Source organism: Janthinobacterium sp. SUN073, assembly GCF_030397665.1.
Taxonomy (GTDB): domain Bacteria; phylum Pseudomonadota; class Gammaproteobacteria; order Burkholderiales; family Burkholderiaceae_D; genus Janthinobacterium.
In genome coordinates, this window is the sequence record NZ_JAPUBT010000004.1 from 113806 (window position 1) to 229148 (window position 115343).

Sequence of the window (115343 nt, forward strand, 5' to 3'; positions counted from 1 at the left end):
CTACGACACCGGACGCAGCGATGGCATGGCACAGGGCCGCGAAGAAGGCCGCAATGAAACCCTGGTGGCGCTGGACCGCCTGGCGCGCCCCGTCGACGCCATCTTGCGCGACCTGAAAAAAGTGCGCGCCGATTACCGCGAAGCGCAGCGCAAGGAAGTGGTCGACCTGGTGGCCAAGGTGGCGCGCCAGGTGATCCGCGCGGAACTGGCGCTGCAGCCGGTGCAATTGCTGGCCCTGGTCGACGAGACCCTGGCCTCGATGCCGCCCACGCGCGAAGAAATCGATGTCTTCCTCAATCCGGAAGAACTCAAACGCATCAGCGAACTCGATCCGAAGCGCGCCAAGCGCTGGAACCTGATCGCCGACGCGCGCCTCGACGCGGGCGAATGCCGCATCAAGGCGGGCGACAATGAAGTCGACGCGGGCTGTCACCAGCGCCTGTCGGCCTGCATGGAACAGGTCAGCAGCCATCTGGCGCTGGCCGCCGAACATGCGGACCAGGGCGCGCCTGCATGATCGCCGACACGCTGCGCAGCTTCGAGATCGGCGATATCCCGGTCGCGACGCCCACCGGCCGCCTGGTCGGCGCCTCCGGCCTGCTGCTGGAAAGCGCCGGCTGCCGGCTGCACACGGGCCAGCGTTGTCAAATTGAAACTGTGAGCGGCGAGTGGCTCGATGCGCAAGTCGTCGGCTTCCGCGAAAAACTCTCCTATCTGATGCCCTTCAAGAAGGCCACGGGCCTGACCACGGGCGCGCGCGTACTGCCCCTGCCCGACAAGGCCAGCCTGCAGATCGGCCCCTCGTGGCTGGGCCGCATGGTCAATGGCCTGGGCGAGCCGATCGACGACCTGGGCCGCCTCGGCGGCGAACACATCCTGGAAGTGACGCCGCCGAAAATCAATCCCCTGAAGAAACAGCCCGTCATCGAACCGCTGGACGTGGGCGTGCGGGCGATTAACAGCATGCTGACCCTGGGCAAGGGCCAGCGCGTGGGCCTGATGGCCGGTTCCGGCGTCGGCAAGAGCGTGCTGCTGGGCCTGATCACGCGCCAGACGGTGGCCGATGTCGTCGTCGTCGGCCTGATCGGCGAACGGGGCCGCGAAGTGCGCGAATTCGTCGAAAAGTCGCTCGGTGCCGAAGGCTTGAAGAAAGCCGTGCTGGTGATCGCGCCAGCTGATGAATCACCGTTGATGCGCATCATGGCCACCGAGCTGTGCCACTCGATTGCCGCGCATTACCGCGACCAGGGCAAGCACGTGCTGCTCTTGGTCGACTCGCTGACGCGCTATGCCATGGCCTTGCGCGAAGTGGCGCTGGCCCTGGGTGAGCCGCCCGCCACGCGCGGCTATCCGCCGTCCGTCTTTTCAAACCTGCCGCAACTGGTGGAGAGCGCCGGCAACGGCGCCCACCAGGATGGCAGCATGAGCGCCATCTACACGGTGCTGGCCGAAGGCGACGACCAGCAAGACCCGGTGGTCGACACGGCGCGCGCGATTCTCGACGGCCACATCGTGCTCACGCGCGAACTGGCCGAGCGGGGCCACTACCCTGCCATCGACATCGCCGCCTCGATCAGCCGCTGCATGGCGCAAGTGATCACGCCCGAGCACATGCAGGCGGCGCGCGCGCTGAAAGCGTCGATGGCGCGCCATGCGCGCGTGCGCGACCTGATCCCGCTGGGCGCCTACGTGCCCGGTGCCGATCCGATCACCGACCGCGCCGTCCAGCTGCACGCCCCCATCGAAGCCTTCCTGTGCCAGGGCACCAAGGAAGAGGCGCCGATGGGGCCGTGCATCGAACAACTTGAACAGATCATGGCCTAGGAGCATACGTGAGCGACGCGCATACCATCCGCAACCTGACCACCCTGGTCGGCCTGCGCAGCACCGAAGTGGAACGCCTGCAGAGTGACATGGCGGCGCAGACGGCCGTGCGCGAGCGCTACCAGAAAAACCTGGAGCGCCTGACGGGTCTGTACACGGATAGCGGCCCCAGCGGCGCCCTGCCCCTGGCCCTGTCTGTCAATTGCGGCAACTTCAAGCAGGCCGTCATGCAGATGGCCGACCAGCACCGTACCGATTTGCACCTGCACGAAGCCAACATGGCTGTCTCGCAGCGTGCCCTGAATACGGCCTGGGCGAAACGCGAGGTGCTGGACCAGGTGCTGACGCAAAAACAAAAGCATGTTGCAAATGAGCAACAGCGTGTCGATGCCAAGCGACAAGATGAGCTGGCGACGCAGTTCTGGTTCCGCGGGCAGGTAAAATAATGTTTTACAGAAATAATTTCAGAAAAGTGAATATTTGGTCGCCTTGTCATTGGGTATATCCTGCATGCTAATTTTAGGAGTTTGACATGGCCTTTACCACTTCCGCTTCGAATACCTACGACCCGACGGCGTCGGCCCAGGCATTGACCGACAAATACACGGCCGATCTGCAGGCGCGCATCACTGCCCAGACCAAGGCCGCCACGGCCACTTCGGGTGGCTTGGTGAACCTGAAGATGGCCCTGACCTCCTTCAGCTCCAGCTTGATGGGCCTGACGAGTGGCAAGACCATGCTCGTGCAAGGTGCCACCTTCAGCAATACGGCACTGGGCAGCGCCACGGCGTCGGAATCGGCAGCCGCCGGCACGTATTCGCTATTCGTGGAAAAGGTTGCCACAAACAATCAGATTTCGCTGGACGGGCTGAGCAACATGGCCATGCCGGCCGCCGACAAAGGCACGCTGAAGATCAAGCTGGCCAACAATACCGATTTCACGGTGGACTTGAGCAAGGCCAATGCGGATGGTGACAGCACGACCCTGTCCGCCAAGGATATCGCCGCCGCCATCAATGCGGAACCGAAGAACAACTCGCGCGTGACGGCGTCCGTCATCACCATCGGCGGTGTCGCCAAGCTGGTGCTGACGTCGAATGTCAGCGGCGAGGAAGGCGCGCTGACGCTCGACGCGGGCGCGCTAGCGCCTGGCGCCTTGAAAGATGCGCTCGCTGCCACGCCCAAGCAGCTGGTCGCTGCCCAGGATGCCGTCATCTGGGTCGGTGGCAAGCCAGCCGACGCGTCCGACCTCAGCAACCGCGTCAAGCAATCGTCGAACACCTTCAGCAACATCGATGGCGTGAAGATGACCTTCACCAAGGCCCAGGCGAGCGGCGACGCGCCGATGACCCTGACCGTGGCGCTCGATTCGTCCGCCACGACGACGAATGCGCAAAGCTTTGTGACCGCCTACAACAAGCTCAAGGCCGTGCTTGACGGCTTGACCGATCCGGGAGATCCGGCATCGGCCAAGGCTGCCGGCGTATTTTCCACCGACAGCGGCGTGCGCGTGCTGCGTGACCAGCTGGTGCGCACCTTGCGCGAAACGGCGACTGGCGCCCTTGCCAATTTCGGCATCACCGCTCAGCGCAACGGCACGCTGGCCCTCGATGCCACCAAGCTGACGGCTGCGCTGAAGACGAATCCGGGCGGCCTGGACAAGGCAATCGGCAACAATTCCGCCAGCGCGCCTAGCGGCATTGCCGGCAAGCTCGATAAGTTCATCGAAACCTGGACATCAACCAATGGCCAGCTGTCGCAGCGCGAGACATCGGTGGCCAAGCTGCAAAAATCGCTGGGCGAACGCCAGACCAAGTTCGAGGCCGACTACACGGCAATGTACAACCGCTACAAGGCGCAGTTCACCCAACTGCAATCCTTGCAGGCACGCATGGCGCAAACGACCGATATGTTCGATGCCCTGTTCAGCAGCGACAAGACTAAATAGAGGCCGGCGCCGTCTGCTTGACGGCGGCGCCCGCCTTCCAGCCGCACCCGGCTTTTACAGTGAGAAAAAATAATGAATCACGATGCATACAGTAATTACCACGCCGTCAACCTGGATGCGCAGACGTCGCGCGCCACCCCTGTCGAACTGGTCTTGCTGCTCACCGACGGCTTGCTGGAAGAACTGGCGCGCGCGCGCGGACATATCGTCGGCAAGCGCTATGAACAAAAGGCCATCAGCCTGAACAAATGTACGGAAATCATCAACGGACTGTCGAGCTCGCTCGATTTCGAGAATGGCGGCGAAGTCGTCGCCAATCTGGGCCGTCTGTACGAGTACTGCACCGGTCGCCTGTATTCGGCCGGCATCACGCTCGATCCGGCCCTGATCGACGAGGTGACCACGCTGTTGACGACGATCAAACAAGGCTGGCTCGGCGTCCAGGCCAAGAATGGATAGCACCCCCTTGTCGCTCCAGCTGACGCGCGAAGTGCTGGCGGCCACCGCCAGCCAGAACTGGGACGCGCTGGAGTTACTCGACAGAAAACTGGCGCAGCACCTTGCCAGCCTGGGCATATTGAGCGAACGTGAAAAAGCCGCCCTGCTCGCCTTGCGCAAGGCGCATGCGCAGGCATACCAGGCGTGTTCCGACGAAAAACATCGGCTGGGCATGCAGTTGGGCGAAATCCATTCGAAACAAGAAGGCTGGGTCGCGTATGCGATTGAAAATGCCATGTATCAAGATGAGAATCCAGCATGAAAATGAGCTTCAACACAACAACGAGCAGCGCGACCACGCCACCGAGGAGCGCCGAGGCGGGCGTTAACGCGTCCGTGAGCAAGGGCGCGCCCGATAGTGGCACCGCGCGCAACCTCCTGTTCTCACTGCCCGCGCCAGCGCAGGGGACGGTCGCCAACGATGCCACCCTGGCGCAAGACCTTGCCGCGGACCTTGCGGAGGATGGCGTCTCCGCCACCGTCGTAGCTGCCGACATCACCGAGGCTGCGACAAAGCAGGACGCGGGTCTGCCCGCCATGACGCCGCCGCTGATGGCGCCCATGCTGCCCGTCTTGCCTCAAGCCGACGCTGCAGCTGCCCCAGCCAAGGGGAACGATGGCGTAGCAGCTACGCAACAAGGCAATGCACAGCAGACCCTGGACCTGAACAGCCGCCTGCATCCCGATGCCCTTGCTTTCAATGTGCAGACCGCCAGGATGGCGCCAGCACGCGATCTGGGCGAACCGGTGGCGGCAGCCCAGCCAACACCAGCCTCTGCGGCCGGCAGCAAAACCGCGCTGCCAGCCGCCCCCTTCGATGCGGCGCCGGCCATGACGGCCACGCCTGCGGCAGCGGCGCCCGTCGCCACGCGCGATGGCGAGCGCAGTGCGGCCACGCCCGTCAGCCCGGGCCCGGTCGGCGGGGTTAACAATGGTGCCGCTGCAACGCCAGGCGCCGACACGATCAAACTCAACGGCCCTGCCCAGCAATGGCAGGAACCGTTACGCGAAGCGCTGGGCGAACGCCTGCAGACACAGATCGGGCGCAACAGCGAACACGCGACGATCCGCCTCGATCCGCCCATGCTGGGCCGCATTGAAATTTCCATCCGTCACACGGCCGGCGCGCTGCAAGTGAATGTCACGGCGTCGAACTCGGAAGTGTTGCGCCAGTTGCAAGGCATCGGCGAAAACATGCGCAGCGACCTGGCACAGCGCCAGTACACCGACGTGGCCGTGACTATCAGCGCCACCCCGCGCAGCCCTGCCGCGCAGGCGTTTGCCGAAGGCGATGCGCGCGGCCAGCGTCAGCCGGGCCGCCAGAACGACGACGCCGAACCGGGGCGCGCCCTGTCCGACGGCAGCCCTGCCGCTACCACTTACGCCATGCATGAGCGAGATACTGCCTGATGAATACGAAAATGAAATTGATAGCCGGCTTCATCGCCGTGGCCGTGCTGGCTGCCGGCGCGGCCGGTGGCGCCATGTGGTACCTGGCCAAGCCGGTCGCCGGCCATGCCGAGACTGCCGAAGCGAAAGCCCCGCCACCACCCGCCACGGGCAAGAAGGCGCGCAAGTTCATCACCCTGGACAAGGTCATCGTGATGCTGCGCCGCGGCCCCGCCGACAGCGAAACGCATTACCTGTCGGCCGACCTGGTGATCGCCACCACCGAGGAAAAGGAAAAACTGACCAAGGACCACTTGCCACTGATGCGCTCGATCGCCGTCAGTACCTTGTCGAGCTTTCCGATGGACAAGGCGCAGACCATGACGGTGGAGCAATTTGCCGAACAGATCAACAAGGCCTTCAATGTCAGCTATGAACGTGAGCAGATGGAAAAACCCTACACCGAAGTCATGGTCGGCAAGCTGATCATTGAATAAGCCAACACGCCAGCCGACCTAGTGGGAGACCCCGTGGCCTATGTAGAGCAATACCAGGAAGCGTATGGCGCTGGCGAATATGCCGCCGCCAGCGCTTGCGCGGCCGCGCTCAGTGTTGCTGAGGAGCAACAACATCTGGTGGCGTACGCCCCTTTGGTGAAACGCATCGTGCGCCAGCTCAATTCACAGGTGTCGGGCGCCATCGACCGCGACGACATGGAACAGATCGGCCTGATGGGTTTGCTGGAGGCGCTGCGCCGCTACGGCGTGCCTGACCAGTCTTTCGGCAGCTATGCCAGCCTGCGCATCCGCGGCGCCATTCTCGATGAGCTGCGGCGCCAGGACTGGCGCCCGCGCGCCGTGCGCCAGGAGAGCCATCGATTGCGCGACAGCGTGCGCGCCCTGACCCGGCGCCTGGGGCGCGAGCCGCTGGAAGCGGAAATCATGGCCGCCCTGAAGCTGACGCCGGAAGCCTTCCAGGAATACCAGCTGGCGGAAAACGCCGAGCTGATCGTCAGTTTCGACGAAGTGCTGCAGGAAAGCCTGGGACAGGCCGACAGCGCACCGAGCCCGGAAGAGCAACTGATGGTGCGGCGCAGCCTTGAACAGGCGCTGCGTACGCTCGACGAGCGCGAGCAGCGCGTGATCCAGATGTATTACGAATTCGAACTGAGCTATAAAGAAATTGCCGCTGTGCTGGACCTGAGCGACGCCCGCGTCTGCCAGCTGAACAAGACGGCACTGGGCAAGATGAAAGCCATGCTGCAAGACACATAAAAGTGAAGCGGTAGCTTGGCAACAGTTTCAGCAAGACCCATCAAATTGATGTAGCACAATGACGCAGAAAGGCAGTTGACATGGTAATTATCGGTATCTTAATCGTGATGGGGTGTGTATTCGGAGGCTTCGCCCTGATGGGCGGCACCGTCCATGCGATCTGGCAACCGGTCGAGTTGATCATCATCATCGGCGCCGCTGTCGGCGCCCTGGTGCTGGGCAACCCCAAGCATGTACTCGGGGAAATGCTGCACCAGATGCGCAAGATCGTCACGCACAAGAAGCAAGGCTCGGAATTCCAGCGCCAGTTGCTGCTGCTGATGTATGAACTGCTGCAAACGGCCGCCGGTGGCCTGAAGGCGCTCGACGCGCACGTCGAGGCGCCGCGCGAAAGCGCCCTGTTCCAGCGCTATCCGCTGGTGCTGGAAGAGCCGAAGCTGCTGGCCTTCATCGTCGACAACTTCCGTTTGATGGCGATGGGCAAGATCAACGCGCATGAGCTCGAAGGCGTGCTGGAACAGGAACTCGAAGCCATCCACGATGAGCTGCTGCAACCGTCGAAGTCCCTGCACAAGATCGCCGAAGCCATGCCGGGCTTCGGTATTCTGGCCGCCGTTCTGGGTATCGTGATGGCCATGAATTCCGTGGCCGACGGCGCCGATGCGGCGGAAATTTCGGAAAAAGTGGGCGCCGCCATGGTCGGCACCTTCATCGGCATCTTCTTTTGCTACGGCGTGCTCGATCCGATGTGCAACATGATGAAACAGCTGGTGGGTGAGGAAGGCTCGACCATGGAATGCGTGAAGGTCGTGCTGGTCACGCACGTGGCGGGCAAGCCGCCCCTGCTGGCCATCGATGCGGGGCGTCGCCTGGTGCAACTGAACATCAAGCCGAGCTTCGCCCAGCTGGAAAGCTGGATCAATGCGCTCGAAGGTGGCGGCGCCGAACAAGAGCAGGGCCAAGGCCGGGGAGGCCGCCGTGCTAAAGCCGCATGAGAAACATGAACAGGCCATCATCAAGCGTGCCGGTCGCAAGCATGACGACGATGGCCATGGCGGCGCCTGGAAAGTGGCGTTTGCCGACTTTTGCCTGGCCCTGCTGTCGCTCTTCCTCGTGCTGTGGCTGATGGCCGCGCGCGAGCAGCAGGCGATGAAGGAAATCATGATGGACGCGTCGGCAGGCAGCCGCCAGGGCGAAGGCCAGGGCGTCATGCCGGAACAGAAAGGCGGTCCACGCGGCAGCCTGATCGAGCGTTTCCCCATGCCCCGCAAGGGCACGGGCGACACGCGCACGGAAGGCAAGCAAACGCAGGACGGCAAGGCCGGCACGGCGCCGCAAAACCAGACCAAGGTCAGCTACCAGTCGCCGGAAGACCTGCTGTCGCTGTCGCGCGCACTCGACAAGCTCAGCGACGAAGCGGGATTGAAGAGCAATCTGCAATCGGTGATCACGCCGTACGGCTTGCGTGTCATGCTGCACGACACGGACAAGCAAGGCATGTTCGTGCGTGGCAGCGCCGTGCCGACCGACCGTTTCCGCAAGCTGCTGCGCCAGATGGGGCCTGTCTTCGCGCAGATGGACAACCAGATGCTGATCGTCGGCCACACCGACTCGATGCAATACGCCAATAACGGCTATGAAGGCTATTCGAACTGGACCCTGTCGGCCAACCGCGCCATGTCGGCGCGCGCACAATTGTTGATTGGCAGCATGAGTCCGGACAGCGTGCTGCAAGTGGTGGGCATGGCCGACCGCGCGCCGCTGGACGTGAAAAATGCCAGCGCCGGCATCAACCGCCGCATCGAACTGTTAATATTGACGCGTGGCCAGGCCGACAGCATCGCCGCCATGTTTGGCATGGCCGGGCAAAAAGCGCAAGGCGAGGAGCTGCAAGTGGGTGAACCGGACTCGGGAACCTTGCAGCGCCTGCGCGAAAAACTGGGCCTGCCCGCAAAGAAGGAGCGCGATGAGCATGCAAATTAAGGGCAAGGGACAACGTATGAAAATCTCCTCCGGCAATACCGGCGCTGCCGTACGCAGCAGCGCCATCGCGCCGGCCGAGGCGATCGCCGAGAACGCCGGCGCCGCCGGCGCCATGGGTGGCTCGTCGGCCGGGGCGGAATTGCAATCGGCCGTGCTGCAACCGGCCATGGCCGCCCTGCGCGCCATGCCCGAGATCGACCACGAGCGCGTGGCCATGCTGCGCGATGCGCTGGCCAAGGGCGAATTGCCATTCGATCCAGCAAAACTGGCAGGCCTGATCCAGCGTTTCCACGGCGGTGAATCGTGACCGCAGCGCGCAAGGGCATCACGCGTCAGGAAGCCGTGCGCCGCGTGCTGCAAGGCATGACGGACGACAGCGTCGGCTACGCCGCCCTGAAAACATTGCTAGAAGAGCAATTTCAGGCCACCTTGCACCACCAGAGCACCCGGTTGACGGCACTGGCCGAGCAAGTCATCGCCGCCGTCGAGCCCCTCGATGCGCGCCGCCGCCAGCGCGTCAGCCTGGTCACAGCCCTGCTGGGCCCGCAAGGCGATATGCCGCAGTTGTTTGCATTGTTACAAGAAGACGCGCGTGCCGCCGCCGAACGCGACTGGGTCGCGCTGGAGCAGATGGTGCTGGAATGCAAGCGCCTGAATGCCCGCAACAGCGATTTATTAACAGAGCAGTACAGCATCATGCAGCGCGTGCTGCATGGCGAGGAAGATACGTATGCGCCAGGCTGATTTCCCCACACCCCGCGCCATGGCGGCGACGCCATCGACGGTGGCTACATCCGCCGTGCAGAGCAATATGCGCGCCACCGACGCCACCGGCTCCGGCGGCAACTTCGGCAGCGTGTTCCGGCAAGTGCAGGGCGAAGTGGCCCGCTTCATCGAACAGGGCGGCGGCAACGCCACCAGCCTGAGCCCGCAAGGACGCGCCTACCTGGAGGAGAGCCAGCCCGTGAATGTGCTGGGCAACATCAACCAGGGCGGCGAGATCGGCGAAGTGCAGCAGCAATTCCTCGCCTCGATCAAGCCGTGGACGCAAGAAACGGGCGCGCGCCTGGGCGTGGCGCCGGAAATTGTCGCCGCCCACGCCGCGCTGGAATCGGGCTGGGGCCAGCGTCCGTTGCGCCAGGGCACGGGCGCGGACACAAATAATCTGTTCGGCATCAAGGCCGGCGGCAAATGGCAGGGCGACGTGGCCAGCAATGTCACCACCGAATACGAGGCCGGCAGCGGCACCGCGCTGAAGAAAACCGAGCGCTTCCGCAGCTATCCGGACCAGGCCAGCGCCTTCCGCGACTATGCGCAAGTGTTACTCGACAATCCACGCTACCGCGCCGCCCTGAACACGGGCACCAATGCGGGCGCCTTTGCGCAAGGCCTGGCGCGCGGCGGCTATGCCACCGACCCCGACTACGCCACCAAGCTGACGCAGCTGGCGACGCGCTTGCAGCGCACGGCCGCCGCGGACTGACCTCCTTAACGGCCGGGAATGTCGGCCGGCTCCACCACGCCCGCATCGACCACCCTGGCACGTATCACCGTGCCACTGGTGGCGTTGCGCACGCGGATCACCTCCCCCAGCGCGCCCGGGTCCAGCGCTTCGCCGGCCATGCTCACTTCCACCTGCTCCTTGCGCGCCACGATATTCACCGCACTGCCCCGCTTGATCAACATGGGTGCGGCCAGCTGTCCCTGGCGCAGCACTTCGCCGGCACGCAAGCTGCGCCGGCTCGACAGGCCGACGGCGCCGGGCAAGGAGGAAATACTGTCCGGCACCATCGTCACGTCGCGCCGCGCCAGCGTCACGTCGGCCGCCTGCAACGGCGTATTGGCCGTGACGGGTGCGCTGCTGATGGCGACCTGGGCCGTGATGCTACCGCGCGCCAGCATTTCATAACGCCAACCGTTGCTTCCAGGACACACTGCGACAAAGCGCATGCGCTGCGCCGAACGGCTGTCCGCCGTTTCCAGCGTAACAGGCGCCGCGCAAGCGGGGATGGGGCGCGTGCTTTTCACCACGGCCACTTGAAACTGCGGTTCCAGTAATCCGGCCGTGGCTGCCTGCTGCGCCAATTGCTCTCGCGCCAACTGTTCCACGCGCGAAAATATATTGTCGGCTGGCAATTCTGCGCGTCCTGCACTACTATATAGGCTGGTCACTAAAAATAGGCCAGGAAGCAGTATATGAGGACGTGGCACCTTGTTTCTGATCATCGTAATGCTGTTGAAATGAATCATTGCTAACCTTAATCAAAGATACTGAAGCGGCATGACCTTACCATGCGTCAACTTGACCAGGCTGGGATTTTACCTCTGCACCACCTATTTTCTAGCCCGAACCGCAAAAAGCACGATCGAATTCAATACAAAGGATGACCATGGGGATTAATTTCAAGGATGCGCTGGGCGTGCACGCCGATGCACTCGCGCTACGCGCCGACCGTACCCGCGTGCTGGCGGCCAATATTGCCAATGAAAATACGCCCGGCTTCCAGGCCATGGACATGGATTTCGGCAGCGCCCTGCAGCAGTTGCAGGACAACGAAGCGGGCCTGCTGTCGACCGATGACGATGCCAGTGCCCTGTACCGCGTGCCCTACCACCCCAGCCGCGACGGCAATACCGTCGAAATCGGCGTCGAGCAGGCGGCGTTCTCGCAAAATGCCACCGACTTCCAGACCAGCCTGACTTTCGTCAACATGAAACTGAAGGGTCTGGCCAAGGCCATTTCCGGACAATAAGGATCAGCATGAGCTTCCAGGATATTTCCAAGATCGCCGGTTCGGCGATGGCGGCGCAGACCGTGCGTCTCAATACCATCGCCAGCAATCTGGCCAATGCCGATTCCGTTGCCGGATCCGAAGGTGAAACCTACCGCGCACGCAAGCCCGTGTTTGCCGCCGTGATGGATGGCCCCGGTGCCAGCGGCGCCGGCGGACGCGTTCAAGTGCTCGACGTGGTGGAAAGCGATGAACCGCTGCGCAAGGTGTATGAACCGGGCCACCCGATGGCCAATGCCGATGGCATGGTGTTCTACCCCAACGTCAATCAGGTCGCCGAGATGACCGACATGATGTCGGCTTCGCGCGCGTTTGAAACCAATGTCGAAGTTCTGGGCCGCATCAAGTCGATGCAGCAATCGCTCCTCAAATTAGGTGAAGCATAATCCATGGAAACCAATCTCTTTACAAACAACAACAGTGGCGCCAGCAACAACGGCAGCAATGCCGTCAAGTCGCAAGGTAGTGCCACCCAGGATATGTTCACCAAATTGCTGGTCGCGCAGATCAAGAACCAGGATCCGCTCGCGCCCACCGATCCGAGCCAGTTCGTCAATCAATTGACGCAGCAGGCGCAAACGGAAGCGATGCAGAACCTGTCCGCGCTGACCAGCGCCAATGCCAGCGTGCTGCAATCGATGCAAGTGCTGGCCCTGGGTGCGCAAGTGGGTTCCGAAGTGATGGTCAACAGCGAAACGGTGCAGCTCGACAAAAGCAAGGTCAGCGGCAGCATCGCGCTGGCCGCCGGCACCACCAAGACCACCGTGACCCTGAAAGGCCTTGACGACAAGGAATACAAGATCGAACTGGGCGCCAAGACGGCCGGTACCGTTCCTTTTACCATCGACCCCGTCGCGCTGGGCTTGCCTGCTGGCACCTATACCATGGCAGTCACCACCAACGGCGCCGAAAAGCCATCGGTCGACATCGCAGGCAAGCTCAACAGTGTGCGCCTGTCGTCCGGCGGCGGCATGATTCTGAGCGTGTCGAACCTGGGCGAAGTCAACCCTGGCGCGATCACCGGCTTTAACGGTAAGACGGCCTGATCCGCCCGCCCCTTCGTTTCCTGAACACTAATCTCGTCCTTCACTAAAGGAAGTCAACATGAGTTTCGACATCGCCCTGTCCGGCATCCAGTCCATCAACCAACAGTTGAACAGCACCAGTAACAATATCGCCAATGCCGGCACCTACGGTTTCAAGAGCAGCCGCGCCAACTTTTCGGCCATGTATGCCGGTTCGCGCGCCACGGGCACGGAAATCGGTTCGCTCACGCAAAGCATGTCGCTCAACGGCGGCGTGCTGAACACGGGCCGCGCGCTCGACGCCGCCATCGATGGCCGCGGCTATTTCGTTTCGCGCGATGCGCAAAACACCATGAACTACAGCCGCGTCGGCATCTTTTCGGCCAGCAATGAAGGCAAGCTGATCGATGCGAACGGCCGCCTGGTACAGGGCTATGCCGCCGTCAAGGGCAGCACCGCCCTGGGCACCATGGGCGACATGCTGATTCCGACCGGCCAGATTCCCGCCGTGGCATCGACCAAGCTGGCGTATGCCGCCAACATGTCGTCCGAATGGACCATCAAGACCGTACCCTTCAGCAAGACTAGCGAGCTGAGCTACAACAGCGGCAAGTCCTCGATCATCTACGATTCGCTGGGCACCAAGCACTCGCTGGGCCAGTACTTCGTCAAGACGGCGGCGGGTGTGGACGTGCATTACACCTTCGATAACGCCGATGTGTTGCCGGTGACGAACATGACCTTCGACACTTCCGGCAAGCTGGTGACGGGCACGTCTGCCACGCCAGTGCTGCCGACGCCGCCTGGCGCGGCGCCGATGTCGATCGCCATCGACTACACGGGCACAACCCAGTTCGCCGGCGAATCAACGACCTCGACCGACCGCGCCGACGGCTATGCCTCGGGCACCTACACGGGCGTGGAACTGGCCACTGACGGCTCCGTCGTGGCGAAATACACGAACGGGCAAAAGCAAAGCATCGGCGTGATCGCCCTGGCCACCTTCCCCGACGAAGGCGCATTGACGGCCGTCAACGATACCAGCTGGGTTGCCTCGACCACGTCCGGCACCGCCATGTATGACCGTCCGGGTGTCGGCATGGCCGGCAAACTGGTGACGAGCTCGCTGGAACAGTCGAACGTCGACATCACCTCCGAACTGGTGGGTCTGATGACGTCGCAGCGCAATTACCAGGCGAACTCGAAGGTCATCTCGACCGAGAACGCCATGCTGCAATCGCTGATGCAAGCGCTGTAATCCACGATACGCAAAGGTAAAGAGCAATGGATGCGCTGATTTATACCGCCATGAGCGGGGCCGACCGTGCCCTGCGGGCACAGCAGGTACACGCCAACAACCTGGCCAACATCGAGACGGGCGGCTTTCGCGCCAACCTGGAAGTGTCCACTGCCCAGCCGCTGCAAAACGGCTATGGCTACGATGACCGCCACATGACGCAGACGCAGTCGAGCGCCGTCGGCACGCGTACGGGCGCCATCAAGGAAACGGGGCGCGATCTCGACGTGGCCATCACGGGCAACGGTTTTCTCGCGGTACAGTGGCAAAACGGCGAAGCGTACACGCGCGCCGGCGCCATGGATCTCGATGAAACGGGCGCGCTGACCCTGAACGGCCGGCCCGTGCTGGGCGAAGGCGGTCCCATCACGATTCCCGAGCACACCAGACTGTCGATCGGCGCCGATGGCACGATCTCCATCCAGGTACCGGGTACCGCGCAGATGCAGACCGTCGACAAGCTCAAGCTGGTCAATGCCGAAGCGGGCGAGCTGACCAAGAACGAGGCGGGCCTGATCGTGGCGCGCAGCGGCGAAGACTTGCAAGCCGACCCGACGGTACGTCTGCGCGACCGCCACCTGGAAGGCAGCAACGTCTCGGCGGTCGAGGAAATGGTCGCCACCATGAGCCTGAACCGCAGCTTCGAGATGCAAATGAAAGTATTCAAGGCCAGCGATTCGATGACGGAATCGGGCAACCGCCTGCTGGGCGCTTAAGCCCCGCGCCAACCAATTACCAGGAGTAAACCATGAATCCAGCAATGTGGATCAGCAAGACCGGCGTGCAGGCACAAGATGCCAAACTACAAGCCATCGCGAATAACCTGGCCAACGTCAACACCGTCGGCTTCAAGCGCGACCGCGTCGTCTTCGAAGACCTGTTTTACCAGGTCGAGCAGCAGCCAGGCACGCAGCGCGCCGACAATACCCTCTCGCCATCGGGCGTACAGCTGGGTAACGGTACCCATATGGTGGGCACGCAAAAGGTGTTTACCACCGGCAGCCTGCAAACGACGAGCCGCGAATTCGACGTCGCCATCACCGGCAACGGCTTTTTGCAAGTACTGCGCCCGAACGGCGAAGCGGCCTACACGCGCGCTGGCCAGCTGGGCATCAATGAAAACGGCGTGATGGTCAACGCCCAGGGCTTGCCGCTGGTGCCGCAGATCACCGTACCGAACAATGCCACGGCAATCACCATCGGCGAAAACGGCATGGTCACGGCCACCGTGCCGGGCAATGTCAACGGCACCCAGCTGGGCCAGCTGAACCTGACCAGCTTCATCAACCCGACGGGCTTGCTGGCACTCGGTGAAAACCTGTTCCAGGAAACGGCATCGAGCGGCACGCCGACGGAAGGCCGCCCCGGCGAAGGCGCCCTGGGCAAGCTGAAGCAGTTTGCGCTGGAAGGCTCGAACGTGCAGGTGGTCGAAGAGATGGTCGACATGATCGCGGCCCAGCGCACCTATGAAATGAATACCAAGGTGCTGTCGGCCGCCGACAATATGCTGCAATACCTGGCGCAAGCGGCACGCTGATGACAATCGCCATGAAAGCCACGGCGGCCCTGCTGCTGGTGTTGATGGCCGGTTGCGCCAGCCAGCCGGCCGCACCGGTGGCGCCCAGCTTTTCCGATACGCCGCTGCCCGTGGCGCCGCGCAGCGCGGCGCGCGGTGGCGTGGGTGGCGGGGTGTTCAATCCCGATGCGGGCCTGGACCTGATCTCGGACAGCCGCGCCTTCCGCGTGGGCGACGTCGTCACGGTGGCCCTGCAGGAAACCACGCAGGCCAGCAAGAAGGCGGGCACCTCTTTCAACAAGGGCTCGTCCGTCGGCGTGAAGGCAGCCAACGTCCTCGGCAAGACCCTGCCCAAGACGGGCATTGATCTCTCCGCCGACCGCAACTTCGCCGGCGACTCGACCAGCACGCAGCAAAATGCGCTGTCCGGCGCCATCACCGTGATCGTGCAGGAAGTGCTGCCGAACGGCTTGCTGCGCGTGCAGGGCGAGAAAACGCTGACCCTGAACCAGGGCGAGGAATTCGTGCGCCTGCGCGGCTACCTGCGCGCGGCCGACATCGATTCCAACAACCAGGTCTCGTCCTTGCGCATCGCCAATGCACAGATCGCCTATTCCGGCCAGGGCACCCTGGCCGAAGCCAATACACCAGGCTGGCTGACGCGCTTCTTCGTCGGCCCATGGATGCCGTTTTAAGGTGACCTCATGAAATTTCGTTCCGCCCTGCCCCTGGCAGCCATGCTGGCCGTACTCTCCGGCTTGTCCCTGCCCGCCAGCGCCGCGCAAGTGCTGCGCAACCTGGTCAGCATCGAGGGCGTGCGCGACAACCCGCTGGTCGGCTACGGCCTCGTCGTCGGCCTGAACGGCAGCGGCGACACCACCCAGGTGAAGTTTTCCAGCCAGTCCGTGGTCAACATGCTCAAGCAGTTCGGCGTGAAGATGCCGGACGGCGCCGAAGCGAAAAGCAAGAACGTCGCCACCGTCATGGTCAGCGCCGTGTTTCCACCAGGATACCGCCGTGGCCAGGCCATCGACGTCACCGTCTCCTCGCTGGGCGATGCGAAAAGCTTGCGCGGCGGCACCTTGCTGCTGACGCAACTGCGCGCGGCCGACAATGAAACGTATGCGCTGGCGCAAGGCAACGTCGTCGTCGGCGGCTTGAACGCCACCGGCAAAAGCGGCTCGTCCGTCACCGTCAACACGCCCACCTCGGGCCGCATTCCCAACGGCGCCAACATCGAGCGCGAGATTCTCAGCGACTTTTCCACCAAGCCTTCCGTCACCCTGAACTTGCGCCACCCGCATTTCGAGACAGCCATCAATATCGTCGAAGCCGTCAACCGCCGCTTCGGCGCCGTCGCCACCACGCGCGACGCCACCAGTGTGGACGTGCTGGCGCCGGAAAACCCGACCCAGCGCGTGGCTTTCATGGCCAAGCTGGAAGCGCTGACCGTCGATGTGGGCGTCGACACGCCGAAAGTGGTCTTCAATTCGCGCACCGGCACCGTGGTCATCGCCGAAGGCTTGCGCGTGAAGGCCGCCGCCGTCACGCACGGTTCGCTGAAAGTGGTCATTTCCGAAAGTTCCAACGTCAGCCAGCCGGCGCCGTTCGGCCGCGGCCAGACCACCGTCACGCCGCAGTCGAAGGTCTCCGTCGACCAGGGCAACGGCAATATGTTCAAATGGCCGGCCGGCGCCAAGCTGCAGTCCATCATCGATGTGGTCAACAGCCTGGGCGCCTCGCCCGATGATATCATGGCAATTTTACAAGCCCTCGACCAGGCTGGCGCCATCGAAGGCGAACTGGTGGTGATTTGATGCTTAATGTAAACGACAGCAGCAGCGCCCTGCCCTCGGCGCTCGATGACAAGACCCCCGCCGCGGCCACGCCGGCCGATCCCCGCTACGCGGCCAAGGCCACCGAGGCGGCCGTCAAGTTCGAAGCCTTCTTCATCTCGCACATGCTGCGCCAGATGCGTTCGGGCACGCGCGAGATGGCGGGCGAGGACAGCGTCTTCAAGGACCCCATCAACAACGACATGCTGGAAATGGCCGACAACCTGGTGGCCGACAAGATGGCGGGCCAGCGCGCCTTCGGCATCGCCGACGCCATCCTGCGCCAACTGCTGCCGGCGGCCAGCGCGCCCGTGGCAGCCAAGAATACGGCCAACAGCGCTGCCAAGACCGACAATATTGCGGCGCCGCTTAATAAAGCTGTCTGAAACGTCGCCTGTACAAGGTAACAACGATTCACTGCCTGCCCACTCGCACGCGCCACACTCTTCACGAAAGAAAATTGCCCAATGAGCATCATCAGCAATGCATTGTCAGGCAGCATCGCCGCCCAGGCCGCACTGAATGCGGCCAGCCAGAACATCGCCAACCTGCAAACGGCGGGCTATACCCGCCAGGGCGTGTTATTGTCCTCGCTTGGCGCAGGCGTCGGCGTGCGCTCGGCCGGCAATGGCGTGGAAGTGTCGGCCCTGCTGCGCTTTGCCGATGCGTATAAAAGCCAGCAAATGTGGCGCGCCGCGTCCGACCAGGGCGCCCGTGCGCAGACCCAGCCTTACCTGACGCAGCTCGAGCGCGTGATGGGTGACGACGCCTCCAGCATCAGCAACGGCATCGACGGTTTCTTCAAGGCCCTGAACGCGGCCGCCGTCGACCCGACGTCGACGCCGCTGCGCCAGCAGATCGTCACCTCGGCCGACGCCATGGCCCAACGCTTCAACAGCATCAGCACCGTCATGGGCAACCAGCTGCTGTCGGTGCAGCAGCAACGTACGGCGATCGTGCCGCAAGTCAATACCACGCTGGCCAACATCGCCGCGCTGAACCAGCGCATCAGCACCTCCAACGCTTCGGGCACGAATGTGTCGTCGCTGATGGATGCGCGCGACCAGCTGATCGATGGCCTGGCCGCGCAAATGGGCATCGACGTGCTCGACCAACCGGACGGCTCGCGCAATGTGGCACTGAAATCGGGCCAGCCGCTGGTCATCGGCAGCTTGGCCGCTACCCTCAGCAGCAACATGACGAACACGGGCGACCAAACCCTGAGCCTCGATTTCGCCAAGTCCTCGTACACCCTCGATCCGGTTGCCATCGGCGGCCAGATGGGCGGCCTGGGCGAATTCGAACAAAATACCCTGAAACCACTGCAGCAGTCGCTGCAAGACATGGCCACCCAGTTAACCAGCAAGGTCAACACGCAGCTGGCCCAGGGCACGACCATGGCCCCGCCTCCTGGCAATAACGGCACTCCCCTGCTGGTCTACGCAAATGGCAAGCTGGGCATTACTCCCGGCTTCAACGCGAAGGACCTGGCCCTGTCGCTGACGGGCGCCGCTGGCGACAGCGGCAACTTGCAGAAATTAATCGACATCAAGAATCAACCGATCAGCGTCAGCTGGGTGGGGAATGTCCTGATGAGCGATGCCGATACGCAGCTCGTCGGCAAGCTGGCTATCTACAGCCAGCAGAACCAGGCCCTGCTGAAGACATCCAACACCGTGCGCGCGCAAGCCATCGACGACTGGAAATCCACCAGCGGCGTGAACAAGGACGAAGAAGCGATGAACCTGGTCGAATTCCAGAATATGTACCAGGCAAACATGAAAGTCATTTCAGTGGCGAATACCTTGTTTGATGCCACTTTGCAAATGATGGGTTAAGGAGAAAAGCATGCGTGTCGCCAGCAGCCAGTACCAAACGCTGATTAATATTTCTCTTCAGCAAAATCAGGAACGCATCAATTACCTGACCCAGCAGATGTCCTCGGGCTTGCGCATCCAGCTGCCATCGGACGATCCGATCGGCAATGTGCGCATTTCGCGCCTGACGCGCGAGCAAGCCATGGTGGCGCAGTACCAGGACAATATCGCCACGGTGAAAGTGCGCCTGCTGAAAAATGAAAACTATCTGTCGAGCATGGTCACCGACATGGGCCAGGCGCGCGACCTGCTGGTATGGGCCGCGGACGGCAGCAATGCGCCGGACGACCTGAAGGCGATGACGCAATCGCTGATCGCCATGCGCGACAGCGTACTGTACACGGCCAACCTGAAAGACCAGGAAGGCCGCTATATGTTTTCCGGCACCGCTACCGACCAAGCCGCAATCAAATACGATTCGGCGGCAAATGCAGGTTCGCGCTACACCTACATCGGCAATACCGACATGCAGACCGTGGTGGTGGGCAATGGCGTGACGCAGACGGCCAACGTCGACGTGAAGAACCTGGAAGTGTGGCTGAACAAGATCGACCAGACCATCGATACGCTGGGCAAGCCCGGCATCAGCCCCAGCGATCCGGCCGTGCGCGGCGTGGTGCTCGCCGCGCTCGATGGCACCGATGATGGCATGGAATTACTTTCAGGCAAGATCGCCATCTTCGGCGGCGCGCAAAACATCCTCTCCACGCTGTCCGGCAATCTGAGCAACGTCTCGCTGTCGAACGACATGGCCTTGTCAGATCTGAAGAAGACCGACATGGGCGCGGCCGCCATTGACCTGAACGGCTACCAGACGGCGTTGCAGGCCACGTACAAGGCCTATTCCAAGGTGGGTACCATTTCCCTGTTCGATCTTCTCTGACCATCATGCAAATCGTTCAGACCTCCTCCTCTTCCGGCGTCAATGCCAAAGGCGCCGGCACAGCCCGCGTCGTCGATGACGCGTCCGCCACCACCAATGGCAGCGCCAGCACGCGCAGCGAGGCGCCGGCGGCGAGGAGTTCGACGGCAAGCCTGAAGCGCGGCCTGAACAACTGGGATCACCAGCTGCAGGGAGAAATTTCCAACGCGCAGCAAACGCTCGATTACCTGGAACGCAGCAGCAGCCAGCTGCAGGCGCTGAAAAGCGAGCTGGCGGCCAAGCTGGCCGCGCGCCAGGGCCGCGAGGGGCAAGTGGAAGCGCGCGTGCGCCAGTTCAGCAATACCTGGAGTCAGCGCGCCAGCGCCTCGGCCGGCTCGCTCGACGCGCAGCTCGGCTATACCAGCCCGCAGTCGGCACAGCAGCAGTTCAGCATCCGCGGCCTGACCATGGCCAGCCTGCAGGAAGGTCCACAGGAAGTGCTGGCGTTTTCCGTCGGCGGCGCGAACCAGGCCTTGCGCTCGGTGAATATCGAACCTGGTCTGAGCGAGAGCGAAATCGTGTCCCGCTTCGACCGCGCACTCATGCCGTCAGGCATCGGCGTCAAGCTGGGCGAGAATGGCGAACTGGTGTTCAGCACCTCAGAAGCGGCCTGGGCCAACGTGCGCGACAGCCTGTCCGTGCGCGGCAGCGGCATCCGCTATCCGACCGGCCAGATGAGCCGCGTGCGCACGGATGCGGAACCGGCCGCCATCGCCCCGGAAGAATGGCATACCGGCGACGTGGAAGCCTTGCGCGCCACCTTGCAGCAAGTGGTGCAGGCGCTGGCGCAGTTGCAGGCGGCGCGCAGTTCCGTCAGCCTGGCCCTGGCGCAGGCGACGGGACGGGTGGCACGCGCACAACCGGTGCAAGAGAACGTCAGCATGGATACCTTGGCGGAAAACTTCACGCAAAAGGCCAGCCAGCCCGGCTATGAATCGCTGCTGGCCATCAGCTCGGCGCTCGTCGGCATCAGCCGCGAACGCGTCGTCGCCCTGCTGGGCCTGAAGTAAGCCCCCCCCCCGCCGTGCGCTGACTTGGCGCGCGCGACCGTTCAGGCAGCCGCCTGAGCCGCCAGCAGGCGATCCATCTGTCCTGCCGGTAACACACGAGAAAAGAAATACCCCTGCGCATAATCGCAGCCGGCGGCGCGCAGCAAATCGCGTTGCGACGCCGTTTCCACGCCTTCGGCCACGACTTTCAGCCCCAGCCGCTGCGCCAGCGCAATGATCACCTCGCACAGGCCCAATCCGGCATCGTCGCGTCCCAACTCGCCGACCAGGGAACGGTTGATCTTGAGCACGTCGATATTGGCCGTTTTCAGGCACGCGAGCGATACCTGGCCGCTGCCGAAATCGTCGAGCGCCAGCGCCAGGCCCATGGCGCGGAACTGGCGTAGCCGGTCGACCACCTGGCACGCCTCGTCGAGCAGCACCGCTTCCCTTGTTTCGATGACGATGGCGCCCGGCGCCAGGCCCTGGCGCGCCAGGTGCCCGCCCCAGTCCTGGTACAGCGCGGCGTCGCAACGAAATTCCACGGCCGACTTGTTGATGCTGATCTGGAACGCGGTGCCATGCTCGTCTTGCCACTGGCGTGCCTGGCGCACCACCTGGCGAAACACCCACTCGCCGATATCGATGATCAGACCGTTCGCCTCGGCAAAGGCGATGAAATCGGCGGGCAGCAGCAGGCCACGCAGCGGATGGCGCCAGCGCAGCAGCGCCTCGGCCCGCTCGACGACACCATCGCACAGGCGGATGATGGGCTGGTAATGCACTTCGAACTGGTCCTGCGCCAGCGCCAGGCGCATCTCGCGCACTGTGGTGCGGCGCAATTCGGCCGCCTGCTGCACGGCCGGCGTGAAATAGCTGTAGCCGTTGCGCCCCGCGCTCTTGGCCGCATACATGGCCTGGTCGGCATGCCGCAGCAAGCTGTCCGGCGCCTCGCCGTCAGCCGGATACAGCGCCACGCCCACGCTGGCCGACACTTGCGCCGTATCGCCGTCCAGCAAGAAAGGCAGGGCCAGCGCGGCCGTCAGTTCCTGCAGCACGCGTTCGATGCCGCCCAGCTGCCCCACGCCGGCCAGGATGACGGTGAACTCGTCGCCACCCAGGCGCGCTACCGTATCGGTGGCGCGCACGCGTTCGCTGATGCGCCGCGCCGCCTGGCGCAGCAGCATGTCACCCTTCTCGTGGCCCAGGCGGTCATTCACCTGCTTGAAATGGTCGAGGTCGATGAACAGCAGGGCCAGGCAAGCGCCTTCGCGTTTGGCATGGGCCGCCTCGTGCTGCAGCCGGTCGAGAAACATGTGGCGGTTCGGCAAGCCCGTCAGCTGATCGAAATTGGCTTGCCGCCAGATGCGCTCGGACGCCGCGCGCTGCGCCGTGATGTCGCTGACCAGTGCCAGCGCACCCAGGTAGGTGCCGCCGGAGTCGAAGATGGGGTTGGTAGCCAGGGTCCCCCACAAGGTGCTGCCGTCACGCCGCAGGAACTTGAATTCATGGCGTTCGGCAATGCCATCCTGGCGCCGCGTAATGTTGCGCTCCAGGATGGCGCGTCCCTCGTCATCCATGAAAGCCGCCAGCGGCTGGCCCAGCATCTCCTCGATCTGGTAGCCCAGCATGTGCGCCATCTTCGGATTGACAAAGCTGGTCAGCGCCTGCGCATCGATTTCCCAGATGCCCTCCTCGGCACTGTGCACGATGCGCCGGAAGCGCTCTTCGCTGCGTTCAAGCGCCGCCAGCTTGCCCTGGGCCTGCTCCAGCACCAGGCGCAGCGCCTGGCCGTTCGGATCGGCGCTGCCCAGCAGGCTGACGGGCAAACCGGCCTCGCGCGCGCCGGGACGGGACGGCAACTGCACCTGCAGCTGGATGCGCTCGGGCTCGCTGCTATTGAGCACGCGCTGCACGAACTGCTCGTAATCGTGACGGAAGGCCTCGTGGATATAGGAACGGAACAGCACGTGGCCCGGTCGTTCCCGCGGCAGGCCGAACAATTCGGCCGCCACCAGGTTCATCTGCACGATGACGCCATCGAGACCGAGCACGAAATAGGCGACGGGCGCCAGCAGGTATAAATCGTTGAAATAGGCTTGTTCGCGTTCAGCCTTCACCCGTTCCGGGCTGAAAACGCCATCGTCAAGCAGGGGCGCGGCATGCCGCGGCATGCCGTCGTGGCAGCGCGGGGAGCAATCCGGAGCAGGTACCGCTTGCGGTGGTGTATCCATGGCTGTCCTTTGCACGGCCGCCCTGGCTACCGGTGGGTGCAGTAGCGAGACTAGCACGCACCATGCGCAGTGTCGAGCGATGCCTGCCGCAGATAACGTTTCTGCCACAAGGCCGATCAGCGGCCCTGCCCCATACTGCGCCGGCGCAAGCCGAAATCATGGCCCACCACCAGCAAGGTGCTGGCCACCAGGCTCGATAGCCCCACGATCAGCTGGATCAGCTTGTCGTCAGGCAAGATCCACAGTGACGAGTCCGGCGCCTCGCAGCCCGTCGCCGCACTGATGAGGGGCGCGACCCAGGCCGCGTCCGGCGTCACGTCGAGCACGACGGCGCCGTCGGCGCTGGTCTGCATATAAATGTCCCCCCCTTCGGCGAGGGTAAAGCAGATGCCCACGCCCGTTTCCGTGGCGCGGATATTGTCCTGCATGCTGCGGTTATGTTCCTCGATCCATACTTCCACATCGTACGGCGTTTCCAGGTGCTGCCACGGAACGGGGCGAAAACGGGGACGTTCATCCGGGCTTGCCGCCGTGTCGGGAATGTCGGGGATGTTGCTGTCTGCTGCGCCTTGCATGCTCGTTGACCTTTTCTGCGGTGATGTTCTGCGGTGATGCGCGGGAGCGGTTGCCCGCCAGCCGCCATTATCCACCGTTCATGGCCAGCATGGTATTGCTGGCGCACACTCATCAGAAAAACTGATAGCTATTAACTTTTAACATCAGCATACCTGACTTAAAATACGCGCCATCTCTTCTTTACAGGCTTTACATGCAAGGCATCAAACGCAAAATCGTCTATGTCACCGCCTTTGAAATCATCGGCATGGCCATTTCCACGGCCTGGCTGACCCTGCTTTCGGGCGAGTCGCCCACCAGTACCGGGCCGCTGGCGATCATGATCACCACCATCGCCGTGATCTGGAACCTGCTCTACAACACGGCCTTCGAATACTGGGAAATCCGCCAGGTGTCGCGCACGCGCACCGTCTGGCGCCGCATCCTGCACGCGATCGGCTTCCAGATCACGCTGGTGATCTACCTGATCCCGCTGATCGCCTGGTGGCTCGATATCAGCCTGTGGCAAGCGTTCGTGCTGGACTTCGCCCTGATGCTGATCATCCCGTGCTACAGCTTCATCTTCAATTACTTCTTCGACGGCCTGTTCGGCGTGCCGCTGTCGGCGCAGCAGCCGAAGGAAGAGCCCAGCAGCGTTCAGGCCGCTTCGCTGAGCAACTGAAGAAAGGACCGCGCTGCCATGCCCAGCGGCCGGTCCTTCATCCACACCAGGTGGATGGGCACGACCAGACCATTGCCCGTATTCTTGAACGCCACGCGGCGCACCCGCCCCGCCGCCAGGGAATGCTGGATGGCCGAGGCGGCAAAGTTGCCCCACCCCAGTCCCACCTCCACCATGGACAGCGCCATCGGCAAGCTGTCCGTGCGCCAGTAAGACAAGCCCACCACAGGGCGCGCATCGGCCAGGTCGAGTTCGCGGCTGGCGACGATGATCTGGCGCAAGTTCACCAATTCCTCGATATACAGGGGCCGGCCCGCCACGTCGGGCGGATGCTGGGTGGAAATAATCGCCAGCAAGGCATCGCTGCCCACCAACTGGAACTGTTCTTCGTGATTGATGCGCCCGCCAGCGAAGGCCATGCAGGCGCTGATGCGGCCCCGGTGCAGCATGTCGAGCACATCGTCCTGCGGCGCCGTCAGCACCTCGATGTCGAGCAGCGGATGGCGCTGCGACAGCGCGCGCACGGCGGCCAGGAACGGCGTATGGTCGAGCTCGGCTGCAATGCCCAGCGAAATGCGGCTTTCCAGACCCTGCGACAATTCCTGTACGTGCAGGTGCAACTGTTTCAGCTGTTCGGCGATCAGGCGCGCATGGGGCAGCAGCGCCATCGCGGCGGGCGTGGGCACGGCTTCACGCGCGCCCCGGTCGAACAGGGCGATGCCCAGTTCCGCCTCGATGTTGGCCATCGCCATGCTGACGGCCGACGGCGCCCGGCGCAAGGCGCGCGCGGCGGCCGAAAACGAACCGCCGTCGACGACGGCCAGGAACAGTTCGATGTTATGGCTGGAGAGTTTCATGGAGTGGAAAAGGATGGCACTTTTTGACGCGCCGGCGGTCAAATCGGCAATGACCGAAGTCAACGTGCCTCATCCACTACCCTACCGCGGCGCTTATATAGCGCTTGCCTGGCGTGGGCGTTTACCCCTTCCAGACGCGCTGCAATCCCGTATCCGCATGAATCCAGCCGCCACGGGGACCGGAGCGGTAATAAAAGCCCACGCCGCCCTGCTTGAAGCTGCGCACCAGCGAACCGAGCACTTCCGCGTTCAAATTGGCCACGCGGATGTCGGCGGCGCGGCCCGAGATGTGCAGCGACTGGCGCGCGGCGGGCACGCCCGCTTCGCGCAGGCGGCTGTTCGATTCGGCCGTGCGGTAGCCCGACAGGATCTCCAGCGGCTGCTCGATGCCGTAGCGGGCCACGAACGCTTGCGTGCCCCACAGGGTTTCCAGCAGTTTCGGGTCGATGGGCGCCGTCTTCTTGCCGTTCACGTCGCGCAGCAAGTGGCACAGTTCCTGGTAAGCCGAATCGATGACTTCGCCATCTTTCCAGTACAGCAGCCTGGCCTTTTCATTACTGGCCGGGCGCACCACTTCCAGGGTGCGGGGCTTGAGCCAGAATTCCAGGTCCAGCGCCTGCGCGTCGAAGATATCGGGAGGCGGTTCCATCTCCGTGATGGCCTGGCGCGACTGCGACGTGATCGAACGGTCGACGCTGGCCAATTGCGTCGGCTGGGGCGGCACGCCGGTGCGCGGCGCGCGCGGCTTGGCGCTGGCCGAAGCCGAGGCGGGAGCGGCCGTGCGCGAGGCGCAGCCGATGAGAGGAGTAGCTACCAGGCCCAGCGCGGCCAAGCCCATACCGTGGTGTAAAAAATTTCTGCGCGATGCCATAGTCAGTCCAATTTAACGATGGGAATACTATAGCGTATTGTGCTGCGAAGAAAAACCCTCAATGCCTATCGTGTCGCCCTCATTTCAGCTTCGGGCGCCCTAAGCGGCGGCGGCGCTGGCCAGGCTGTCCCGATTTGCCTGCGCCAGCGCCGTCAATGGCTTGTCGAGCAGATAACCCTGGGCGACGATGGGCAAGCCCGTGATGGCGGCGATGCGCTGCAGCGCGGCCAGCGCCGCCGGCGTGTCGAGGCGTTTAAAAATGACGCGGATTTTCGCCGCATGGCACACGGTGACGAAGCTGGCGACGGCTTGCTCGTCGCTGAGGTTGCCCGCGTCGAGCTTGAACGCATGCGGGTGCAAACGCTCCAGCATGCCCGTGGCCTCCTGCACGCTGGCCACGTTGATGGCCAGGCGGAAACCGTTGCGGCGGTAATTGTCGGCCACGTAGTTGAGTAGCCAGCCTTGGTTCGGCGTCACCGTCGGCAATTGCAGCACGATGCGCTCGATGGGCAAGCCCAGCGCGTCGAGGATGCGCTGGAAGGCGTGGCCGTGATTGCTGCTGACGGCGCTCAGCAGGCGGTCATGCACGTTCAGGTACAGGTCGGCCTGCTCCGCTTCGCCCTGGCGAAAGAAATTGATGGCGTGCAGCATGCGGCACAGCCGGTCCAGCTCCACGGATTCGTCGTCGCTGGCCGCGTGATCGAGCAAACGCCACAGCGACAAGCCCTCGTCCGCCTTTGACACGCTGCGCGCCAGGCCCTCGAATGCCACCAGCTTGCCGCTGTCCAGTTCGCGCAGCGGCTGGAAAGCGCTGGTCATGGTGCAATTGAAAAAGCGCCCCAGCGCCCTGCCCTCCCCGTCGAGCCAGACGCTGGTGCCGGCCTGGGTTTGGTGCGACAAACGGGCCAGGTAGTTTTTCAGGACGGGAAATGGCATACGTGCTCCTTCATCAGGCTGCGCCGGTGTCCCGCAAGGGGAAGACGGCGCCAAAGTGTGCAGAGTAAGGCAGCGCCAGGCAAAGGAGAACGAATGGTTTCGCCATTTGATATGCGCCCAGCACATAAAGGATGCGACAGCCAGCGCATAACGATAGACGCAAACATTCCTTCCCGCCCCTGGCGAGCGCCCTTACTGTGGGCGTGTACCGATACCATCAGGAAGGGCCGCCATGTGCCAGTTACTCGCAATGAACAGCAGCAAACCGGCCGCGCTGGGATTTTCCTTTGCCGGTTTTGTCGAACGGGGCGGACGCACGGACGAGCACCGCGACGGCTGGGGCATCGCCTATCATTCCAGTAGCGGCTGCACTCTGCTGACGGACCACCTGGCGGCCATCGATTCGCCGCTGGCCGCCACCGTGCAGCAGCATCCCGTGAAGGCGAAAAACATCGTCGCGCACATCCGCAAGGCCACGCAGGGCCGCATCGCGCCGGAAAACACTCACCCGTTCGCCCGCGAACTGTGGGGCAAGACCTGGTCCTTCGCCCACAATGGCGACTTGAAGACGTGGCGCGCGCCCGCCAATGCCTGCTACCGTGCCAGCGGCGACACGGACAGCGAACAGGCCTTCTGCCACCTGCTGGCCCGCTTGCGCACGCGCTTCCCCTTGGGCGAACCCGCGCGCGCCGACTTGCGCGCCGCCATCGGCGACGTGGCGCGCGAGATTGCCGCGCACGGCAGCTTCAATTTCATCCTGTCGGACGGCGAACTGCTGTTTGCCCACTGTTCCACGCATTTGCACTACGTGATACGCGAATACCCGTTTTCCGTGGCGCAACTGATCGACTGCGAGCGCAGCATCGACTTTCGCCAGCACAACCACCTGGACGACCGCATCGCCGTCATCGCCACGCATCCGCTGACGCAAAACGAGGACTGGCTGGCGTTCGCACCGGGCGAACTGAAACTGTTTGCTGGCGGCACCTTGCTGCCAGCAAACGATAGCGCGCAACAAGGCGTGTATATCCAGATCAGTTACTGAGGGAATTATTCAACAGGAGGAAATGGCCCGCCGCCGGATGGGCGGGCTGAAGTGCGGTATAGCCGTCAGGCCGAATTGCAGTTGCAAAAGCGCTTGCGCTTGGGGTCGCCGCTAGCGATGCCTGCGGGGTCAATCTGTTTCCAGCAAAAAATCGTTTCCACGCCATACGGCGAACGCACATTGCCCGCCTCGAGATACCCCTGCCTGACGAAAAAGGCCTGGCTGCTGGCCGTGCTGTGCAGTTGCAGGGCCTTGATGCCCCACTCGCGCGCCTGCGCTTCCAGTTGTTCCACCAGGGCCTTGCCGGCGCCGCGGCCTTGCGCCTCGGGCAGCAGGTAGCACAGGGCCAGCTTGCCGGCGCGCGTCAGCAAGCCGACGCCAACGACGGCGCCCTGCTCGATTGCGACCAGCGAAAAATTGGTAGGCGACGCAAACCAGCACGCCACCATCTGCGGTGTTTTATTGCCCAGCCAGGCTTCCAGGATGGCCGGATCGTCCCGATGATCGAGGCTGCAGCATTCGACGATGGAGCGTCGTAATACGTTGCACGCCTCGAAAGCGTCGGTCGATGTTGCAATACGAATTTCAAGACTCATGTACGCTCACAAAATATTCCAGTTGCCGATGCAGACGGTTTTACCCCTGTATCGCGCCATTCGACTATACACCAAGCGGCGCGATCGGGTTTTTTCGCGCCACGCCACAGGACGGTCTTGCCTATGACGGCACCCTTGCAGGCTAAGCCTTGACTGTCGTCTTGCCCACGAATCATTTCAAAAATCGATATCTGTTTTTCAGCACAAACGGGAATCGGATCTAAGCATATTACGAAAAATTCGTTTCTTTTCCGGCCGGAATTTTAGACTATGACTGTCTATTCTCACAACAAGAGTTCAACATGACCCATTCCAACGCCGTATCGACTGCCGCAGCGACACTCACCCGACGCTCGCGCCGCTGGTTCCTGGCCAGCGCCCTGGCCGCTTCCGCCGCCGCGATGAGCCTGCCCATGAGCGTGTCCGCCGCAGAACCCGTGGTCTTGCTGAACGCCTCGTACGACGTGATGCGCGAATTGTTCAAGGATGTGAATCCCGCGTTTATTGCTGATTGGAAAGCCAAAACGGGCGAAACCATCACCATCAAGCAATCGCACGGCGGTTCCAGCAAGCAGGCGCGCTCCGTTGCCGATGGCCTGGAAGCGTCCGTCGTGACCATGAACCAGGCGAATGACATCGATATCCTCGTCGACCGTGGCCTGGTGGTGGCCGACTGGGCCAAGAAATTCCCGAACAATGCGGCGCCGTTCTATTCCACCATGGTGTATCTGGTGCGCAAAGGCAACCCGAAACACATCAAGGATTGGGACGACCTGGCCAAGCCCGGCATCAAGGTCATCGTGCCGAACCCGAAAACCTCGGGTAACGGCCGCTACACGTATCTGGCAGCCTGGGGCTATGCCGTGAAAAAAGGCGGCAGCGAAGCGCAGGCGCGCGAACTGGTGACCAAGCTGTTCAAGAACGTGCCCGTGCTCGACGGCGGCGGCCGCGGCGCCACCACCACGTTTACCCAGCGTGAAATCGGCGACGTGCTGGTGACGTTTGAAAATGAAGTGCAACTGGTGCGCGCCGAATTCGGCGACAACTTCGAAGTGGTGTATCCAAGCATCTCCATCCTGGCCGAGTCGCCCGTGGCCGTCGTCGACAAGGTGGTCGACCGCCGCGGCGTGCGCAAGGAAGCCACGGCCTACCTGCAATACCTGTACTCGGAAGCGGGACAGGAACTGGTCGCCAAGCACTACCTGCGTCCCCGTTCGGCAGCGGTAGCGAAGAAATACGCGGCCAGCTTCAAGCCGATCAGCCTGTTCACCATCGATGACGTCTTTGGCGGCTGGAAACAGGCGCAAAAGAAACACTTTGACGACGGTGGTGAGTTCGACAAGATTTATCAGAAGTAATCTGATCTGCATCAACCAGCAACCGGGACTTGTCCCGGTTTTTTTATGGCTGTGCGCCGGCGTCCCACTCCAGCGCGCTGAACAGGCTGGCGATCTCGCTGCTGCGGCGCGTGCCCGTCTTGGCCAGAATGGCCTGGATCTGGCTGCGTACGGTACTGATGCGCACGCCCTTCTGCCGCGCGTACTCGGCAGGCTCCATGCCATCGGCCAGCGCCAGCGCCAGCGCCCACTCGGCCCCCGTCAAGCCCCAAGGCCGCTCAAACGCCCCCGGCCACCGCCGCCACCCCGCCCGGAACAGCGGCCGCAAGGACAGCATGGCCATCACCGCTGCATCGCCCACACCATCCTGCCCTATGCGCACGGGCAACGGCAGGATGCCGATTTCCAGCGCCGGCCGGCCGTCTGCATCGCAGGCATACAAGGGAGCGGGACGGTGGCACGCCAGTCCGACGCAGGCTTGCCGCACGCGCTGCGCCAATTGCTGTTGCAGCAAACTGGCGCGCACCTGCACGCCGCCGCCGCGCACGGCAATCAAGGGGTGCGCCTGAGGTGCGGCGGCCAGCAGCCGCTGCGCCGCCAGATTCATGAAGACCAGCCGCAGGCAGGCGTCGACCAGCAAGATGGCACGCGGCAAGGCATCAAGCGCCTCCCAAGCCAGCGCGCCATGCGCCTGGGCTTGCTGTGCCGTATCGCGCAGGCGAAACACATTCGGCAAATGATCGAGCACGCGCTGCAGCTGGCTGTGCGTGTTCGCGTCATACGGGCCCTGGCCTGCGGCGCGGTGCGCGGACAGGATGGTGAGCGCGCCGTTGTCGCGCACGACGCCGCTGCACGAATAGCGCACACCCGCGCGCAAATAGAAATCCTGGAAATACTCACTGCGCGCCACGGCCTGGTCGCTGAAATAGTCTTGCATCAAGTGCATGCGCCCAGGCGGCGCGCGCGTGAGGACCGCATAGCCGGGATCGAGCGTGTGATAGTAGCGGCGATAACCGTGCTCCCACGCCTGCTCGTCCAGGCCCGTGACACAGGCGCGCGACGGCGCCATCTCCGCTTCCGCTTTCAGGAAACAGCAAGCAACGTCGCCGCCGGCCAGCCGCGCAAATGCGCGCAGGGCCGCGCTCCAATGCGACGGTTCCAGCGCCGCCCGGTAAAAGTCAGCAATTACGGTATCGGCGCCGTCCTTGTCCATAGTTGCCCACACACCTATAAAAAAGCGCCGCGTCCTTCACTTGAAGGATGCGCGGCGGCGACCCGTCAAGCACCATGGCGTGGATGGCGGCTGCCATGTGCACCGCCATCGCCAGCAGCTTTCCCACTTCGCCCTCATCAAGGAGTAGCACCATGCCTTCCATTGATACCGGTAACACCATCCTCCCCCCGATGCGCGCAGGCGGCCAGCCCTTGCGCCTGGCACTGAGCGCCACCGCCCTGCTGGCGCTGTCCGCATGCGCCAACCTGCACACCATCCACCGCACGACCGACTTGCCAGACGATGGCAAGGCCGTTCACCTCGATGCGGCCCAGCGCGTGATTCATGTCACGAAAGACGGCAAAGCCTGTGCCGAGCCAACGCCGGACGCCCTGCAGTCGTACGCGTCCGCGTTCGGCAGCACGCTCAACGCGGGCGCCGATGGCGCCTCGTTCTCCAATGCACTGCGCGCCAATGCCGCCAGCGTGGGGCTGCACTCGCAAAGCATCACCCTGATGCGCCAGCATCTGTTCAACATCTGCGAATATGCGCAAAACGACTGGCTCAATGATGCTGACGTCATGCTGCTCATGGAACGTTCGCAAGACCTCACCTTGGGCATCCTGGCCATCGAACAACTGACTGGCGCCGTGGTGGCGCGCCAAGCATTGCTCGAAGACAACACCGACGCGACCGCAGCGGCAAGGCAGCGCTTGCTGGCGTCGCAAGATGCCCTGGCAACGCAAGCCAGGCTCGACCTGGCAATCAAGAAAGAACAAGCCTTGCAAGCCAATGCCGCTGCCCAAATCAAGCCAGCTACCCTGGCTGCCGGTGACAAGGAGGCCGTCATACTTAAGACAGCGCAGGAAAGCACAAGTTCTGACAGCGCCACCGACCGCAAGACCGGAAAGGCACAGGCCAGCGCCGACGCGGCGCTGGCGCAGGCGCGCACCGAACGGGCCGAGCTCGAAGCTCAGCTGGCCGACCAGCTGGCGCAAAGCCAGTCCGGCGCCAGCGGCCGAAGCGGCATGACTACGCCGCTGCATGCCAGCAATGTTAATGATAAAACAGCTGCACACTTGGCCAGAGCCAGCACCGAGATCGTCAACATGATCTTGAACAAAGGCCATTTGACGGATATGTGCATCACTTTCATCAATCATCCGAAGAAGTACATGGAAATGTGGGAGCACTACCAGGAAGTGATGAACCAATGCAAGGATGTCCTGACGGCAGACCTGCGCCCCGGCACCACGCACCCATATAGCACCACCATCGACATCGGCAAGGGAGGCCCGGCGTCCTTGCCTGACTCCGAAGACTGGAGCATCGTTATGCCAAGGAAAAGCAAGCCTAAGGGCAACGCGGAGCCTTCCTCCACCGGCAAGCCAGCGGGGGAATAACGGCCAGGAAAGCCATTGGTTGCAGGGCGGCAATGGGTTGCGCCAGCACGGCGGATGTGGACTACAGCAAGAATGGACGCATGGCAAACCTCCCGGTGAAGGCAGACGAGTATAGGCGAATAATATGCTTGCAACAGCGCTTGCGCACACTTTGCGCATATCGATATGCGCATCGATTCGTGGTCAAAACCCCGCGCGCGCCGTACTCTGGCCTTGTCGCGCCGCACGGCGTTTTACGGGCACAAAGGAAATATCATGGCTATCTCGGAAGTGAATGTACGCAACCAGTTTCGTGGCAAGATCAAGGAAATCATCTTTGGCCCCGTGGTCTCGGAAGTGGATGTGGAAACGCCGCACGGCATCGTCACATCGGTGATCACCTCGCGCTCGATCAAGGACCTGGACTTGAAAGTGGGCAGCGAAGTCATCGCCCTCGTGAAATCGACGGAAGTGTCGATCGCCAAGATCCAGTAAGCGTTGTCCACCCACTGACGCCGCACCCCTTGCCATCCGGCAGCGGCGCGGCGTTTGTGTCAGGGCTTGATATACGCATAGCCTTCCTGCCACTGCAAGCGGCTCAGCTCGGCCACGCCCGAGGGCACGATGACGGCTTCGGGCAGCACCCGCTGGCGGTCGATATTGCGTCCTTGCAAGGTGTTATTGCAGACGCGAAAGCTCACGCCCCGCTTGGCCAGCTCGCGCACCACCACGTCATACGGCGTGCCACTCTTGTCGATGGCGCCGTCGAGCAGAAAATCGATGCCGAGGCCATGCGCGACGAGCACGATGGTGGCTTGGGGGCTGGCGTCCAGGTGATTGCGGATATTTTTCAGCGTAGCCGTGGCATTGCTGGCGTCATTGACGTGATACACCACCTTTTCCTCCTTCTGCGCTGCCGTGGCGGCAGTGCAAGCGAGCAAAGAAAGAAGGATGGCGGAGAACCAGCGGCGCAAGATTGTCATGAGATGTCCATTTCAGTGGCAGATTAAAAACATTGCCATCATATCAATCCCTGAACAAATAGGTAAACGTGCGGCTGACAGGCAGCTTTTCCGTGCTGCCACGCACCAGTACCTGCATGCGCTCGGCGTCGATGCGCTCGGCCGCCTCGATGGCTTTCACGTTGACCATGGTGCCGCGGTGGATTTGCCAGAACTGTTCCGGATCGAGCCCGCCCAGCAAATCCTTCAGCGGCGTGCGCACCAGCGCTTCCGAGCCGGCCAGCACCACGCGCGTGTACTTGGTATCGGCCTGGAAGAACAGCACGTCGTCAATATTGATCAGACGGATCTGCTTGCCCACGCTGGCCCTGATCCATTTTAATTTTTCGCGCGGGGGCGCTGGCAAGGCGGCGCGCAGCGACTGCAATAAATTGGCCATGTCGGCCGGCTGCGCACCGAGCTTGTCGCGCAGGCGGGCCAGCGCCCGCTGCAGCCGCTCGGCCTGCACGGGTTTCAACAGATAATCGACGGCGCCCGCGTCGAAGGCATCGACGGCGTACTGGTCGTAGGCCGTGACGAACACCACGTGGGCGCGCTTGCCGATGCGCTCGGCCACTTCCAGGCCCGACAGGCCAGGCATGCGGATGTCGAGGAAGACCACGTCCGGCTCGTGCTCAAGGAAACCGTCCCAGGCATCGTTGCCGTTTTCCGCCACCAGCACGACTTGCGCCTCGGGCCAGGCTTGCGCCAGCAGCATTTGCAGGCGCTCGCGCATCAGGGGTTCGTCTTCGGCGATCAGGATGGTGGTGTTCATGCGGCAGGTTCCTTCAGGCTGGATACAATTTTAATGGGCAACACTATTTCAGCGATCACGCCGCCCTCTTCGCCATCGCGCAGGCTCAGGCTGGCGGACGGATCGGACAGCAACAGCCGGCTGCGCACGTTTTCCAGGCCCAGGCCGCTTCCAGGCGCGCTGCCCGCAGCGCTTTCCGGCAAGCCCATGCCCGTGTCCTGCACGCGCAGACGCAGCATGCCGTCCACCCGCAGCGCCGAGAGGTGGATCTCGCCACCGCGCAACGATGGTTCAATACCGTGCTTGATGGCATTTTCCGCCAGGGTCAGCAAGATCATGCTGGGTATCGTCGCGTGCGCAAACTCGGCCGGCAAGTCCAGCGCATAGCGCAGGCGCGAGCCCATGCGCGCCTGCATCACGCGCAAATATGCGGCAACCATGTCGAACTCGCTTTGCAGCGGCACTTGCTCGCTGCGCATCTCCGCCAGGCTGGCGCGCAGGAAGGCGATCAGGTCGGCCGTCAATGCCGCGGCCCGGCCCGCGCCTTGCGCTCCCTGCTCGGCCAACTGCTGCACGGCGCCCAGGGTATTGAACAGGAAATGCGGCTCGATCTGCGCGCGCAGCAACCGCAGCTGCGATTCGCTGAGCGCGCGCGCCAGGCGGTCGCGCTCGGCATCCTGCTGCAGCTGCACCGTCAGCGCTTCGTATTGCCGGTTGCGCCAGGTGGTGACGATCGCCAGCGGCACCATATAAAACAAACCGGCCACCAGCAAGGCGATGCCGCCCACGCGCAGCAAGCGCTCGAAGGCCATGCCCATGGAACCGGTATCGCTCCAACCGGCCAGCAGCACGCCGGCCGCTACCCCTGCCGCGCAGGTCGAGACGATCAGCAAGAGTTTCTTGAACTTGTGGCGCACGGAACTGCGGTAATTGAACCAGACGCCCACCAGACCCCACGCCAGCGCAAAACCCAGGCCGTTGCTGAAGACCAGGGCCTTGAGCAATTCGAACCGGGCCGGCAGCAACAGGTGCAGGGCGACGCCGATGGCGCTGAACAGCAGCATCAGCTTGAACGCGGCAATATAGAAACCGGCGCCGCGGTACTTGAGCAGGAAATCATGCAACTGCTGACGCTCTATCGGCGTCAGCTTGACCAGCTTCATGGCGACGTAGCGGCGCACTCTACCCTGGACCTGCTCGGCCAGCTCGGGATGTTTCAGCACCCGCAGCGATTCTTCGTCGATGCTGCGGTACCAGTCCGTATATTTTTTTAACACAATGCGTTCTCCGTGGTCAGTGATTCAGGCATGAACGCAGTCTACGGCGCCCCTGTTACAGGGCATAGCGTGGGGCGACGAAGCACGAAGCGGCAGGCATCAACGACGAAGCGCGTGGCGCCTGCCTAACCCTTGCTGCCAATATTGCTGAAATAATACGAAGTTTCCCGGATGAAATCAATAATTGCGTAACAATTTTCAGTACGGCAAGAATAGCCCCATTTATTTGCCAAATTGGCCGCAACGCCGCCTGTTGCGGGCTTGTACCGTAGACATCGCTTGATCTTTAATGGTATTGTTTAAGCTTGGCAAATATTGCCTCCGAGATACACGCCGCGTCCCCGCGCGGCCCCATTCCGGATTTGCGCGCAGCGCCCTTGATGGCGCCCCAAAACTGCTTTCCCACATACAATCCCATGCTCAAAAAAATGTTCGCCGCGGTGCTGATGACGCTTTCGACAGCGGCCATCGCCGTGCCCTTCGGTTCCCAGTCGATCCTGGTGGTCGAAGACGGCACAGGCAAAATCTTGCTTGAAAAAAATTCCAACGTGGTGGTGCCCATCGCCTCGCTGACCAAGCTCATGACGGCCATGGTCGTGCTCGACTCCAAGGCGAATATGCAGGAAGAGATCAGCATCGACCGCGAGGATGTCGACACCTTGAAACACAGCACCTCGCGCGTGCCCGTGGGCGCCACCCTGAGCCGCCACGACGTGCTGCAACTGGCGCTGATGTCGTCCGACAACCGCGCCGCCGCCTCGCTGGCGCGCACCTTCCCCGGCGGCCCGACCGCGTTTGCCGTGGCCGTCAACGCCAAGATCAAGGCCCTGGGCATGCGCCAGACCGTCATCGAAGAGCCGACAGGCTTGTCGCCGAACAACCAGTCAACGGCGGCGGACCTGGTGAAAATGGCCGTGGCCGCCTCGCGCTACCCGGAAATCAGCCGCATCACCACCGATTCGAAGGACGTGATCCAGATCAAGGGCCGCGACGTGGAATACCACAACACGAACCGCCTGGTGGGCGCCAAGGGCTGGGATATCGGCCTGTCGAAGACGGGCTACACGAATGAAGCGGGGCGCTGCCTGATCATGCGCATCAAGTCGGCCGGCAAGTTCGCCACCATGATCCTGCTCAACGCGCGCGCCAATTCCGTGCGCGCCATGGATGCCGTCAACATCCGCCGCATGCTGGCGGTGGAAAACGGCATCGAAGAGCCGAAAGTGGTGCGCGCCTCGGTCAGCCGGCACAAAAAGGCGCCGGCGAAACCAAGTAAACGCCGCCGCGCCAAATAATTATTTCGCCTGCCGGTTGGTCATGACCACGCCGGCAATCGTCACCGCGCCGCCCACCAGCATCGAGGCGAGCACGGGCTCGCCCAAGAGCGCCGCCGCCAGCACGATGCCGAACACGGGCACGAGGTTGTTGAACACGGCCGTGCGCGACGGTCCCAGCGCTTTCACGCCCTCGTAATACCAGACAAAGCCGATCACCGTGCCGAACACCCCCAGGTAGCCGATGGCGGCCCACACTTGCCAGCCAAAGCTGTGCCATGGCACCGTCGGGAATTCCAGCACCGCCCCCACCAGCAAAAAGGCCAGGCCCCACATCGAGGCATACGTGGTGGCCGCGATCGGGCTCAAGCCCTTCAGCGCCACCCGGCCGATCAGGGTGTAGGCGGCCCAGCTGGAAATGCCGCAGAACATGAAAATCTCACCGGCGCCGATGCCGCCGCCCGTACCGTGCAGCACGCCGGAGAGATCGCCGCGCGTGATGACGATGGCCGTGCCGCAAAACGCCAGCATGATGCCCAGCCACTTGAAGGAACCGAGCCGTTCGCGGAACAGCATGGCCGAGGCCAGCGCCGTGACGATGGGGTTCAGGGCCACGAACAGGGCCGTGCGCCCGGCCGGCATGCGCGACAGGGCCGCCAGGAAACACAGGTTATATAGAAAAATGCCCGTCAGGCCCAGCGCCGCCGTCGTCGCCAGCTGCTTGCGGTCCAGGCGCGGCAAGCCCCCTTCCAGTTTCCACGCCAGCACGACGAGCAGCAGCACGGCCACGCCGAAGCGCCCGCTGGCGGCCGTCATCGGCGGCATCTGCTGCGCCAGCACGCGGCCCGCGATGAAGGTGCCGCCCCAGAACAGGGCGACGAAAATGAGTTTGAGGTAGACGAGTGGCGACTGCACGGAAGGCAAGGCGGCTGAAGGTACGGCGGAAGTACGCATGGAAAGTCCTATGATGTCGCTTGTGCAGCGGACGCTGCACATATATATTAATGCTAATATCAACTCATGAAATAATGAGCAAATACTCATAGCACAGGAAAACCACAGCATGACCTTCACGCAACTGGAAATTTTTACCCTGGTGGCCGAACTGCACGGCTTTTCCGCCGCCGCCGCGCAGCTGGGCATCAGCCAGTCGGCCGTCTCGCATGCCTTGAAGGCGCTGGAAAAGGAAATGGGCGTGGACCTGATCGTGCGCCACCAGGCGTCGGCCGAGCTGACGGACGTGGGCCGCCAGTTGCTGCTGCGCGCGCGTGAAATCCTCGGCTTGTCGGAAGCCATGCGCCAGGAAGCGGCCGACGTGCTGGGCCAGCGCCAGGGCAGCTTGCGCATCGGCTCCTTCGGCCCGACATCTTCCTTGAATCTGCTGCCGGCCATCACGGCGCAGTTCCGCCTGCGCTATCCGGGCATCACCCTGCGCATCGACGAAGGCGCCGACCATGAAGTGGTGCAGTGGATACGCGAGCGCCGGGTCGATGTCGGCTTCGTCGTGCTGCCCGACGAGCGCTTCGATACGGCGCCGCTGGTGGAAGACCAGATGATGGCGCTGGTGCCGCGCAGCCACCCGCTGGCCAGCGAAACGGCCATCACCCTGGCGCAGCTGTGCGAGGGGCCGTTCATCATGTCCGAAGCGGGTTGCGCCTGCCTGATCGAGCCGCTGTTCGCCAACGCGGGCTTGCAGCCCAATGTCCCCTACCGTATCAGCCAGGTGATCACCATCCTCGACATGGTCAGCCGCGGCGACGGCCTGTCCATCGTCGCCGAACTGGCCCTGCCGCAGCGCCTGCGCGAGCAGTATCCGGAGCTGGTCGCCCTGCCCTTGAACCCGCCCGTCAGCCGCAAGGTGGGACTGGCCGTGCGCGACCGGCGCCAGAACACGCCGGCCACCAACGCTTTTTTTGAGGTGGCGAAGCAGATGGCGCCGACCCTGGCGCCCCGGCGCGCCTAGCAGCGGCTAGAACGTCTCCCACTCGTCGCTGCGCTCGGGCTTGGCGACGGGCGTTTTTGCGGGACGGCTGGCGATGCGCGGCGCGATGGCTGCCCGCGCCACGGGCCGGACTGGCCGCGGCTGCCGCTGCTGCGCTGCTTGCCCGTTATCGAGCTTGAACACACCCACCACCTGCGCCAGGGTGTTGGCCTGGTCTTGCAGGCTTTCCGCCGCGGCCGCAGCCTCTTCCACCAGGGCCGCATTCTGCTGCGTCACCTGGTCCATTTGCGCGATGGCCTGGTTGACCTGTTCGATGCCGGAACTCTGCTCGACGCTGGCCGCCGTGATCTCGCCCATGATGTCGGTCACGCGGCGCACGCTGTCGACGATTTCCTGCATCGTCGCTCCCGCCTCGTCGACCAGGCGCGCGCCCGAATCTACCTTGTCCACCGAATCGTCGATCAGCAGCTTGATTTCCTTCGCCGCGCCGGCGGATCGTTGAGCCAGATTACGCACCTCCGTCGCCACCACGGCAAAGCCGCGTCCCTGCTCGCCCGCGCGCGCCGCTTCCACGGCCGCATTCAGGGCCAGGATATTCGTCTGGAAGGCGATACCGTCGATGACGCTGATGATGTCGACGATCTTCTTCGACGAGTCGTTGATCGAGGCCATGGTATCGACCACCTGCGCCACCACTTGCCCGCCCTTGCTGGCCACGCCGGACGCCGATTGCGCCATCTGGTTGGCCTGGCGCGCATTGTCCGCATTCTGTTTCACGGTGGAAGTCAGCTCCTCCATCGAGGCGGCCGTTTCTTCCAGCGAGCTCGCTTGCTGTTCCGTGCGCGACGACAGGTCCTGGTTGCCGGCGGCGATTTCCATTGATGACACCTTCACCGATTCGCTGGCCGTGCGGATTTTCACCAGCACGGCGGCGATCTTGTCGATGAAGCGGTTGAAGGCGTCCGCGATCTGCGCCAGTTCATCCACGCCGGAAGCGTCGAGGCGGCGCGTCAAATCGCCTTCGCCGGAAGCGATATCGTCGAGCGCATCGCGCACCAATTCCAGGCGCTTGAGCATTTTAAAGACCAGCAGCGACAGCAGCACCGCCGCCGCGCCGGCCAGCAGCACGGCGGTGATGGTGGCCGTCGTCAGCATCGTCTGCAAGGCTTGCATGGCTTCCTGCTGGTCGAGCACCACGGCCAGCAGCCAGTCGGTGCCCGCCACGCGCGTGACGTACAGCATGCCGTCGCGCTCGTTCAGGCGCACGGCATCGCTCGTGCGCGTGCTTTCCAGCCGGTTGATCTGCGCGGCCGACAGCGCCGCGTCGAGTTTCGCCACCGGCTGCAGGCTCAGCTCCTTGTCCGCATGGGCGATGATGGTGCCGCTCTGGTCGACGAGGAAGGCAAAGCTGTGCGGCGTCGGCTTGATCGCCACCACATTGGCGATGACCGTATCGAGCAGCACGTCCGCCCCCGCCACGCCCAGCAGTGCCTCTTTCGGGCCGACGGGCGCCGTAAACGACACCACCAGCTTGTGGCTGGCCGCGTCCACATACGGCGGCGTCAGCATCGGCACGCCCGCCTTGACGGTGTCCGTGTACCAGGCGCGTGCCGTCGGGTCGAAATCGGCCGGGCGCCCGGGATGGGTAAACACGGAGCGCTTGTCCGCATAGCCGATGAACACTTCCGCAAAATCGCCGGCCTTTTCCGCGATCTGGAAGGCGCGCAGCGGATCGGGCGTCTCGGCCGACATGACGATGGAGGCCATGACCTTTTTCTTGCCATCGACCCATTGCGCCAGCACGGCCGACTGGCTCTGCAGCAGTTGCTGCATCTGCTGGTCCGACGATGCCAGCATGCTGCTGCGCGTGGTGACGTAATTGGCGACCGACAAGGCCAGCATGGACAGCACGACGATGGCCACGCAAATGAGCACCAGCCGCGTGCGAAGGGAAGACAACATGATGGACTCCTGGTTTTGATGTTAATGGAATGACACAGCGTTTTCGCCCTGCCACCCTGCCTTTGCATTTTCACACAAAAATTGGAACGATATTATCCAATATTCGGAATAATAAACATTTATTACATCAAAGCAACACCATCCAACATTGACGTCATATTATGATTGCCTTATAGTTAATTTTTCAAAGGAGCGTCCATGCGTTTGCACCACCTCATCCTGGCCTGCGCCAGCTTCGCCGCCGCCGGCGCCTTCGCCTCGCCGCAAGCGCCCGTACCGGGCGCCGATTATCTGGTGCTGGCCACGCCGCAAGCCGTGCAGGCGGCGCCGGGCAAGGTGGAAGTGATCGAATTTTTCATGTACCACTGCCCCGCCTGCAATGCGCTGGAGCCGAGTTTGGCGCGCTGGGTCAAGGACAATGCCGCCACGGTGTCGTTCCGCCGCATCCATTTGCCGCACACGCCGGCAAATGATCCGGAAGCGCACCTGTTCCTGACCCTGGAAGCGCTGAAGAAGGAAGAGACGCTGCACGCGCAAGTCATGCACACCTGGCATGTGGAACGCAAGCGCCTGGCCAGCGACAGGGACAACCTCGACTGGGCGCTGAAAAATGGCCTGGACAAGATCATCTTTGAAGGCGCCTACCAGTCGTTTGGCGTGCAGACCAAGCTGAAAAACCTGCCCCGCCTGGCGGCCAGCTACCAGGTCGACAGCACACCCACCCTGATCGTGGGCGGGCGCTACCTGACCAATCCGTCGATGGTCGCCGGCGCCAATCCGGGCTTGCCGCGCCAGGGCGTGGAGCAGGCCACCCTGCAAGTGGTGCAAGCCCTGGTGGCCAAGGCGAAGCTGGCGAAGTAAAAGTAACTTAGCCGATCAAGCCGCGCAGCCCGCTGGCGCGCTGCGTGCGGCGCAAAATCGCATCGAACAGCACGGCCTGCGTGGGCGAGACGAGGGTAAAGAAGTCGCGCGCGCGCGTGATGCCCGTGTAGACCAGTTCGCGCGCCAGCATGGCGCCGCCCTCCTGCGGCAGCACCAGCACCGTGTGGCGAAACTCCGAGCCCTGCGACTTGTGCACCGTCATGGCGAACGCCGTTTCCACGTGGCGCAAACGCGTGGCCAGCACGCTGCGCACATGCTCGCCTTCCAAAAAGTACACGCGCAGGGAACCGGGACGCGCAGGATCGCGCAAGGTCAGGCCGATGTCGCCATTGAACACGCCCGTGCCATAGTCGTTACGCGTGACCATCACGGGGCGCCCCACATACCATTCGCTGCGGCGTATCAGCCCCTCTTTTTCCAGCCGCAGTTCGATGGCCGTGTTCAGCCCCGCCACGCCCCACTCGCCTTCACGCACGGCGCACAGGATGCGGAACGCTTCAAAAGCATGCAGCACGGCGCGCACCCAGTCGTCATGCCGCGCGTACGCCGCTTCACCGGCATTCACCAGTTCCAGGTAGGGCTGGTAGCCGCCCGGCGCGTCCACGCGCCCGCGCAAGGCCAGGCGCAGCACCTCGTCCGGCTGCGCGGTCACGCTCCACGCCAGCTGGCCGCCACTGTCGCCGGCGAAGCACGCCCTGGCCAGATCGGGCCTGCCGCCATTCACGGCCAGCGCCAGCTCGCCGATCGGGCCACTGAAACGGTGGCTGTGACGCAGCATCACCGTTTGCTGCGCCAGCGCGCCGGCCGCTCCCGCGAAGGCGGCGGGAATGGCCACGCCGCTGGCTGCCTGCGCATACGCGATGGTGGCCTCCGTGTAGCCGCCCGCCTGCGCATCGTGGCACAAGTCGCCCAGCACGGCGCCCGCTTCCACCGACGCCAGCTGGTCCTTGTCGCCCAGCAGGATCAGAATCGCCGTCGGCGGCAAGGCGTCGAGCACCGAGGCCATCATCTCCAGGTGCACCATCGATGCTTCATCGACGATCAGCACATCGACGTCGAGCGGATTGCCCGCGTGGTGGGCAAAGGCGCGCGTATCGGGCCGCGCGCCCAGCAAACTATGCAGGGTGCGCGCCGCGCCCATGCGCCGCGCCAGTTCCAGCAGGGGCAAGGCTTCCCCGACCTTTTGCGCCAGGCCGCTCAAGGCCTTGTCGATCGACTGTTTTAATCGCGCGGCAGCCTTGCCGGTCGGTGCAGCCAGCGCGATGCGCAACTGCTCCGGCTGCGGCGAAACGGCAAACAGCAGGGTCAACAGGCTCGCCACCGTGTACGTCTTGCCCGTGCCGGGACCGCCCGTGATGATGGCCACCTTGCCGCGCAGGGCGATGGCGCACGCCACCTTTTGCCAGTCCGGGCCACCGTCCTGCGTGGGCTGGTCAAACAGGATGTCGAGCCATTGCCGCACCTGCGCCAGCGGCGGCGTCCTCAAATCCTGCGCGCGCACGGCGATCTTTTCACCGACCAGGGTCTCGTCGCGCCAGTAGCGGCGCAGGTACAGGCGGTCGCCATCGAGCACCAGCGGCTGGCGCACATCGGGCGCACCCACCTGCCACACCTGCGGCGCGCCGGCCAGCAGCGCGCGCCAGCCATCGACGCTGTCGGGCAGCGGACCGGAAACGGCCAGCACGCCATGCCACAGCTCCTCGCTCCAGCCCAATAGCTGTGACGGTTCGCTGGCCAGGTCAGCCAGCATCAGACAGCTATGCCCCCGCCCTTCCAGCTCCGACAGCACCACGCAGGCCACGGCCACGGCGGCATCCGGCGCCTCCTCGTCCAGGCTGGCGATGAAGCGGGCAAAGGCGGCGCTCAGGCGGCGCAGATGGCCATCCCCGGCAACTCCGTCGATGTGGCTGAACAAGGCATTCATTTGCTCACTATGCTGCATGATGTTCCGCTTCTTCAGATAACAGTTGATCGAGTCCGTCCAGCAGTTCCAGCTGCGGCGCCAGCCAGTAGCAGCCGTGCGTATCCGCATTCGCTATGCCGCGCAGGAACAGGAAGATGGCGCCGCCCAGGTGCTCGGCCGGATCGTACGCGTCGCCAAGGCGGCTTTTCAGCAGCCGGTGCAGGGCCAGCATGTAGATGGCGCCCTGGATATCGTAGCGGTGCTGCGCCATGCCGGCCGCCAGCGCCTGCGTGTGGTAGGCGGCGTCGTTGGCGCCCAGCGCATTCGACTTGTAGTCGAGCACCCAGTAGCGGCCATCCTGTTCGATGACCAGGTCGGCAAAGCCTTTCAGCATGCCGTGCAGCTGGCGCCGCGGCAGCACGGGACGCGGCGCGCCGTCCAGCAGCAAGCGCGTGCACAGCTGATCGAGCGCTGCGGTGGACAAATGCTCGCTGGGGAACCAGAACTCCATCTCGGACAGGGTGCTGTCCAACTGCGACAACGACGCATCGAGCAGCGGCAGCGGCGTGATGGCGATTTCCCTGAGCCAGGCGATGGCGTCGTCCTGGCGGTGGCCCCAGCCCGCCCGCTCGCAGCGCGCCGCCAGGCGCGTGTTGAAGTGCTCGTCGTGGACGCTGTCAAAACCTTCGCCGCCCATCCACTCCAGCTGCTCGTGCAGGAAATTGCCGGGCACGGAACCGCGCGGGAAGCGGTGCCACGGTGCATCTCCTGTTTGCAGCGGCGACGCGGCCGGCACGCCGGTGCCATCTTCCAGCAAGGTTTCTTCCAGCGCCCGCTGCGGCACGTGCGCGGCTGCCACGGCGCCGATCTGCCGTGTCAGCGAGGTAAAACTGCCCACCGACCAGTCGCGTTCGAACTCGCCCACGAACACGGGCGCGGGCCGCAAGGCGGGGCGCCGCTCGACCCGATCCAGCACCGTGCAGGCATCGGGCTGCGCCAGTGACGTGACATAGATGGCGTCGCAATCGCCCGCCACCTGCTGCCAGCGCAGCAGCAGCTGCTCCGCCGGCAGCTTGTCGCCGCCCGTCAGCAGGTAGCCGAGCGCCGATTCGTGCAGGGTATTCTCGCCCGCCTTGCGCGCCGCCTGGGCGGCCACGCCCAGCCACAGGAAGTGGCGCGCGCGCGTCAGGGCCACGTACAGCAGGCGCAAGTCTTCCTCGATGCGCGCCTCTTCGACCGCCGCCATGGCTTCGTCGGACAAGGACAGATCGAGGCGGCGTTCGCCTTTTTCATCCGCATAGTCGAAGAAGCTGCGGTTGCGCTTGTCCACCTTGCGCGCCGTGACGGCGAACGGCAAATACACGAGCGGGTATTCGAGGCCCTTGGATTTGTGCACGGTGATGACCTTGACCAGTTCCGCATCGCTTTCCAGGCGCAGCACGCGCTCGTCGCCACCCTCGCCTTCACCGGCGATCTGCTCGGCCAGCCAGCGTATCAGCGCTTGCTCGCCATCGAGCTGGCGGCTGGCCGATTGCAGCAGTTCGGCCAGGTGCAGCAGATTCGTCAGCCGCCGCTCGCCGCCCGTCTGCTGCAGCAGCATGGCGGGCAGCTGCAGTTCGTGGATGAAGCGGCGCAGCATGGCCAGCACGCCCTGGCGCTGCCAGATCAAATGCAGGGTCTTCAGTTGCTCGACGCGGCGCTCCCATTCCAGTTCGTCGCTGGACAGGCGCGCCAGCTCGCCCAGCGACAGGCCGATGGTGCGCGTGGCAAAGGCGGCGCGCGCCAGCCCGCCGTCAAGCGGGTTGGCCAGCGCCGCCAGCCAGCGCAGCACGTCTTGCGCTTCCTCGCTGTCGATGACGGAATCCTTGTCGGACAGGTAGACGCTGGCGACGCGGCGGCGCGCCAGCGCGCGGCGGATGGCCGCCGCTTCCTTGCGGTCGCGCACGAGGATGGCGATATCGGCCGGCTCCAGGCGCACGAAGCCATCGGGACCCGTAAAACCCGCCTGCGCATCGCCCAGCATGGCCACGATGTGCTCGGCGCAGTGCTGCGCAAAATACTCGCGGTAGCTGTCGCCGCGCAGTCCTGCATCACTGGCGCAGGCGGCCAGCAGGGCCGGCAGCGGGCCGCCTGCGTTCACCAGCCATTCATCGCGGCCCTTGGCGTCGACGGCTTCGAACGGCAGCGGATTCTCGCCGTTTTTGCGGTAGCGGAAGGCGCCGGCCGGCACCTCGTCGCGCTCGGCGTGCAGGAACAGCTGGTTGACGGCCGCCACCAGCGGCGCCGTGGAGCGGTAATTGGTGCCCAGCTGGTAGTGGCGGCCGGCGGTGGCGCGCCGCGCCGCCAGGTAGCTCTGGATGTCGGCGCCGCGAAAGCCGTAGATCGACTGCTTCGGGTCGCCGATCAGGAACAGGCCTTGCGCCGGGTCGTTGTCAGCGATGCGGTACAGCAGATTGAAGATCTGGTACTGGGCCGGCGCCGTATCCTGGAATTCATCGACCATCGCCAGCGGGTATTGATCGACGATGCGCTGGCGCAGCGCCGCGCCATTTTCGCCCGCCAGCGCGTCGTGCAATCGCTGCAGCATGTCGGCAAAGCCGAACTGGCGCGACTGGCGCTTCAACTGATCCATGCGCCGCGCGATGGCCGCCGCCGCATGCAGGTGCAGCTTGTGCCCTAGCGGCGTCAAGGCCGCCAGGGCGATCCCCAGCGCCTCCGTATGCTCGAAGCACTCGGGCACTTGCGCCGTGAAACTCTTGGCAAACGCATCTTCGATGCCGAACGGCGTCAATCTCTCCCACGCCTTGGCCGTGATGGCCGGCAGCAGCAACAGCGGATCCTGCGCCCAGCGGCGCAAGCCATCGAACCACTTCGCCAGGTTTTCCGGCTTCATCTTGACGCCGTTAAAACACTTGGGATTGATGGCGCGGTGGTCATTGATCCAGGTGGCCATCTGCTCCGTGCGCTCGACCCAGCCCGCCTTCAGGGTGGCCAGCTGCGCGGCCAGCGCACGCTGTTCGCGCGCGATCAGCATGGATAACGGTTCTTCGTGCGCCATGCGCATGATGTCGGCGCGGCGCGCCAGTTCGCGCGCGCCTTTCTTTAGCGCCCCCACGTCGGGCCAGCAGGCCAGCAGCACGTCGAGCGCCTGCGGCGGCAAGGGATACACTTGCTGGCGCCAGTAATCGTGGGCCGCATCCTCGAACAGGGCTTGCTCGTCGCTGACCAGTTCTTCGTCGAACAGGCTGCCGCTGTCGAACGCGTGCTCGCGCAGCATGCGCTGGCACCAGGCGTCGATGGTGAAGATGGCCGCTTCATCCATCGTCTCGGCGGCCAGCATCAGCCGGTGCGCGGCTTTTTGCCGCTCGCTCTCGTCCGGATAGGATTCCAGCAAGGCGTCAAGAAACGGGTCGCGGCCGCCGGATTCAATGCCAAATTCGTGGCGAAAATAAGCGGCGGCCTCGATCAGGCGCTCACGCACGCGGTTCGACAATTCGCGCGTGGCGGCGCGGGTAAACGTCATCACCAAAATGTCGGCCGGCAGCAGGGGACGCGTAAAGCGGCTGTCGTCGTCGCCGTGTCCCAGCACGAGACGCACGTACAACGCGGCGATGGTCCAGGTTTTACCCGTGCCGGCCGAAGCTTCGATCAGGCGCGAGCCGTGCAGCGGGAACGCCAGGGGGTTGAGCAGATGGCTCGTCATTGTTCTTCTCCCGCGCCATCATCGGGCGCGCTGATCGGGTCGATCGTGATGTGTTCTTGCAGCCAGTCGGCCAGCGGGCCATACAGCTCGCGCGTGCAGTCCTGCCACGCTTCCTCGGCCGCCAGCGCGGAAAACTCGGGCCACAGGCGCGCCAGGCACAGTTCATCGCGCTCGCCAGACAGTTCAAAACCGCCATCGTAGACGGCGCGCGGGTCGCCCTGCTGCACCAGCGCCAGGCCCGTCTTGCACGCCGTGGGCAACGGATGATTCATGCCTTCGCGCCATAGCGCCAGCAAGGTGGCCAGCGCATCGCGCGACGTTGCCGGGTCGAGCGGCGCCATGCTGACGATGGCGTCGCGCGCCACCAGGTAGCCGGTGACGGGAAAGCCGAGGGCGGCGGCGGCCAGCTGGCGCAGCCACATCAGCATCAGCTTGTCGCCGCGCGCCAGGCCGCTCTTGTCCGTCACCTTCGAGGAAATCTGCATCAGCCAGGCCGTCTCCTGCCCGTTGCTGCACAATTTGTCGAGCCAGTCATCGATCTGCACTTCGCCAAACGGCAAGTTGATGGCGCGCTTGTCGGCCGCGTACGGGAACGAGGCGCGCAAGGACAGCCACGCGCTGCGCACGGGCACCAGCGCCTCGACCAGCTGCGCCTGCACTTGCTGGCCGATCAGGCCGATGGGCAGCACGCCTTCGCGCGCCAGCTTCTGCGCGCGCGCTTCCAGGCTGGCGCGCACGTCGTCCAGCGCTTCGACGGCGCCGCCATCGTCCAGCATGGTGTCTTCCAACAGATAGCGCTCGAGCGCATTCAGGCCGAACGGCTCTTCATCCTCGCCCAGCATGGCCGCATCGGCAAAATACACGCTCAAGCGGCGGCGGAAAAAGTATTTGACGGGTTGGCGCAGGAAACTGGCCAGCTCGCCCAGCTTCAGGCGCGTGCCGGGATCGAGCTCGTAGGGGCCCAGCGGCAGCACGGCGGCCTGCGCCTGCGCATCGGCCGCATCGGCATCGGTATGGACTACGCGCCATTCGCGCGCGTAGGTCAGCAAGCCATCGGCCTCGAAATAGCGGCGGCTGAAGGGCTGCAGCGCGTGCTCGGTGGTCAGCGATACAAGATGCCGGTCCAGCGACCAGCCGGCGGCCAGGTAGTCGCGCAGCTGCGACACCAGCACGGACGGCGGCTGCTCGGAATTGTCGCGCACATTGCGCCCCACCCAGCTCACATACAGTTTGTCGCGCGCGGCCAGCAAGGCTTCGAGCATCAGGTAGCGGTCATCGTCGCGGCGCGAACGGTCGCCCGGGCGTGCCATGCCGGGCAGCGCCAGCAGGTCGAAATCGGCCTTTTGCGCGCGGCGCGGGAAGTCGCCATCGTTCATACCCAGCAGGCACACGACGCGAAACGGCACGGCGCGCATCGGCATCAGCGTGCAGAAGGTGACGCCGCCGGAGACGAATTGATGGTTCAGGGTCGGCTCGTCCAGCGCACCCAGCCACGCCACGCGCAGCACGGACAGCGGCACCTGCTCGACAAAGCCCGCATGCTCGCAGGTTTCCAGCCAGCCCTGCAAGGCGCCTTCCAGCTGCGCCAGGGTCAGGCGGTCACCTTCGTCGTCGGCATCGAAAAAAGCGGCCAGCAGCGCGCGCGCCTGCACGCCCCAATCGGCTGGCGTGTGCGCGTTGGCCAGCACGCTGCGCCAGTGCAGCAGCGCCTCGACCAGCTGCGCCAGCGAGCCCGCCAGCGCCGCATCGAGGCCGCCCACTTCCGCATACGGCTCGATGCCGCCAAAGCTGGCGCCACTGCCACTGGCATAGCCGAGCAGCATGCGCCGCACGCCGAAAATCCATGCATTCTGTTCCCCGGCCGCGCCCAGCCCCAGGCCGGCGCGGTGCGCCTGGTCCAGGCCCCAGCGCACGCCCGCCCCTTCGATCCAGGCGCCCAGGGTGGCCAGGTCGTCCGGCTGCAGGCCAAAGCGGGCCGCCAGCGCGGGCACGTCGAGCAGGTCGCGCACTTCGCTCTGGCGGCAGCGCTGCTGCGGCAGCTGCAGCAGCCATTCGAGCGCGACGAGCAGCGGATTGACGCTGCGGTCCTTCACGTCGCCGATCTCGAACGGGATGAAACGCTCGTCATTGCGCCGGTACTGGCCGAAGACGGCGTGGATGGCGGCCGTGAAGGTGTCGATGTCGGGCACCATCACCACCACGTCGCGCGGACGCAAGCCCGTCTCGGCGCTGTGCGCGAACATGGCCAGCAGCTGGTCGTGCAGCACTTCCACTTCGCGCTGCACGCTGTGTGCCACATGAAATTCGATCGAGCGGTCGCCTGCCTCGGGCGGCGTTTGTTCGTGTTCCGCCAGCGGACGCAGTTCGCGGATGGCCACCTGCACCTGTTGCAGCAGGGTTTCGCCCGTTTCCTCGCCAAACAGGTCGATGCGCAGGCTGTCGTCGCGCCCTTCGACTTGCGCGTGTTCGTCGAATTCGTCGAGCATGCGGATGAAGTCGCGCCCTTGCCTGCCCCAGCTGGCCAGCAGCGGATGGCTGTGCGCATGCAGTGCTTCGAGCGGAATTTGCGCCAGATCGGTGCCATTGCGCTGCCGCTGGCGCTTGTTTTCCGCGCGCAGCAAGTCGCGCCCGTCGATGATGTCGCCCCAGTAAAACTGGCACGGATTGGGCACGGCCAGCACCACCTGCGTGTGGCGCGCCAGCGCGGCCAGCGCCTGCAAGGTCTGGTACGGCAGCGCCGATACGCCAAACAGCACCACGCGGCGCGGCAGCTTGCCGGCAGGCTGCTCGCCGGCGGCGATCGCCGCCAGGAAGGCGTCGTGGATGTCGGCGCGGCCCGTGTCGCGCTCAAACGGTTCCACGTCGGCAGCCACGGCGCGCCACAACTGCGCCTGCCAGCGCTGGTCTTGCTTCAATGGGATAGCTTCGCCGCGCGCCGTGCGCAACTGGTCGCGCCCCGCGGCCCAATCGGCCAGCCAGTCGGCGCGGTAGACCTGGTACTGGTCGAACAAATCGGCCAGGCGCTCGGCCAGCTGCAGCAGGCGTTCGCAATCGCCATCGGCAAGGAAGTAACGCAGCGGCGCAAACACCGGGTCGGCCAGCAGCGACGGCAATAGACGCATCAAACGCCACGTCAGCGGGGATTTATCAAATGGCGACACGCGCGGCACCCGTTCGCGCCCCAGCATGCCGCGGTAGCTTTCCCACAGCAGGCGCGCCGGCAAGGCGATGCGCGTGGCGGCGCACACGCCCATCTCCTCGGCCAGGGCGATCTTCAGCCATTCGGCCACGCCGTTCGACTGCACCAGAAAGATATCCGTTTCCAGCGGCGCCAGCGGATGCTGGCGCAGCCACTGGAAGACGGCGGCGCGCAGCTGTTCCAGCTGGTTGCCATGCAGGATGAGAAGGCCGGGCGTGACGGGAGTATGCATGCTGATCCGATGGGTTGCCGCGTCTCCGGCCGGATGGCCGGAGACGTCAAAGGCATATTATCGCCGCTGCCTGCGTCAGGGGGCGTCGCTGGCGGCAAATTCCAGCGAAATTTGTTCCGCCACCTGCGCCAGCGCCGGCCCCAGGGCCGTCAGCAAGGCGCGCGCCTGCTGCAGGTCGCCGCCCAGGCGCAAGCCTTCGATCGACATGCACAGGCTGGCGAAGGCATGGGCGCCCACGGCCAGCGCTGACGATTTGCTGCGGTGTCCCAGGTCGGCCAGGCGCCCCAGGTCTTGCAGCGCCATGGCCTGCTCCATTTCGGCGATGCCGTCACGCGCCGTATCGAGAAACAGCTGGGTGTATTTGCGCATCTTCACGGCGTCATTGCTGAACGTGAGCGCCAGGGTGGCCAGGTCGAGGATGGCCATGTCGCGCAACTCCGGCGCGGCGGCCGATGGCGGCGCTTTCGGCAGCGCCGCCAGCCTGTCGCCCACGCGCGCATGGCCGATGCCGCCGATGCCGCCACGCAGGCGTAACCATTTCGCCAGCAGGTGAAACAGCAGATTCGGGGCGATCGGCTTGGTCACGAATTCATCCATGCCGGCCGCCAGGCAACGGGCGCGGTCTTCGCTGCCCGCATTGGCCGTCATGGCGATCACCAGCAGACCGCTGAGCCTGGGGTCGGCGCGGATGCGGCGCGTCGCCTCGAAGCCGTCCATCTCCGGCATTTGCACGTCCATCAGCACGCAGTCATAGCGCTGGTGGGCCAGCAATTCCAGCGCTTCGCGGCCATTGCAGGCGACGCAGACGGTGGCGCCGGCGTCTTCCAGCAATTCGCAGCCCACCTGCTGGCTGAAGACGTTATCTTCCACCAGCAGGATGGATGCGCCACGGATCACGCCCAGGACTTCGGGCTCCACTTCGGCGATGCGCTCGTCGCCCGCTTGCGCGCTTTTCTCCAGGCGCGCCGTGAACCAGAAGGTGCTGCCCTGGCCCGGCTGGCTGTACACGCCCACCTTGCCGCCCATGAGCTCAACCAGCTGCTTGCTGATCACCAGCCCCAGGCCGCTGCCGCCATACTTGCGCGTGGTCGAGGGGTCGGCCTGGTGGAAGGAGCGGAACAGCTGCGCCACCTCTTCCTGCTTCATGCCGATGCCCCGGTCCTGCACCTCGAAGCGCAGCATGGCGTGGCTGTCGCGCTCATCCGACTGGCGCACGCGCACGAAGATGCTGCCATTGTCGGAAAACTTGATGGCGTTGCTGGTCAGGTTCAGCAAGACCTGCTCCAGGCGCAGCGGGTCGCCGCGCCAGCGCTGCGGCAGCTCGGCTGCGATATCGAACTGCAGCGCCAAGCCCTTGACGGCGGCCGCATCGCCGAGCTGGCTGGCGATGTTCGCCAGCAGGGTGTCGAGACGGAAGTCCAGCACTTCCAGTTCCAGCTTGCCCGCCTCGATCTTGGAAAAATCGAGGATGTCGTTGATCAGGCCCAGCAAATGCTGGCCCGAATGGAAGATTTTTTGCAGATAATCGCGCTGGCGCGCATCGGCCACCGATTTCAGCGCCAGGTGCGCCATGCCGATGATGCTGTTCATCGGCGTGCGAATTTCATGGCTCATGTTCGACAGGAAGTCGCTCTTGGCCTGGCTGGCCGCGTCGGCCTGCTCCTTCAGGCGGTGCAGTTCCGTCACGTCGGTGGACAGACCGATCAGGCCCGTGACAGGACCGGGCAAGCCCAGCGGCACCTTCACGCTCCACAGGTGATGCACCTGGCCCTGCGCATCGACGAAGCGCTCTTCGCCGACGAACTTGGCGCCGCTGTCGAACACCTGGCGTTCGGTCAGCTGCGCCGCGGCGGCCGCATCGCCGAGCATCAACTCGCCATCCTGGCGGCCGATCAACTGCTCCGCCGAGCGGCCCAGTATCTTCGCCGTGCGCGCATTCACGTAGCGGTAGCGCAGGTCGGCATCCTTCATGTAGACGTAGGCATCGACGCTGTCGAGCACCGTATCGAGCAGGGTGCGCTGCGCCACCGCGTTGCGGCGCGAACGGTACAGGGTAAAGATGTAGCCATAAATGAGCAGGGTGCCGGCCACGCCGACGGCCAGCGCCAGCCACGGAAAATAGCGATCGAAGCCGCTGTACAGCTCCGCCTTGCGCACGCGGAAATGGGCTTTCCATACCCCCCCCTGATACACGATGGGCAGGACCTGGTCGAAATACGCGGCATCGCTGCCCGGTTGCGGCGGCGGTGCCGCCAGGTCGCCATCGTCGTTGAACAACAGACGGTCCTGCGGCGCGATGCGCAGGACGCCTTGAGCCGGCAGAGGTTCGACCGCGCTGTACAGAATCAGGTGCAGCGGTTCCAGGGCGCTGCGTTCGAGCGCGCTGTGCACCAGCTGCGCCACGCCAAAGCCGATGCCCACGGATCCCTGATAGGCGGCGCGGCGCTCGGCCACACTGCCTTGCGGCATGCCATTGCGGTACACGGGCAGGCGCATGCCCAGGCCCACATGCGCGGGCGGTCCCTTGATCATGATCACCTGCCCCGACGCGCTGACTTCGCCGCTGTCGCGCGCCTGCGCCAGGGCTTGCGCCACCGGCGGGCTGGCGCCGATATCGACACCCATGCGTTCAGACAGCAGGGAATCGGGCTCCAGGTAAGTGAGCACCGTGTATTCGGGCCGCTCGCCGGGCGGGCGGATGGTGAAGGCGGGATAGCCGCGCGGCGCCAGGCTGGTGTCACTGCGCACATCGGCGACATAGGCCGCGTGCTGCGCCTGCGTCAGCGCCACCGCATAATTGACCGATTCGATGGCGGGGAACTGGCGCGCGATATCGAGGCCAACCACGTAATCGTGGAACTGGCGACGCGTCAGCTGCTCGCTGGTACGAAACAGCGCTTCGAGGCCGCGCAGCAGGTCGGAATAGCTTTTTACGCGCGTGGCCAGGCTATGCTGGGCACCGTGCGTGAGGTTGTCGAAACGTTGTTCGGCGTCGTCATTGACCGTGCGCACCGCACCCGCATACAAGGCGCCGCCCACCGCCAAGGCCAGCAGCAGGCCGCCTGCCCAGATTCTGATGCCTGATCCCGTCCCGCCCTTGCTCAAAGTGTGCATTGTCGATCGCTTATTCCGGTTTCCTCGAATGTGCGGCGCAGGCCGCCCAGCAGGTACGAGGATACTATCAAAGCCCCTGCCCGACGCATCTGAGCACGAAAAAAAGCGCGCACAATGGTTGCACTGGAAAACACCCAACGCCTACGCCGCCTGCAGCGCCCCGGCCAGGAAGTCGCAAAAGGCGCGCACCTTTTCCTGCACGTGGCGTCCATCGGGCGTCAACGCATACACGCCGCGCCTGGCCATGCCATGCAACGGCAGCACGCGCACCAGGGCGCCGCTGGCCAGCAGGGGCGTGGCGACGAACGACGGCAGCGCGCCCACGCCGATGCCCGCCACCAGCATGTCGGCCAGCAGCAGGCTGCTGTCGGCGGAAAAGCGCACGGACAGGACGATGCTGCTCGCCCCTTCCGGGCCGGCCAGCTGCCAGATGCCGGGACTGTCGGCCAGACGGTAGGCGAGGCAATCGTGGCCGTGCAAATCCTGCGCCTGACGGGGCGTGCCGCGCCGCGCCAGGTAGGCGGGCGCCGCGCAGATCATCTGCTCCACATCGCCCAGGCGGCGCGCCACCAGAGTCGAATCGGCCAGCGCGGCGCGAATGCGCAGCGACACGTCATAGCCCTCGCCCACCACGTCACGCAGGCGGTCGTCCAGGGTCATCTCGATGCTGACTTCCGGATGGCGGGCCATGAAGACCGGCAGCAGGGGCGACAGCACTTTCAGGCCAAACGACAGCGGCGCATTCACGCGCAGCCGCCCCGCCACCTTGCCGGCGCAGCCGCGCGTGGCCAGTTCCAGCGCATCGACCTCGTCGAGCAGGCGGCAGCATTCAAGATAATAGGCGCGGCCGCCGTCCGACAGGCTCATGCGCCGCGTGGTACGCACCAGCAGCACGGTGCCCAGGCGCGCCTCCAGCTGGCGCACCTGCTTGCTGATAGCCGCCGCCGACTGGTTCAGGTCCTGCGCCGCCTTGCTGAAGCTGTCGCGTTCGACCACCTTGCGAAACACGCGCATGTGCGCCAGAACATCCATGATTCTTTCCCTGCAGTTGAATATCTTATTATTTTATCGCTGATTATCATTGAAATTAAAAACAATATGATGGTGACTTCATTCTTCACCTGACACAAGGAGCACCCCATGTTCACCTTCCCTTCGCCGTTGAACACCCTGCCGCTGCTGCTGGCTCTGCTGGCTGGCACAGCCCAGGCGGCCCCGGCCACCGCCGTCCTGCCTGAAGTGGGCATCAGCCCCTGGGGGCCGACAGATGAAATCGGCCGCCTGAACCTGATGACGCCGGCCTCGCGTGCCGCCATCCTGGCGCGCATCGACGGCGGCAAGAGCTATGACCTGGCCGTCGATTTCTACATCGGCATGCCCAGCTGGCAGGCGGCTGGCGATCCGCCCTACCAGATGTGGATGACGCACACGCCGAAGGGCAACGTCGTGGCCGACTCCATGCACGTGGGCGATCAGATGAACCGCCACGTCAGTTACACTGGTTCGGCCGTGTCCATGTATGCGCACATGGGCACGCATATCGACGCGCTCAACCACTTCGGCTTGAACGGCAAGATCTGGAACGGTTTTACAGAGGAACAGTATCTGGGCGACCGTGGCTGGACCGTGACGGGCGCGGAAAAGCTGCCGCCGATTATCGCGCGCGGCGTGCTGATCGACGTGGCCGTGGCCAAGGGACTGTCACAGCTGCCTGATAATTACCGGGTCACGCGGCAGGACTTGCGCGCGGCGCTGGCCCAGCAGAAGATCACGCTGGAAAAGGGCGACGTGGTACTGATACGCACGGGCCGCATGCAGCACTATGAGCAGGCGCAAGCCTACATGGCCAATCCCCCCGGCCTGTCGCTCGATGCGGCGACATTCCTCGTGGAAGATGGCGGCGCCATGGTGGTAGGGGCGGACAACCTCAGTTTCGAGGCGTTTCCGTCCGAAGTGGCGGGCAACTACCTGCCCGTACACACCTATCTGCTGGCGCAGCAGGGCACGCCCATCCTGGAACTGGTCGACCTGGAAGCCTTGTCGCGCGACAAGGTGTACCAGTTTGCCTTCATCGGCGCCTCGTTGAAATTCCGTGGCGGCGACGCGGCGCCCATCCGTCCCGTGGCGCTGCCGATACGCTAGCGTCCGACGGCGGCAGCCAGCAAGGTGCCGACGCCATGGTCATCCCAGGCATCGGCGCAGCGCACCACCTCGCCCACGACGATGATGCTGGGACTGCCCAGGCCGCTGGCCAGCAAGTCGGCGGGCAAAGCGTGCAAGGTACTCAGCAACTGGCGCTGGGCCGGCAAGCTGGCCGATTGCACCACGGCCACGGGCGTGCCGGGCGCCATGCCGCCGGCCAGCAAGCCCGTCTGGATGGCCGCCACCCGCGCCACGCCCATATAGATGACGAGGGTGAGCTTGCTTTGCGCCAATGCCGCCCAGTTCGGCTCGGACGCGCTATCCTTGCCGTGGCCCGTGACGAAAATCGCGCCCTGGCTCCAGCCGCGGTGCGTCAGCGGCACGCCGATGCTGGCCGGCGCGGCCAGGCCGCTGCTGATGCCGGGTATGACCTCGACGGCCACGCCGTGGCTGCGCAGGTAGGCGCGCTCTTCGCCGCCGCGTCCGAACAGATAAGGGTCACCCCCTTTCAGGCGCACCACGTGCAGGCCGGCGCGCGCTTCGGCCAGCATCAGGCGCTCGATGAAGGCTTGCGGCGTGGAAGCACAGCCACCCCGCTTGCCCACCTCGACCACGCGCACGCCAGGCGCCGCATGCGCGAGGATGGCCGGGTTGACGAGGTCGTCGATCAGCACCACGTCGGCCCGCGCGATGGCCTTCACCGCTTTTAATGTCAACAGGTCCGGGTCGCCGGGACCGGCGCCGACCAGGGTCACGCTTCCAAGTTGCGCCATGATGCAGTCTCCCATTAAAAAAAGTGGCCGATGGCAAACGATGCCGCGTACGCTTCCGGCGCGCTGCCGTCCCACACCACGCCATCGCACAGGGTCGAGCTGCGCATGGGGGATTTTGGTACGGGCGTGGCCGTCATTTCCGCCGCCTGGCGGTACAGGTCGATGCGGTTGACTTGCCTTGCCACCGCCAGGTAGTCGGGTTCGTCGCGCAGCAAGCCCCAGCGCCGGTGCTGGGTCATGAACCACATGCCGTCGGACAGGCAGGGGAAATTCACCGCGCCCTCGGCGTAGAACTTCAAAGCGTGCGCCTCGTCCCAGGTCTTGCCCAGGCCATCCTGATAATGGCCGAGGATGCGCGGCGCCAGCATTTCCTGCGGTGTATTCAAGTAGGCGGGCTCGGCCAGGGTAGCCGCCATGGCCAGGCGGTTGGCATCGCTGGCGTCGATCCAGCGCCCCGCCTCGAGCACGGCGGCGATCAGGGCGCGGCAGCTGTTCGGATGCTGGCGCGCAAACGCGGCGCTGGTGCCCAGCACCTTGCCCGGATGGTCGGGCCAGATGGCACCGCTGGTGGCGGCCGTCACGCCCACGCCATCGACGATGGCCTTGTAGCCCCACGGTTCACCCGCGCAAAAGCCATCCATCTGGCCCGCGCGCAAGGCCGCCACCATCTGCGATGGCGGCACCGTCATCACGCGCGCGTCGCGCAGAGGATCGATGCCATGCGCGGCCAGCCAGTATTGCAGCAGCATCGCGTGGTTGCCGGTCGGGAAAGTATGCGCAAACGCAAAGGGCCGCGCCGCGCCGCGCATGTAGCGCGCCAAGGTAGGGCCATCGTGGGCGCCCTCGCGCGCCAGCGCCGCAGACAAGGTGACGGCCTGGCCGCTGTGATTGAGATTCATCAGCACGGCCAAGTCGCGCTGCTGCCCGCCGATGCCCATCTGCACGCCATACACGAGACCGTACAACACGTGGGCCGCATCGAGTTCGCCGTTGTTCAACTTGTCGCGCACGCCGGCCCACGACATCTCCCGGCTCAGTTCGATCTTGATGCCGTATTTTTCATCCAGGCCCAACTTTGAGGCCATCACCAGCGAGGCGCAATCGGCCAGCGGCAGGTAGCCGATACGTATTGTCTGTTTTTCCGGATGCATGGAGCGCATCACCTGGGCGCTTGCGCCCTTTCCCTCTGTCATACCCACGTCCTTGCTTGACTTTGCGACATACCGCTGACCATTCCCTGCGCAAACCGCGCCTCTGTGCTTTAGCGAGCAAGAGCCGTGCCAGACGCGCGGGTTAAAACTGCACCAAAAACGTGCCGTGGCCGGCCGGAATGGATGGCCACGCCACGGCTTCATTGCACAAAGCACCCTTCCTCGTTAAAATGAGAACAATTCCCATTTAGATTCAAGACCTCTCCATTCACGACCGTCACGCCCCATGCCCGCCCCACTCCCCCTTTCCCACCACCCTGTCGGCACGCTCTACAGCGCACACCTCGGCTGGCTGAAAGGCTGGCTGCGCGCACGCCTGGGCAATATGGGCGATGTCGCCGACCTGGCGCACGACACCTTCGTGCGCCTGCTGGTCGACCGCAATGCGCAAGCCATCCGCGAACCGCGCAGCTACCTGGCGACCATCGCCGGCAGAGTCGTGGTCGATCATTACCGCCGCCGCGCGCTGGAACAGGCTTACCTGGAAACCTTGGCGCAATGGCCGCAAGCACAGGAACTGTCGTGCGAGGCGCGCGTCATCGTGCTGGAAACCCTGCACGAGATCGATGCGCTGCTCGACGGCCTGGGCGCGAAAGTCAAGCAAGTCTTCATCCTGTCGCAATTCGAGGGCCTCAGCTATGCCTGCATTGCGCAGGAGCTCGGCATCAGCCTGCGCAGCGTGAACAACTACATGGCGAAGGCCGTGCTGCAGGTATGCCTGCTGCAAGCGGCGCTCGAAGCATGAGCGCAGGCGGCCTGTCCGGCATGGAGTTGCGCGCACTGCGCGCGGCCGCCGTCTGGTATGCGCGCCTGTGCTCGGGCCACGTCACGCCGGAGGACCGGTTGCGCTGGCAACGCTGGCGCGACGCACACCCCGCCCACGGCGCCGCCTGGCAACGCATCGAAGCGATGCAGCGGCAACTGGGCAGCGTGCCCGGCGCCTTGGCCGCGCCAGCCTTGCAGGCTGCGGCGCAAACCGGGCTTGCGCAACTATCGCGCCGTGGCGTGCTGCGCGGCACCCTGGCCGTGCTGGGTGCCAGCGGCCTCGCATGGCATGGCTGGCGCCAGCCCGCCGCGCGGGAATGGCGGCTGGCCATGCTGGCCGACTTCTCCACGGCAACGGGCGAACAGCGGCGCCTGATTTTGCCCGACGGCTCGCGCCTCGTGCTCAATACGGATAGCGCCGTGGACCTGGCCTATGACGAGGCGCAGCGCCGCCTGCTGTTGCGCAGGGGTGAAATTTTCATCGGCACGGTCGCCGATCCCCATCTGGCCGTCGGCTATGGCGCCCGGCCTTTCCTGGTAGATACGCCACATGGCCGCATCCGCGCGCTGGGTACGCGCTTCCTCGTGCGCAGCGATCATGCGGGCACGCTGGTCACCGTACTGGAAAAGGCCGTGGAAGTGCGCAGCGGACAGCAGCGCCCCATGCTGGTGCAAGCGGACCAGCAATTGCGCATTGGCACCGACGGCGGCATGCAAGGCCCCGCGCCGGCCGCATTCGGCGCAGGCGCGTGGCAAGACGGCAGTTTATTGGTTGATAACATGCCGCTGTCGCGCTTGCTGGCTGAACTGGGACGCTATCGTCGGGGCGTGCTGCAATGCGATCCGCGCGTGGCCGACCTGCGCATATCGGGCAACTTCCCGCTGGCAGATAGCGACCGCGCCCTGCAAGTGCTGGCCAACGGCTTCCCGCTGCACATCGTGATGCACACGCGTTTCTGGGTACGCGTGCTGCCCGCCTGAAAAATATATTCCCAAAGCGTGCACTTTTTTTGCCGCTGATCCGACCTCCTTCCTGCAAGCGTCCTGAAAGACGCGTTAACCCTGAAGGAATTCCATGACCGCCGCACCAAGTATCGCGCGCCGCACCGCCGTCGCCCACGCTGTACACACCGTCCTGCTGGCCATGCTGGCCACCGCGCCATTACTCACTCCAGCCGTCGCGTCTGCTGACGCCAGCAGCACCGCCCGCAACGTCGACATTCCCGCCGGGCCACTGGGCACCACCATCAGCCGCTATGCCAGCACGGCCGGTGTCGCCATCGCCTTCGATGCCACGCAGCTGGCCGGCCTGAGTTCGCCTGGCTTGCACGGCAACTACGCAGTCGACCAGGCTTATGCGCAATTGCTGCAAGGGAGCGGCTGGGAAGCGGAGCAACGCGGCGACGGCAATTATGTGTTGCGCAAGGCGGCTGCTGCGCCGCAGGCGACGGAAATCAGCATGCGTGAAATCCGCGTGACGGGCCGGCGCGACGGCGAGACAGAAGGCACGGCTTCGTATACCACGCCGGTCATTACCATAGGCAAGACGGCCCAATCCTTGCGCGAACACCCGCAAACAGTCTCCGTGCTGACGCGCCAGCGCCTCGACGACCAGAATATCAGCGATTTGAGCAAGGCAGCCGAACAAGCCGTTGGCATCACCGTACAGGACAATACTTTCCTGATACAGAAGCTGTATGCGCGTGGCTTTGAAATCAGCAGCTACCAGCTCGATGGCGGTGCCCCCATGGATACCGGCTTTTCCGCCAGCATCGCGGCCGACCTGGCGGAATATGATCGCGTGGAAATCCTGCGCGGCGCGGCAGGTTTGCTGAACGGCACGGGCAATCCAGGCGGCGCAGTCAATCTCGTGCGCAAGATGCCTACTGCCGCGCCGCAGTTCAATGCCAGCGTAACGGCCAGCAGCTGGAACAATTACCGCAGTGACCTCGATGCTTCCGGCCCGCTGGCGTTCGACGGCAAGTTGCGCGGACGCGTCGTCGTCGCCTATGAAAACCGCAAATACTTCACGGCCATCCGCGCGACGGAAAAGCCGCTCATCTATGGCGTACTGGAAGCCGATATCGCACCCGGTGCCATGCTGGCCATCGGCGCTCGCGAACAGCGCACGCATGACAGGGGAACCTGGCCGGGCTTGCCCCGCTATAGTACGGGCGCCGAGCTGCACTTGCCCCGCAACACGGGCGCCATGGCCAACTGGGCCGGCGTCGATTCCACCTCGAAAGAACTGTTTGCCAAGCTGACCTGGCGCCTGGCACAGCGCTGGACCCTGCGCGCGAATGCTGCGCAGATGCGCCAGGCCGGCGCGACGGACGACGGTTTCATCCAGGGCGCCATCGATCCGCAAACCATGACGGGCGGCCGCTGGCAAAGCGGCCACACGCAATACCATAACAAGCAACAACTGCTCGATATCAACATCAGCGGTGCCTTCGACTGGTTCGGCCGTACGCATGAAGTACTGGCCGGCATCGATGGCCAGAAAGTCACCAGTAGCTGGGTGGCCAGCTATCCGCTGGAAGGCAACGGCGCCCCGGGAGATTTATTTCACCCAGGCAACACCCCCTTTCCCAAACCGGTGTATGGTCCCGTTGAACGCGACTACGATCCCTGGGGCCAGACCCAGTATGGCGCCTACGCCACCTTACGCCTGGACGTGGCCGAAGGCAGCAAGCTGATCGCAGGCGCGCGGGTCAACCGCTACCGCTACCGCCAGCACTATCGCGAACTCGATACGGACACGGGCGTCTGGGACACTTCAGGTTTGACGCAATACGCGGAACCGACCAAGGTCACCCCCTTCATCGGCTTCGTGCACGATATCAATCACGAGTGGTCGGCCTATGCCAGCCACGCGCAAATATTCAAGCCGCAAGCCGACTTCAAGGCTGGCCCCGCGCCGGGCACGGGCTTGCGCCCCATGCGCGGCGCAAATAGCGAACTGGGCCTGAAAGGGGAACTGTTGGGCGGCAAGCTCAATACGGCATTGGCCCTGTACCGCATCGTGCAGGATGGCCGGGCCGTCAACGATCCCCGCTATGAAGAACAGTCCGCCCTATTTTCCAGCAATTGCTGCTACCTGGCTTCCGGCAAGGTCGTCAGCCAGGGCGTGGAAATGGAAGTCAACGGTGAAGTGGCCGCTGGCGTGCAATTGTCCGGCGGCTATACCTACAACCACAACAGCAATGAAACGGACAAAGCCGTTTTCAGCACGATCACGCCCAGGCATGCGCTCAAGCTGTGGGGCAGCTGGCAATTGCCGGGTGCCGCTTCCGCCTGGAAACTCGGCGCCGGCGCAACCATGCAGAGCAAGCAATACGCGCAAGGCACGGCTGCCAGCTGGAATGCGGCCACAGGCAAGTTCAACGGCCCTGCCGTGCCATTCAACTATACACAGGCAAGCTATGCCGTCTGGAATGCCATGGCGCAATACCGCATCGACCGCCACTGGAGCGCCAGCGTCAATATCAATAATGTCTTCGACAAGACCTATTACCGCACCATGGGCCGCTCCAGTAATGGCAATTTCTATGGAGAACCACGCAACGCGGCGCTGATCTTGCGTGCCAGCTACTGACAGGCAAGTACGCACTGATGTGGTGCATTGCACCACATCGACTCATCCCAGCAAGTCCTCCACGTCGAGGATGCGCTGGGCAATTTCCGCCAGTTTCAGCTTTTTATTCATCGCCATGCTGCGCAGCCGCTGGTAAGCCTGCTCTTCCGTCAAGCCCTGATGCGTCATCAGCAGGCCCTTGGCCCGTTCGATCACCTTGCGTTCCAGCAGCTTGTGCCGCGTGTCGAGCAATTCGGCGCGGAGTTTTTCTTCCTGGCGAAAGCGCGCCAGCGCCACATTCAGCACGGGCAAGATGCGCTCGGCCTGCAGGCCGGCGACGATGTAGGCGGAGACGCCGGCCGCCATGGCCGCGTCGATGCTGGCCGTGGCGCCGTCTTCGGTAAATAATACGATGGGGCGGCGCTCGTCGCGTGTGGCGATGACGATGTGTTCGAGCACGTCGCGCGCGTCCGATTCGGCATCGATGATGATGAGGTCAGGCTGCAGTTGCGCGATGCGCTCGGGAAGGTAGAGGTCGGCTGGCAGCGAGGCGACGATGTCGAAACCAGATTCCAGCAAGCCGATGCGCAAGGCATTGCCGCGCAGCACTTGGGCAGCCAATGCCGCGTCCGCATGCACGCCGTGCTCGACAATGGTGTTGACGACAACGATGCGCAAAGGCTGGGTACGGCTGGACGTCATGGGAGCAATCTGCAATGGCTAAATGATTAACCATTGCAGTAAGCAAGAAGCGAACCAGCGGGTTTTACTTCAGGGTCGGCATGGCAAATTCGGCGCCAGCAGCCGTCGAGGCTGGCCAGCGCTGCGTCACGGCCTTCTGCTTCGTGTAGAAACGCACCGATTCCGGGCCATGCGCGTGGTGGTCGCCGAACAGGCTGCGCTTCCAGCCGCCGAAGCTGTGGAAAGCCATCGGCACGGGAATCGGCACATTCACCCCGACCATCCCCACCTGCACCCGGTGCGTGTATTCGCGCGCCGTGTTGCCGTCGCGCGTGTAAATCGCCGTGCCGTTGCCGTATTCGTGGGCGTTGACCAGGTCCAGCGCCGTGGCGAAATCGGGTACGCGCACGATGCACAGGACAGGGCCGAAGATTTCCTCTTTATAGATGGTCATTTCAGGCGTGACATGGTCGAACAGGCTGCCGCCAAGGAAAAAGCCATTTTCATGGCCGGGCAGCACGAAACCGCGTCCATCACTGACCAGCTTGGCGCCTTCCCTGACGCCGGTGGCGATGTAGCCGGTAATTTTGTCCTTGTGCACCTGCGTCACCACGGGACCCATCTCGGCCTTCAAATCCATGCCTTGCGTGATTTTCAATGCGGCGATGCGCGGCACCAGCGCTTCCACCAATTGATCCGCGACATTGCCGACCGCTACGACGACGGAAATGGCCATGCAGCGCTCGCCCGCCGAACCGAAAGCGGCGCCCATCAGGGCATCGACCGTCTGCGGGATATCCGCGTCCGGCATGACGACCATGTGATTCTTGGCGCCACCCAGCGCTTGCACGCGCTTGCCCTGCGCGCAGCCGGTGGCGTAGATGGTTTCGGCGATCGGCGTGGAGCCGACAAAGCTGACGGCGCGCACGTCCGGATGGTGCAGCAAGCCGTCGACGGCTTCCTTGTCGCCCTGCACCACGTTGAAGACGCCATCGGGCAAGCCCGCGTCCGTCAACAGCTGCGCCAGCAGCAGGCTGGCCGACGGGTCGCGCTCCGATGGTTTGAGTACGAACGTATTGCCGCAGGCAATCGCCATCGGGAACATCCACATCGGCACCATCACGGGGAAATTGAAGGGCGTGATGCCGACGCAGACACCGAGTGCCTGGCGGATCGACCAGGCATCGATGCCGCCGGCCACCTGCTCGCTGTATTCGCCCTTCATCATCTGCGGAATGCCGCAGGCAAACTCCACCACTTCGATGCCGCGCGTCACTTCCCCTTTCGCATCCGTAAACACCTTGCCATGTTCGGCCGTGATCAGGGCAGCCAATTGATCCGCATGTTCTTCCAGCAATTCCTTGAACTTGAACATGACGCGTGCGCGGCGCAGGGGCGAGGTTTGCGACCAGGCGGGAAAGGCCGCGTGGGCGGCGGCCACGGCCGCGTTCAGCTCGGCAGCAGTCGCCAGCGACACCTTCGCCGTGACGGCGCCCGTGGCGGGATTGAAGACGTCGCTCGTGCGCTCGGAGCGCGAAGCCATGGGATTGCCACCAATAAAGTGGCCGATCATCGGGGTAGTCATATCTTGTCCTTGATTATTTGGTATTCATCAGCCACTCATGGGCCGGGTCGTTTTTAAAGTGCCAGACCCGCTTGGGGCCGGCCATCACGTTCAGGTAATAGCCGTCATAGCCATACGGCACGGTGACGGGGTGGTAACCCCTGGGCACCATCACCACGTCGTGGTTTTCCACGGCCATGGCTTCGTCGATGGAACGGTCATCCGTGTAGACTCTTTGGTAGGCAAAGCCCTGCTCCGGGTTCAGACGGTGGTAATACGTTTCTTCCAGCGAACTTTCCAGCGGCACATTGTCGCTATCATGCTTGTGCGGCGGATAGCTGGACGAGTGGCCGGACGGCGTCACCACTTCCACCACCAGCAAGCCATCGGCCTCGGCTGTCTGCGGCAGGATGTCGCACACATAGCGGGTATTCGCACCCTTGCCGCGCACGGAACGCGTCATGCTCGATGGTTCGATCAGGCGCGCCGGGCGATGCGTGGTGGCCGGGGCGCTGCACAGGGCCACTTCGGCGGCGCTCACGGCCGTGATGCTGACCGTGGTTTCCAGCGGCACATACACGGCATACGGCGAGACGTCGTCAAACACGCTCTGGCGATTGCCGATGGCTTCCCAGCGCTGCTCGCCCGCCTGCACGGTGACCGTGCCCGTCAGCACGACGATGCACAGTTCGCGCTTGCCCGTCTGCAGGCTCAGCGATTCGCTGGCCGCCAGACGATGCGCGGCAAAGCCCACATGCGTCCAGCCGGCCGACTCGGGCGTGACTTCGACGATGGTCTGTCCCTGCCCCGCTTTCACCAGCAGCGGGCTCATGCCGCCTCCCGCCCCAGGCGGGGAATGGCATCGACGAGATTGGCCAGGTAGTCGTGGCCCATCTTCGCGTACTCATAGCTGGGGGCGACGGCCGGGTCTTGCTCCGCTTCCACCACCAGCCAGCCTTCGTAGCCGTGCAGATACAAACGCGTCAAAATGGCCGGAAAGTCGATGCTGCCGTCGCCGGGCACGCTGAAGGCGCCATTGATGACGGCTTGCAGGAAACTCCAGTGGCCATTGCGGGCCAGTTTCACCACGTTCGGGCGCACATCCTTGCAATGCACGTGGCAAATCCTGTCGATATGCTTGTTTAAAACCGCCAGCGCATCGCCGCCGGCAAACGTGATATGCCCCGTATCAAACAGCAAGCCCACTTCCGGCCCGGTCAAGGCCATCAGCTGATCCACGTCCGTCGGGGTTTCCACATACGCGCCCATGTGGTGGTGGTAGGCCAGGCGCACGCCGTTATCGAGCAAGTGCCTGGCAAACACCGTCAATTTGTCCGCATAGGCCTGCCATTGCTGCTGCGTCTGGAAACGGGGGCGTTTGTACAGGGGGCGCGCTTCGCCCTGGATGGCGTCGGCCACTTCGCCGTACACCATGACGGTCGCGCCGCTGTCGGCAAGCAGCCGTAAATGCGGGCCAACAGAAGCGATCTCTTCTTCGACCGAGCGGTGCGCCAGGCGACCCGAATACCAGCCGGAAACACAGGCAAGATTGTATTTGCCCAGCACGGCGTTCAGGGCCGGGGCATCTTTCGGAAACTTGTTGCCCAGCTCGAAACCCACGTAGCCGATCTCGGCGCCCTCTTTCAGCGCTGTCTCCAGGGGCGTCTCGCCGCCCAGGCTGGGTAAATCGTCGTTCATCCACGAGATCGGGTTGATGCCGATCTTGACATTCCAGGTAGTCATCTCAATTCCTTTGTTTCAGACGGTCAAGTTCATAACGGGCGCGCGCAGCTTGCACGCCGGGCTGGGTGGAGACTTCGGGCACGGCCACTTCCCACCAGCAACCACCCTCTTCTGTCGTGCGCGTGTCGTCCGTATTGATGCAGATCAGATACGTACGCGGTGCGGCGCGGGCGCGCAGCATGGCTTGTTCCAGTTCGGAGATTTTGCCAACGTGTTCGGAGAGCGCGCCCAACGACCGCGCATGCAGGGCAAAGTCGATGGTGGGGGCGCTGTCGGGCAACATATTGTTGAACGAGGCATTGCCGCACGCCTGCTGCAATCGGTTGATGCAGCCGTAGCCCCGGTTGTCGAGCACGACAATAATCAGCTTTTTGTCCAGCATGACGGAAGTGGCGATTTCCGAATTCATCATCAGGTAGCTGCCGTCGCCCACCATGACGATCACCTCGGCATCGGGCTTGGCCATCTTGACGCCGAGGCCGCCGGCGATTTCATAGCCCATGCATGAGTAGCCGTATTCCATGTGGTAGCCGCCCGGTGTTTCCGTGCGCCACAGCTTGTGCAGTTCGGCCGGCAAGGTGCCTGCCGCGCAGACGACGATGTCGCGGCTGGTGGAATCCATGGATGAACGCTGCACGGCGCCGATGACTTCGCCGTCATACGGCAAGCCGGCGACGTCGCGCTGGCCGGTGATGGACGCCACCGTCGCGCGCCAGGCGTTACCCGCCTGCTGCGCCCGGTCCAGCCAGTGGCCCGCGCTGTTCCAGCTGCCCAGCAGCCGCGACAGTCCCTGCAAGCCGAGTGTCGCGTCCGCCTGCAAGCCCAGGCCACGACGCTTCAAGGCGTCAAAGGCATTCACGTTCAGGCTGACCAGTTGCGCCTGCGCAAACAGGGAGTTCGAGCCCGTGGTGAAATCCTGCAAGCGCGTGCCGACGGCCAGCACCACGTCCGCGTCCGCAGCCAGGCTGTTGGCGGCAGGCGAGCCCGTCACGCCGATGGCGCCCAGCTGCAGCGGATGATCCCACGGCAAGGCGCTCTTGCCCGCCTGGGTTTCCGCCACAGGGATGCCGTGGCGCTCGGCAAACGCCTGCAGGGCGGCGCTGGCCTTGCCGTACAGCACGCCGCCCCCGGCCACGATCAGCGGCTGTCTGGCGTTTTTCAATAGCAGCGCCGCTTCTTCCAGCTCCTGCTCGACGGGCGGCAAGGCGCGGAAACGCACGATGCGCGGTTCGAAAAAATCGGCAGGATAGTCATACGCCATCGTCTGCACGTCTTGCGGCAGCGACAAGGTAACGGGACCGCAGGCGGCCGGGTCCGTCAAGGCGGCAATGGCGCGTGGCAAGGCGGTGAGCAACTGTTCCGGATAGATAATGCGGTCAAAGTAACGCGACAGCGGCTTGAACGCATCGTTCACCGAGACGCTGCCGTCGCCGCCATCTTCCAGCTGCTGCAGCACCGGGTCCGGCGCACGCGAGACAAATACGTCGCCCGGCAGCAAGAGCACGGGCAAGCGATTCACGTGCGCCAGGGCGGCAGCCGTCAGCAAATTCGTCGCGCCCGGGCCGATGGAACTGGTGACGGCCATCATGCGCCGGCGCATGTGGGCTTTCGCGTAGGCAATGGCCGCGTGCGCCATCGCCTGCTCGTTGTGCGCCCGATACGTGGGGAAGCTGTCGCGGTACTGGTACAGCGCTTCGCCCAGGCCAGCGACATTGCCGTGGCCAAAGATGGCGAAAGCGCCGCCGAACAGGGGGTGGCCGTCATCGGTACGCAATACCGACAGATAGCGCACCAGCGCCTGCGCCATGGTCAAGCGGATGGTGGCGCTCATGCCGCACGCTCCAGCCGATTGCGCGTGCGTTGCCACAAGCTGATGAGCTGTTCGAAGTTGGCGCGCACGGCGGCGATCAGGCCTGCATCATCGATTTCACCGGCCAGCCAGCGGCGGCTCGGTTCCTGGAAGATGGTGCGGCCCACCATGAAGCCGCGGCACGTCGTGCTGGCACTGGCCTGCTCAAAACTGGCAGCCAGTCTTTCGATCGGCGCATTCAAGCCCAGCAAGACAACGCCACGGCAATACGGATCGCGCTCATGCACGAGGGCATCGATGGCTTGCCATTGCTTGGCCGACATGCTTTCCAGCTTCCACCATTCCGGGTAAATGCCCAGGTTGTACAGGCGCTTGACGGCGCGCAAGACCGTATCGTCATTGTGCGGCAGGGATTCCGACGGGATCACCTCCAACAGCAGTTCGTGACCGCTCACTTGCGCCGCGTCATACAGGGCCTTGATTTGCGCTTCCTGTTCCAGACGGTTTTCCACGGCGTCGTCCGGGTGCAGCTGCACCAGGCACTTGATGACGTGTTCCTTCGGCCAGCTGATCAGATGCGAACCGATGGAGCGGCCCCAGTCGAATTGCAGCGGGTTCGAGCCCGGCAATTCCACGGGACGGCCTATCCACCAGCCCCGCCCCGTCGCATCGTTGAGCGCGTCGACGCCATAGCGGCCATCGATCAGTACGCCCGTCTTGCCGGCCAGCTGCAAGGCCGTTTCCGTTTGCGCCACGGCTTGTACCATCAATTGCTTCAAGGCCGAGATACGCGATTCGGACGCGCCCGTTTGTTGCGCCAGCTCAAAGAATTGCGTGCGGTGGTCGAACGCAAACACGCACAGCTCGTCCCATTGCTGGCGCGCGACCGTCGTGCGGTGCAAACGCGACAAGGTCGCGTCTTGGTCCGGTTGCGTCAGCTTGGCCGCATTGGCGAGGAAATACTCGAGTTCGACGGGCGACGGCATGGCCGGCGCGCAGCCGTGGCGCGACACGACCAGGGCGCCGCAGCCATTCGCGTAGCGGCAGCACGCTTCGTAATCCTCGCCGCGCAGCCAGCCTTTCAGGAAGCCGGACAGAAAGGCGTCGCCCGCACCGAGCACATTCAATACTTCCACGCGCACGCCACGGTAGTTATAGGCATCGTCGAGGCTTTGCGGAATGGTGGCGTCGATGACGGCGCTGCCCAGCGGGCCCCGCTTGACGACCAGGGTGGCCAGGGTGGCGGCCCGCACGGCGCGCAGGGACGCCATGATCTCCGCGCCGCCGCCAGCGATCATGAATTCCTCTTCCGTGCCGACGATCAAGTCGAATTGCGGCAGGATCGCTTGCAAATGGCTGGTCACGCCGTCGTTCGAGACGAAACGCGTTTCGCCGTCCGCCTTGCCCGACAAGCCCCACAGCACAGGCCGGTAATCGATGTCGAGCACGGTGCGCACGTTGTTGGCGCGGGCCAGTTTCAATGCTTGCGTGCTGACGGCGTGCATGGCACTGGAAGAAAAATGCGTTCCGGTGATCAGGAGCGCTTTGCTGGAGGCAATGAAGGCCGCATCCACCGACGCCAGGTCGATGGCCATGTCGGCGCAATTTTCCCTGTAAAAAATCAGGGGGAAGGTGTTTTTATCTTTGATGCCCAGCATGACGAGGGCCGTCAGGCGGTCGCGGTCGATGCCGACATGGCTGACGTCGCAGCCTTCCTTCGACAAGGTGTCGGTGAGGAAACGTCCCATGTGGTCGTCGCCCACTTTCGACAGCATGGCCGATTTCAAGCCCAGGCGGGCCGTGCCGAAGGCGATGTTCGCCGACGAGCCGCCCAGGTACTTGGCGAAACTGGTCGCGTCTTCCAGGGGGCTGCCGATTTGCTGCGCATACAGGTCCACCGCCAGGCGGCCCAGGCAAATCACGTCGAGCGCGCGGCCATGGGCAAATTGTGTCGGGTTATTCATGGTTATCCTTAAATCGTGACACCGTCGAGTTCAGCCATCAGCGTTTGCATTTCCGCACCGCCCGCCATCATGTCGAGTACTTCATCCTTGGAAACGGTTTCCTTGGTGTAAGTGCCCAGCGACTTGCCCCGGTTCAAGAGGGTGAACGAGTCGCCCACCGGGTAGGCGTGGTGCACATTATGGGTAATGAAGATCACGGACAAGCCCCGTTCGCGCGCCTTGTAGATCAGTTTCAGCACATTGAACGACTGTTTCACGCCCAGGGCGGCCGTCGGCTCGTCGAGGATCAGCACGCGCGCGCCGAAGTGGATGGCGCGGGCAATCGCCAGGCACTGGCGCTCGCCGCCCGACATGGTGCCCACGGCCTGGTGCGGGTCGCGCACCATGATGCCCATTTCGGCCAGCTTGTCGCGCGCCGTGGTGGCCGCATACTCCATATCCATCACGGGCAGCACGCCGAACATTTTTTTGATCGGCTCGCGGCCCATGAAGAAATTGCGCGCCACGGACAGCAAGGGTACCAGCGCCAGGTCCTGATAGACGGTGGCCACGCCCAGGTCGAGCGCTTCCTTCGGCGAATTGAAGCAGACGGGCTGGCCATCGACCAGGTATTGCCCGCTGGTAGGCCGGTGCACGCCGGCCAGGGTCTTGATCAGGGTCGACTTGCCGGCGCCATTGTCACCCAGCAGGCAATGCACTTCGCCCGGTTTCAAGCGCAGGGTGACATTTTGCAGGGCGATGACGGAGCCGAAACGTTTGCTGATGTTTTCCAGCGCAAGGATGTATTCGCTCATGGCTTATCTCGCTTCCGTGACACGTGCACGGACAAAGTTGTTGAACAGTACCGCGATCAGCAGCATGACGCCGAGGAAGACGCGGAACCAGTCCGAATTGATATTCGTATAAGTAATGCCGATCTGCACCACGCCGAAGATCAGCGCGCCGAAGCAGGCGCCGACGACGGAACCGTAGCCGCCCGTCAACAAGGCGCCGCCGATGACGGCCGCGATGATGGCTTCGAACTCCTTTTGCATGCCGCGGTCTGCGGCGGCCGAGCCCACGTCAAATACTTGCAACGTGGCAAACAGGCAAGCGCAGAAGGCCGTGAAGACAAACAGCGATACCTTGATGGTTTTCACGGGCACACCCACGTTCTTGGCCGCGTTGGCGTCGCCGCCGACGGCGAAGATCCAGTTGCCGATGCGGGTGCGGGCCAGGACGAAGCCGGACACCAGCGCCAGGCCGGCCCACCAGACGATGACCTTGGGGATGCCCTTGACCAGCGGCGCGCCATTGTCGAGCGCCGTGATCCAGCCCGCCTTGGCCATCCAGGCGAACAGCGAGGTGCCCACTTCGCCATGGAACAGGGTCAGGGCCAGCCAGTCGTCGGCGGCCAGCGCGCCGATGCCGCTGACGATGGTGCGGTTGGCAAACATGATGGACAGAGCCAGGGTCAGGCCGCGCAAGATGAACAAAAAGGCCAGCGTGACGATAAACGACGGCAAGCGCGTCTTGATGACCAGGTAGCCGTTGAGCCAGCCCAGCGCCATCGAACCGGCAAAGGCGAACAGGATGGCGGCCCACACGGGCCAGTGGAAATACACGGAAGGGATGGCGATCATCATGCCGGAAAAGCCGATCATGGAACCGATCGACAGGTCGAATTCACCGGCGATCATCAATACGCAGGCGCCGATGGCGATGATGCCCAGGTAGGCGGCCACTTGCGCCCAGTTGATCACGCCGTCGAGGTTGAACATGCCGGAGTCGCCGGCCGTCAGGATGAAGAAGGCGAACACCAGAATGGCGCCCGAGATCGAGGCGAACTCGGGACGGCTGAACAGCCGCTTGAGCCAACTGACCTGCCCCACGCGCTCATCGGCACCCTGCTTTTGCGGCGGCGTGCCCGAGGCGGCCATGCCGCCCTGTTCCACGCTGAATTTCACGGTACTCATGCTATGTCTCCCTTGTTTATAGCAACCTGCCAGCCTCGACAACAATTCCAGGGCGGCAGGACCCGCGCGCCGGCAAGCTTGGCCTGCGCGCGGGGACAACGACTAAGGTATTGATTGAAATGAAAAGCGGGTGCTTAACGGAACTGGCCGGCGTATTTCTCCACCTTGCCGATATTGTCCTTGGTGACATACCCAGGACCGGAACCGATATGGCGCGGGCCATACGATGGTGCCAGGCCATACTCGGCCAGGCGCGCCTTGAACTTGGCGTTATTGATCAGCTTTTCGCGTACCTTGGCCAGGTCCGTAGTCTTGTCCTGCTTCATGATGGCCAGCACGGCAACGGGAATATAGCCTTGCAGGTAGGGTTGCTGGTCGATGGCAAACTGGATGCTGCCATCCTTGATGCCTTTCGAGATTTCATCGGACAGGTCGAACGTGGCGAACCACATCTTGCCCTTCAAGCCCATTTTTTCCAGCGCCTTCAGCGAAGCGTGGGCCGAGGTCGGGCCCAGCGCCAGCACGGCCTGGGTTTTCGGGTTGTTGCGCAGGAAGGCGCTCAGCTTGCTTTCGATGGTGGTCGGGTCTTCGCCCGCATCCAGGGTGGCCGCCTTGAAGTCAACGCCGATCGCATCGGCAAAACCACGGCAGCGCTCGAACGACGACGGATTCGTCGCGTAGTGGTTGACGCAGACGAAGGATTTGATGCCGGCCGCCTTGGCTTTTTCGCCCGCGCCCTTGCCTGCCTCGTATTCAGGCTGGCCCACATGCATCACGGCGCCCAGCTGTTCGCTTTGCGCCAGGGTGCCCGAGTTGATCGTGATGAAGGGGATTTTCTTCGCCGCCACCAGGCCCAGCGGTTTTTGCAGCACGCTGAAATCGGCGATGCTGACGATCACGCCATCGTAGTTGCGGGCCGCCGATTGCTCGACCAGGCGCGCCATGTCGGCCAGGTCGCCATTCGGCGGGTTGCGGTAGTCGACGCTGACATTGAAGTCTTCACCTGCTTGCTTGACAGAATTTTTGATCGTATTCCACCAGGAATCGGAATCCGGCGCATGGCTGATCAACACGAATTTCTCGCCCGCCGCGTGGCTGGCGTTCATGCCCAGACCCAGTCCCAGGCCGAGGCCCAGCATGGCCAGGCTCTTCAGAAATCCCTTACGCTTATTGCTTTGCATGAATGTCTCCTTGAAGGATTAATTTTTATAGTTGCCAGCTTTTGAAGCGTGTCAACGGGGAGCCGGAAAGCCGGCAAGACCCGATGCACTGCGCACAGCTTAGGCCACAAAAAAGACAAATGCAATAAAATTTTCAAAATAAATTTAAATAGAAAATCATTTCTATTTTTGTGATTCGCTCCTATAATTCTCGCCAGAACCAGCCCAAAGGAAACAACATGGCAGCCACCGCCCCCATCGAACAACTGATGCAACACATCGCCGCCGAGTACGACAATCTGTCGCGCCAGTTGAAAGTCATCGCCCAATACATTGAAAAGCACCGGGCCAGCCTGATGCTCGAACGCATCAGCGACATCGCCACCGCTTGCGACGTGCAGCCGTCCGCCATCGTGCGTTTCGCGCAGCGCTTCGGCTACACGGGCTTTTCCGAAATGCAAGATGTGTTCCGCCAGGCTTACACGGACCAGGCCGGCGCCACGCCCGATTACCAGCAGCGCATCCGCAAGCTCATTTCCACGCGCGACGCCGCCCTCAGCGCAGGCGACCTGACGCGCGAATTCGTCGGCGCCAGCCGTGCCGGCCTGGACGACCTGGCGGCAGGACTCGACGACGCGCAGCTGGAAGCGGCCGTCAATCTGCTGTTAAAAGCGGACAATATCTATGTGATCGGCGTGCGCCGGTCCTTCCCGATCGCCTCCTACATCGCCTACGCGCTGGAACACACGGACAAGCGCGTGCACCTGATCAGCGGACTGGGCGGCATGCACCGCGAACAGATGCGCAGCGTGCGCGAACGCGATGTGGCGATCGCCATCAGTTTCTCGCCTTACGGCAAGGAAACCCAGCAGTGCATCAAGGCGGCGCAAGACAAGGGCGCCAAGGTCCTGGTGATTACCGACAGCAAGTTGGCCCCGCTCGCGCGGACCGCCGACGCGCTGCTCACCGTCACCGAGGGCAGCGCCTTCGCCTTCCGCTCGCTGACCAGCACCATCTGCCTGTGCCAGGCGCTGTTCATCGCGCTGGCATATAAATTAGAGCTCGACATCGAAGAAATCCACACCCCAGGAGAACATGATGATTGAAGTAGCGTTGTTCGGCGCCGGACGCATCGGCAAAATCCACGCGGCCAACCTGGCTGCCCAACCCGGCGTGCAGTTCAAGTACGTGGTCGACGTCAACCAGGAAGCGGCGGCCGCGCTGGCCGACTTGCATGGTGGCAGCAGCGCCACGGTGGAAGCGGCGCTGGCCGACCCGGCCGTCAAGGCCGTCGTCATCGCTTCCAGCACGGACACACACGCGGACCTGATCCTGCGTTCGGCCGCCGCCGGCAAGGCCATCTTTTGCGAAAAACCCGTCGATTTGACGCTGGACCGGGCGCGCGCCTGCGCCGCCGCCGTCAAGGAAGCCAAGGTCATGTGCATGCTGGGCTTCCAGCGCCGCTATGATCCCACTTTCAATGCCGTCAAGACACGGATTGAGGCGGGCGAAATCGGCACGCCGGAGTTGCTCATTGTGACGAGCCGCGATCCGGGCCCGCCACCGGTCAGCTACATCAAGGTGTCGGGCGGCATCTTCAAGGATATGCTGATCCACGATTTCGACATCTTCCGCTGGATACTCGACGATGAAGCCGTCAGCGTGCACGCCACGGGCAGCTGCCTGGTCGATCCGGCCATCGGCGAGGCGGGCGATCTGGACACGGCCGTCGTCACCATCCGCACGGCGAAGGGACGTTTGTGCCAGATCAATGCCTCGCGCCGCGCCGCCTACGGCTACGACCAGCGCTTCGAGGTGCTGGGCAGCGCCGGCATGCTGCAAGCGGGCAACCACAAGCCGACGGAAGTGACGGCCTATGGTGCTGTGAACGTCAGCGTGGACAGGCCGGAAGATTTTTTCCTGGAACGTTATCGCGTGGCTTACGCACAGGAAATGGCGCATTTCTTTGACGCCCTCAGCCACGGCACGCCGCTGCGCACCACCGTCCACGATGGCTTGAAGGCACTGGAACTGGCCGAAGCCGCTACCCTGTCGTGGCGCGAGGGTCGTGTCGTGACCCTGGCGTCGTAACTTTATAAACCAATAATAAAAATATCTGGAGACACCATGTCATCCCCAACATTAAAAGTCGGCATCGTCGGCCTGGGCCGGCTGGGCCAGCGCCACGCCATCAACCTGGCGCAGCGCGTGCCGAATGCCGAAGTCGTGGCCGCCTGCAGCCCCGTGCCCGCTGAACTGGACTGGGCCGCAAGCCAGCTCGGCATCACCACCGGCTATGCGGATTACGACGCCTTGCTGGCCCATCCGGGCCTGGACGCCGTGTTTCTCGTCACGCCCACCTCGCTGCATGCGGACCAGATCATCGCCGCCCTGCGCGCCGGCAAGCATGTGTTTTGCGAAAAACCGCTGTCGCTGGACCTGGCCGACTGCCTGAAAGTGGAAGCGGAAGCGGCGCGCCACCCGCAGCTGACCATCATGATCGGTTTCGTGCGGCGTTTCGACGCCAGCTATCATGACGCGCAGCAAAAGATCGCCCAAGGTTTCATCGGCAAGCCGTATCTGGTGCGTTCGCAAACCTGTGACCAGAACGACCCCAGCGGCGCCTTCATGCGCTTCGCCCCCACCAGCGGCGGCATCTTCCTCGACTGCAGCGTGCACGACATCGACCTGGCGCGCTGGCTGCTGGGCAATCCTGTGCCCAAGCGCGTGTATGCGAGCGGCACCAACGCCATCCACACGGGCTTGCAGGCGTTCGGCGACGTCGACAACGGCCTGGCCACGGTCGAGTTTGCCGATGGCAGCATGGCCAGCTTCATGGCCTCGCGCACCATGGCGCATGGCCATGAAGCCCTGACGGAAGTGTTCGGCACGGGCGGCCGCCTGACCGTGGGCAGCAATCCGCGCCTGAACAGGGTGGAAATTTCGGATGCGCACGGCGTGCGCAATGAATGCACGCCGGACTTCTATGCCCGCTTCGCCGACGCCTTTTTGATCGAGGCGCAGGAATTCACGGACGCGGCGCTGGGCCGGCGCACTCTGTCACTGACCTTGCACGATGCGACGGAAGCGACGCGCATCGGCCTGGCCATGACGCAAGCGATGCGCGAGGCGCGGCCCGTCGAGTTTTAAGCCGAAGGCAGGGACTCAGGCAGCCGGTGCAGGAAATGGACGTCCGGGCTGTTTGGGTTCCACGGCCAGGCGCAAGCCCATGGCATCGAGGATGGCCGTCAAGGTGCTCAGTGAAGGATTGCCCTCGGGCGACAAGGTACGGTACAGCTGGGTAGGATTGAGCTTGGCCGCCTGCGCCACGGCGGGCACGCCGCCAAAGGCGCGCGTCAGCTGGCGCAGCACGGCCAGCAGTTCGCCGTGATCGCCATCGATGAGGATATGGTTGATCAATTCAAGGGCGAGATCGGGATCGTCGCGGTACAGCTCAGCCATCGCTTCGTCATGCGAGCGGTCTCGCGGTGCTTTACGGATATCCTCGCTCATGTTCTCTCTCATGTCCTCTCTCCTTCCAGTCGTGCCAGCAGGCACAGGCGTATTCGATATCTTTCGGCTGCGTGCGCTTGTCGCCGCCACACAATAATAAAATGATCTGCCCGTCAGCGATGGCGTAATACACGCGGTAACCAGGCCCCACGTCGATGCGCAATTCCCACACGCCGTCATGGCAAAACTTGTGATCGCCAAAATTTCCGGGAATCATACGCAGCACACGCCGGGCTATGGCCACCCTGGCCGTATTGTCGCGTTGGCGTTTCAGCCATTCCGTATATAAATCCCTGCCCGATGACGTCAGATAGTGCCGGATCTCGTACATCATATTCGTCCATAAACGAAGAAAGATCAAGGAAAAAATCGCGTGCATTCATAAAAAAGAAGACCATGCCATCTTGACGTCGAAATGCGCGGCGCAGCTGCCAAATGCAGGGATCGCTGATGCATATCAAGATGTGTTTCCTCAATTACTGCTGAGAAATGATGTGGCAGGTACATGCCTCACCCGCAGCCGATTGCGCTATACAATAAGCGCTGCTCAACCGTAAAAACCCCTGCCGCCATGACGAATAACGACAGCAACTTTCCTACCCTTGCCCACGTGGCCGAACGCTACGTCAAGCTGGTCCTGGCCATGGGCCAGCACGATGCTTCATATGTAGATGCCTATTACGGCCCGCCCGCGTGGCAACAGGAAGCGTCAGAACAGCAACAAGGTTTGAGCGATATCAAGGATGGCGCAAACGAGGCGCTGGCCCTGCTGGCTGATGACGCATCCTTGCGCGCCGTCAACCTGCGCAAGCAATTGCAAGCCGTACTGGCCAAGGCCGACATGCTGCAGGGAGCACGCCTCGATTTCGATACGCAAAGCGCACGCCTGTACGACGCCGTATCGCCCCATCACAGCCGCGCCTGGTACGAAGCACTGGTGGCGGAAATCGACGCCTTGCTGCCAGGCGAGGGCACAGTCAGCGACAGGGTCAACGCCTTGCGTGCGCAACTCGTCATTCCCGCCGACAAGCTGCGCGCCGTCATGGAGGCGGCCATCCGCGCGGGCCGCGAACGCACCCTGCAGTACATCGCCCTGCCCGAAGGCGAGGATTTCGTGCTGGAATTCGTCACCGACAAGCCGTGGAGCGGCTACAACTGGTACAAGGGCAACTACCAGAGTGTGATCCAGATCAATACGGACTTGCCCGTGTATATCGATCGCGCCGTCGACCTCGGTTGCCACGAGGCCTATCCGGGCCACCACGTCTACAACGTGCTGCTGGAACGCGACCTGGTGCGCGACAAAGGCTGGATGGAATACTGCATTTATCCGCTGTATTCGCCGCAATCGCTGATCGCCGAAGGCACGGCCAATTACGGCATCGAACTGAGTTTTACGGATGCGGAGCGGCTGGACTTCGAACAGCAAGTGCTGTACCCGCTGGCCGGCCTGGACCCGGCGCTGGCGCCCCGCTATGCGCAACTCAATGCGCTGCTGGCCAAACTCGGCTACGCCGACAACGACATCGCGCGCCAGTACCTCGAAGGCAGCATCACGCGCGAAGAAGCGCTGGAATGGCTGGTCAACGTGCGCCTGTATCCGGCCGAGAAATCGGCGCAGCGCCTGCAGTTCTACGATGCCATGGGTGCTTATGTCATCAATTACAACCTGGGCCAGGACATGGCGAAAGCCTATGTCGAACGCCAGGGCAGTACGCGCGCCGAGCACTGGGCCGCCTTCCGCGATTTGATGTCTTCGCCGCGCGTGCCCAGCGCGCTGCTGGCATGAGGCGCACACAGGAGAGTCGCATGCACACCACACACGCTGCCAGCGCGCTGCTGCTGGCCCTGTCCTTCAGCCATGCGGTGTGGGCCAAGGATGCCGCCGTCGCCACGGCACCGGCGCTGAGTGCGCGCCAGCAGGCGCTGATGGCCACCGTGGTGGGCAGCGCCGCCCATCCGCGCATCCTGCAAGTACGCCTCGATGAACTGCATCCGACCCAGCCCGCCATCGGCTACGACCAGGTGTACTACAAGCTGGGACGCTATGCGGCCGAAGAAAAGCACATCGCCGACATCGCCAGGCCGAAGAAATTCGCCGACCTGTGCGAGGCCAATGGCCAGGGCGACGTCTTGCCCGACACGGCCAATGTGCCTGGTGCCACCCTGGCCGCGCCACCGGCCGGCTACCGCTGCAAGGCGGCCGTGGGCAGCCGCCCGGACGACATGAAGAGCGTCGTCATCGGCCCGCGCGGCGTCGTGTACCTGACCGATGGCCACCACACGTTTTCCACCTTCTGGGACGCCGACGGCGGGCGCAATCATCAATTGAAAGTCTGGGTCAAGGTCAGCGACAATTTCAGCGCGCTGGGTGAAGCGGCGTTCTGGACGCGCATGCGCGCAGAAAACAAGGTGTGGCTGAAGAACGGCCGCAACCAGGCCATCACGCCGCAGCAACTGCCAGCCGCCATCGGCCTGGCATCGCTGGGCGACGACCCGTACCGCTCGCTCGTCTACTTTACGCGCGAGATCGGCTACAAGCCGCCCGCGCAGGCCACGGAATTTCTCGAGTTTTACTGGGCCGGCTGGCTGCGCGACAAACCGGCGCTGGACCTGGCGCGCATCGACCTGCTTGATCCCGCCGCGTATGCCGGCGTCATCCTGCAAGCGGCGCAGGCCATGGTGGCGCTGCGGCCTGATGACATCGTCAGCGGCGGCAAGCGCGCCGCAGACCTGGGCGCACTGGACAAGGTCGACCGCGAAACGCTGGACGAATTGACGCAGAACAAAGGCAAGCTGGGCTACGCCATCGCGTACAGGAAATCGCTGGCGCAATAAGCGCGGCGACGTAAACGACAACGGCCCGCCTGTCAGCTGACAGGCGGGCCGTTATCTATGGCAGGTGCCGCTTACGCGATGCGCTCGCCATTGGCCGGATCAAACAGGGCCGCTTTCGACAGGTTGAACGACAGCTGCATGGTCTGCCCCGGCAGCACGGCTTCGCGCGGGTGCGTGCGGCAAGTCACGGCCGCGCCGTTCAGGCGCGTCGTCAGCAGGGTATCGGGGCCGGTCGGCTCGACGAGGTCGATCAGACAACCGAGTTCCTGGCCCACATCGCCGTGCGCGCTGCTCATGTCCGTAATCTGTTCCGGGCGCACGCCCAGGACCACCTCGCGGCCCGCGTAGGCGCGCAGCTTGTCGGCGTCGAAAGGCAAGGCCAGGCGCATGCTCTTGCCCGCGTTCTCGATGGCGACAAACACCTCGCCGCCCTCGATGACAGGCTTGACGGTAATGAAATTCATCGATGGCGAGCCGATGAAACCGGCCACGAACAGATTTGCCGGATTGTCATAGATTTCCTGCGGCGTGCCCAGTTGCTGCACCACCCCATCCTTCATGACGGCGATCAGGTCGCCCATGGTCATCGCTTCGATCTGGTCATGCGTGACGTAGACGATGGTCGCTTTCAGGCGCTGGTGCAGCAGCTTGATCTCGGCGCGCATTTCCACGCGTAGCTTGGCGTCCAGGTTCGACAGCGGTTCGTCGAACAGGAACAGCGAAGGCTTGCGCGAAATGGCGCGGCCCATGGCCACGCGCTGGCGCTGGCCGCCCGACAGCTGCGCCGGACGGCGGTCCAGCAAGTGCGTGATCTGCAGGGTCTCGGCGACGCGGGCGACGATTTCTTCCTGCTCCGCCTTCGGCACCTTTTTCACATTCAGGCCAAACGCGATGTTTTCGCGCACCGTCATCGACGGGTACAGCGCGTAGGACTGGAACACCATGGCGATGTCGCGGTCCTTCGGCGGCAGGTCGTTGACGACCTTGCCGTCGATGAGGATTTCGCCGGACGTGACGCTTTCCAGGCCGGCCACCATATTGAGCAAGGTCGATTTGCCGGAGCCGGAGCCGCCGACGAGGATCAGGAACTGGCCATCCTTGATCTCGATGTCGATGCCTTTCAGGACTTCGACGCCATTCGTATACACCTTGCGGATACCGCGTATCGATAAACTGGACATATTATTTCCTTAACCTTTGACTGCGCCTGCGGTCAGACCGCGCACAAAATATCGGCCTGCGACCAGATAGACCAGCAGGGTAGGCAGCGCGGCAATCACCGCGGCCGCCATGTTGACGTTGTATTCCTTCACGCCCGTGGACGTGTTGACCAGATTGTTCAAGCCCACCGTGATCGGTTGCGAATCGCCGCTGGCGAAGACGATGCCGAACAGGAAGTCGTTCCAGATCTGCGTGAACTGCCAGATGATGCAGACGACGAAAATCGGACCCGAAATCGGCAGCACGATCTTGCGGAAGATCAGGAAGAAGCCGGCGCCGTCGATGCGCGCTGCCTTGATCAGTTCTTCCGGCACGCCGATGTAGTAGTTACGGAAGAACAGGGTCGTGAAGGCCGTGCCGTACACCACGTGCACGAAGACCAGGCCGGTGGTGGTATTGGCCAGGCCGAATTCGCCCAGCAAACGCGCCATCGGCAGGATCACGACCTGGAATGGAATGAAGCAGCCCACCAGCAAGGCGGCGAACAGCATTTCCGAACCACGGAAGCGCCAGTGCGCGAACACATAGCCGTTGAAGGCGCCCAGGAAGGTCGAGATCAGCACGGCGGGTATCACCATCTTGATCGAGTTCCAGAAGAACGGCTGCATGCCGTCGCAAGTGACGCCTGTGCAGGCCGAAGACCAGGCCTTGGACCAGGAATCGAACTGCCACACGTGCGGCAAGGCCAGCAGGTTGCCGCTGCGGATTTCGTCGAGCGACTTGAACGACGTCGACAGGGTCACGTACAGGGGCACGATGTAGTACACCGCGAACAGAATCAGCAGCAGGTACACCACCACCCGTCCCAGGGTGAGTTTGTTGTTACGTGTAGGAGTGTGTGTCATCTCATCGCCTTTGCGCTGCGCGTTTCCAGGTACATCAGCGGCACGAGCACGGCCACGATGGTGGCCAGCATCATCATTGCCGATGCCGAGCCCAGGCCCAGCTGGCCGCGGGTGAAGGAAAACTGGTACATGAAGATGGCCGGCACGGACGACGAGTTGCCAGGTCCGCCAGCCGTCAGTGCGATGACCAGGTCGAAGCTCTTGATGGCGATATGCGCCAGGATCAGCAGCACGCTGAAAAACACGGGACGCATGGCGGGAATCACGATGCGCCAGTAGATCGTCGGCAGCGATGCGCCATCGACTTGCGCCGCCTTGATGATTTCATCATCGATGCCGCGCAGGCCGGCCAGGAACAGCGCCATGACAAAGCCCGACGATTGCCACACGCCGGCGATCACCACCGTGTAGATGGCCATGTCGGAGTTCACCAGCCAGTCGAAGGTGAACGAGGTCCAGCCCCAGTCGTGCATGACCTTTTCCAGGCCCAGGCTGGGATTGAGCATCCATTTCCAGGCGGTGCCGGTGACGATGAAGGACAGCGCCATCGGATACAGGTAGATGGCGCGCAGCGCGCCTTCGGCGCGGATTTTCTGGTCCAGCAGGATCGCCAGGAACAGGCCGATGGCGATGCTGCAACCGATGAACAGGACACCGAAGATGCCGAGGTTCTTGAGCGAGGTCCACCAGCGCTCATTGTCGAACAGCTCGACGTATTGCACCAGGCCGGCGAACTCGTAGTTCGGCATCAGCCGCGATTCGGTCAGCGACAGCCAACCGGTCAAAAAGATAAAACCATAGACGAATAGCAGACTGGCGATGAGCGTGGGGCCCAGCACCATCTGCGGTATCCATCGGTCGAATTGCTTGCGTATGGACATAGGAGAGCCGTAGAGAGAACTGCGTGTGGCGCCGGCCTGGAGGAACGCCAGGGCGGGCGCCTGCGATGCATGCGATGCAGCGGGCGCCGGCGGGAGTGCCGGCGCCGGCGTGATTACTTCACCTTTGCCGCTTTGGCCAAGGCTGCAACCGCGTCTTTCGAGCTCATGTTGGTATTCATGAACTTGGCGATGACGTCGGTCACGGCGCCTTGCGTGGCCGATGGCAGCGCCATGCCGTGCGCGAACGATGGCACCAGGCCGCCGGTCTTGTTGGTGGCGTCCATGTCTTCCATCGATTTCAGGGCGCAAGCGTCAAACTTGTCCTTGGAAACGCCGGAACGCACGGGAATGGAACCCTTGTTCAGGTTGAAGATCGACTGGAACTTCGGATTCATGATGGCGTTGGCCAGGGCGATCTGCCCTTTCTTCGCATTCGCATCCTTTTGCGTGAACATGGCAAACGAATCGATGTTGAAGGTGTAGGCCTTGTCCGTGCCAGGCGCTGCCACGCACAGGTAATCCTTGCCCGGCACCTTGCCGGCAGCCGTGAACTCGCCCTTGGCCCAGTCGCCCATGAACTGGAAGCCGGCCTTGTTGTTGATGACCATGGCGGTGGCCAGGTTCCAGTCGCGGCCTGCCGCATCCTTGTCGATGTAGGTCTTCACCTTGCCCAGGGTGTCGAACACCTTGAGCATGGTCGGGCCGGTCAATTCCTTCTGGTCCAGCTTGAGGATGGCCTTTTTGTAGAATTCCGTGCCGCCCACGCCCAGCGCGACGGATTCAAACACGGTGGCGTCCTGCCAAGGCTGGCCACCGTGGGCGATCGCGATGCCGCCCGATTTCTTGATTTTCTCGGCCGCGTCGAAGAATGCATCCCAGGTGGTCGGGGTGGTGGCCACGCCGGCTTTTTTCAGCACTTCCGGATTGACCCACATCCAGTTGACGCGGTGGACGTTGACGGGAGCGGCAACGTAGTGGCCCTTGTATTTCATGATGTCGGCCACGACTTTCGGCAGCACGGCATCCCATTTGCCTGGAATGGCGGCATCATCGATATTGGCCAGCACGCCTTCCGCGCCCCACTCCTGGATCGATGGGCCCTTGATCTGGGCGGCCGTTGGCGGGTTGCCGGAAATGACGCGGGTTTTCAGAGCGGTCGCGGCGTTTTCGCCAGCGCCACCAGCCACGGCGAAGTCTTTCCAGCCGAAGCCGCTTTCCTTCACGATTTGCTGCAACTGGCCCACGGACTTCGCTTCGCCGCCGGAAGTCCAGTAGTGCAACACTTCCACGTCGGTCGCAAAGGCGCTGCCGGCAAATGCCAGGGTGGTCAGTGCGGCCAGTTGGGTAATCTTGAATTTCAGTTTCATCTCCACATTCCTTTTTTGATCAAGCTTTTAGGGGGCTTCGGCATACGGGGGCCGAAAAAGGTGAAATCTGCGCCTGTACCGGCGCTCTTGTGCTCAGACCCGCTTGCAAACGGGCATCATCTTCAGTGAAAAGACGGCGCCGTGATCCATGACATGCTTACATTGTATTTATATCACGGGACGGCGCCAAAAACGCATCCGCGAAGGATGCGCCAGGTTGATCTGCATTACAAACGTCAATACTGAACAAAACCGTTTGGTTCGGTGTTTAGAACCAGGTTTCCACTTGGAAACCATACGACGTGCCGCTGGTATTGTTGTTGTAGATCGGGCCGCCGTTGTTCGACGCATTGACCGACGCGGTGGCCGCATCGTTCCATTTGCCGTAGGTGACAAAAGCACGCAGTTCAGGACGCGACCACAGGCCTGGGCCGGCCGAGATCGTCGGCGCGATGGTCAGCTTGGTCAGGCGCTTGGCCGGCAGGCCGCCCGCTTGCGTCACGCGGTCCGTGCCCAGTTCGCCCACCAGCTTGAAGTTGTCGGTGAATGCGTACACAGGGCGCACGCCGACCGAGGTCCAGGTCGAGGAACCGTTGGCGTTCGACTCGTCTTTTTGCCACAGGGCGACGAATTCCATGCCGAAGTTAGCCATCGGCTGGATCGCCATGTCATTGAAGATGCGCGTGCGCTTGACGTCCGAACCCAAACCGGTGTCGCCCGACGCGCCGAATTGCGCGCCCTTGCCCGTGCCAGGACCGACGCCGTATTGCACGCCGAAGGTGTTGCCACCACCGAAGACTTTCGCTTGACGGTGGAATGCCGACAGCTGCCAGCCGTTATTGCGCTTGCCCAGGATGTCGTTGTCCTTGCCTTCGCCGATGATGTAGGTCGCGGCCAGGTCCAGGGTACCGTTTTCATTGACGGGAATCTCACCGTAGATGAAGTTCTGGCGCACGGCAGACTTGGTGCCCAGGTAGGCGTTCGGTACGCCGCTGCGCGTACCTTTGGCATCATCGTACTGGGTAACATCGTTGTCCTTGAAGAAGGCATACGAGAATTTACCGGGGCCCGCAGGAATGCGGTCCAGGCCTGCGCCCGTGCCGTTCATGTTGATGTACTGCAAGTCCAGCATGTGGATGTCAGGACGGTAGTAGAAGCGCTTACCGATCCAGGCCGTGCCGCCGTTGAGGAAATCGAGTCCCTGCGCTTCGACATAGGCCTTGACGATGCCCAGTTTATTGTCGCCGAAATCCGAGTTTGGCGCGTAGGCGTTGACCCAGATGGTGGCCAGGTAGTTCACGCCGCCGGACTTGGCGACGGACTTGGTGTAGCCGAATTCCGTGTAGGCGTCGCACTCATTGCCCAGACGGTACTTCATGGTATTGCCACCCAGGCCGAAGCAGCCTTGCGAACCGCCACCGCCCGAAGTATTGCTGCCGGCGCCGGCGCGCAGGTAACCGTGGAAGCCTTCGGAGTCGGATGGATACATTGGATCGGCGGCAGCGGAACCGCTGGCGATGGCTAAGACGATGGCAGCTGGCAGTGTCTTCAACACGGCCTTCAACATGGTGCGATGCAGCATGGTAAGTCTCCTCAGTAGTTATTTTTTATCTAGTCATTCGTGGCCGAATGTACTGGCCAGAATTCTTTCCAGCAGGGACATAGTAACTATACTACGAACAAATATCAACATATTATGTTGTAATCCTACGACTACTCTGCGACACTTTATTTGCGTACTGATGTGCGAGTTGACTGCCCTGTTTTTTTCCGCTGACGCCAGCGTTTCTGGCACTGTGGACAAGCATTTGCGCAGCTACCCTGCATTTTTCGGCACGCGGCACGTATACGAATTAAAATCCTTGGTTTTTGCCCATAACGACAGTGCGCCGCCACGACCGCGCACGCAAACGAGACTCAGCACCGCCATGAAAATTGATGAAAAAATGGAAGTAGCAGGCAGCGATCCGGCGGAGCGTTTCAGTGAAGGGCCGCGTTTGCTGGCCGACATCGGCGGCACCAATGCCCGCTTCGTGCTCGAAACGCGCCAGGGCCACCTGGAAGCGGTGGCCGTGCTGCCCTGCGACGACTACGCTTCGCTGCTCGACGCCATCACCGCGTATATGGATAGCAGCGAAGCGCGTGCCGCCGGTTCGGCGCGGGTGCGCCATGCGGCCATCGCCATCGCCAATCCCATCGACGACGACAATATCCGCATGATGAACCATCACTGGTTCTTCTCGATCGAAGCGATGCGTGCCGCGCTGGGCCTCGACACGCTGCTGGTGGTGAACGACTTCACGGCGCTGGCCATGGCCCTGCCCTATCTGCGGCCCGACCAGCGCCTGCAGATCGGTGGCGGCATGGCGCGTGCCGACAGCGTCATCGGCCTGCTCGGTTCCGGCACGGGCCTGGGCGTGTCGGGCATGATTCCCGCCGAAGACCGCTGGATCGCGCTGGGCAGCGAAGGGGGTCACGTCAGCTTCGCCCCCTGCGACCAGCGCGAGATGGACGTGCTGTCCTTCGCCTGGCGCGAACTGTCGCACGTCTCGGCCGAGCGCCTCGCCTCCGGGCGCGGACTGGAACTGATCTACCGCGCCCTGTCCGAGCGCGCAGGCAAACCCGATGCGCCGCCGCTGCTGGCGGCCGACATCACCAGCCGCGCCCTGAACAATGAATGCGACGTCTGCATCGAAGCGGTGGACTGCTTTTGCGCCATCCTCGGCTCCATCGCCGGCAACGTGGCCATGACGCTCGGTGCGCTGGGCGGCATCTATATAGGTGGGGGCATCGTGCCGCGCCTGGGTCCCCTGTTCGAACGGTCGCAATTTCGCGCCCGCTTCGAACAGAAGGGCCGCCTGAACGAGTACCTGGCGCAGATTCCCACCTTTCTGATCACGGCAGAACTGCCTACTTTTCTGGGCATCGCCGCCATCCTGGCGCAAAAGCTCAAGCGCGCCCATTCCGGCGCACCCGTACTCGAATCGGTGCGCCAGGCGCGCGGGCGCATGAGCCCATCGGAATGCAAGGTGGCAGACTGGGTGCTGAAGGAGCCGAACGCCATGCTCACCTTGCCGATCGCCGAAATCGCCCAGAGGGTAGGCGTGAGCCAGCCGACCGTGATGCGCTTTTGCCGCTCGATCGGCGTGCAGGGGCTGGCCGACTTCAAATTGAAGCTGGCGTCCGGCCTGACGGGCGGCGCCATCACGGTGGCGCACTGCCACGTGGAGATCTCGGACTCCGACGCGGAACTGGCGCGCAAGGTGCTGGGCAATAACGCCTCGGCCGCGCTGGCCCTGCGCGACATGCTCGACGTGAAGGCGCTGACGGCGGCCATCGAACTGCTGCGCGGCGCGCAGCGCGTGGAATTACTGGCCGTGGGCAGCGCCCGCGTGGTGGCCGACGACATGCAGCACAAGCTGCTCAACCTGGGTATCGTCAGCAGCTTCTTTGCCGATCCGCAGGCGCAGGAAATGAGCGCCGCCATGCTGAAACCAGGCGACGTGGCGCTGGTCATTTCGCGCTCGGGCGCCCTGCCCGAGCTGCTGCGCACCGTCAAGGTAGCGCAGGGCTGCGGCGCGCGCGTGCTGGCCATTACCGCCAGCGGCTCGCCGCTGGCCAAGCTGGCCGACGTGCTGCTGACCTTGAACCACCCGGAAGGCAACCTCAATTTCGTGCCGATGATCGTGCGCCTGCTGCAGCTGATGATGCTCGATATCCTGTCCGTGGGCCTGGCGCGGCGCGACACGGCGCAGCGCACCAGCGCCGCCGAACTGGAAGAGGGTCAATTGCACGGCATGCGCATCAGCGGCAAGCTGAAATTCGGTGGTCACCTCGAATAAGGCGGCGCACGCCGCCCCCGCCTCCTCCGACGCCGCCAGCGGTGCCACCGTGCATGACGTGGCGCGCGTGGCCGGCGTGTCGGCCATGACGGTGTCGCGCGTCATCAACGGCCGCGCCAGCGTCAGCGCGGCCACGCGCGACAAGGTCGAGGCGGCGATCGCCAGCCTGCACTACCAGCCCAACCTGGCGGCCAGGGCGGCCCGCACGGGCACCTTGCGCATCGGCCTCTTGTACAGCAATCCCAGCGCCGCCTTCCTCAGCGAATTTTTAGTTGGCGCCATGGATCAATGCCGCCAGGGCGGTGGCCAGCTGCTGCTCGAACGCTGCGAAGACCTGGATAGCCAGCGCGCCGGCATCGCCTGCCTGGTGGCGGCCGGCGTGGACGGCATCCTGGTGCCGCCGCCCCTGTGTGATTCGCCCGCAGTGCTGGCGCAGCTGAACCAGATGGGCATCCCCGCCATCGCCGTGGCCACGGCGCGCCCCTCGCCCGACGTGTCGGCCGTGCGCATCGACGACTACGAAGGCGCGCTGGCCATGACGCGCCACCTGCTCGCCCTGGGCCACCGCGACATCGGCTTCATCGAAGGCGATCCGGCGCACACGCCCGCCCTGCTGCGGCGCCAGGCTTTCGAGGACGCCATGCGCGAAGCGGGCTTGCAGGTGCCGCCGCACAGGGTGGCGCAAGGCTACTTTACGTATCGCTCGGGCCTGGACGCGGCACGCCAGTTGCTGGCGCAAACACCACGCCCCAGCGCCATCTTCGCCAGCAACGACGACATGGCCGCCGCCACCCTCGCCGTGGCGCACGGCATGGGCTTGCAGGTGCCTGCCGAATTGAGCGTGTGCGGCTTCGACGACACGCCCGTCGCCACCACCGTCTGGCCCGAGCTGACCACCATCCACCAGCCCATCGCCGACATGGCGCGCGCCGCCGTCAGCCTCGTCATCGACGAGATACGCCAGCGCCGCGCGGGAGAACCGGCACCCGCCACGCATCGCCTGATGGAATTTACCCTGGTCGAGCGGGCATCGTCGGGTGTGTATGCGCCGCTGGCGGCAAAGGGATAGCGCAGACCTTGACGCTGCCAGAACAGGCGAGGCCCTACAGCGCCTCGGTCAAGGCAGGGCTGCCGATCGAGGTGACGGCATAACCGTTGCGGCCAGCGCTTTTTGCCTGGTACAGCGCCGTATCGGCCGCCGTCAACAATGTCCCTGCCGTCGTATCACCCTGGGCGCCGAACGCCAAGCCGACACTGGTGGTGACATGCAGACCGATACCGCCGCAATCAAAGTGCACGACCATCTCTTGCACGATTTTCTTGCCCAGTATCGCGAGCTCGGACTGATCCCTCAGTTGTTCAAAAATGATCACAAACTCGTCGCCGGCAAGGCGCGCCACCGTGTCCGATGCCCGGACGCAAGCTTTGAGCCGTTTGGCAAATTCAATCAACACCAGGTCGCCGATGCCATGCCCATAGGTGTCATTTATTTTTTTAAAATAATCGATATCCAGATAGGCCAGCGCCAGGCCCGTGCCAGCGCGCCGCGCGCGCGTCAATGCCGCGGCCAGCGCCTCGTCAAACATGCGCCTGTTGTGCAGGCCGGTCAGCATGTCAGTGCGCGCCAGAACAGCGAGGTTGCTCTCCGCAGCTTCCCTCTGCAGCGACAGCGCATAGAATGCACGGCTCAGTTTCCCGAACTCGTCTTTGCGGGCGATATCAAACACCGCAATATCGGCATGGCCGGAGCGTATGTTCGCCACATGCCGGCCCAGATCGCCCAAGGGACGCAAGAGCAGCATCACCGCCAGCCAGCCGGCACAACTTGCCAGCAAGGCGACACCTGACGAAGCAATGATGACTTGGGCATAAATATCGGTGATCGGCGTGAAGGCCTCGCTTTCAGGGTAGACGGCACCGATGATCCAATCGGCCGCATGCAAATGCTTGTAGGTGATAATGGCCTGCACGCCCGGCTTGGTTTTACCCTGCATCCAGCCGTCAAAACCACGCAATGCTGCCAAGGTGGAAGGCATTGCGCCGCCCGTTTCATCATCCACCCGCTTCAGGACGCGCGCCGGGTCCGGATGGTGGAGTATCGTGCCGTCGTCGGTCAACATGAACAGATAACCACTCTTGCCCGGCTTGAGCTGCTCCCACTGGCCAAAAAATGTCGGGCTTTGCAAATTGATACCGCCGGCGATCATATACAACAATTTGCCGGCTTCGTCATAGATCGGTTCGGTTACCAGCACAATGGGCTTGCCCGACAGCTGGCTCTTGAATGGACGCGATATCACGCCTTCCCTGAGTCTCACGGTATCGATAAAATATTCACGCGCGGCGAAATTGAGCGTGCCGACCACGCGCCGGTCATTCATGCTGGCAATTAATTTTCCCGTAGCATCAAAGGCGACGAGATTGAAAAATTCCTCGCGCAGGCTTGGATGCTTTTCAATAAATGCCTGCATCCGCTGCGGATGTTCAACCACCTCCGCGGGTAGCCCTTCCGCCAGCACCCTGAGCAGTGCTTTCTTCGCATTCAAGTCGTCGTCGATATATGCCGCCGCACTGGTCAGCAAGGCATATTGCTGATTGCCGATGACGGAGACCATCTGCCCTTGCGCGACAGACAGCGATGTGAGCGCAACAGAACCCGTCGCGCACAGCACCAGCACGCCCACGAGCACCGTCATCTTGAATTTGAAACTCCTGGGATTGAAAAACTTCCAGATCTTATGCATGCGGCCTTCCTTCTCAGCGCCCATGCTCTGTACAGCACACAGATCCGGCCAGATGGCGCCATGCGTGGCACTGGGAGGAATGGCATATTTTTCAGCGAATGACCTGGAGCCTGGCCCCGCAGATGAATACCGTTCCCGGGACAGGCTCTTGACATGGAGAGAAAGCAAATCTTACGCCTATTCTTGCAAGCAGGGCGCCCTGGCGCCGCTGAATACGCACACTTTACCCACATCATCCCAATATAGTGCGCTCCAGCAACGATTCCACCAATTGCACCGACGGCGGGGCGCCACCGGCCGCCAGGCAGGCACCCGCCCCCGCCGCGACGGCAAAGCGCAAGTGCTGGCCGCCATCGGCATCGGGCCGGTACATCAGGCTGTACAGCAAGCCGCCGATGCTGGCGTCGCCCGCCCCCACCGAATCGACCACTTCGATGACGGGTGGCGCCGCCTGCCATGTCTGCTCGCCCCGGTACAGGGCCGCGCCCTGCGCGCCGCGCGTATACAAATACGTGGCGTGCGGATTCCAGCCGCGCAGCACGGCAAACGCGCCATCGATGTCATCGTGGCGGAACAGGCCCGCCAGGTCTTCGTCCGACACTTTGACCACGTCGGCCAGCTCCGTCATGCGGCGCAGGGTGGCGTCATAGCGTTCATCCATCATGATGCGGAAATTCGGATCGTAGCTGATCTTCACGCCAGCCGCCTTGAGTTCCTGCGCCAGCGCCACGAGCTTGCCGGCCAGCGGTTCGCGCGCCAGGCTGATGCCGCCGAAATGCACCCATTGCGCGCCCTGCATCCAGCCGGCAGGCAGCTGCGCCGCGTCGAAATGCAGGTCGGCGCTGTCGTCGCCGATGAAGTAATACGTGGGCGGATGCAGTTCATGCACGATGGCCAGCAGCGGCGACTTCGCACGGCGCTGCAAGAAACGCATGTCCAGGCCCGCCACGTCGCTCGCTTGCGCCAGCGCGTCGCCGAAGACGTCGAGGCTGACGGCACCGGCAAAGGCGCTGGGCACGCCCAGGCGCGCCATCACGCGCGCCACGTTCCAGGTCGAGCCGCCCACCTGGCTGCTCCAGGCGTCCGCGCCCGTGCGCAGCATGTCCGTCAGCGCTTCGCCGGCCGACACAAAGCGTGGGAAATTGGCGGCGTTCATGCGGCACCTTTGAGCACGTTCAGCACGTTCAGCACTTCATAGCAGGCGCCCATGGTGTGGTAATCGACCTTGCCGGCCGGGCTTTTCTCGTTGCTGATTTTTTGATTCTCGGGCGTCAAAATGCGGTACCAGGCGCCGTGTTCGTGGTCGACGAAATGCGTCCAGCTGTAATCCCAGATCTTGTCGTAGCTTTGCCAGTAGGCGTCGTCGCCCGTGCGCGCGGCCAGCACGGCAGCGGCGGCGAAGCTTTCCGCCTGCACCCAGAAATATTTGTCGCCATCGCAGATTTCATCGTGCGGGCCGAAACCGTAATGGATGCCGCCATGCGCGCCATCCCAGGCCTTGGCCAGCGCCGTGTCGTACAGGGCGCGCGCGCGCGGCAACAGCCAGTCGGACGGGCCGGCCATGAATTTTGAATGGCGCTCCATGATCAGCAGCAGCTTGGCCCATTCCGTGAAGTGGCCGGGCTGGTAGCCCCATGGACGGAAGATATTGCTCTTGTCGTGCAGGTTGTAATCCCAGTCGATAGCCCAGTCAGGCTTGTAGTGCTCCCAGATCATGCCGTTCGCCAGACCCGCCTGGCGCACCGTGATGTTGTGCGCCAGGGTTTCAGCGCGGTGCAGATAGCGCGCTTCGCCCGTCGCCTCGAACGCGGCCAACATGGCTTCGCAGGCATGCATATTGGCGTTCTGGCCACGGTAGCCGTCCAGCGTCGCCCAGTCGGCGCTGGCCACGTCCGCATACAGGCCATGTTCGGGCAGCCAGAAGCGCTGCTCCATCAATTCGAAGGTCTCATCCAGATACGCGCGCGCTTCCTGCATCCCCGCCTGCAAGGCGTGCGCATACGCCAACAGCACGAAGGCCAAGCCATAGCAGTGGTTGGCGCCGTCTTCCACCGTCTTGACGCCATCTTTCCACGACAATTGCCAGGCATAGCCGCCCGTGGCCGGGTCGCGGTGCACGTCGCGCAAGAAGGCCACGCCGTGGCGCAGGGCCGCCTGGTAATCGTCATCGCCGAAATGGCGGTAAGCCATGGCGTAATTGAAGATGAAGCGCGTGCTGCTGACCAGGTGGCGCGTGCTGGCGTCGTACACCGTGCCGTCGTCGAGGAAGAAGTGATAAAAGCCGCCGCTCGCATCGATGGCGCGCGGGTGATAAAAGTGCATCGTGTGCAGGATGTGATTTTCAAGCATCTGCCTGGAGCGGAAGTCGGGATTCATGGGTCTCTCATGATATTGTTATCGATAACAATGATAATAGCATGCCGCCTTCACTCCGTCATGCCCTCTCAAGGAGTCTTGGCCAGCCTGAGCTTTTCGCGCCACAGTGCCGCCTGGGCAGGGTCGGCCGCCTGTTCCAGTTCGCCTTTGTCGTACACCTTGACCAGCCGTTCCATGGCTTCCAGGTCGCCCTGCTTCGCCGCCAGCAGATACAGCGCGAAGGGTTTGGGCGCCGGCCCTTGCCTGGTCGGTCCGCCACGGCCCTGCTCCAGCAGCCGCGCAAAACCCGTCTGGCCGGGTGGGCTTTTGGCGATGGCCGCCATTTCATACCAGCCCAGGGCACCCTCGTCGCTCTGCGGCACGCCCTGCCCCACCTCATAAGAGTACGCGACATTGTTCAAACCGGGCGGATCGAGCGCCTTGGCCGCCCGCATGTACCAGCCGAACGCTTCCTTGCGCTGCGCCTCGTCCTGCGCCGTCATCATCAGTCGGTAGCCGATTTCATTGTAGGCGGGGATGAAGCCATTCTCGGCATAGAACTTCAGCCAGTGCAGCGCATGCGCCTGTTCTTCCTGGCTACTGTGAATGTTTTCAAAGTGCATGGCCAGCGTAAAGTTGGCCAGTTCCACGCCTTGCGCGGCGCCCTTGCGCGACCAGTATTCGCCCAGCTTGCGGTCGATTGCCATGCCCTGGCCCAGCGTGTAGGCCACGGCCAGGAAAGCCTGGGCCGGGCCATAGCCGCCTTCGGCCGATTTCCGCATCCACGCCAGGCCGGCGTCGACGTCGCGCGGCGTGCCCTCGCCGTCGTGCAGCATCTGCGCCAGGTCCAGCTGGGCGATGGTGTCGCCCCCTTCCGCCGCGCGGCGGATCTTCTCGAAGGAGGCGACCTTGTCTGGCGACAGGTCGGCCGGGCGGTTGATCACGGCCTGCACCCTCGCGCGCATGGCGTCGAGACCGGACATGTCGAATTCGGCCAGCGCCGGATGCTGGTGCGGCGCTGGCAGGGACACTGGCTGCGCCAGCACGCTCTGCGCCAGCGCCAGGCTAAATACAAACAGGATGGTCTTCATTACTTTTCTTTCTCGGCCAGTTTCGCGCGCCACTCGGCGACGTCTTCGGCATTCACCACTTGTCCCAATTCGCCCTTGGCATACACGTCGAGCATGCGCCGCATGGCGGGCAAGTCGCCGCCCCATGCGGCCCGCTCGTACCAGACCAGGGCCAGCTTGTCCGACTGTGTCACGCCCAGGCCCAGCTCGTGCGCGCGGGCCAGGTTGCGCATGCCGGCCGGCTCCTTTTCACGCGCCGATCGGTAAAACCAGTGGAAGGCATCGCCGCGATCCTGTTCATCGACGGCTGCGCGCATCAGGTGCTCACCGAGCGCATTATAGGCGGGCACAAAGTGCTGCTCGTTCGCCGCCGCCTTCAGCCAGCTGATGGCCAGCGCCTGCTCTTCGGCACTGCTGTCGCCATCGATGAATTCCAGCGCCAGGATGGTCTGCGCCAGTGCATCTCCCTGCGCCACGCCCTTGCGCAACCAGTATTCTCCCTGCACGCGATCGATGGGCACCTTGCCGCCCACCGTGTAGGCCAGCCCCATGGCCGATTGCGCCGGCGCATAGCCGCCTTCGGCCGACTTGCGCACCCAGGCCATCGACTGCACCGTGCTTTGCGGCGCGCCGACGCCCAGCTGCAGCATGCGCGCCAATTCCAGCTGCGCCTCCACGTCGCCGCCTTCGGCCGCACGCCGGGTCTCGGCAAATGCGGCGATGCTTTCCGGGCTATGGCTGGCCACATTCGCCCTGGCCTCGATGGCGATCAGCTGCAGATCGAGCAAGGTGGGCGAGGTGGGCGAGGTCTGGGCGAGGACGGGCAGCGCCAGCGGCAGCAGCAGCGCCGCCAGCGAAAGGGATTTATGCATGGCAAACACAGGCGGGTAACAAAACGCACATGGTACTGGAGTCAAGCGCCGGCTAGGTGTTCGCCTGACGCCAAGGCCATGGCCATGGCTACGGCATCTTGCCGCGCATGCCATCGAGCCTGGCTTGCCAGACTTGCGCCCTGGCCGCATCGGCAGCTTGCCCCAGGCCGCCGTCACGATACACGGCCAGCAGCCGCTGCATCGCTTCCACATGGCCTGTCTGCGCCGCCAGTTCATACCAGACCATAGCCAGGCTGCCATCCTGCGACAGGCCCTTGCCCGTCTCATATGCCTGCGCCAGGCGGTATTGCGCTGCATCATGACCCAGGCTGGCCGCCCTGGCCGTCCAGGCCACCGCTGCCGCGGTCTCCTGGGGCGCTTGCGCCTGCGCCATCAACTGTTCGCCGCGCAGGTATAGCGCCGGCGGGAAGTCTTGTTTGACCGCCTTGTCCAGCAGGCGCATGGCTTGCTCCGGGTCGTCCGCGACAACGTCGCCCCGCAGCAACATCTGCGCCAGCGCAACCTGCGCATCGGGCAGGCTGCCTTCCGCCGCCTTGCGGTACCACGACACTGCCACGGCGTTGTCCTGGCCGACGCTGTCGCCGGCCAGGTACAGCTGCGCCAGCCTGTACTGGGCTTTCGTAAAGCCCTTGTCCGCCGCCCGCGTATACCATTTGACGGCCTGGGCCATATCCGTCTGTACCTTCCAGGCCTGGTGGTACATGGTGCCCAAGGAATACAACACCTTGACACGCTCCTGCGCCGCCGGCCGCATGAGCCAGCCCAGCACTTCCTCGCCATTGTCCGGCTGCGCCGTATCGTACAGGGCCCGTGCGCCCAGCCGCTCCTGGGCTTCGCCATTGCCGCCCAATGCCGCCGCCCGGTACCAGCGCAGGACCTCGGCCATGTCAGCGCGCAAGGACCACCTGCTGCTCAGCAATAGTGCATAGCGCATCTGCGCGTTCGCGTCGCCGGTCTCGGCCGCCGCGCGCAGTACCTCCGGCCTCACCCCATCTTCCTCGCTGTCAATACTCCACATGTACTGTATTTTCGTCCAGCTGCGTACCGGCTTGCCATTGGCGAGTCCGGGACTGAAGCCGCGCTTGCGCATGCCATCGATGGCAGCGGCATCAAGCATGAGTGTACCGCTGGTTTGCTCGACGGTAGCAGCCAGGACAGTGCCATCCGCATCAACGAGGAAAGCCATGCTGACGATTCCCTGCAGGTTTTCAAGCAGCGCCTGGCGTGGGTAAACCATGGTATTGGCTTCGGTGGTCGGCAGGGCCAGGGGCAAGGTGGTCGCAGCTGGCTGGGCCTGCAGCGATGCTGCCGGCAAGGCCAGGAAAATGGTGGCCAGCAGGCGCGCGGTGTGTTTCAGGATCATGGTATATGGCAGGCGCAACAGGGCGCCGCCCAGTGCAAGGTACGTTGAAGGTGCACGCATCTTACGCAATAACCAACATTCCAGAAAGGCGGCAATACGTGGATTCGTTTGACAGCAGGGCGGACGCGGCATACATTGCCAGGATACAAGCACGATACCTTCAGGTTCGTGCCGACTTCGCACCCGCTCCTTCACACTTCATCACAGGTCCAGCATGCACATATTGTCCCGTACCGCCTTGACCCTGCTGCTCGCCGCAGCCTCCGTGGGCGCCAGCGCCGCAGACACCCAGCTGGCAGGCTGCGCCGCCAAGCGCGAAAGCATCCGCAGCGAATTACGCCAAGCGCAGGAACAGGGTCTGTCCGACAAGGTCGCGGGCCTGACGCGCGCGCTCGACGAAGTCAACGCCCACTGCCGCGACAACGTGCTGGTCGAACGCCACAACAAGAAGGTGCTGAAGGCGCAGGCGAAAGTGAACCAGACGGAGCGTTCGCTGCGCATGGCCCAGGAAGCGAATAAAGAGCCGAAAAAGATCGCCAAGCTGGAAGGCAAGCTGGAAAAAGCCAGGGCGGAACTGGCCGCCCTGCAGGCGCAGCAGCCCTGACGGCAAGCCGCGGCTACCCTGCCGCCTCCAGCGCGAGACACGTCGTGCAGACATACGCCAGGCGCAAGGCTTGCGCCGCGCGCGGCGTGCTGACGTAGGCCCCCAGCAGGCCGGCCGGCAAATCCAGGCCCAGCGCGTGCAAGGTGGCGCCATGCCGCGCCAGTTCGCCGGCCAGTTCGGCTTCCAGCCGTGGCCGGCCACTACGCGCCTGCAGTGCGAGAAGGTCGAGCACCTGGGCCAGCACCCGCGATGCCGCCGAGCTTTGCTGCGGCACCGATGATGCCAGGCTGGCGCCCCCCAGGCTCTTGAAAAAGCGCGCCAGCGCCGACGGCAGCTTGCCTGCGTCGATCTCGAAATCGAGCGACACCACGCGCAACTTGCCATTCTTGGCGATCAGCAGCGCCACCGGCTGCCAGCCACCTGGCTCGCCACGCGCGCGGCTGGCCAGCACGGCACGGATATCGGCGCCATCGGCCACGGCCGCCTGCAGCCGCGTAATGCGCGGACGCAGCGCCGGTAGTGCCGGAATCTGCAAGTCCAGGGCGGCGCCACAGGTGTCGAACACTTGCCAATCGAGCCGCTGCCCCACTTCGTCGAGCTGCGGTCGCGCCACGGCCGCCGGACGCAGCACCACGCAATCGACGGGCTCCGGCGTCAAGCCGACGTTACCGCTCATGAAAGCGGCCAGCGCCATCCAGTCGCTGAAACCCAGACTCTGCCAGCGCGGATCGTCGAGCGCCCACAGCGGCGCCGCACTGGCGCGCACGCCGCTGTCCATGGCAAGCCGCCCATCGTCGGCCAGGGACGCGCCTGCCAACTGCCAGCTCGCCTCGCACATATGCCGGGCGCTGCCGGCGCCCGTCCACAGGCTGCCCGCATCCCATGTAGATTCGCGCGTAAACGAGCGGTCGCTGGCGTCGGCCCGCGCCTGCACCGCCTGCACGATACGCCCCTCGCCCCCCTCGGCATGCTGCCAGAACGACAAGGTCAGGCCATGCGCGCCGCCGCGCGTTTCCCACCAATACGCGCCCAGCGGCAGCAGCTCGATGGGCGCGTCGCCGGCCGCATCAAAGCTGCGCCGCGCCTGTCCGCGCAAGCGCTGCAAGAGCGGGCCAGGCGCGTGTTCGAGCGCCGCGCACAAGGCGCCGATGGCCGCCATCTCCTCGAATGCCTGGCGCTCGCTGGCGTGGTAATCGCGCCGCACGAGCAAATCCAGCGTACCGCCCAGTCCACGCAACAGGGCGGCAAGACGGGGCAGGTTTTCACTGCGCGCCGACATGGTCAGCGCGCGCAGCTGGCCGGCGGCAATCGCGCTGGCATGCGACAGGCCATTGTCGTACAGCTCACCGAGCAGCCGCCGCACCTGGGCCAGGAACACCAGCTCGGACGTACTCATCCCGGGCGCTGCGGCGGCGGGCGCCGTCGCGGCGCCGTCCGGCCAGGCAAACTCCCGTCCATGCTTGCGCCAGACGCAGGCCAGCGCATACAGGTGCAGCGCCTTGCGCAGAGCGGCCGGGGTATCGGACACCATGGCGTCCACGCCGGCGCCGCGCAGATAGCTGCAGCCCAGTTTCAACAAGGGCAGCTCGATCTGCAGCCTGGCGCTGACGATGGTGACGTCCGCCTGGTCGCCTTCCGCCAGCCAGGCCAGCGCCTGGCGCACCGCCGGCTTGCCCGCCTGCTTGCAGACGGCCGCGCTGTCGAGCGCCAGCACCTCCTCCAGCACACCGGCCGGCGGCGCATCCTGCGCACCGTCCTGTCCACTGTCTTGTCCACTCTCCTGCGGCAGTTCGCGCAGCCACACGGCAGCGGCCAGGATATGCTTGCACATGCCGGGCGCCGGGCAATCGCAGCGGCCCTTCTGCGGCCCGCCCGCATCGAGCAGCACCCACTGGCCGTCGGCGACCAGGGCGCCGCCCGCGTCATCCTGCCAGCCCACCTTGCCCGCCTCGATATCCTTCAGGGCGCGGCGCAGCAGGCCCGCGTTGGCCAGCGTCGCCAGGCTGTCGTCGTCAAAGCTGCGGTACACGGCGTGCCAGCTCATCCCATCACCCCGGCCAGCCATTCGGCAAAGTGCTGTGGCGTCAGTGCCGCCACGTGCATGCCCTGATCCGCCAGGCGCTGCGCCATGCCGTGGTCGTACACAGGCTGTGCGCGCGCGTCGAGCGCGGCCAGGCCCAGCAGGGTGACGCGCGACTCGGCCATGCGCTTGAGCGCCGCCAGCAGCGGCCCTGGCGGTGCGCCCTCCTCGAAATCGCTGATCAGGGCCAGTACCGTGCGCTGCGGATTGCTCACCAGCTGCTCGCAGTACTGCACCGCGCGGCCGATATTCGTGCCACCGCCCAGCTGCACCGTCAGCAGCACCTCGACCGGGTCGGCGGCCAGGTGCGTCAGGTCTGCCACGCTGGTGTCGAACACCACCAGCCGCACATTCACGGCCGGCAGGCCGGACAGGATGCCAGCCACCACGGCCGCATAGATCACCGAATCCATCATCGAGGCGCTCTGGTCGACGCACAGGATGACGTCCCACGGCAGGCTGCGCTTGACGCGCGCATTGAAGACGGGCCGCGCCATCAGCAGGCGGCGGCTGGCCAGATCATAGTGTTTCAGGTTGGCGGCAATGGTGGCGCGCCAATCGAAGTTCTGCGCGCTCTTCATCTGCGTGCGGCGAAAGCGGTTGCGCCGCCCCACCACCGCGTTGACGAAATCCTTGCGCAGGCGCTCGGTGATTTCCTCGACCACGTGCCGTATCACGGCGCGCACCGCGTCATGCATGTCCGCGCCGAGCCGCCCGCGCATGCCGATCAGGGCGCGCGCCAGCGCCTGGTTCGGCTCCAGGCTGGCCAGCACGGCCGGGTCGCGCAGCAGGCCGCTCAATTCATAGCGCTCGATCGCGTGGCCCTGCACGCGCTCGTACACGTCCTGCGGAAACAGCTTGCGCGTCTGCGCCAGCCAGTCGATGGCGCGCAGCTGGCTGGGGTCCAGCGAACCGCCACCGCCGGCGCGCAGCATGCCCTTGCGCTCATACTCGCGGCCATACAGATAATCGAGACAGGCATCGAGCCGGCCATCGCTGGCGGACCAGGCTTCGGTTTGCAGCGGCTGCGCGTAGCGTCCCAGCATCAGGCGCCAGCGGCGCAGCAATTCCTGATGATGCAGATTCTCAGCCATGCGGCTTCTCCGTTGAAAGATCCAGCCAGCCGGACAGCGCATCGCGCTCCAGGCAGGCGGCCAGCGCCGCGTTCAGGCGGCCGCCCGCCAGCATCTCGTCTTCGCTGACGTCGTAGTGGAATTCGACCTGCAAGGCGTCCGGCGCGGCGCCGTTGAGCACCGCCAGCGCCTCGGCCAGGTCGCTCGTCTCCTGCGGCTTCAGGCCAGTGAAGGCCAGCCGCAAATCGGGCAGATACTCGATGAAACTGGCCTCGTCCCAGCTGCCGACCAGGGTATTGAAGCCGCGCCGCAGTCCCGGCTGCGTCAGCAGCAATTCAGGCGCTGCGGCCATCAGGCCCGACAGGAAGCGCACGGCATCCTGCGGCGTGGCGCCGGCGCCGAAGCGCCGTTCCAGCAAGCGCGACAAATCCTGTTCATCCCAGGCGCCATCGAGGAACAGCAGCGCGGCGGCGGCGCCGCAGATGCCGGGCGCGCAGGTGCGCGTCGCCGTCAGGGCCTGCAGGCGCCGGTGCAGGTCGCCCGCTTCGAAAGCCAGGCCAGCCTCCTGCACCGGCAAGGCACTGCGTGCGGCACGGCCAAATTCGCGCAATGCCAGCAACTGTCCCACTTGCGCGCCTTCCCCGTCCCTGCCCGTATCGGCCAGCGCGGGCAGCAGGAACAGCGCGGCCGGCCAGACACGCCGCATCAGCGCCAGCACGCCGGGATGCTCGCGCACGCCCAGCGGCTCGCGCGCGCGCCACAGGGTCACCAGCGCATGGCCGCAGGCGACGACGGAGGCAAAATCGGCATCGTCGTCGAGATGGCGCGACAACAGCGACAACAGGCCGGGCAAACGTTCATGCAAGCCCACCAGGCAAGCACGCACCAGCAGGGCAGCGGCGCTGCCGGCCGAACGGGCCCGGCCCGCGGCGCCCAGCGCCTGCTCTTCGCGCAGCAGCCGCACCAGCGCCACCTCGGCCAGGGTGGTGCCATCGGCAGCCAATTCGATCAGGCGCGCTTCGACCAGCGGCGTCCACGCATACGTCCATTCCTCGAACAGCAGTTCGAGCCGGCTGCCGGCCATGAAATCGGGGCCGCCCTGCCAGCGCGCCAGGTCCGTGTCCAGATACTGCATCAGATGAAAGAAGCGGCTGCGCTGGCGGTGGCGCTGCTTGCGGTACAGGTCCAGCCGCGCCAGCCGCTTGTCGCCGTCGTCGAGGCGCAAGCCGTGGCGATGCGCGGCCGCGCGCGCGTCTTGCACCAGCGGCGGCGAACCGGCCGATGGCGGCACGTCGCCCAGCCGGCTGCCCGTCATCTGGCGCCGCACGTCGTCGAACAGGCCTTGCATGCCATCGTCAATGGCGCCCTTGACGAAGCAGGAGCGCATGGCGTCGAGCACATCCTGGCGGCCTGGCCCCGCATGGCCGCGCAAGGCCGCCAGCCTGGCCGCCTGCAGCACGGCCGCCTGTACCTGCGCCGTGGAAATGCTCTCCTGCACGCCACGCGCCCGGCTATCCTGGGCCAGCCTGGTCAACTGGTCCACGGCGACGGCAAGCTGATGATCGCCCGGCGCCGGCGACTGCAGGGCGTCCCAGACGGCCTGGTAGTAGGCGGGCGCCGGCATGCCGGCGCCATAGCCATTCAGGGCATCGAGCCGCTCAAAGCTGTAGCGTATCAGCCAGCTGGCGCCGGCAATGGCCGGCGCGGCCGGCGGGGGATTGGCGTCAAGCAGTTCGATCAGCGCGCTGGTGTGAAAGCCGCCGGTGACCACCACCACGGGGCCGTCCACCTGCTTGCGCCAGCGGGCGATATGCGCCGCCATGTGGCGTTCGCGCGGCAAGCTGCCCTCCGCTTCCAGCACGGCCGGCTCGTAATCGAGGCGGGCCATGGCGCAGTAGGAAAACACGTCGCCAAACATGCTGCGCCAGTCCGCCAGCGCCGCGCGCGAGCGCGCCTCGAACAGGTGATCCCACAGTTCGTCCTGGTCGCGGCAGCCGGCGCGCGCGGCCAGGGCGTTCAGATAGCTGCTGTGGGCCAGGTAGCGCTCGGCCATCAGGCTGCGCGCATCGGCATCGTGCGCATCCGCCGTGCCCGCGCGCGCCTGCCACGGCAGGTCGATGAAGGCCAGCTGCGCCTGCACGGCCGCGCCCTCGCGCAGCGCCACCCATTCGGGGCTGTAATCGCAAAACGGGAAAAACGCCGATGCCGTGCGTGCGCCCTCTGCGCCTGTCGCCGGCGTCTGGCACAGCAGCGCCACGGGCGGGCGCGTGCGTTCGTCCAGCAGCAAGGGCAGCATGTCCGTGAAGCCTTCCGGCCCCTCGATCAGCACGGCAGCCGGGCGCAATTCGCGCAGCATGGCCTGCAATGCGTGGGCGCATGCCGGGCTGTGGTGGCGCACCGGCGCAAAGTACACGCCATGTTCGAACAGCCTGGCGCGCGCGGCAGCCACGCCGGCCGGCAAATTCGGCTGCGAATCCGGCTGCACTACAGCCATAGCTGGCGCGCCGCGTCGCCGAAGCTTTTCCACAAATCGTCGCGGCGGCCACGTTCGCGCACCACCGTGTCGAAATAATGGCGCACGCGCTTGAGGTCATCGGCGTTGTCCTTCAGGACCACGCCCTGCAACTGGTTGGCCAGTTCGCGCGGGCGCAAGGTGCCGTCGCCGAAATGCAGGGCCTCCAGCGAGGCCGCATAGACCAGGTTGACCGCCTCGGCACTCGACATCACCGCCTCCGGCGTCTTGATGGCCGTGCCTTCGCGGGTCTGGCCGGCGCGCAGTTCCTGGAACGTGGTCACCAGCAGTTCGACCACGTCGCGCCTGACGATGACGGCGGCGCCGATGGCATCAAGTTCGCGCTGCAGCTGCTGCATCACCAGTTCGACTTCGAAGCCATGGTCGCGGATCGGCTTGACGGTTTCGAAGTTGAAGCGGCGTTTCAGCGCCGACGACATTTCATGCACGCCGCGGTCGCGCAAGTTGGCGCTGGCGATGATATTGAAGCCGCGCCGCGCATGCACGCGTGCGTCGCCGCCCAGTTCCGGAATCATCAGCTGCTTTTCCGACATCAGTGAAATGAGCACGTCCTGCATCTCGGGCGCGCAGCGCGTGATTTCCTCGAAGCGCACCAGCTTGCCCGCTTCCATGGCCTGGAACAAGGGCGACGGCACCAGCGCGCGCCGGCTCGGCCCTTCGGCCAGCAGCAAGGCATAGTTCCACGAATACTTGATATGGTCTTCGGTGGTGCCGGCCGTGCCCTGTATCGCCAGCGCGGAGTCGCCGCTGATGGCCGCGGCCAGCAATTCGGACAGCAGCGACTTGGCCGTACCCGGTTCGCCCACCAGCATCAGCCCCTGGTGCCCCATCAAGGTGACGATGGCGCGGTCGACGAGCGGATCGTCGCCATAGAATTTGCGGCTCACTTGCAGCGCCGCGTCGCCCAGGATGAAGCGGCGCACCGCGCGCGGCGACAGCTGCCAGCCCTCCGGGCGCGGATCGGTATCGGCCGCCTTCAGGCGTTCCAGCTCGCTGGCGTAGCGCTGTTCGGCGCTGCGGCGCACCACCTGGTTATCGTTATGTTGTTCCGTCATGATTTTGCTTTCTTTGCTTACCACGGCATTTTACTTTCCCATTGCGCATCATAGCCGCCGCACGCCTTCGACACCGCCAGATAATCGGCATAGGTTTCGGCCAGCAGCACGGACGGCACCTCGGCCAGCGGCACCGCCTCGTCGCGCCAGGAGCGCGGCAAGGGATAGAATTGCAGCGTTTTCAGGGCGGCCGCCATCAATTCCTCGGGCAGGCTGCTGCCGGAAAATTCGATCACCGCGCGCAAGCCGGCGCTGATGAAATCCTTGTGATACTCGGTAAAGACGCCGCCATCCTCGGCCTGGCCGCGCTGATAGCCGTGCTTGCCGAAGGCGCCGCGCATGCCGAAGGTGTCGCCCACCCAGCCTTCGCGGTCCGCGATGTGCCGGCCCGCCATCAGCGACGCGTCGGGCAACTGGTGCGCCAGCTGCTCGAACAGGGGCTTGACCTTGTAATCCTTGAAATGGCGCTGCCAGGCGGCGATCTGCGGCGCATCCAGCAACGAGGCGTGCGCCAGGCGCAGCCGGCTGCCTTCGGGCAGCGCGACTTCCTCGTCGTCCGCGTCGAGCAGGCTGCCATCGTCGCTGGGGCGCAGCAGGGTGCGGCCTGCCTCGTCCTCCCTGATCCACACCAGCGCCTGCACCAGGCGGCCCGCGATCGGATGGCCGAGCAGGTAATCGCGCCACTCCTGCGCCGGCCAGACACGTCCGGCGCACATGGCTTCGTACAGGCGCGCCGTCTGCATGCTGATGACTTGCTTGAGTTCTTTCTTGCACACGGATAGCTGCTGTTTGGCTTCCTTTGCCAGTTCGGGCAATTCGTCCTGGCGCGGCTCGGGTAAGGCCTTGATCTCCTTGCCGTCGGGGTTGTGCAAGCGCGGCTTCATGGCGCCGTCCAAGGTCACCTGGAAGACCCGCTCGCCATATGACAGGTCGAGGCGGCCGCTGTCGTCGAAGCCGCCAGTCGGGATGGTGCGGTCGCCCAGCTGGTCATGGCTCCAGCCCTTGCCTTGCGCGATGCGCTCGACCAGCAGACGCGCCTTTTCCTGCACCGAGGCGGTGCGGTAGCGCCGCGCGATCCCCAGCAATAACTGGATGACGGCCGGGTCGTAGCCGTCAGCCAGAGCGTCAAGCATCGCTTCGATCTGCGCGCGGCGCGGGTAATGGTCGCGCATATACGCTTGCAGCAGGCTGATCGCCACATGGCCAGGCGTATGCGCGGCCAGCGCCAGGATGCCCTTCTCGCCGATGGCGCTGCCCAGGTATTCGGCCATCTTGTTGCGGCGGATCTGGTCGAACACCTGCTCTTCGCTCATCTTGCCCTGCGCGGCATAATACTCGGGATAGCGCCTGGCCTGGTCCTGGTAGCTCTGATAGGTCTGCGGCGCGCGCGCCTGCGCTTCGGCGGTCGCCACTTCCAGGCTCGGGCCGCGCAGATCCTCGGTGATGAACAGGCGCAGCACCGTCTCGCCCAGGGCGGCGCGGCCTGCCTCGTCCAGCAGGCCCAGATAGCGCTGCAGCAAGGCGTTGCCGCCCGGCTCCTTCAATTTGCAGGCCAGCACCACCCACCAGCGGATGATGTCGGCGTCGACCGGCGTGCCGTCCTGCCAGCGGCAGGCGGGCAGCGCCTCGAAGACGAACCAGGCCAGGCCGACGGGCGCCTTGCCCTTCAAGCCCTTGCGCGCGGCGGCCAGCAGGATCTCGGGCGACAGGCGCGGACTCAGGTCCTCGCCCAGTTTTTCCAGCGCCGTCAGCAGCGCGGCGATCACGGTCTCGCGCGTCTCCTTGTCCAGCGCCTGGTACAGCGCCGGGACGGCGGCGCGATAATCGAGGTCGACCAGCCAGCGCGCGGCGCCGATGCGCATGTCCTGCTTGCCCGATCCCAGCGCCTCGGCCACGCGCTTGCCGATATCGGGCAGGCTGGCCAGCACCTGCTGCGCGCTGGCGCGGTGCTGCTTGCCCTCGCCCAGCGCGATCTCCATCACGCTCGGCAGCCATTGCGCCGGCAGCACCGGAAAGGTGGCCAGCACTTCCAGGGTGGGACCCAGCTCGGGCGCCACGCCCTGGCGCCTTTCAACGGCGCGCAAGCCCAGGCCCTGCTCGATCAGTTCGGGGCGTTCCGCGAACAGCGGCCAGACCATGTCCGCCGCCAGCACCTGCTGCGGCTTGGCGCCCCACCAGTTGCTGGCCATGCAGGCCATGGCCACGCTGTCATGCTCGTCGCCGGCCTCGCGCATGGCGCGCGCCAGCAGGCGCAGGTCGAACGTGGACAGGTCCTGCCGCGCCAGCCATTGCTGGAAGAAGTCATCGTGCCAGAAGTGAAAACTGTTGCGCCGCGTGGCCTGCAGCCAGCGCGCCATGTGCGCCACGCCGAAGTCCGGCAAGGCAGCCAGCTTGCCCTGCAGCTCGACGGGTTCGCGCGCCAGGTTACCTTGCAAGGGCCGCTCGTCGCCCTTCGCCGCCTCGCCATTGAACACGCGGATGGCCGCTTCCAGCCAGGCCGGCTTGATCGCCTCATAGTGTTTCAGGCGTTCCTGCATCCATTCGTACTTGTGCTTGGCGTGCTGGTTGTCGTCGCGCTCCTGCCGTGCTTCGGCGCGGTACTTTTCCAGCAGCGCCGCATGATTGGCCTGCAGCAGTTGCAGCGCGGCGTCGCCCAGGCGCGCCGCCGGCGGCGCGGGCGGCAGCGGCGGCACGGGCAGTTCCGTCGCGCCCGCATCGCTGGCCGCGCCCAGCCACGACAGGGCATTGCGGATGGCCGCCTGCACCGGCTTGCTCGTCTCCTGCGCCAGCGCCTGTTCCAGCAGCGCACCCTGCTGCGGCCCCAGGCTGCGGCCCAGCAGCTCGGCCGCCTGCACGCGCTCTTCCGTCTTGCCCGTCAACAGGCATTGCTGCAGCAAGACGGCCCGGCGTTCCACGGGAATGGCGGCCAGATGCGGCGCCGCTTCGATGCGCACGCTCTTGCCGCCATCGACGGCCAGGCGCACCAGGATGGCGGCATAGGCGTCGGCCAGCGCCGGTGCGGCGCCCACGCGCCTGGCCAGCTGCGCCTTGCCGCTGGCCGACAACACCGTTGGCAATTGCTCCACCCGCGCGGCATGCGCGAGCATGTAAGCGTCGAGCGCGCCCGGCGCCAGCAAGCGCTGCAGGCAGTTATCGCGCACGTATTCGTTCAATTCGCGCCGCTCGAACACCAGTTGCAGCGCGCCGTCTTCCGCCTCGCCATCGGCAGCCAGCAGGCGCGCCAGCAGCGCCACGTCCCAGCCGCGCCGGTTGACCGTGGTCGCCTGCGCGCGGGTCTCGGAAAAACTGGCGAACAACGCATCGCTGAGCAGGTAGTCGAGCCACTGCGGCACCGCGGCGCCCGTGCGTTCCAGCGCATCGCCTCCGTCGGCGGCCTGCAGCAGCTTGCCCAGGCGCACCAGCAGCGCCGCGTCCAGCGTCGCCGCGTCGGACTGGGCGTAGAACTGGTGCCGGTGGCGCAGGCTTTCATTGGCCAGCGCGCCATCCTTGCTACTCATGTTATGGGTATAAAAAAGCGAGTACAGGCGCCCGGGCTTGCCCAGCAGGGTGCCGCCGCGCGGCGCCGCCGCCTGCACCTCAAGCAGCACGCCTTCCTGCCGCCCTGCGCAGACGAACTCGCAGGCGCGCTCCCACAGCGCAGGCGAAATCTGCGCCAGGCCGCGCAAGCCCTTCTTCAACTGCGCCTGCTCATCCACGCCTGCCAGACCCACTACGCCCTGCGCCAGTTCCAGTATTTTTTTAAACATCGGGTGATCCGTCTTTCCTGTTCATCAAGGCCCTCGCCGGGCATGTTTTTTCGCAATCGGTGTCCATATCGGCGGCATTCATCGTGCATCGAACTTGCATACAATCAAGTTGCTGATTGTATATTCTTATCCTCCTGATAGCATGTACGTTTGGATGACGATCAACAAAAAAAAAGCGCTCCCGCAGGAGCGCCATCGCCACGACAGCGGCCTTATGCCGGCGCATCCTGCAGCCGGTAGATGCTGGAGAAATCGAGCCCGCCCGATCCTGCCTTGCTGTGCATGTCATACAGCGTGCGCGCCAGGGCGCCCAGCGGTACGCTGGCGCCCGACGCCTCGGCGCTTTCCATGGCCAGGCCCAGGTCTTTGAGCATCAGGTCGACGCCAAAGCCGCCCGTGTAGCCGCGCGACGCGGGCACGTTCTCGGCCACGCCGGGACACGGGTTGTACACGTCCAGGGTCCAGTTGCGGCCCGAGCTTTTCGCCATCACGTCCGACACCACTTTTGGATCGAGGCCATTGGCCACGCCCAGGCGTATCGCTTCGCTGGTGCCGATCATGAGTATGCCCAGCAGCATGTTGTTGCAGATCTTGACCGTCTGGCCGCAGCCCGAGCCGCCCGCGTGGAAGATCGCCTTGCCCATGATCTCCAGGTAGGGCCGCGCCGTTGCCAGCGTGGCCTCCTCGCCGCCTACCATGAAAGTCAGGGTGCCGTTGGTGGCGCCCGCCGTGCCGCCGGACACAGGCGCGTCCAGCATCGGCAAGCCCTGCTCCTGCGCCGCGCGGCCCACCTGGCGCGCCGCCTCGGTGGAAATGGTCGAGCAGTCGATCAGCAAGGTGCCGGGCCGCGCCTGTGCCAGAATACCCGCGTCGCCAAGGTAGGCCCCCAGCACGTGGCGGCTGGCCGGCAGCATGGTGATGACGATGTCGGCCGCCCGGATCGCCGCCGCCTGGTCATCGGAGACCTGGCCACCGCCATCGGCAAACAGCTTCACGCTGGCCGGCAGCAAGTCAAAACCCGTGACGGCATGGCCGGCCCGCACCAGGTTTTGCGCCATGGGCAAGCCCATGTTACCGAGGCCGATGAAAACGATATTGGTGCTCATCCCCGCCTCCTTATTTCATCGAGATGGTGGTATTGACACCGCTGCCGCCGTCGTCCGGGGCGAACCAGCGCGCCGTGACGGTCTTGGTCTGCGTCCAGAAGTACAAGGCTTGCTTGCCGTTCGGCCCCAGGTCGCCCAGTTTCGACGCGCGCGAGCCCGTGAAGCTGAAATAGGCGACGGGCACGGGTATGGCCACGTTGATGCCCACTTGCCCCACGTCGATCTCGTGCTGGAACTTGCGCCCCGCCCAGCCGGACGAAGTGAAGATCGAGGTGCCGTTGCCGTTCGGGTTGGCGTTGATGAAGGCGATGGCCTGGTCCAGCGTATCGGTTTCGACCACGCACATGGCGGGGCCGAAGATTTCCTGCGTGTAGACGGAGTTCGATGCCGCCACCTTCGAGAAAATCGTCGGTCCCATGAAGTTGCCGCCCTCGTAGCCGGCCACCTTGAGGCCGCGGCCGTCGAGCAGCAACTGCGCGCCCTCGTCCACGCCCGCCTGGATCAGCTTTTCCGCGCGCTGCATGGCCGCTTTCGAGACCATCGGCCCCAGGTCGGCATCGCGGTCGCTGCCCGGTCCCACTTTCAGCGCCTGCGAGCGGGCGACGATTTCCGGCAGCCAGGAACGCGCCTCGCCCACCAGCACGACGACGGAATTGGCCATGCAGCGCTGGCCGGCCGCACCGAAGGCGGCGCCGATCAGGTTATTGATCGCCTGCTCCTTGTTGGCGTCGGCCAGCACCACGCAATGGTTTTTCGCCCCCATCATCGATTGCGCGCGCTTGCCCGATTCGCTGGCGCGGCGGTACACATGCGTGCCCACGTGGGTGGAGCCGATGAAGGAAACGGCCTTGATGTCGGCATGGTCGCACAGCATGTTGACGACGTCGGCGCCGCCATGCACGACGTTCAGCACACCGGCCGGCAAGCCCGCCTGGTACATCAGTTCGACCAGGTACATGGTCGATGACGGGTCCTGCTCCGACGGTTTCAGCACGAACGTATTGCCGCAGGCGATAGCGATGGGGAACATGAAGCATGGCAGCATGACGGGGAAATTGAACGCCGTGATGCCGGCGCCCACGCCCAGCGGCTGGTAGATATTGTAGACGTCGACGCCGGTGGCCGCGTTTTCCGCGATTTCTCCCAGCTGCAGGGTGGCGATCGAGCACGCGTGCTCCACCACTTCCAGGCCGCGCATGACCTCCCCTTCCGCGTCGGGCAGGGTCTTGCCGTGTTCGCGCGTGATCAGTTCGGCCAGGGCGCCGATGTTTTCGCGGATCAGGTGCTGGTACTTGAGCATGATGCGCATGCGCGCCGCCAGCGGGGTACTCCGCCAGCTCTTGAATGCTTCCTTGGCCGTGGCGACGGCGAGGTTGACTTCGTCGGGCGTGGAAAACGGCACTCTGGCGACGATTTCCTGCGTGGCCGGGTTGACGACGTCGCGCCATTCGGTGCTGTTTGATGCGTGATGCTTGCCGCCGATATGCAGGGGGACGGCGGGGATTTGGGTGAGGGCTTGGTTCATTTGTTTGGCTCCGTGATTGATCAGTTACCCCAAGAGCAGATTCCGGGGTCGGACCCTGAGGGGGAATTTCCCCCAGTGGGGGAAATTCCGATTCCGAAGGAACCGACCCCGGCCTTTTCGCCGTTAGGGGTGAAAATTATTTTTTAACGAGATTGCACGCCGCCGCATCCATAGTCTTGAACGCCTGGTCGGCGGGGATGGTGGACAGCACTTTCAGGTAGTCCCACGCGCCTTTCGATTCGGCCGGGGTCTTCACCTGCACCAGGTACATATCGTGGATGACGCGGCCGTCGGGGCGGATCGAGGCGTTGTTCATGACGGCATCCTTGATGGGCAGTTCGCGCATTTTCTGGGCGACGATCTTCGAGTCGTCGCTTTTCGCCGCCGCCACCGATTTCAGGTAGTGGTAAACGCTGGAATACACGCCCGCCTGCACCATGGTCGGTTTGGCGCCCTTGTTGAGCGCCTCGAAGCGCTTGGCAAAGGCGCGGCTGCGGTCATCGAAATCCCAGTAAAAGCCGTCCGCGTAGACGAGGCCCTGCGCCGTTTCCAGCCCCAGCGCGTGCACGTCGGAGAGGAACACCAGCAAGGCGGCCAGGCGCTGGTCCTTGCCGCTGCCGATGCGGAACTCGCGCGCCTGCTTGATAGCGGAGACCACGTCGGCGCCGCCGTTGGCCAGGCCGATCACCTGTGCCTTCGAGCCTTGCGCCTGCACCAGAAAGGACGAGAAATCCGACGCGTTCAGTGGATGGCGCACGGCGCCCAGCACCGTGCCGCCATTGCGCTTGACGACTTCGCTGGCGTCTTTTTCCAGCGAATGGCCAAACGCGTAATCGACGGTGACGAAATACCACGATTTCTGCCCCAGCTTGGTCAGCGCCGCCGCCGTGCCGGCCGCCTGTGAATACGTATCGAACATCCAGTGGAAGCCGTTCGGCGAGCAATCCTCGTTCGTCAGCCGCGTGGTGGCCGGGCCGCTGAACATGGCGATGCCGCCCTTCTCTTTCATCAGCTTTTGCACGGAAAGGGCCACCGAGGAATTGGTCAGATCGGCGATGGCGTCGACCTTGTCGCGGTCTATCCATTCGCGCGCCTTGGAGGCGGCGATGTCCGCCTTGTTCAAGTGGTCGGCCGAGAGGATCTCGATCTTCATGCCCTTGCATTCGGCTTTCAGACAATCCTCGACGGCCATCTGGCTGGCGACGACGGAGCCGCGCCCGCCCATGGCCGAATACGGGCCGGACATGTCGGTCAGGATGCCAACCTTGACGACGCCATCGGAAATCTGCGCGTGCGCGCCGCCAAAGGAAAGGGTGAGCGCCAGCGCGCCCATGGCCAGAACGGTTTTTTTCATGCGTGTCTCCAGGTGGATGGGTTTTCTTATATGTTTAGATGCATTCTGCATGTGTAAAAATATGCACTCAAGTGAAATTAATGCATAATTCCTTTGCAAAAATGCACAGAGAGGGATTGCCATGCTCGATTGGGACAATGTACGGGTCTTCCTGGAACTGACGCGCAGCGCCGGCCTCGTCGATGCGGCGAAAAAGCTGGGCATCGACCATTCCACCGTGTCGCGGCGCATGCGCAAGTTCGAGGAGCAGGTGGGCACGCAGCTGTTCGACCGCAATTACGTGGGCTACCAGCTGACGCCCGAGGGCCACCGCCTGATGGAATACGCGGAAAACATGGAAAGCACGGTGTTTGCCGCCACCGAGGAGCTGGGCGAACACAATCGATTGCTGTCGGGCCAGGTGCGCCTGGGCGCTACCGAGGGTTTCGGCGCCATCGTGCTGGCGCCCCACCTGGCGCAGTTTTGCGGGCGCTATCCGCACATCAGCGTGGACCTGATCGCCGTGCCCCGTTTCGTCAGCCTGTCCAAGCGCGAGGCGGACGTGGCCATTTCCGTCGAACGCCCCCTGTCCGGTCCGTATGTCGTGACGAAGCTGTCCGACTACCGCCTGAAACTGTACGCCACGCCAGGCTACCTGGCGCGCCATGCGCCGATCAGCAGCGTGGCGCAGCTGGCGCAGCATCCGATCATCGGCTACGTGGACGACCTGGTGTTCAGTTCGGAGCTGCGCTACATGGACAACGTGGCGCCCGATTCCCTGCGCGCGTTTCGCAGCACCAGCGTGATCGCCCAGTACCACGCGGCGCGCGCGGGCCAGGCGCTGGCGATCCTGCCCTGCTTCGTGGCGCAGCAGTCGAACGAGCTGGTGCCCGTGCTCGATGGCGAGATCGACCTGCTGCGCGCCTTCTGGATGATTTCGCCCAGCGAGCGGCGCAATATTGCCAGGGTCAGCGCCCTGTGGAACTACTTGCGTGCCGCCGTCGATTTGAATCATGGCTACCTGATGGGTGAAACAGCCGTGCCCAGCTGGCCAACTTGAGCAAACTGCGGCGCGCTACACTGTCGCCACATACTAATGAGGAGAACGCCATGCTGATGGATGCGAACCAGGCCGTACTGGTCATTGTCGACCTGCAAGGTCGCTTGATGCCGGCCATCCACGACGCCGGCCTGGTGCTGGCGCAAAACCTGCGCCTGGCAAAGATCGCCCGACTGCTCGACGTGCCCGTGCTGGGCACGGAACAGAACCGCCAGGGACTGGGGCCGAATGTGGAAGAGATCGCCGCCCTGTGCGAACGGACCTTGCACAAGACGCATTTCGGCGCCTGTGCCGACGGCTTGCCAGCCATGCTGCCACCGGGGCGCAAGCAGATCGTCGTCACCGGTTGCGAAGCCCATGTGTGCATGCTGCAGACGGCCATCGGCTTGCTGGAACTGGGGTACGAGGTCATCATCGCCATCGACGCCGTCGGCTCGCGCCAAGCCGCCAGCCGCGATGCGGCGCTGGCCCGCCTCGGCAAGCTGGGTGCCCATCTGGTGACGGTGGAAATGCTGGCCTTCGAGTGGTTGCGCGACTGCAAGCACCCACGCTTCCGCGACGTACTGGCGCTGATTAAATAGAACGCAGGTTTAAGCCAGATCAAGCCTGACCGCCTTTCATTTGCTAGCTTGGTAACAGCGCCGCCATTCCGAGCGGCGCGCCTTCCACATCAGCAAGGGAGCCATCATGGCCTATATCCTGCGGGGCAAACTGTGCGGCTTGATCTGTGCCGAGTGTCCTGAAGCCTTGTCGCACGTCATCGTGCGCCTGTACCGCCCGCGCGCGTCGCAAAACGTCACGGCCCTGGCCGTGGCCAGCGCCAAGGAAACCTTCGCCATCCTCACGGACGAGGAAGTGCAGGCGAAAGCCCCCTCCCTGCTGGCCGAAACGCGCACGGACGACGATGGCAACTACAGCTTTACCCTGGGCGACAAGGAACAATACCAGGGCGAGGCCGTCGAGGTCGATATCCTGTGTCCCACCGTGCCGCATCTGAAGCCAGGCCCGAAAGACCCCATGCCGCTGCAATTGTCCATCACCACCATCCAGCCCCGCTGGCGCCAGGTCGACAACGATTTCCTCGCCGTCTGGGATTATTGCCTGCCGCAACGCTTCTGGTGCCTGGTGCGCGCCCGCTTCGGCGCCTGGACCATCTGCGGCCGGCTGCGCACCTGCGACTCTCCCCACACGCCGATCGCGGGCGCCACCGTGCGCGCCTTCGATGCGGACTGGCTGCAGGACGATGCGCTGGGCCTGGCGGTGACGGATGCCAGCGGGCGCTTCCGCATCGACTACCTGACGTCGGATTTTACGCTGACGCCGTTTTCACCGTTCATCAACGTGGAATTCGCCAGCGGTCCCGACGTGTATTTCACGGCGCAGCTGGGCAGCGTGACCATCCTGTCGGAAACCCAGGCCAACGGGCGCCAGCCGGGGCGCGAAAACGTGGGCCACTGTTTCTGCGTGGAATTGTGCTCGAAAGACGTCTTGCCGCCCGATGTGGAAGGCGTGCCGCACTGGCAGCAAGTGGAAATCTTCGACATCCACCCATTCCCTTCGCTGGCCGGATTTTCCGCGCAAGGCTATGCGGGCGGCGCTGGCGCCTCGTATGTGTTCGCCGGCGGCGTTACCCTGAAAGGCAATTGCCCGCTACGCAACAGCGCCATCCCCGCCAACCCGCTCGAATACCGCTTCCTGATCGGCGAATGGTCCTGGCCCGGCGGCAGCGACGACCCGACAGCCATTCCCACGGTGGCGCCCGCCAGCTTGGCGCCGCTCACGCAAGTGCTCGGCACCTTGGTCGGTTATGTGTTTTATACGAATGGACTGGGCCTCGCCGACTCGGCACAGGTGATCGTCGATGCGGGCGATTTGCAACCGGGCGGCTGGATAAGGGTGGACGGCAAGCCTGTCACGGTGGACATGCGCGACGGCACGACGGCCATCGTCAATGTGGCGCCCAACATCTTCCTGCGCACCTTCGACTTGCTTACCGTGAATACGCCCGCCATCACCAGCCTGCATCCGGCCAAGCTGCCGGGCGGCTTGCCCATCCTCGACGCGGGCCGCAGCCTGACGGCGGTCGAGAGCGAACCGATACGCCGCTACCGCCTGGGCTTCGAAGTGCGCGACGGCATCAGCCTGGCGCTGGTGGCCACGGACGGGCTCGATTCCATCGTCTTCGACAATTCGCCCGTCATCGTGGCGCTGGACCTGGAAGAGTTGCGCAGCAATGCCTGCAACCCCATCGCGGGCGGCCTCGTGCATATCCTGTACACGATCGACCACCCGCATTTGCGCTTTTTCAATATCACGATTTCCAACAACAATGGCATCGCGCACCCGCCACCACCGCTGCCGTCCGCCACATTCACGCCGCCACCGCCACCGAACAATTATTTGTTCCGCGGCGGCGCGGGTGGGCCCCATCTGTCGGGCAACAATGGCGGTTTTCCCGTCAACGTGGCGCTCGACCCGCCGTGCGCCTACCGTGTGGCCATCGAATGGCAGACGCGGCATTACCTGGCATCGGCGCATAGCATTGATCGCCTCTACTGCAAGTAAGCGAGCTTAGAAGTAGCGCACCCACGCCTGCTTTGAGGTGCGCTGGAAATTGGCAAACGCGCGGCAGGGAAAGTACAGCACGGGCATCAGCAGCAAGGCCAGCAGCAGATATAAATGCAGCAAGTAGTAAAACATGGCAAATGATATTTCATTCTCAATAAAAACCTATACTCCAAGATGCCATCCCCGTGCCTGGCCCGCCTGGCGCTGCATGCCGCTGTACACGCCGCCCTGCCGCAGCAATT

At 63.9% G+C, this 115343-nt stretch carries 101 protein-coding genes (2 of these 101 only partly in view); 49 read left to right on the plus strand and 52 right to left on the minus strand.

Annotation, left to right across the window (positions count from 1 at the left end):
* The 14 genes from fliH to O0882_RS13435 form a co-directional block, all read left to right on the plus strand.
* Nucleotides 1-517: the 3' portion of a flagellar assembly protein FliH gene (gene fliH / locus O0882_RS13370; RefSeq protein ID WP_152283210.1), read on the plus strand. Its footprint begins 173 nt before the window's first position; only the last 517 of its 690 coding nucleotides appear in the window; its start codon lies beyond the left edge, outside the window; its stop codon occupies nt 515-517.
* Complete coding sequence (gene fliI, locus O0882_RS13375; protein ID WP_289948652.1) at nt 514-1824, plus strand: flagellar protein export ATPase FliI; 1311 nt, start codon at nt 514-516, stop codon at nt 1822-1824. Before fliH ends, fliI begins: the two co-directional genes overlap by 4 nt.
* An 8-nt stretch (nt 1825-1832) precedes the next feature.
* The gene (fliJ, locus tag O0882_RS13380; protein WP_096235040.1) at nt 1833-2270 is read left to right on the plus strand and encodes a flagellar export protein FliJ; all 438 of its coding nucleotides are present in this window, start codon (nt 1833-1835) and stop codon (nt 2268-2270) included.
* Nucleotides 2271-2356: 86 nt separating this feature from the next.
* On the plus strand, nt 2357-3772 hold the full coding sequence (fliD, locus tag O0882_RS13385) for a flagellar filament capping protein FliD (RefSeq protein ID WP_289948655.1): 1416 nt from the start codon (nt 2357-2359) through the stop codon (nt 3770-3772).
* Between the two features lie 69 nt (nt 3773-3841).
* Nucleotides 3842-4231, plus strand: a complete 390-nt coding sequence (gene fliS, locus O0882_RS13390; protein ID WP_099759568.1) for a flagellar export chaperone FliS — start codon at nt 3842-3844, stop codon at nt 4229-4231.
* Complete coding sequence (locus tag O0882_RS13395) at nt 4224-4532, plus strand: hypothetical protein (RefSeq protein WP_289948657.1); 309 nt, start codon at nt 4224-4226, stop codon at nt 4530-4532. Before fliS ends, O0882_RS13395 begins: the two co-directional genes overlap by 8 nt.
* Nucleotides 4529-5680, plus strand: a complete 1152-nt coding sequence (locus O0882_RS13400; protein WP_289948659.1) for a flagellar hook-length control protein FliK — start codon at nt 4529-4531, stop codon at nt 5678-5680. The genes O0882_RS13395 and O0882_RS13400 overlap by 4 nt, the downstream gene beginning before the upstream one ends.
* Before the next feature lie 11 nt (nt 5681-5691).
* Complete coding sequence (locus tag O0882_RS13405; protein ID WP_289948662.1) at nt 5692-6156, plus strand: flagellar basal body-associated FliL family protein; 465 nt, start codon at nt 5692-5694, stop codon at nt 6154-6156.
* Between the two features lie 33 nt (nt 6157-6189).
* A complete protein-coding gene (locus O0882_RS13410; RefSeq protein WP_289948664.1) occupies nt 6190-6933 on the plus strand; it encodes a FliA/WhiG family RNA polymerase sigma factor in 744 nt (247 codons plus the stop codon).
* Nucleotides 6934-7013: 80 nt separating this feature from the next.
* Nucleotides 7014-7928, plus strand: a complete 915-nt coding sequence (gene motA, locus O0882_RS13415) for a flagellar motor stator protein MotA (RefSeq protein ID WP_096235033.1) — start codon at nt 7014-7016, stop codon at nt 7926-7928.
* Complete coding sequence (locus tag O0882_RS13420; protein WP_289948668.1) at nt 7912-8916, plus strand: flagellar motor protein MotB; 1005 nt, start codon at nt 7912-7914, stop codon at nt 8914-8916. Before motA ends, O0882_RS13420 begins: the two co-directional genes overlap by 17 nt.
* Nucleotides 8917-8932: 16 nt before the next feature.
* Entirely contained in the window at nt 8933-9223 is a 291-nt protein-coding gene (gene flgM / locus O0882_RS13425; RefSeq protein WP_071077837.1) for a flagellar biosynthesis anti-sigma factor FlgM, read from the plus strand.
* Nucleotides 9220-9660, plus strand: a complete 441-nt coding sequence (flgN, locus tag O0882_RS13430) for a flagellar export chaperone FlgN (protein WP_289948672.1) — start codon at nt 9220-9222, stop codon at nt 9658-9660. Before flgM ends, flgN begins: the two co-directional genes overlap by 4 nt.
* The gene (locus O0882_RS13435) at nt 9647-10399 is read left to right on the plus strand and encodes a glucosaminidase domain-containing protein (RefSeq protein WP_289948676.1); all 753 of its coding nucleotides are present in this window, start codon (nt 9647-9649) and stop codon (nt 10397-10399) included. Before flgN ends, O0882_RS13435 begins: the two co-directional genes overlap by 14 nt.
* Before the next feature lie 5 nt (nt 10400-10404).
* Here O0882_RS13435 and flgA read toward each other — a convergent pair whose 3' ends face one another.
* The gene (gene flgA, locus O0882_RS13440) at nt 10405-11052 is read right to left on the minus strand and encodes a flagellar basal body P-ring formation chaperone FlgA (protein WP_289948678.1); all 648 of its coding nucleotides are present in this window, start codon (nt 11050-11052) and stop codon (nt 10405-10407) included.
* 254 nt (nt 11053-11306) lie between these two features.
* Between flgA and flgB the strand changes: the two genes are divergently transcribed.
* The 12 genes from flgB to O0882_RS13500 all read left to right on the plus strand — a co-directional run bounded on the left by flgB (nt 11307) and on the right by O0882_RS13500 (nt 21190).
* On the plus strand, nt 11307-11669 hold the full coding sequence (gene flgB / locus O0882_RS13445; protein ID WP_219135536.1) for a flagellar basal body rod protein FlgB: 363 nt from the start codon (nt 11307-11309) through the stop codon (nt 11667-11669).
* Nucleotides 11670-11677: 8 nt separating this feature from the next.
* Complete coding sequence (gene flgC / locus O0882_RS13450; protein WP_289948686.1) at nt 11678-12094, plus strand: flagellar basal body rod protein FlgC; 417 nt, start codon at nt 11678-11680, stop codon at nt 12092-12094.
* A 3-nt stretch (nt 12095-12097) separates the two neighbouring features.
* Complete coding sequence (locus tag O0882_RS13455; protein WP_289948687.1) at nt 12098-12754, plus strand: flagellar hook capping FlgD N-terminal domain-containing protein; 657 nt, start codon at nt 12098-12100, stop codon at nt 12752-12754.
* A 58-nt stretch (nt 12755-12812) separates the two neighbouring features.
* Nucleotides 12813-13991 carry a flagellar hook-basal body complex protein gene (locus O0882_RS13460; RefSeq protein ID WP_289948689.1) on the plus strand — a complete coding sequence of 393 codons (1179 nt, stop codon included), beginning with the start codon at nt 12813-12815 and terminating at the stop codon, nt 13989-13991.
* Nucleotides 13992-14017: 26 nt separating this feature from the next.
* Nucleotides 14018-14746 carry a flagellar basal-body rod protein FlgF gene (flgF, locus tag O0882_RS13465; RefSeq protein ID WP_289948690.1) on the plus strand — a complete coding sequence of 243 codons (729 nt, stop codon included), beginning with the start codon at nt 14018-14020 and terminating at the stop codon, nt 14744-14746.
* 32 nt (nt 14747-14778) lie between these two features.
* Nucleotides 14779-15567: a flagellar basal-body rod protein FlgG gene (flgG, locus tag O0882_RS13470; protein ID WP_180338421.1), complete on the plus strand. Its 789-nt coding sequence runs from the start codon at nt 14779-14781 to the stop codon at nt 15565-15567.
* On the plus strand, nt 15567-16241 hold the full coding sequence (gene flgH / locus O0882_RS13475) for a flagellar basal body L-ring protein FlgH (RefSeq protein WP_289948697.1): 675 nt from the start codon (nt 15567-15569) through the stop codon (nt 16239-16241). Before flgG ends, flgH begins: the two co-directional genes overlap by 1 nt.
* A gap of 9 nt (nt 16242-16250) precedes the next feature.
* The gene (locus O0882_RS13480) at nt 16251-17363 is read left to right on the plus strand and encodes a flagellar basal body P-ring protein FlgI (RefSeq protein WP_289948699.1); all 1113 of its coding nucleotides are present in this window, start codon (nt 16251-16253) and stop codon (nt 17361-17363) included.
* Nucleotides 17363-17767, plus strand: coding sequence for a rod-binding protein (locus O0882_RS13485; protein WP_289948700.1), 405 nt, complete (start codon nt 17363-17365; stop codon nt 17765-17767). Before O0882_RS13480 ends, O0882_RS13485 begins: the two co-directional genes overlap by 1 nt.
* Nucleotides 17768-17848: 81 nt before the next feature.
* Nucleotides 17849-19219 (plus strand): flagellar hook-associated protein FlgK, encoded by a 1371-nt coding sequence (gene flgK, locus O0882_RS13490; RefSeq protein WP_289948702.1) that lies wholly within the window; start codon nt 17849-17851, stop codon nt 19217-19219.
* Between the two features lie 10 nt (nt 19220-19229).
* Nucleotides 19230-20141, plus strand: a complete 912-nt coding sequence (gene flgL / locus O0882_RS13495) for a flagellar hook-associated protein FlgL (RefSeq protein ID WP_289948703.1) — start codon at nt 19230-19232, stop codon at nt 20139-20141.
* 5 nt (nt 20142-20146) lie between these two features.
* Nucleotides 20147-21190 (plus strand): hypothetical protein, encoded by a 1044-nt coding sequence (locus O0882_RS13500; protein ID WP_289948705.1) that lies wholly within the window; start codon nt 20147-20149, stop codon nt 21188-21190.
* Between the two features lie 41 nt (nt 21191-21231).
* Here O0882_RS13500 and O0882_RS13505 read toward each other — a convergent pair whose 3' ends face one another.
* Nucleotides 21232-23403, minus strand: a complete 2172-nt coding sequence (locus O0882_RS13505; RefSeq protein WP_289948707.1) for an EAL domain-containing protein — start codon at nt 23401-23403, stop codon at nt 21232-21234.
* A 116-nt stretch (nt 23404-23519) separates the two neighbouring features.
* Complete coding sequence (locus O0882_RS13510; RefSeq protein ID WP_289948709.1) at nt 23520-23978, minus strand: hypothetical protein; 459 nt, start codon at nt 23976-23978, stop codon at nt 23520-23522.
* A gap of 194 nt (nt 23979-24172) precedes the next feature.
* Between O0882_RS13510 and O0882_RS13515 the strand changes: the two genes are divergently transcribed.
* On the plus strand, nt 24173-24640 hold the full coding sequence (locus O0882_RS13515) for a PACE efflux transporter (protein WP_289948710.1): 468 nt from the start codon (nt 24173-24175) through the stop codon (nt 24638-24640).
* Here the strand turns inward: O0882_RS13515 and O0882_RS13520 are convergent.
* From O0882_RS13520 to O0882_RS13530, 3 genes are all read right to left on the minus strand, one after another.
* The gene (locus tag O0882_RS13520; RefSeq protein ID WP_289948711.1) at nt 24616-25497 is read right to left on the minus strand and encodes a LysR family transcriptional regulator; all 882 of its coding nucleotides are present in this window, start codon (nt 25495-25497) and stop codon (nt 24616-24618) included. The genes O0882_RS13515 and O0882_RS13520 overlap by 25 nt on opposite strands.
* 121 nt (nt 25498-25618) lie before the next feature.
* Nucleotides 25619-26335, minus strand: coding sequence for a DUF882 domain-containing protein (locus tag O0882_RS13525; RefSeq protein WP_289949194.1), 717 nt, complete (start codon nt 26333-26335; stop codon nt 25619-25621).
* A gap of 132 nt (nt 26336-26467) precedes the next feature.
* Entirely contained in the window at nt 26468-27304 is an 837-nt protein-coding gene (locus tag O0882_RS13530; protein WP_289948713.1) for an EAL domain-containing protein, read from the minus strand.
* A gap of 232 nt (nt 27305-27536) precedes the next feature.
* Between O0882_RS13530 and O0882_RS13535 the strand changes: the two genes are divergently transcribed.
* On the plus strand, nt 27537-28349 hold the full coding sequence (locus O0882_RS13535) for a class II glutamine amidotransferase (RefSeq protein WP_289948715.1): 813 nt from the start codon (nt 27537-27539) through the stop codon (nt 28347-28349).
* A 65-nt stretch (nt 28350-28414) separates the two neighbouring features.
* Here O0882_RS13535 and O0882_RS13540 read toward each other — a convergent pair whose 3' ends face one another.
* Complete coding sequence (locus O0882_RS13540; RefSeq protein WP_289948716.1) at nt 28415-28945, minus strand: GNAT family N-acetyltransferase; 531 nt, start codon at nt 28943-28945, stop codon at nt 28415-28417.
* Nucleotides 28946-29247: 302 nt separating this feature from the next.
* Between O0882_RS13540 and O0882_RS13545 the strand changes: the two genes are divergently transcribed.
* Nucleotides 29248-30303 carry a sulfate ABC transporter substrate-binding protein gene (locus tag O0882_RS13545; RefSeq protein WP_289948718.1) on the plus strand — a complete coding sequence of 352 codons (1056 nt, stop codon included), beginning with the start codon at nt 29248-29250 and terminating at the stop codon, nt 30301-30303.
* Nucleotides 30304-30346: 43 nt separating this feature from the next.
* On the opposite strand, the gene O0882_RS13550 is transcribed toward O0882_RS13545, so the two are convergent.
* The gene (locus O0882_RS13550) at nt 30347-31495 is read right to left on the minus strand and encodes a LuxR family transcriptional regulator (RefSeq protein ID WP_289948720.1); all 1149 of its coding nucleotides are present in this window, start codon (nt 31493-31495) and stop codon (nt 30347-30349) included.
* 152 nt (nt 31496-31647) lie between these two features.
* Here O0882_RS13550 and O0882_RS13555 point away from each other — a divergent pair, with 152 nt between their 5' ends.
* Both O0882_RS13555 and O0882_RS13560 read left to right on the plus strand, forming a co-directional pair.
* Entirely contained in the window at nt 31648-32898 is a 1251-nt protein-coding gene (locus tag O0882_RS13555; RefSeq protein ID WP_289948722.1) for a hypothetical protein, read from the plus strand.
* 255 nt (nt 32899-33153) lie between these two features.
* Nucleotides 33154-33372 (plus strand): TOBE domain-containing protein, encoded by a 219-nt coding sequence (locus tag O0882_RS13560; protein WP_034757699.1) that lies wholly within the window; start codon nt 33154-33156, stop codon nt 33370-33372.
* Nucleotides 33373-33431: 59 nt separating this feature from the next.
* Here the strand turns inward: O0882_RS13560 and O0882_RS13565 are convergent, their stop codons facing one another.
* Genes O0882_RS13565 through O0882_RS13575 form a run of 3 tightly spaced genes read right to left on the minus strand, consistent with a single transcriptional unit; the run spans nt 33432 to nt 35909 of the window.
* Nucleotides 33432-33860, minus strand: a complete 429-nt coding sequence (locus O0882_RS13565) for a DsrE family protein (protein ID WP_289948723.1) — start codon at nt 33858-33860, stop codon at nt 33432-33434.
* Nucleotides 33861-33903: 43 nt separating this feature from the next.
* Complete coding sequence (locus tag O0882_RS13570) at nt 33904-34653, minus strand: LytTR family DNA-binding domain-containing protein (protein WP_289948724.1); 750 nt, start codon at nt 34651-34653, stop codon at nt 33904-33906.
* On the minus strand, nt 34650-35909 hold the full coding sequence (locus tag O0882_RS13575; protein ID WP_289948727.1) for a histidine kinase: 1260 nt from the start codon (nt 35907-35909) through the stop codon (nt 34650-34652). Before O0882_RS13575 ends, O0882_RS13570 begins: the two co-directional genes overlap by 4 nt.
* 416 nt (nt 35910-36325) lie before the next feature.
* Here O0882_RS13575 and O0882_RS13580 point away from each other — a divergent pair, with 416 nt between their 5' ends.
* The gene (locus O0882_RS13580; protein ID WP_289948729.1) at nt 36326-37204 is read left to right on the plus strand and encodes a serine hydrolase; all 879 of its coding nucleotides are present in this window, start codon (nt 36326-36328) and stop codon (nt 37202-37204) included.
* Here the strand turns inward: O0882_RS13580 and O0882_RS13585 are convergent, their stop codons facing one another.
* Nucleotides 37205-38137 (minus strand): DMT family transporter, encoded by a 933-nt coding sequence (locus O0882_RS13585; protein WP_289948731.1) that lies wholly within the window; start codon nt 38135-38137, stop codon nt 37205-37207. It abuts the gene before it with no gap.
* 109 nt (nt 38138-38246) lie between these two features.
* Between O0882_RS13585 and O0882_RS13590 the strand changes: the two genes are divergently transcribed.
* A complete protein-coding gene (locus O0882_RS13590) occupies nt 38247-39146 on the plus strand; it encodes a LysR substrate-binding domain-containing protein (RefSeq protein ID WP_289948734.1) in 900 nt (299 codons plus the stop codon).
* Between the two features lie 6 nt (nt 39147-39152).
* On the opposite strand, the gene O0882_RS13595 is transcribed toward O0882_RS13590, so the two are convergent.
* Nucleotides 39153-41087 carry a methyl-accepting chemotaxis protein gene (locus O0882_RS13595; protein WP_289948736.1) on the minus strand — a complete coding sequence of 645 codons (1935 nt, stop codon included), beginning with the start codon at nt 41085-41087 and terminating at the stop codon, nt 39153-39155.
* 198 nt (nt 41088-41285) lie between these two features.
* On the opposite strand from O0882_RS13595, the gene O0882_RS13600 reads away from it, so the two are divergent.
* The gene (locus O0882_RS13600) at nt 41286-41948 is read left to right on the plus strand and encodes a thiol:disulfide interchange protein DsbA/DsbL (protein ID WP_289948737.1); all 663 of its coding nucleotides are present in this window, start codon (nt 41286-41288) and stop codon (nt 41946-41948) included.
* A 7-nt stretch (nt 41949-41955) separates the two neighbouring features.
* Here O0882_RS13600 and recD read toward each other — a convergent pair whose 3' ends face one another.
* From recD to O0882_RS13625, 5 genes are all read right to left on the minus strand, one after another.
* The gene (gene recD / locus O0882_RS13605; RefSeq protein ID WP_289948739.1) at nt 41956-43911 is read right to left on the minus strand and encodes an exodeoxyribonuclease V subunit alpha; all 1956 of its coding nucleotides are present in this window, start codon (nt 43909-43911) and stop codon (nt 41956-41958) included.
* The gene (gene recB, locus O0882_RS13610; RefSeq protein WP_289948741.1) at nt 43901-47575 is read right to left on the minus strand and encodes an exodeoxyribonuclease V subunit beta; all 3675 of its coding nucleotides are present in this window, start codon (nt 47573-47575) and stop codon (nt 43901-43903) included. The genes recD and recB overlap by 11 nt, the downstream gene beginning before the upstream one ends.
* Nucleotides 47572-51006: an exodeoxyribonuclease V subunit gamma gene (recC, locus tag O0882_RS13615; protein ID WP_289948743.1), complete on the minus strand. Its 3435-nt coding sequence runs from the start codon at nt 51004-51006 to the stop codon at nt 47572-47574. The genes recB and recC overlap by 4 nt, the downstream gene beginning before the upstream one ends.
* A 75-nt stretch (nt 51007-51081) precedes the next feature.
* Entirely contained in the window at nt 51082-54120 is a 3039-nt protein-coding gene (locus O0882_RS13620) for a CHASE domain-containing protein (protein ID WP_289948745.1), read from the minus strand.
* A 141-nt stretch (nt 54121-54261) separates the two neighbouring features.
* Nucleotides 54262-55152: a LysR family transcriptional regulator gene (locus O0882_RS13625; RefSeq protein WP_289948747.1), complete on the minus strand. Its 891-nt coding sequence runs from the start codon at nt 55150-55152 to the stop codon at nt 54262-54264.
* A 108-nt stretch (nt 55153-55260) separates the two neighbouring features.
* Between O0882_RS13625 and O0882_RS13630 the strand changes: the two genes are divergently transcribed.
* Nucleotides 55261-56262, plus strand: a complete 1002-nt coding sequence (locus tag O0882_RS13630; protein ID WP_289948749.1) for a cyclase family protein — start codon at nt 55261-55263, stop codon at nt 56260-56262.
* Here the strand turns inward: O0882_RS13630 and cobA are convergent.
* The gene (cobA, locus tag O0882_RS13635) at nt 56259-57035 is read right to left on the minus strand and encodes a uroporphyrinogen-III C-methyltransferase (protein WP_289948751.1); all 777 of its coding nucleotides are present in this window, start codon (nt 57033-57035) and stop codon (nt 56259-56261) included. The two genes, O0882_RS13630 and cobA, sit on opposite strands and share 4 nt — an antisense overlap.
* 14 nt (nt 57036-57049) lie before the next feature.
* The gene (locus tag O0882_RS13640; RefSeq protein WP_289948753.1) at nt 57050-58228 is read right to left on the minus strand and encodes a CmpA/NrtA family ABC transporter substrate-binding protein; all 1179 of its coding nucleotides are present in this window, start codon (nt 58226-58228) and stop codon (nt 57050-57052) included.
* A 244-nt stretch (nt 58229-58472) separates the two neighbouring features.
* Between O0882_RS13640 and O0882_RS13645 the strand changes: the two genes are divergently transcribed.
* The 3 genes from O0882_RS13645 to O0882_RS13655 all read left to right on the plus strand — a co-directional run bounded on the left by O0882_RS13645 (nt 58473) and on the right by O0882_RS13655 (nt 62609).
* A complete protein-coding gene (locus O0882_RS13645) occupies nt 58473-58991 on the plus strand; it encodes a sigma-70 family RNA polymerase sigma factor (RefSeq protein ID WP_289948755.1) in 519 nt (172 codons plus the stop codon).
* Entirely contained in the window at nt 58988-59992 is a 1005-nt protein-coding gene (locus O0882_RS13650) for a FecR domain-containing protein (protein WP_289948757.1), read from the plus strand. The genes O0882_RS13645 and O0882_RS13650 overlap by 4 nt, the downstream gene beginning before the upstream one ends.
* Before the next feature lie 94 nt (nt 59993-60086).
* Entirely contained in the window at nt 60087-62609 is a 2523-nt protein-coding gene (locus O0882_RS13655) for a TonB-dependent receptor (RefSeq protein WP_289948758.1), read from the plus strand.
* Nucleotides 62610-62651: 42 nt separating this feature from the next.
* On the opposite strand, the gene O0882_RS13660 is transcribed toward O0882_RS13655, so the two are convergent.
* The 9 genes from O0882_RS13660 to O0882_RS13700 form a co-directional block, all read right to left on the minus strand.
* On the minus strand, nt 62652-63290 hold the full coding sequence (locus O0882_RS13660) for an ANTAR domain-containing protein (RefSeq protein ID WP_099759608.1): 639 nt from the start codon (nt 63288-63290) through the stop codon (nt 62652-62654).
* Between the two features lie 64 nt (nt 63291-63354).
* Complete coding sequence (locus tag O0882_RS13665) at nt 63355-64854, minus strand: CoA-acylating methylmalonate-semialdehyde dehydrogenase (RefSeq protein WP_289948762.1); 1500 nt, start codon at nt 64852-64854, stop codon at nt 63355-63357.
* A gap of 13 nt (nt 64855-64867) precedes the next feature.
* Nucleotides 64868-65665: a 5-deoxy-glucuronate isomerase gene (iolB, locus tag O0882_RS13670; RefSeq protein WP_289948764.1), complete on the minus strand. Its 798-nt coding sequence runs from the start codon at nt 65663-65665 to the stop codon at nt 64868-64870.
* Nucleotides 65662-66576 carry a myo-inosose-2 dehydratase gene (iolE, locus tag O0882_RS13675; protein ID WP_289948766.1) on the minus strand — a complete coding sequence of 305 codons (915 nt, stop codon included), beginning with the start codon at nt 66574-66576 and terminating at the stop codon, nt 65662-65664. Before iolE ends, iolB begins: the two co-directional genes overlap by 4 nt.
* Before the next feature lies 1 nt (nt 66577).
* The gene (iolD, locus tag O0882_RS13680; protein WP_289948769.1) at nt 66578-68407 is read right to left on the minus strand and encodes a 3D-(3,5/4)-trihydroxycyclohexane-1,2-dione acylhydrolase (decyclizing); all 1830 of its coding nucleotides are present in this window, start codon (nt 68405-68407) and stop codon (nt 66578-66580) included.
* Nucleotides 68404-70350, minus strand: coding sequence for a 5-dehydro-2-deoxygluconokinase (gene iolC / locus O0882_RS13685; protein ID WP_289948772.1), 1947 nt, complete (start codon nt 70348-70350; stop codon nt 68404-68406). Before iolC ends, iolD begins: the two co-directional genes overlap by 4 nt.
* An 8-nt stretch (nt 70351-70358) precedes the next feature.
* Nucleotides 70359-71144: an ATP-binding cassette domain-containing protein gene (locus tag O0882_RS13690; protein ID WP_289948773.1), complete on the minus strand. Its 786-nt coding sequence runs from the start codon at nt 71142-71144 to the stop codon at nt 70359-70361.
* A 3-nt stretch (nt 71145-71147) separates the two neighbouring features.
* Nucleotides 71148-72269 (minus strand): ABC transporter permease, encoded by a 1122-nt coding sequence (locus tag O0882_RS13695; RefSeq protein ID WP_071078420.1) that lies wholly within the window; start codon nt 72267-72269, stop codon nt 71148-71150.
* A 170-nt stretch (nt 72270-72439) separates the two neighbouring features.
* Entirely contained in the window at nt 72440-73444 is a 1005-nt protein-coding gene (locus O0882_RS13700; protein WP_289949197.1) for a sugar ABC transporter substrate-binding protein, read from the minus strand.
* A 260-nt stretch (nt 73445-73704) separates the two neighbouring features.
* Here O0882_RS13700 and O0882_RS13705 point away from each other — a divergent pair, with 260 nt between their 5' ends.
* The 3 genes from O0882_RS13705 to O0882_RS13715 are packed head-to-tail and all read left to right on the plus strand — an operon-like array spanning nt 73705 to nt 76615.
* A complete protein-coding gene (locus O0882_RS13705) occupies nt 73705-74571 on the plus strand; it encodes a MurR/RpiR family transcriptional regulator (protein WP_289948774.1) in 867 nt (288 codons plus the stop codon).
* Nucleotides 74564-75556: an inositol 2-dehydrogenase gene (gene iolG / locus O0882_RS13710; RefSeq protein WP_289949199.1), complete on the plus strand. Its 993-nt coding sequence runs from the start codon at nt 74564-74566 to the stop codon at nt 75554-75556. Before O0882_RS13705 ends, iolG begins: the two co-directional genes overlap by 8 nt.
* Before the next feature lie 36 nt (nt 75557-75592).
* Entirely contained in the window at nt 75593-76615 is a 1023-nt protein-coding gene (locus O0882_RS13715; protein WP_289948776.1) for a Gfo/Idh/MocA family oxidoreductase, read from the plus strand.
* Between the two features lie 15 nt (nt 76616-76630).
* Here the strand turns inward: O0882_RS13715 and O0882_RS13720 are convergent, their stop codons facing one another.
* Together O0882_RS13720 and O0882_RS13725 are read right to left on the minus strand one after the other, a co-directional pair.
* The gene (locus O0882_RS13720) at nt 76631-76927 is read right to left on the minus strand and encodes an addiction module antidote protein (RefSeq protein WP_219891491.1); all 297 of its coding nucleotides are present in this window, start codon (nt 76925-76927) and stop codon (nt 76631-76633) included.
* 31 nt (nt 76928-76958) lie between these two features.
* The gene (locus O0882_RS13725; RefSeq protein ID WP_289949202.1) at nt 76959-77309 is read right to left on the minus strand and encodes a type II toxin-antitoxin system RelE/ParE family toxin; all 351 of its coding nucleotides are present in this window, start codon (nt 77307-77309) and stop codon (nt 76959-76961) included.
* 240 nt (nt 77310-77549) lie between these two features.
* Between O0882_RS13725 and O0882_RS13730 the strand changes: the two genes are divergently transcribed.
* On the plus strand, nt 77550-78767 hold the full coding sequence (locus O0882_RS13730) for a hypothetical protein (RefSeq protein WP_289948778.1): 1218 nt from the start codon (nt 77550-77552) through the stop codon (nt 78765-78767).
* A 20-nt stretch (nt 78768-78787) separates the two neighbouring features.
* A complete protein-coding gene (locus O0882_RS13735) occupies nt 78788-79816 on the plus strand; it encodes a ParB/Srx family N-terminal domain-containing protein (RefSeq protein ID WP_289948781.1) in 1029 nt (342 codons plus the stop codon).
* 71 nt (nt 79817-79887) lie between these two features.
* Here the strand turns inward: O0882_RS13735 and ugpC are convergent, their stop codons facing one another.
* From ugpC to O0882_RS13760, 5 genes are all read right to left on the minus strand, one after another.
* The gene (gene ugpC, locus O0882_RS13740) at nt 79888-80997 is read right to left on the minus strand and encodes a sn-glycerol-3-phosphate ABC transporter ATP-binding protein UgpC (protein WP_289948783.1); all 1110 of its coding nucleotides are present in this window, start codon (nt 80995-80997) and stop codon (nt 79888-79890) included.
* A gap of 9 nt (nt 80998-81006) precedes the next feature.
* Nucleotides 81007-81882, minus strand: a complete 876-nt coding sequence (locus O0882_RS13745) for a carbohydrate ABC transporter permease (protein WP_289948784.1) — start codon at nt 81880-81882, stop codon at nt 81007-81009.
* Nucleotides 81879-82763 (minus strand): sugar ABC transporter permease, encoded by an 885-nt coding sequence (locus O0882_RS13750; RefSeq protein WP_071077887.1) that lies wholly within the window; start codon nt 82761-82763, stop codon nt 81879-81881. Before O0882_RS13750 ends, O0882_RS13745 begins: the two co-directional genes overlap by 4 nt.
* Nucleotides 82764-82876: 113 nt before the next feature.
* Nucleotides 82877-84130, minus strand: a complete 1254-nt coding sequence (locus O0882_RS13755) for an ABC transporter substrate-binding protein (protein ID WP_035817882.1) — start codon at nt 84128-84130, stop codon at nt 82877-82879.
* A gap of 268 nt (nt 84131-84398) precedes the next feature.
* Nucleotides 84399-85712, minus strand: a complete 1314-nt coding sequence (locus O0882_RS13760) for a carbohydrate porin (protein ID WP_289948789.1) — start codon at nt 85710-85712, stop codon at nt 84399-84401.
* A gap of 346 nt (nt 85713-86058) precedes the next feature.
* Here O0882_RS13760 and O0882_RS13765 point away from each other — a divergent pair, with 346 nt between their 5' ends.
* Together O0882_RS13765 and O0882_RS13770 are read left to right on the plus strand one after the other, a co-directional pair.
* Complete coding sequence (locus O0882_RS13765) at nt 86059-87972, plus strand: glucokinase (protein WP_289948791.1); 1914 nt, start codon at nt 86059-86061, stop codon at nt 87970-87972.
* Nucleotides 87956-89041 carry a LacI family DNA-binding transcriptional regulator gene (locus tag O0882_RS13770; RefSeq protein ID WP_289948793.1) on the plus strand — a complete coding sequence of 362 codons (1086 nt, stop codon included), beginning with the start codon at nt 87956-87958 and terminating at the stop codon, nt 89039-89041. Before O0882_RS13765 ends, O0882_RS13770 begins: the two co-directional genes overlap by 17 nt.
* 34 nt (nt 89042-89075) lie before the next feature.
* On the opposite strand, the gene O0882_RS13775 is transcribed toward O0882_RS13770, so the two are convergent.
* The 6 genes from O0882_RS13775 to O0882_RS13800 form a co-directional block, all read right to left on the minus strand.
* A complete protein-coding gene (locus O0882_RS13775; protein WP_289948794.1) occupies nt 89076-90716 on the minus strand; it encodes a diguanylate cyclase in 1641 nt (546 codons plus the stop codon).
* Nucleotides 90717-90948: 232 nt separating this feature from the next.
* Nucleotides 90949-91872 carry a carbohydrate kinase gene (locus tag O0882_RS13780; RefSeq protein WP_289948795.1) on the minus strand — a complete coding sequence of 308 codons (924 nt, stop codon included), beginning with the start codon at nt 91870-91872 and terminating at the stop codon, nt 90949-90951.
* Complete coding sequence (locus O0882_RS13785; RefSeq protein ID WP_289948796.1) at nt 91869-93092, minus strand: AGE family epimerase/isomerase; 1224 nt, start codon at nt 93090-93092, stop codon at nt 91869-91871. Before O0882_RS13785 ends, O0882_RS13780 begins: the two co-directional genes overlap by 4 nt.
* 68 nt (nt 93093-93160) lie before the next feature.
* Nucleotides 93161-94162 carry a tetratricopeptide repeat protein gene (locus O0882_RS13790; protein WP_289948798.1) on the minus strand — a complete coding sequence of 334 codons (1002 nt, stop codon included), beginning with the start codon at nt 94160-94162 and terminating at the stop codon, nt 93161-93163.
* Nucleotides 94162-95013, minus strand: coding sequence for a tetratricopeptide repeat protein (locus O0882_RS13795; protein ID WP_289948801.1), 852 nt, complete (start codon nt 95011-95013; stop codon nt 94162-94164). Before O0882_RS13795 ends, O0882_RS13790 begins: the two co-directional genes overlap by 1 nt.
* Before the next feature lie 88 nt (nt 95014-95101).
* The gene (locus tag O0882_RS13800) at nt 95102-96397 is read right to left on the minus strand and encodes a TonB family protein (protein ID WP_289948802.1); all 1296 of its coding nucleotides are present in this window, start codon (nt 96395-96397) and stop codon (nt 95102-95104) included.
* A 214-nt stretch (nt 96398-96611) separates the two neighbouring features.
* Here O0882_RS13800 and O0882_RS13805 point away from each other — a divergent pair, with 214 nt between their 5' ends.
* Entirely contained in the window at nt 96612-97001 is a 390-nt protein-coding gene (locus tag O0882_RS13805) for a DUF1090 family protein (protein ID WP_289948804.1), read from the plus strand.
* Nucleotides 97002-97014: 13 nt separating this feature from the next.
* Here O0882_RS13805 and O0882_RS13810 read toward each other — a convergent pair whose 3' ends face one another.
* The 8 genes from O0882_RS13810 to O0882_RS13845 all read right to left on the minus strand — a co-directional run bounded on the left by O0882_RS13810 (nt 97015) and on the right by O0882_RS13845 (nt 111494).
* The gene (locus O0882_RS13810) at nt 97015-99045 is read right to left on the minus strand and encodes an SWIM zinc finger family protein (RefSeq protein ID WP_289948806.1); all 2031 of its coding nucleotides are present in this window, start codon (nt 99043-99045) and stop codon (nt 97015-97017) included.
* Nucleotides 99042-100175 (minus strand): VWA domain-containing protein, encoded by a 1134-nt coding sequence (locus tag O0882_RS13815; RefSeq protein WP_289948808.1) that lies wholly within the window; start codon nt 100173-100175, stop codon nt 99042-99044. Before O0882_RS13815 ends, O0882_RS13810 begins: the two co-directional genes overlap by 4 nt.
* On the minus strand, nt 100168-102648 hold the full coding sequence (locus tag O0882_RS13820) for a DUF5682 family protein (protein ID WP_289948809.1): 2481 nt from the start codon (nt 102646-102648) through the stop codon (nt 100168-100170). The genes O0882_RS13815 and O0882_RS13820 overlap by 8 nt, the downstream gene beginning before the upstream one ends.
* On the minus strand, nt 102639-103742 hold the full coding sequence (locus tag O0882_RS13825; RefSeq protein WP_289948811.1) for an AAA family ATPase: 1104 nt from the start codon (nt 103740-103742) through the stop codon (nt 102639-102641). The genes O0882_RS13820 and O0882_RS13825 overlap by 10 nt, the downstream gene beginning before the upstream one ends.
* A 17-nt stretch (nt 103743-103759) precedes the next feature.
* Entirely contained in the window at nt 103760-107509 is a 3750-nt protein-coding gene (locus tag O0882_RS13830; RefSeq protein ID WP_289948812.1) for a DUF4132 domain-containing protein, read from the minus strand.
* Nucleotides 107510-107721: 212 nt separating this feature from the next.
* Complete coding sequence (mmsB, locus tag O0882_RS13835) at nt 107722-108615, minus strand: 3-hydroxyisobutyrate dehydrogenase (RefSeq protein ID WP_289948813.1); 894 nt, start codon at nt 108613-108615, stop codon at nt 107722-107724.
* 10 nt (nt 108616-108625) lie between these two features.
* Entirely contained in the window at nt 108626-110140 is a 1515-nt protein-coding gene (locus O0882_RS13840) for a CoA-acylating methylmalonate-semialdehyde dehydrogenase (protein WP_289948814.1), read from the minus strand.
* 136 nt (nt 110141-110276) lie between these two features.
* Nucleotides 110277-111494, minus strand: a complete 1218-nt coding sequence (locus O0882_RS13845; RefSeq protein WP_289948815.1) for an ABC transporter substrate-binding protein — start codon at nt 111492-111494, stop codon at nt 110277-110279.
* A gap of 121 nt (nt 111495-111615) precedes the next feature.
* Here O0882_RS13845 and O0882_RS13850 point away from each other — a divergent pair, with 121 nt between their 5' ends.
* The 3 genes from O0882_RS13850 (at nt 111616) to O0882_RS13860 (ending at nt 115098) form a co-directional block, all read left to right on the plus strand.
* Entirely contained in the window at nt 111616-112533 is a 918-nt protein-coding gene (locus tag O0882_RS13850; RefSeq protein ID WP_289948817.1) for a LysR family transcriptional regulator, read from the plus strand.
* 50 nt (nt 112534-112583) lie between these two features.
* A complete protein-coding gene (locus O0882_RS13855; protein WP_289948818.1) occupies nt 112584-113114 on the plus strand; it encodes an isochorismatase family protein in 531 nt (176 codons plus the stop codon).
* A 106-nt stretch (nt 113115-113220) separates the two neighbouring features.
* On the plus strand, nt 113221-115098 hold the full coding sequence (locus tag O0882_RS13860; protein ID WP_289948819.1) for a hypothetical protein: 1878 nt from the start codon (nt 113221-113223) through the stop codon (nt 115096-115098).
* A 6-nt stretch (nt 115099-115104) separates the two neighbouring features.
* Here O0882_RS13860 and O0882_RS13865 read toward each other — a convergent pair whose 3' ends face one another.
* Nucleotides 115105-115233, minus strand: coding sequence for a hypothetical protein (locus tag O0882_RS13865; RefSeq protein ID WP_289948822.1), 129 nt, complete (start codon nt 115231-115233; stop codon nt 115105-115107).
* Nucleotides 115234-115263: 30 nt separating this feature from the next.
* Nucleotides 115264-115343, minus strand: the 3' portion of a protein-coding gene (locus O0882_RS13870; protein ID WP_289948823.1) for an ABC transporter ATP-binding protein. 1663 nt of this gene lie beyond the right edge of the window; only the last 80 of its 1743 coding nucleotides appear in the window; the start codon falls outside the window, past its right edge — the gene reads right to left on this strand; it ends in the stop codon at nt 115264-115266.

Coding starts and splice junctions, on each gene's coding strand:
- recB (WP_289948741.1), bottom strand. CDS start 47,575: ATGACGAGCCATCTGCTCAACCCCCTGGCGTTCCCGCTGCACGGCTCG.
- O0882_RS13725 (WP_289949202.1), bottom strand. CDS start 77,309: ATGTACGAGATCCGGCACTATCTGACGTCATCGGGCAGGGATTTATAT.
- O0882_RS13820 (WP_289948809.1), bottom strand. CDS start 102,648: ATGGCTGTAGTGCAGCCGGATTCGCAGCCGAATTTGCCGGCCGGCGTG.
- O0882_RS13790 (WP_289948798.1), bottom strand. CDS start 94,162: ATGAAGACCATCCTGTTTGTATTTAGCCTGGCGCTGGCGCAGAGCGTG.
- flgF (WP_289948690.1), top strand. CDS start 14,018: ATGGATGCGCTGATTTATACCGCCATGAGCGGGGCCGACCGTGCCCTG.
- O0882_RS13435 (WP_289948676.1), top strand. CDS start 9,647: ATGCGCCAGGCTGATTTCCCCACACCCCGCGCCATGGCGGCGACGCCA.
- O0882_RS13555 (WP_289948722.1), top strand. CDS start 31,648: ATGCCTTCCATTGATACCGGTAACACCATCCTCCCCCCGATGCGCGCA.
- O0882_RS13400 (WP_289948659.1), top strand. CDS start 4,529: ATGAAAATGAGCTTCAACACAACAACGAGCAGCGCGACCACGCCACCG.
- O0882_RS13660 (WP_099759608.1), bottom strand. CDS start 63,290: ATGACGTCCAGCCGTACCCAGCCTTTGCGCATCGTTGTCGTCAACACC.
- O0882_RS13560 (WP_034757699.1), top strand. CDS start 33,154: ATGGCTATCTCGGAAGTGAATGTACGCAACCAGTTTCGTGGCAAGATC.
- O0882_RS13590 (WP_289948734.1), top strand. CDS start 38,247: ATGACCTTCACGCAACTGGAAATTTTTACCCTGGTGGCCGAACTGCAC.
- flgL (WP_289948703.1), top strand. CDS start 19,230: ATGCGTGTCGCCAGCAGCCAGTACCAAACGCTGATTAATATTTCTCTT.
- O0882_RS13540 (WP_289948716.1), bottom strand. CDS start 28,945: ATGAGTCTTGAAATTCGTATTGCAACATCGACCGACGCTTTCGAGGCG.
- O0882_RS13695 (WP_071078420.1), bottom strand. CDS start 72,269: ATGGCCGCCTCGGGCACGCCGCCGCAAAAGCAGGGTGCCGATGAGCGC.
- O0882_RS13625 (WP_289948747.1), bottom strand. CDS start 55,152: ATGGATGTTCTGGCGCACATGCGCGTGTTTCGCAAGGTGGTCGAACGC.
- O0882_RS13640 (WP_289948753.1), bottom strand. CDS start 58,228: ATGACAGAGGGAAAGGGCGCAAGCGCCCAGGTGATGCGCTCCATGCAT.
- O0882_RS13645 (WP_289948755.1), top strand. CDS start 58,473: ATGCCCGCCCCACTCCCCCTTTCCCACCACCCTGTCGGCACGCTCTAC.
- O0882_RS13690 (WP_289948773.1), bottom strand. CDS start 71,144: ATGAGCGAATACATCCTTGCGCTGGAAAACATCAGCAAACGTTTCGGC.
- O0882_RS13595 (WP_289948736.1), bottom strand. CDS start 41,087: ATGTTGTCTTCCCTTCGCACGCGGCTGGTGCTCATTTGCGTGGCCATC.
- recD (WP_289948739.1), bottom strand. CDS start 43,911: ATGCAGCATAGTGAGCAAATGAATGCCTTGTTCAGCCACATCGACGGA.
- O0882_RS13800 (WP_289948802.1), bottom strand. CDS start 96,397: ATGATCCTGAAACACACCGCGCGCCTGCTGGCCACCATTTTCCTGGCC.
- flgB (WP_219135536.1), top strand. CDS start 11,307: ATGGGGATTAATTTCAAGGATGCGCTGGGCGTGCACGCCGATGCACTC.
- O0882_RS13765 (WP_289948791.1), top strand. CDS start 86,059: ATGAAAATTGATGAAAAAATGGAAGTAGCAGGCAGCGATCCGGCGGAG.
- O0882_RS13550 (WP_289948720.1), bottom strand. CDS start 31,495: ATGGACAAGGACGGCGCCGATACCGTAATTGCTGACTTTTACCGGGCG.
- O0882_RS13545 (WP_289948718.1), top strand. CDS start 29,248: ATGACCCATTCCAACGCCGTATCGACTGCCGCAGCGACACTCACCCGA.
- O0882_RS13825 (WP_289948811.1), bottom strand. CDS start 103,742: ATGACGGAACAACATAACGATAACCAGGTGGTGCGCCGCAGCGCCGAA.
- O0882_RS13630 (WP_289948749.1), top strand. CDS start 55,261: ATGTTCACCTTCCCTTCGCCGTTGAACACCCTGCCGCTGCTGCTGGCT.
- O0882_RS13525 (WP_289949194.1), bottom strand. CDS start 26,335: ATGGGCTTGGCCGCGCTGGGCCTGGTAGCTACTCCTCTCATCGGCTGC.
- O0882_RS13760 (WP_289948789.1), bottom strand. CDS start 85,712: ATGCTGCATCGCACCATGTTGAAGGCCGTGTTGAAGACACTGCCAGCT.
- O0882_RS13480 (WP_289948699.1), top strand. CDS start 16,251: ATGAAATTTCGTTCCGCCCTGCCCCTGGCAGCCATGCTGGCCGTACTC.
- O0882_RS13865 (WP_289948822.1), bottom strand. CDS start 115,233: ATGTTTTACTACTTGCTGCATTTATATCTGCTGCTGGCCTTGCTGCTG.
- O0882_RS13850 (WP_289948817.1), top strand. CDS start 111,616: ATGCTCGATTGGGACAATGTACGGGTCTTCCTGGAACTGACGCGCAGC.
- O0882_RS13500 (WP_289948705.1), top strand. CDS start 20,147: ATGCAAATCGTTCAGACCTCCTCCTCTTCCGGCGTCAATGCCAAAGGC.
- ugpC (WP_289948783.1), bottom strand. CDS start 80,997: ATGTCCAGTTTATCGATACGCGGTATCCGCAAGGTGTATACGAATGGC.
- O0882_RS13715 (WP_289948776.1), top strand. CDS start 75,593: ATGTCATCCCCAACATTAAAAGTCGGCATCGTCGGCCTGGGCCGGCTG.
- O0882_RS13455 (WP_289948687.1), top strand. CDS start 12,098: ATGGAAACCAATCTCTTTACAAACAACAACAGTGGCGCCAGCAACAAC.
- O0882_RS13585 (WP_289948731.1), bottom strand. CDS start 38,137: ATGCGTACTTCCGCCGTACCTTCAGCCGCCTTGCCTTCCGTGCAGTCG.
- O0882_RS13580 (WP_289948729.1), top strand. CDS start 36,326: ATGCTCAAAAAAATGTTCGCCGCGGTGCTGATGACGCTTTCGACAGCG.
- flgC (WP_289948686.1), top strand. CDS start 11,678: ATGAGCTTCCAGGATATTTCCAAGATCGCCGGTTCGGCGATGGCGGCG.
- O0882_RS13780 (WP_289948795.1), bottom strand. CDS start 91,872: ATGAACGCCGCCAATTTCCCACGCTTTGTGTCGGCCGGCGAAGCGCTG.
- O0882_RS13735 (WP_289948781.1), top strand. CDS start 78,788: ATGCACACCACACACGCTGCCAGCGCGCTGCTGCTGGCCCTGTCCTTC.
- fliD (WP_289948655.1), top strand. CDS start 2,357: ATGGCCTTTACCACTTCCGCTTCGAATACCTACGACCCGACGGCGTCG.
- O0882_RS13620 (WP_289948745.1), bottom strand. CDS start 54,120: ATGCACACTTTGAGCAAGGGCGGGACGGGATCAGGCATCAGAATCTGG.
- flgM (WP_071077837.1), top strand. CDS start 8,933: ATGAAAATCTCCTCCGGCAATACCGGCGCTGCCGTACGCAGCAGCGCC.
- O0882_RS13530 (WP_289948713.1), bottom strand. CDS start 27,304: ATGCCATTTCCCGTCCTGAAAAACTACCTGGCCCGTTTGTCGCACCAA.
- flgK (WP_289948702.1), top strand. CDS start 17,849: ATGAGCATCATCAGCAATGCATTGTCAGGCAGCATCGCCGCCCAGGCC.
- recC (WP_289948743.1), bottom strand. CDS start 51,006: ATGCATACTCCCGTCACGCCCGGCCTTCTCATCCTGCATGGCAACCAG.
- O0882_RS13520 (WP_289948711.1), bottom strand. CDS start 25,497: ATGAAACTCTCCAGCCATAACATCGAACTGTTCCTGGCCGTCGTCGAC.
- flgH (WP_289948697.1), top strand. CDS start 15,567: ATGACAATCGCCATGAAAGCCACGGCGGCCCTGCTGCTGGTGTTGATG.
- mmsB (WP_289948813.1), bottom strand. CDS start 108,615: ATGAGCACCAATATCGTTTTCATCGGCCTCGGTAACATGGGCTTGCCC.
- O0882_RS13750 (WP_071077887.1), bottom strand. CDS start 82,763: ATGTCCATACGCAAGCAATTCGACCGATGGATACCGCAGATGGTGCTG.
- motA (WP_096235033.1), top strand. CDS start 7,014: ATGGTAATTATCGGTATCTTAATCGTGATGGGGTGTGTATTCGGAGGC.
- iolD (WP_289948769.1), bottom strand. CDS start 68,407: ATGAGCGCCACCATCCGCTTGACCATGGCGCAGGCGCTGGTGCGCTAT.
- iolG (WP_289949199.1), top strand. CDS start 74,564: ATGATTGAAGTAGCGTTGTTCGGCGCCGGACGCATCGGCAAAATCCAC.
- O0882_RS13565 (WP_289948723.1), bottom strand. CDS start 33,860: ATGACAATCTTGCGCCGCTGGTTCTCCGCCATCCTTCTTTCTTTGCTC.
- O0882_RS13785 (WP_289948796.1), bottom strand. CDS start 93,092: ATGAATCCCGACTTCCGCTCCAGGCAGATGCTTGAAAATCACATCCTG.
- O0882_RS13600 (WP_289948737.1), top strand. CDS start 41,286: ATGCGTTTGCACCACCTCATCCTGGCCTGCGCCAGCTTCGCCGCCGCC.
- O0882_RS13720 (WP_219891491.1), bottom strand. CDS start 76,927: ATGGCTGAGCTGTACCGCGACGATCCCGATCTCGCCCTTGAATTGATC.
- O0882_RS13840 (WP_289948814.1), bottom strand. CDS start 110,140: ATGAACCAAGCCCTCACCCAAATCCCCGCCGTCCCCCTGCATATCGGC.
- O0882_RS13460 (WP_289948689.1), top strand. CDS start 12,813: ATGAGTTTCGACATCGCCCTGTCCGGCATCCAGTCCATCAACCAACAG.
- O0882_RS13755 (WP_035817882.1), bottom strand. CDS start 84,130: ATGAAACTGAAATTCAAGATTACCCAACTGGCCGCACTGACCACCCTG.
- O0882_RS13795 (WP_289948801.1), bottom strand. CDS start 95,013: ATGCATAAATCCCTTTCGCTGGCGGCGCTGCTGCTGCCGCTGGCGCTG.
- flgG (WP_180338421.1), top strand. CDS start 14,779: ATGAATCCAGCAATGTGGATCAGCAAGACCGGCGTGCAGGCACAAGAT.
- O0882_RS13700 (WP_289949197.1), bottom strand. CDS start 73,444: ATGCTGGGCCTCGGCCTGGGACTGGGTCTGGGCATGAACGCCAGCCAC.
- O0882_RS13505 (WP_289948707.1), bottom strand. CDS start 23,403: ATGGATACACCACCGCAAGCGGTACCTGCTCCGGATTGCTCCCCGCGC.
- O0882_RS13655 (WP_289948758.1), top strand. CDS start 60,087: ATGACCGCCGCACCAAGTATCGCGCGCCGCACCGCCGTCGCCCACGCT.
- iolC (WP_289948772.1), bottom strand. CDS start 70,350: ATGAATAACCCGACACAATTTGCCCATGGCCGCGCGCTCGACGTGATT.
- O0882_RS13570 (WP_289948724.1), bottom strand. CDS start 34,653: ATGAACACCACCATCCTGATCGCCGAAGACGAACCCCTGATGCGCGAG.
- O0882_RS13845 (WP_289948815.1), bottom strand. CDS start 111,494: ATGAAAAAAACCGTTCTGGCCATGGGCGCGCTGGCGCTCACCCTTTCC.
- O0882_RS13815 (WP_289948808.1), bottom strand. CDS start 100,175: ATGGCTGAGAATCTGCATCATCAGGAATTGCTGCGCCGCTGGCGCCTG.
- iolB (WP_289948764.1), bottom strand. CDS start 65,665: ATGAGCCCGCTGCTGGTGAAAGCGGGGCAGGGACAGACCATCGTCGAA.
- cobA (WP_289948751.1), bottom strand. CDS start 57,035: ATGGCGCAACTTGGAAGCGTGACCCTGGTCGGCGCCGGTCCCGGCGAC.
- O0882_RS13405 (WP_289948662.1), top strand. CDS start 5,692: ATGAAATTGATAGCCGGCTTCATCGCCGTGGCCGTGCTGGCTGCCGGC.
- O0882_RS13515 (WP_289948710.1), top strand. CDS start 24,173: ATGCAAGGCATCAAACGCAAAATCGTCTATGTCACCGCCTTTGAAATC.
- O0882_RS13485 (WP_289948700.1), top strand. CDS start 17,363: ATGCTTAATGTAAACGACAGCAGCAGCGCCCTGCCCTCGGCGCTCGAT.
- O0882_RS13730 (WP_289948778.1), top strand. CDS start 77,550: ATGACGAATAACGACAGCAACTTTCCTACCCTTGCCCACGTGGCCGAA.
- O0882_RS13810 (WP_289948806.1), bottom strand. CDS start 99,045: ATGAGCTGGCACGCCGTGTACCGCAGCTTTGACGACGACAGCCTGGCG.
- O0882_RS13395 (WP_289948657.1), top strand. CDS start 4,224: ATGGATAGCACCCCCTTGTCGCTCCAGCTGACGCGCGAAGTGCTGGCG.
- O0882_RS13650 (WP_289948757.1), top strand. CDS start 58,988: ATGAGCGCAGGCGGCCTGTCCGGCATGGAGTTGCGCGCACTGCGCGCG.
- O0882_RS13705 (WP_289948774.1), top strand. CDS start 73,705: ATGGCAGCCACCGCCCCCATCGAACAACTGATGCAACACATCGCCGCC.
- O0882_RS13665 (WP_289948762.1), bottom strand. CDS start 64,854: ATGACTACCCCGATGATCGGCCACTTTATTGGTGGCAATCCCATGGCT.
- O0882_RS13860 (WP_289948819.1), top strand. CDS start 113,221: ATGGCCTATATCCTGCGGGGCAAACTGTGCGGCTTGATCTGTGCCGAG.
- O0882_RS13855 (WP_289948818.1), top strand. CDS start 112,584: ATGCTGATGGATGCGAACCAGGCCGTACTGGTCATTGTCGACCTGCAA.
- O0882_RS13805 (WP_289948804.1), top strand. CDS start 96,612: ATGCACATATTGTCCCGTACCGCCTTGACCCTGCTGCTCGCCGCAGCC.
- fliI (WP_289948652.1), top strand. CDS start 514: ATGATCGCCGACACGCTGCGCAGCTTCGAGATCGGCGATATCCCGGTC.
- O0882_RS13745 (WP_289948784.1), bottom strand. CDS start 81,882: ATGACACACACTCCTACACGTAACAACAAACTCACCCTGGGACGGGTG.
- O0882_RS13775 (WP_289948794.1), bottom strand. CDS start 90,716: ATGCATAAGATCTGGAAGTTTTTCAATCCCAGGAGTTTCAAATTCAAG.
- O0882_RS13830 (WP_289948812.1), bottom strand. CDS start 107,509: ATGTTTAAAAAAATACTGGAACTGGCGCAGGGCGTAGTGGGTCTGGCA.
- iolE (WP_289948766.1), bottom strand. CDS start 66,576: ATGACTACCTGGAATGTCAAGATCGGCATCAACCCGATCTCGTGGATG.
- O0882_RS13510 (WP_289948709.1), bottom strand. CDS start 23,978: ATGCAAGGCGCAGCAGACAGCAACATCCCCGACATTCCCGACACGGCG.
- O0882_RS13535 (WP_289948715.1), top strand. CDS start 27,537: ATGTGCCAGTTACTCGCAATGAACAGCAGCAAACCGGCCGCGCTGGGA.